Source organism: Gordonia insulae (genome assembly GCF_003855095.1).
Lineage (GTDB): Bacteria > Actinomycetota > Actinomycetes > Mycobacteriales > Mycobacteriaceae > Gordonia > Gordonia insulae.
On the sequence record NZ_CP033972.1, the window covers coordinates 516171 to 631513 of the forward strand.

Sequence of the window (115343 nt, forward strand, 5' to 3'; positions counted from 1 at the left end):
GCGCCGCGCGCAGGATCCGGGCGGTCTCGTCCGGATCGGGATCGCGCCGGACGACCAGGCCCTTGGCAAAGCTGAGCTTGTCGCCGTCGTGGCGCGGTACCACGTGCAGATGGGTGTGGAACACGGTCTGGAATGCCGCGCGACCGTCGTTGACCACGAGATTCACGCCATCCGCGGACAGCGCGCTGACCTTCATCGCGGCCGCCAGACGCTGTCCCGCGGCGAACAACCGGCCGCCGATCTCCGGTTGGAGGTCGGCGAGCCCGGAGGAGTGCCGGCGGGGCACCAGAAGGGTGTGGCCGCGGGTGACCGGCCGGATGTCGAGGAACCCGATCACGTCGTCGTCGCGATAGATCGTCCGGGACGTCGCCGTCCCCTCGACGATGTCGCAGAACACGCATGAAGCCATGACGCCACAGCCTACTTTTCGGTTCGCGTGCGGCGTGATCGAGGGCTCGACGACCCCACCCCACCTGGAGTGGAACATGTCACATAACGATTGCATAACGGCCCGATCGGGGTCGCCGAGAGGCCGATCGAGCGCTCGGACACCGGCTGTCATCAGCAGGGATGGGCAGGGCTGCCACAACGCGTTAGGTGAACACCTGTGTTACCCGCGGGGTTACCCACGGGTATACCCGCAAGTCACAACAGAACATGAGGAAACCCTCATTTTCGTATGTCATCATTGGTGCACGTTCACGCCGACGGTTACTCATGGATGAGTGCCGGCAGCTGCGAGAAGTATTGCGCGGCAGGCGTGTTCCTCCAGTGCGCCAATGTTGCGCTGCGCTGGGGCAGTCCAGGCCACCGTACGACAAACGACGCGGGTGTTCGTGTGCCCGCGCTTTACGAAACGACGACCCGCCCCGAAACCCCGCGACACCGAGGCTCCCCCTCCGAGGTGTCGAGACAAGAGGAGAACCCGTGACCGTCGACCAATACCGTTCAGGAGAGCAGGGCGCGTCGCACGCGGACCGCCCGACCAGCACCTTGATCGACCGTCTCGCCGACGGCGAGCCGTACGCGATCAGTTTCGGCGGTCAGGGATCGCCGTGGCTGCCCACCCTGGCCGAGCTGGTCGTCGACGCGGACCTCGAGCATCGCATCGGCAAGATCGTCGCCGCCGCCGAACGCATCATCGATCCCGTCGCCCACCACCTCACGATCGCCGTGGTCGACGGGTTCCACCCGCTGACCTGGGTGCGCGCGCTCGACGCCGAGGAGTCGGTGCCCACCGACACCGAGCTCGCCGACTTCACCCTGTCCGGCCCGGGAGTCCTGCTCACCCAGCTCGCCGCCGTGGAGGCGCTCAAGAAGCAGGGTCTCGACACCGCTGTCATCGCACCGACCGCGGTCATCGGCCACTCCCAGGGCTCCATCGCCACGCACGCGATCGGCGCAGACGGACAGGCCGCGGAGTCGGGCCAGGGCCTGCTCCTCGCGATCGCTCACCTGATCGGCGCCGCCGGCACGCTCATCGCGCGTCGCCGCGGACTGGCCATCACCACCGACGGCACCCCCATGCTCGCCGTCAGCGGTGCCGTGCCCGCCCGCATCGAGGAGATCCTCGCCGAGTATCGCGCCGGCCTGAGTGAGGCCGAACTGGCCTCCGCGCCGGTCGTCGCGATCCGCAACGGCCGTCGCGCGGTCGCGCTGTCCGGCGCGCCGCGCCACCTCGCGGCCTTCGCCGCGCTGTGCGAGCGCATCGCCGACGCCGAGGCCGACGAGCGCAAGCGCAAGGTCGCCGGGGGAGCGCCCTTCGCACCCAAGTTCGATCACCTGAACGTGAGCGTCGCGTTCCATCACCCGACGATGGCCGAGGCCGTCGACCTCGTCGCGGAATGGGCCGACCAGTGCGGCATCGACCGCGACGCCGCGATCCGCCACGCCAATTCGATCCTGGTCGACCCGGTCGACTGGGTCGAGACGGTCGACGAGGTCGTCGGCGCCGGCGCCAAGTGGATTCTCGACTTCGGACCCGGCGATCTGGCCACCCGACTCACCTCCTCGCTGGTCCGCGGGCAGGGCGTCGGCCTGGTGTCGCCCGCCCTGCGCGTGGGACAGCGGAACCTGTTCAGCCCGGGCGGAATCCCCGAGGTCGCCCGTCCGTGGACGCAGTTCGCCCCGCAGCTCGTCGAGCTGCCCGACGGTCGCAAGGTCGTCGACACCTCCTTCACCCGTCTGACCGGTCGCTCGCCGATGCTGCTGGCCGGCATGACCCCGACGACGGTGGATCCCGCCATCGTCGCGGCCGCCGCGAACGCCGGGCACTGGGCCGAGCTCGCCGGTGGTGGGCAGGTCACCGAACAGATCTTCGCCGACAACGTCGCGAAGATGACCGGTCTCCTCGAGGAAGGTCGACAGGCACAGTTCAACGCACTGTTCCTCGATCCGTATCTGTGGAAGCTGCAGCTCGGTGGCAAGCGCATCGTGCAGAAGGCCCGCGCCCAGGGCGCGCCGATCGACGGTGTCGTGGTCTCCGCCGGCATCCCTGAACTCGAGGACGCGGTCGCACTCGTCGACGAGTTCGTCGAGGCCGGACTCCGGTACGTCGCGTTCAAGCCCGGCACCGTGGAGCAGATCCGCGCGGTGGTCCGCATCGCGGCCGAGGTGCCCCACCATCCGGTCATCGTGCAGATCGAGGGCGGTCGCGCGGGTGGTCACCACTCGTGGGAGGACCTCGACGATCTGCTGCTCGTCACCTACAGCGAACTCCGTGCGCGCAACAACGTGGTGATCTGTGTCGGTGGCGGCATCGGCACCCCGGAGCGCGCCAGCGAATACCTCACCGGCGCATGGTCGGCGGCCTACGGATACCCCTCGATGCCGCTCGACGGCATCCTGGTCGGCACCGCTGCGATGGCCACCAAGGAGGCCACCACCGCGCCCGAGGTCAAGCAGATGCTGGTGGACACCGTCGGCTGCGACGAGTGGATCGGTGCGGGACACGCGACCGCCGGTATGGCGTCGGGCCGCAGCCAGCTCGGTGCCGACATCCACGAGATCGACAACACCGCATCACGTTGCGGTCGCCTCCTGGACGAGGTCGCCGGTGACGCGGACGCGGTCGCGGACCGTCGGGACGAGATCATCGCCGCGATGGCCGACACGGCCAAGCCGTACTTCGGTGACGTCGCCGCCATGACCTACCGCGCATGGCTCGATCGCTACGCCACCCTCGCCGTCGGCGACGGTCGTTCCGATCAGCTCGCGTGGGCCGACATCACCTGGCAACAGCGCTTCACCGACATGCTGCAGCGCACCGAGGCGCGGATGAACCCGGTCGACTCCGGTGAGATCCCCACGATGTTCGCCGACGCCGGCAGCACCGACGACCCGCATGCCGCGATCGACGCGCTCGGCAGTGTGTACCCCGAGATCGAGACCGACGTCCTGCATCCCGCCGACGTCGCGTTCTTCCTCGAGCTCTGCCGTACCCCCGGCAAGCCGGTCAACTTCGTGCCCGTGATCGACAAGGACGTGCGCCGCTGGTGGCGGAGTGACTCCCTCTGGCAGGCCCACGATGCGCGCTACCCGGCCGACGCCGTCTGCATCATCCCCGGCCCGGTGGCCGTCTCCGGTATCACGCGCGTCGACGAGCCTGTCGGCGAATTGCTCGATCGCTTCGAGGCGCAGGTCGTCGCCGACCTGCGGGACGCGGGCACCGAATCGGTTGCCGTCCAGACACGTAAGCGCGCCGGTCTGGTCGACGGCGAGGGCACGATCGTGTCCGTGCTGGAGGCCGACGACGTGGAGTGGGTCGGCCGGATGGTTCCCAACCCCATCGCACTGCTCGGCGATCGTGGCCGCTGGACGCTGGTGGACCCGGATCGCGCCGAGCACGAGCCGACCGGTTCGGTTCTCGAACACGTGACCGAGGACCGCTACGACCTGGTGACTCCGATCTCCGGCTCGTCCGTGCGGATTCCGCTGCACGTCGACGCCACCCTGCTCGACGGGGGCAACCCGCGCGTCGGGATCGACGAGGCGTCGCAGGCGATGCGCGAGATCCTGACCGTCGCCGCCGGTGGTGAACTCGCCGCCGTCGAGGACGGCGTGTCCGTCACCACCGTGTCCTGGAACCCGGACAGTGTGGCCGATCACGCCGCGGTGACCGGCTACACCATGCCGGCAAACCTGCGCCCGACCACCCCGACCGAGCCCTTCGGCTTCGCGGTGCCCGACACCCTGGTCGGCGCGAGCTGGCCGAGCGTCTTCAGCGTCATCGGAGCCGCCCGTACCGAATCCGGCGCGCCGGTCGTCGAGGGCCTGCTCGATCTGGTCCACCTCGACCACGCCGTCGAACTGGTCGGTGAGATCCCCGCCACCGCAAGCGAATTGACCGTCACCGCGCGCTTCGGCGCCGTGTACGACACCGAGGTCGGACGGGTCGTGGAGGTCAACGTGGAGGTCGCCGGCGAGGCCGGTCCGATCGCCACGATGGCCGAGCGTTTCGCGATCCGCGGCCGCCTCGGTTCGGCCGAGCTCGCCGATCCGGCGCGCGCCGGTGGCGCGGCCGGCGACGAGCAGTCCGCCACCCGCAAGCTGCTGCGGACGGCCACCATCACCGCACCGAGCCGGATGACCGGCTTCGCCGCGGTCTCCGGCGACCGCAACCCGATCCACACCGATGCCTCGGCCGCGAAACTGGCCGGACTCGGTGATCCGATCGTGCACGGCATGTGGCTGTCCGCGGCCGCTCAGCAGGTCGTCACCGCCACCGACAGCAAGAACCCGATCCCCTCGGCCCGGCCGCTGCTCGGCTGGACCGCCCGCTACCTCGGCATGGTGCGGACGGGCGACAGCGTCACGGTCCGGGTCGACCGGGTCGGTCTCGACGCCGGCCGTGAGGTCGTCGAGGTCACCGCCAAGGTCGGCGACGACCTCGTGATGGCCGCGACCGGTCTGCTGGCCGCACCTCGCACCGTGTACGCCTTCCCCGGCCAGGGCATCCAGAGCAAGGGGATGGGACTCGACGCGCGATCGCGCTCGAAGGCCGCCCGCGAGATCTGGGACCGCGCCGACAAGCACACCCGTGAGGCCCTCGGCTTCTCGATCCTGGCGGTCGTGCGGGACAACCCGACGACACTGGTCGCCAACGGCACCACCTACAACCACCCCGACGGCGTGCTCTACCTGACGCAGTTCACCCAGGTCGCGATGGCGACCCTCGGTGTCGCGCAGATCGCGGAGCTCAAGGAGTCGGGTGGGTTCGTCGAGGGCGCCATCACCTGCGGTCACTCGGTCGGCGAGTACAACGCCCTCGCCGCGTGCGCCGGGGTGCTCCCGCTCGAGGCCGTCCTCGAGGTCGTGTTCCAGCGTGGCGAGGCCATGCATCATCTGGTCCCGCGAGATGAGTTGGGCCGCAGCGACTACCGGATGGCGGCGATCCGCCCGAGCCAGTTCGGACTGGCCGACGCCGACGTGCCCGGCTTCGTGGCCGAGGTCGGTCAGTCGGTCGGTGAGTTCCTGGAGGTCGTCAACCTCAACCTGCTGGGCTCGCAGTACGCGATCGCCGGCACTGTTCGTGGGCTCGAACACCTCGAGGACGAGATCGAGCGTCGCCGTACCGAGTTCGGTGGCAAACGCTCGTTCATCCTGGTCCCGGGTATCGACGTGCCGTTCCACTCGACGGTGCTGCGTGAGGGGGTGCCCGAGTTCCGTTCGAAGCTGGAAGGTTTGCTGCCCGAGCACATCGATCCGGCGATCCTGGTCGGGCATTACATCCCGAACCTCGTGCCGCGGCTGTTCACGCTGGACCGCTCGTTCATCGAGGAGATCGCCGCACTGGTGCCCTCCGATCCGCTGGACGCCGTTCTCGCGGACTGGGATTCGTGGGCGGCCAAGCCGGGCCAACTGGTCCGTGTCGTCCTGATCGAGCTGTTGGCCTGGCAGTTCGCCAGCCCGGTCCGCTGGATCGAGACCCAGGAACTGCTCTTCGCCGGACCCTCGCGCGACGGACTCGGCGTGCAGCGCTTCGTCGAGATCGGACTGAAGGGTGCGCCGACGCTCGCCGGCCTGGCCACCAACACCCTCAAGCTGGATGACTACGCATCGGCGACCACCGAGGTGGTCAACGTCGAGCGCGATTCCGACGTGATCCTGGCCAAGGACTCCGGTCCGGAGCCCGAGGACGAGATCGACGAGAGCGCGGCGGCCCCGGCCGCCGACGCACCGGCAGAGGCTGCGACTCCCGCGGCGGCTCCGGCCGCCGCACCGGCACCGGCAGCGGCATCGGGCCCGCGGCCCGACGACATCGCGTTCGGGCCGTCCGACGCGGTGAAGTCCGTGATCGCGCTGTGGACCAAGATGCGGACCGATCAGATCGGTTCCGCCGACACCATCGAGGCGCTGTGCGACGGTGTCTCGTCGCGCCGCAACCAGTTGCTGCTCGACATCGGCGGCGAGCTCGGTCTCGGCGCCATCGACGGTGCCGCCGAAGCCGACATGAACGCGCTCTCCTCGACCGTGCAGACGCTGGCCCGCGGCTACCGGCCGCTGGGACCGGTGCTCACCGACGCCGTCGGCGATCAGGTGCGCAAGGTGCTCGGCCCGGTGGGCAAGCGTCAGTCCTACATCACCGATCGCGTCACCAATGTGTGGCAGCTCGGCCCGGGCTGGGGACTGCACACCACGGTGGCGCTGGCCCTCGGCACCCGCGACGGTGCCAGTGTCCGCGGCGAGGATCTCGGCAACCTGCTCGACGGTGCGCTGGCGAATGCCGACGCTCTCGACGCGCTGATCGATCGCGCCGTCGGCGCGGTGGGTGCCGAACGCGGTGTCGCGGTGGCCAAGCCGGCCGCCGAGGGCGGTGGCGGCGCCACCGTCGACGCCGCGGCGCTGGGTGAGTTCACCGAACAGATCACCGGTCGCAACGGTGCGCTGGCCTCTGCCGCGTACACGGTGCTCGCCAAGCTCGGCCTGGCCGAGATCGACGAGGCCGGCGAGATCGTCGAGGACCCGAATGCGGCCATCGCCGAGAGGGTCAGCGCCGAACTCGGTTCGGACTGGGCACGCACCGTCGCACCGGCGTTCGACACCGCCAAGGTGGTACTGGTGGACGACCGCTGGGCCACCAGCCGTGAGGACCTCGTCCGCATCTGGCTGACCGACGAGCACGAGCTCGACGGTGACTTCGAGCACGTGGTCGGTCGCTTCGAGGGAGCCGGACACACCGTCGCAACCCACGCGACGTGGTGGCAGGGCAAGTCGTTGACGTCCGGAAATGCCGTGCACGCACGCACTTTCGCCGCGATCGCGGAGGCCGCCGAGGCGCCGGGTGTGGGGCAGTGGTCGAACGAGATCGCTGTCGTCACCGGTGCGGGCAAGGGTTCGATCGCCTCGGGCGTGATCGCCGGACTCCTGGCCGGCGGTGCGACCGTGATCGCCACGACGTCGCGTCTGGACTCGGGCAAACTCGCGTTCTACAAGAAGCTCTACCGCGAGAGCGCGCGGTTCGATGCGGCACTGTGGGTGGCCCCGGCCAACATGGCGTCCTACACCGACGTCGACGATCTGGTCGAGTGGATCGGTGCCGAGCAGACCGAGAACCTCGGTGGCACTACGTCGGTGATCAAGCCGGCGATGAAGCCGACCCTGCTCTTCCCGTTCGCCGCCCCGCGTGTCGCCGGTGACCTCACCGACGCCGGTGGTCGCGCCGAGCTGGAGATGAAGGTGCTGCTCTGGTCGGTCGAGCGGATGATCGCCGGCCTCGGTGAACTGCACGCCGATCACGACATCGCCGCCCGCGTCCACGTGGTGCTGCCCGGTTCGCCGAACCGCGGCATGTTCGGCGGTGACGGTGCCTACGGCGAGAGCAAGGCGTCGCTGGATGCGCTCGTCACCCGCTGGGCCGCGGAGGACTCCTGGAACCAGAGGACCACCATCGCCCATGCGCTCATCGGCTGGGTGCGCGGCACCGGGCTGATGGGTCACAACGACGGCATGGTCGACGCCGTCGAGGCCGCGGGGGTCCGTACCTGGAGCACCGACGAGATGGCCGCGAACCTGCTCGGCCTGTGCTCGCCGGAGAATCGGGAACACGCCCGGACCGAGGCGATCGTCGCCGACTTCACCGGCGGTCTCGATCCGTCGATCGATCTCAAGGCGCTCGCCGGAGCGGCCGCGGACGCGGCGACCGACGAGGATGCGGAGACCGAGGATGCGGTGACCACCGTGGCGGCGCTGCCCGCCCCGGCGCGCGCGCCGAAGGGAATGGCCCCGCAGTGGCCGTCCATCGACGCCCGTCCCGAGGATCTCGTCGTCATCGTCGGTGCCGGTGAGCTCGGGCCGTACGGCTCCTCGCGTACCCGCCTGGAGATGGAGGTCCACGAGAAGCTCTCGGCCGCAGGCGTTGTCGAACTCGCCTGGAACACCGGGCTGATCCACTGGGATACCGCGCCCAAGCCGGGCTGGTACGACACCGAGTCGGGCGATCCGGTGCCGGAGAGCGAGATCGCCGAGCGCTACCACGACGAGGTGGTGTCGCGCTGCGGCATCCGCCGCTACGCCGACGAGGGTGCGATGGTCGACAACACGTCGCCGTTGCTCACCTCGGTGTTCCTCGACGACGACCTCACCTTCACGGTGAGCTCCGAGGCCGAGGCCCGTGCGTTCGCGTCCGCCGCACCGGAGAAGACCCGGATCGTGGAGAACGCGGAGACCGGCGACTGGCAGGTCACCCGCCTGTCGGGTACCGAGATCCGGGTGCCCCGGCAGTTCTCGCTGTCGCGCACCGTCGGTGGTCAGATCCCGACCGGCTTCGACCCCACCCGCTGGGGCGTGACGCCGGACATGGCCGAGTCCATCGACCGGGTGGCGCTGTGGAACCTGGTGGCGACCGTCGATGCGTTCCTGTCGTCAGGCTTCACCCCGTCGGAACTGATGCGCTGGGTGCACCCCGGCCTGGTGGCCAACACCCAGGGCACCGGCATGGGTGGCATGACCTCGATGCGTGAGCTGTACATCAACACGCTGCTCGGCGAGTCCAAGGCGAACGACATCTTGCAGGAAGCACTGCCGAACATCGTTGCGGCCCATGTCGTCCAGTCCTACGTCGGTAGCTACGGCGCGATGATCCACCCGGTGGCCGCGTGTGCCACGGCGGCTGTCTCCGTCGAGGAGGGTGTGGACAAGATCCGCCTGGGCAAGGCGCTGTTCGCGGTGGCCGGCGGTTTCGACGATCTCGGTATCGAGGGCATCGTCGGATTCGGTGACATGTCCGCGACCGCGGAGTCGGCCAAGATGTCGGCCCGCGGGATCGAGGAACGGCGCTTCTCCCGGGCCAACGATCGCCGGCGCGGTGGGTTCGTCGAATCCGCCGGTGGCGGAACGATTCTGCTGGCCCGCGGTGACGTGGCCGCGCAGATGGGTCTGCCGGTGCTGGGTGTTGTCGCCTGGGCGCAGAGCTTCGGTGACGGTGTGCACACCTCGATCCCGGCCCCGGGTCTCGGAGCGCTGGGTGCCGCACGCGGAAACGACGCCTCGCCGCTGGCCTGCGCACTCAGCGCGCTGGGTGTGAGCGCCGACGACGTCGCGGTGGTCTCGAAGCACGACACCTCGACGCGGGCCAACGATCCCAACGAGTCCGAGCTGCACGAGCGGTTGGCGTCGGCGATCGGTCGCGGGGACGGTGCACCGCTGTTCGTGGTCTCGCAGAAGTCGCTCACCGGCCATGCCAAGGGTGGCGCCGCGGCCTTCCAGCTGATCGGCCTGTGCCAGTTGCTGCGCGACGGGGTGATCCCGCCGAACCGCAGCCTGGACTGTGTCGACGAGCAGATGCGGGAGTACCCGCACCTGGTGTGGCCGCGCGAGACACTGGACCTGGGCGAGCGATTCCCGCTCAAGGCGGGTCTGCTGACCAGCCTCGGCTTCGGTCACGTCTCCGGACTGATCGCCGTGGTCCATCCGGAAGCCTTTGTGGCGACCCTGGATTCGGAGCAGGCGGAGGTCTACCGCCAGCAGTCCGCGGAGCGTGCCCGCAAGGGCAACCACCGCCTGCTGGAGGCGATGTGCGGGGTCGAGCCGGCCTACCAGCGTCCGCCGAACCGTCGGTTCGACAGCGTGGCCGACGAGCACGACGCCGAGGCCGAGCTGCTGCTCGACCCGTCGGTGCGGCTCGCCGCCGGTGGCAACTACGGTCGCGTCGGCGGAGCGGAGTGAAGCCCGAGACGGATGCGGCGATGAGCGTCCTCGGAGTGGGTATCGACATCGTGTCGATCCCGGAGTTCGGTGATCAACTGAAGCAGCCGGGAACGACGTTCGCGGACCGGTTCACGGTCCGCGAACGTCGGGACGCGGCTGCGGGCACCGGCGACGAGGCACGACATCTGGCCGCACGATGGGCCGCCAAGGAGGCGGTGGTGAAAGCGTGGTCGGTGAGCCGGTTCTCGCGTTCGCCGCTGCTGCCGCTCATCCGCCACAGCGACATCGAGGTGGTGACCGACAACTGGGGTCGTCCGGCGATCCGCCTCGGCGGTGAGATCGGGGAGCTCCTCAAGGACACCCGGCTGCACATCTCGCTGACCCACGACGGCGACACCGCCGCCGCGGTCGCGATCCTCGAGGGGGTCTGAGCGACGCGCATGCTCGACGAGAATCCGCGCACGCACGACGGTGGACGCCCGTCGGGCGTGCGCGGAACTCGTCGGGGCACGGTCAGCCCTCCGCGGTCGTCTCCTCGAGGAGGAGATAGCCGGCGAGCATCCGTTTGAGTTCCGCGACGGTCTCGTCGTGATCGTGACCGTCCTGCACGGAGAAACTGAGCACCGAGTACACGGTGTGCACGAGCACCTGCGACATCATCTCGCGGCGGGTGCGTTGGGTGGCCGTGAGTGGCGCCAGGATGCGGGCGACCTGCTCGGCGAGCACCTTCTCGTTCTGCGAGGCGGTCGCGCGGGTGGCGGGGGTCGACTGCACGGCCAGCCACACGGCACGGCGGGACGGATCGTCGCGCCATAGTGCCGCGAGGTGATCGAGGAACTTCTCGAGCAGATGCGGCCACTCCAGCGACGGGATCTCGGACGAGAACGCGGCCAGTTCCTCACGGACATCCACGGTGTCCTGGCGGTCGAGTTCACAGACGATCACGTACTTGTTGGCGAAGTACTGATAGAGCGTGCCGATCGGCACCTCGGCGCGCGACGCGATCTCCTCACATGTCAGTGACTCGAACCCGACGTCGATGAGCAGATTGCGGGCCGCGGTCAACATCGCGGAGAACTTCTTCTTGCTGCGCTCCTGCGTGGGCCGCTTACGCGGGACCAGCGGTTCGGCGAGTGGTGTGGACATGTGTGGTCATCCCTGCGGGAGGGGTCACACCGAGAGGTCGCGCCGGAGCTTGGCGACGTGGCCGGTGGCTCGCACGTTGTACTGCGCCACCTCGATCGTCCCGTCCTCGCCGACGAGGAAAGTGGACCGGATCACTCCGGTCACGGTCTTGCCGTACATCTTTTTCTCGCCGAACGCACCCCACTCGGTCAGGACCTTCTTGTCCGGGTCGGACAGCAGCGGGAAGGTGAGGCCCTCGTTCTCGACGAACTTCGCCAGCTTGGCCGGCTTGTCGGGCGAGATACCGACGACCTCGATGCCCGCCGATTCGAGTTCGGCGAGATTGTCGCGGAAATCACATGCCTGCTTCGTGCATCCCGGCGTCGAGGCGGCGGGATAGAAGTAGACGATGACCTTGCGGCCCGCGTAATCGGACAGGGAAACGGGCTTGTCCTGCGAGTCGGGGAGCGTGAATGCGGGCGCTCGGTCTCCGACGGACAGCCTCGTGGTCGCTGGCATACCGTCACGCTAGTCGATCGGTCGGTGGACCGGCCTCGGCAGGCGTGCACCGAATGTCGGGATCGCGGGATTCGGATGGGGGACCGCTGCGACAGAACTGCCTGCACACGCCGGGGTTCACGCCGAGATGCCGTAGTCTCGAAAAGTCGAATGGACGACGGGCGTGGTGTCGGGCTTGCCGGTTGTCCGGCCGACCCGATGTCGCCGTCAACACTTTGGGAGGAATCACGTGGCCGGGGATACCGAACGTATCGAGCAGGACATCGCGCAGGCGCGTGAAGACCTGGCCAAGACCCTTGATGCGCTGGCCGATCGCGCCAACCCGCAGCGCCTGGCCCAGGATGCCAAGGGCAAGGCGATCGCTGCGCTGAACCAGCCGGCAGTGAAGTACACCCTCGCGGGCGTGGGGGTGTTGGCGGTGGTCCTGGTGGTCCGAAAGATCGTGCGGTGAGCGCGGTTCGCGACACGCACTCACCTCGAAGTCGACGCCGCGGAACCACGATCGGATCCGCCCTGATGGTCGGTCTCGCGGTCACGGCGCTCGCCGGCTGCTCCACGTCGCCGAGCTACCCGGACTCCGTCACCGAGGCCCAGAGCCTGGATTCGATGGCGCAGCCGACCATCTCGGTGACCGGCTGGCGCGACCAGCCGATGAACGACAAGGCCGTCGGTGTCATGCCGGGCGCGCCGATCGTCGTGACCGCGCACGACGGCAGTCTCTCGTCGGTCGAGGTCTCCGGACCCGACGGCACCGTGTCCGGCAAGACGTCGCCGGATGGTGCCACGTGGCAGTCGACCGGGCCGCTCGACTTCGGAGCCGACTACACCTTGACCGCTGCGGCGCGCGGAATCGACGGCGCCGGCGCACGCAAGATCGGCTTCACCACCGCGTCGGCCGACTCGCTCGCCGATGCGTCCACGGTGACCTCCGACGGCGAGACCGTCGGCGTCGGCCAGCCGGTCGCGATCAACTTCGACACGCCGGTCGCGGACAAACGCAACGCGCAGAACGCGATCAAGGTCACCACCGACCCGCCCGTCGAGGGCGCCTTCTACTGGCTCAACGACAGCATGGTGCGGTGGCGGCCCCAACATTTCTGGAAACCCGGCACCAAGGTGCATGTGGCGGTGAAGACCAAGGGCATCGACCTCGGTGACGGTGTGTTCGGCGACAACAACCTGGACTCCGACTTCACGGTCGGTCGCAGCTTCGTCGCGGTCGCCGACGACAAGACCAAGCAGATCACCATCTCCGTCAACGGCAAGGTCGTGAAGACGATGCCCACGTCGATGGGCAAGGACTCCACGCCCACGAACAACGGGACCTACATCGTGGCCGAACGCGAGCCCAGCGTGATCATGGACTCGTCGACCTACGGCGTGCCGGTGAATTCGTCGGAGGGTTACCGGGAGACGGTCTATGACGCGACCCGAATCTCGTTCAGCGGCATCTATGTCCACTCCGCCCCGTGGTCGCTCGGGGATCAGGGGGTCGACGACGTGAGCAACGGCTGTCTGAACGTGAGCCCGGAGAACGCGCAGTGGTTCCTCGACCATGCGTTGCGCGGCGACATCGTGATCGCGAAAAACACTGTCGGTCCGCCGCTTCCGGGTGACGACGGTCTCGGCGACTGGAACGTCCCGTGGGCGGTCTGGAAGAAGGGAAACTCCTGATCGAGCCGTCGCACAGGGCCTTTGCGCAGGCGATTTCACTTCTGTCGCCGTGACATGTAAGGTTCCTTTTCGCACCGGCAAGCGCCATTAGCTCAATTGGCAGAGCAGCTGACTCTTAATCAGCGGGTTCGGGGTTCGAGTCCCTGATGGCGCACCACCACAAAAGACGCCCCGCAACGATGCGGGGCGTCTTTTGTGTCGAGTTGAACGCACTCATGGTCGGCGTGGTCATCCGGCGGATCGACTCGGACAAACCGGTCGCGAGTTGTCTCGTACACTTGTGTTCGGATCGCGGGTCAGGGGGCGCGTCGGCGCAGACGCCGCGCGGTGTGGTCGTCGTGGTGGTTACTAGGTTGGAGGATCATGGGGATCAGTCGTACCCGCACGGGTCGTCGTTCGCCGCTCGCACTCATCGGTATGGCCGTCGCGCTCGTCGCGGTGGTCTCGTCCTGCTCGCAGGAGCCGACCTACTCGTCCGATGTGGGCAGCTCGAACCTCATCGACGACATGCTGAAGCCGGGCGTCGAGGTCTCCGAGTGGGGGGATCGTCCGCTGGCCGATCAGGCCGTCGGAATCCAGCCGGGAGCGCCCATCCGCGTCGCGGCCCGGGAAGGGTCCATCACCGACGTCCGGATCGCCAAGGCCGACGGCTCGCCGGTCAAGGGTGAGCTGTCCGAGGACGGCACCACCTGGATCAGCGCGGAGCCGCTGGGCTACAACCGCACGTACACCCTGCAGGCCGATGCGGTGGGCATCGGTGGCAAGAGCACCAAACGTGTCTCGTTCACCACGCGCGCACCGAACAACCTGACGCAGGCCTACCTCACGCCGTCGCCGAACGAGACCGTCGGTGTCGGTCAGCCGGTGGCGGTGAAGTTCGACGAGCCGATCACGGACAAGAAGGCCGCCCAGCAGGCCATCAAGATCACCACCGATCCGCCGACCGCCGGCGCCTTCTACTGGATCAGCGAGTCCGAGGTGCGCTGGCGCCCGCAGCACTGGTGGAAGCCGGGGACCAAGGTCAATGTCGCGGTCAACACCTACGGCATCGACCTGGGCGACGGCACCTTCGGTCAGGAGAACGTGCGGACCAACTTCCGGGTCGGTCGTTCGATGATCATCACCGCGGACGACAACACCAAGCAGGTGACGTTCAGTCGCGACGGCAAGGTCATCCGCACCATGCCGACGTCGATGGGCAAGCCCGGGGACGAGACCGACAACGGCATCTACCTCGTCTCCGACAAGCACGACCACATCATCATGGACTCGTCGACCTATGGCGTGCCGAGCAATTCGGCCAACGGGTATCGCACCCCGGTCGACTACGCGACCCGGATGTCCTACAGCGGGATCTTCTTCCATTCCGCGCCGTGGTCGGTCTGGGCCCAGGGCAACACCAACACCAGTCACGGCTGCCTGAACCTCAGCCCTGACAACGCCCTCTGGGTCATGCAGAACACCCTGCGCGGCGATCCGGTGGTCGTGAAGAACACCACCGGCGGCACCCTGTCCGGTACCGACGGACTCGGTGACTGGAACGTGCCGTGGGCCGAGTGGTCCAAGGGCAACGCCTGACAATCACCCCGGACCGTCGTCAGGATGCGGCCGAATCGATAGTGCCACTGGACACTGTTACGATCGTCGCTGACAGTAATGCCGACGACAAGGGTGCACCGACATGGCCGAACGTTCCTCCTGGGAAAACGATGATCTGACTGCTCTGCGCGATCTCGCCCGCAGCTTCTGCGAGAAGGAGATCAAGCCGAACATCGAGAAGTTCATCGACCAGCATCACGTGGACCGCGACCTGTGGAACAAGGCGGGCGACCTGGGGCTGCTCTGCATGTCGATCCCGGAGGAGTACGGCGGCGGCGGTGGGAGTTTTGCCCACGAGGCCGTGCTGATCGAGGAACAGGCGCGCATCGCCGACTCGTCCTGGGGTGCCAGCCTGCACAACGGGATCGTCGCGCACTACCTCCTCGCGTACGGCTCGGAGGAACAGAAGAAGAGCTGGCTGCCGAAGATGGCCAGCGGAGAAGCGGTGGGCGCCATCGCGATGACCGAACCCGGGACGGGCTCGGACCTGCAGAACGTCAAGACCAAGGCCATCCAGCAGGGCGACGAGTACGTGATCGACGGGTCGAAGACCTTCATCACCAACGGCAGCCAGGCCGACCTGATCATCGTGGTCGCCAAGACCGACGTGAGTGAGGGTGCCAAGGGGATCTCCCTGATCCTGGTCGAGGCCGATCGGGAGGGCTTCCGCCGCGGACGCGTGCTCGACAAGGTCGGCCAGCGCGGCCAGGACACCTCCGAGCTCTTCTTCGACGGCGTGCGGGTGCCGACCTCGAATCTGCTGGGGGCGCAGGAGGGGCAGGGATTCGTCCAGTTGATGCAGCAACTCCCGCAGGAGCGGCTCATCATCGCCGTGGCGTCGGTCGCGGGCATGGAGTCCGCGGTCGCGCAGACCATCGAATACACCAAGGACCGCACCGCATTCGGCCGACCTATCTTCGGATTCCAGAACACCAAGTTCAAACTCGCCGAGGCGGCCACCGAGACCCGGATCGCACGAGTCTTCGTGGACGACTGCATCACCAAGCACCTCGACGGCAAGCTCGACATCCCGACCGTGGCGATGGCCAAGTGGTGGACCAGTGATCGGGCGATGGTGGTGGCCGACGAATGCCTGCAGCTGTTCGGCGGCTACGGATACATGAACGAGTACCCGATCGCGCGCATGTGGGCGGACAACCGGGTGCAGAAGATCTACGCCGGCACCAACGAGATCATGAAGGAGATCATCGCGCGCTCGCTCTGACGCTCGTCCCGGAACGGTGACCGCGCTCGTCGCGCGGATCGGCCGGATGGGCGCCGCCGACCGCACCGCGTTGCCGGCCGTCGAGGTGACGCGGTGCTCGGCGAGGCGGGCGTCGGGTTATCGTTTCGCGATCACGTCGTGTACCTCCGCACAGTGACGTCGGTGATAGATTCCTCCTGATCACGACCGAGGGGACCACGACGATGACCGCACGCTCCGCGGGCCTGCTGGCGGTGTGCGCCGCGCTCGTCGCCGGTCTTCTCTCCGTCGCGGGTCCTGCGGACGCCGCGCCGTCCTGGCTACCGAGTTCCGGGTGCGAGGCAGACCTGCCGCCCAAGCCCCGCCCGAAACCGTTCGACCCGCGTGACCTGATCCCGAAGGTGCCCGACCGGATCGGTATCCCGCTGCCGTACCCGCGGATTCGCCCAGTCCCCGAACCGGAGTCGGCCGAGAAGCCGCCGGTGCGGATCCCGTCACAACAACCGCCGAAGAATCCGTGCACGGACCCGTGCCCCGACATCACCGACCCACCGAAGCCGAAGCGTTCCACCGGACCCGCACTGAGCATCGAGTTCCCGAAGATCACCCTGGATCCGGCGCCCAAGGACATCCCGGTACCGGTGCCCAACCCGAACCCGGCGCCGCGCCCGCCGCGTCCGCCGGTGATCCATCCCGGCTTCGCGTCGGCGCCGGTGACCATGAAACCGGCGCCGCCGCGCATCCGCGGGGTCGACCTCGTCTCGACCCTGACGGGGAAGGGGTCGACGAGTCGTACCGACAAGAGGTGGCAGATCCACGGCACCGACCTGGGCATCATGTGGGAAGCGGCGCCGGGCAAGATCGCCGTCGCCTTCGGCGACACCTTCGGCAAGGGATTCAAGCCCCCGGGCGCCAACGGACGGGACTGGCGCAGCAACGTGCTCGGCTTCAGCTCGGATCGGAAACTGTCCGACGGCATGTCGATCGACACCATGGTGCAGGACAGCCGGTGTCACGCCGCTCAGATACTCAGTGCGCGTCACATCGACCGCTACGAGATGACCACCATCCCGACGTCGGGTTTCGCGATCGGTGACCGGCAGTTCATGAGCTATATGTCGGTGCGGACCTGGGGTCCGATCCCGGGCGTCTGGCTGACCAACTACGGCGGGTTGGCCTACTCCGACGACGGCGGTTCGACCTGGACCAAGGACCCGTATGCCCGCTGGGACAACATCTTCGGGACGAGCCAGTTCCAGGTCTCGTCGATGGTGCCCGAGGGCGACCACGTCTACATGTTCGGTACGCCCAACTCGCGCATCGGATCCGTGGGTGTGGCGCGGGTGCGTACCGAGGATGTGTTGAACAAGACCGCATACCAGTACTGGCGGGACGGGCGTTGGGTCCCGGCTCGGGACGGCAACGTCGCCTCCCCGATCTTCTTCGGCCCGGCGGGAGAGTTGTCCGCACGATACGACGACGCGTCTCAGCGGTGGCAACTGAGTTACCTCGACGCGGTGCGGGGTTCGATCGTGCTGCGGACCGCGCGCTCACCGCAGGGCGTGTGGTCGGAGCCGTCGGAGCTGGTGCACTCCAACCGATATGCCCAGTTGTACGGCGGATTCCTGCATCCGTGGTCCAGCGGTCGCGACCTGTACTTCACCATGTCGACCTGGACCCAGTACAACGTGTCGCTGATGCGCGCGGATATCGGCTGACGGGCGTCGGCGAGACCACGTCAGCCGAGCCGCCAGCACGCATGTCGCGTGTGCCGGCGTTCAGTCGACGCCGAAGGTGTTCGACGTCCCGGTGAACGACCGCACGGTCCCGGCGCCGTCGCGGTGGTCACCGTGATACCGGATCCGGAATCGGCCGGACGTGCCGTCGGGGATGGACCACTCGATCCGGATGACCGACGCCGCGGTGTCGCCCGCGGGCCGCCGCCAGCGCAGCGTGGTCTCCCAGTCATTGTCGGTCGCCACGGTCGTCCAGCCGATCCCGACCCGGCGTTGGACCTCGAGATAGGTCCCACCGGTGCGGAAGTCGTTGTTCGGGTGCGCGCCGACGAACTCGGCGACGGCGACCTGCCCGGGACGGTACCCGGCCGCCGGTGCCATCAGGACGTCACCATAGGACCGTCCCGGCACGGGGCGGTCCGGCGGGGGCGTCGGGAGCAGGTCCGGCTGGAAACCCGACTTGTCGAGCGGGGCGGGCCCGCGGCCGGGGTCGGTGCCCGACGCCATCGCGGCGGCGAGCGCATGGAACTCCTGCATGTAGGCGGACAGCGTCCAGCGGCCGTACTGCGTCTCCCCACCCTCGTACTGCTGGGTGTCGTATTCCTCAGGGGTCGTCACGTACTGCGTGTAGGCATTCGAATACCCCTGCACCAGAACGTTGTCCATGCTCACCTTCAGTCCGTCGGCGACCACCTGACGCAGCCTGAGACCGGCGACGATCGTGGCCTCCGCGGGGACCGCGACGAGGACGAGGTCGCCGATACGCAGGATCTGCAGCGGGACCACATGCGGTATCCACGGTGCCGGCGGGAGCAGGCCCAGCGGGAAGACGATGAGTTTCGGTGCCTGCATATCCCGGATCCAGGGCGACACCGGCGGACGCTTGTCCCCGCCGAATGCGGTGACCACCGGGTTGGTCATGCCCTCCTTCAAGAACGGGAGTTGCGACTTCCAGTTGTCCTCGGTGCTGGTCGCGGCGGCGGCCGCACCCATCATCGCCGGCGTCGTCGAGGCCGGCCTGCCCTCGGGCGTGTAGGTGCCGTCGATCCGCACCGACGACATGTCGACGTAGTGGACGATGGAATCCACCCCGCCGCGAGTCATCGGGCGCGCGTTGTCGAAGGCGGAACGACCGGCCAGATACTGGCGCTCACCGACGAGTTCACAGTTTCGTTTGTTGTCCCGGGTCGGGCCGCCCGGATGCATCTTCACCAGGTCGAGGTTGGGGGTCATGTCGCCGGAGTTGGTCTGTGGGAACGCCGCGACGAAGCCGGGTTGAGTGCTTTCCCAGCGGTAACTCGCGTAGCCCTTGTTGTCGCCGGCGATCAGCCGGTTGCGATCGGTCAGCGAGGTGCCGTGCGTGGGAAACCACGTGATGGCACCGATGTCCTTGTCTCCCTGTCGGAACCGCAGCACGGTAACCTCCGGGTCGATCGCCCCGGGGAAGTGTCTGCGGTCCGAGGCCGGGTTGCGGTCGAAGGCCACCTTCGAGCGGTTGCGGCTCGCGTCGTGGAGCTCCCCGCGACCGACGGCTATGGTCCCGGGCGCGAGGCTCGCGTGGGCGCGCACGATCGCGGTGTAGATGCCTTCCAGTTCGGCGTCGTAGGAGTTCTTCTTGAAGCCGTAGGCGGCGAGCGAGTAGGCGAAATCCCAGGCGGTGCCGCCGCACGATGCGTGCGTGTGCGTGGCGTTGAGATTGACATTGCGCTCGGTGTAGAGCGAGCCGAACCTCTTGCGCAGCCGCGGCATCAGGCCCATGTGGTGGGATTGGAACAGACACGCGATGTCGCTGGTCACGAAGACGACGCGTTCGCCCGTCGTCTTGTCGACCACGATGTAGGCGCGGGCCCAACATCGTTGGAGCAGGCCTGCGGCGACTTGGTCGGCGTCGGAGTACCCCATCATGCCCTGGCCGGCGATCGCGCCGGTCATGTCGGCGATGCCGCACCCGACGAGGTAGTCGGCGCTCCCCGCCGGAGCCGCGCCCGCCCCGTTCGGCGTCGCACTCGCGGCCGGTTGCCCGGCGACGAGTGCGACGCCGCCCCCGACGGCGGTTGCGGCGGCTCCGGCGAGAAGCTGTCTGCGTGTCACGTCCACGATCGGTTCCCCCTGTCGATCCGCGACGCTCACCGCGCGGAAAGTGTTGTCGGTCAGTGTGTTCGCGTCACGTGTGTGAGCATCAAGGTGACCGTGGCCTCGGCGATCCGGATGCAGACGCCGCGGTCGCGGGTGTTCAGATAAGCCAGCGTGATGCCGTCGGTCGCGGCGACCACGAGTGGCGCCAACTCGTGGGTCGGTCGGTCCCAGTCGACATCCGCCTGACGTGCGGCCAGGGCGAGACCGTCGGCGATCGCCTCGTAGTAGCGGCGGTACATGTCCGCGCCGAGCGTCGCGAGGCCCCGAGTCTGCCGCGCGTACTGGTTCAACGAGATCATCGCCTGCTCGCGATCCGGGTCCGCCACCACCCCGTCGATGTAGCCGGACAGACTCTCGCGCAGCATGATGCGGATGCCGTCGATGCCGGTGGTGGTGCCCGATGCCGTGATCGTGAGGGCCTCGGCGATCACCGAGAGTTCCGTGTCGGTCCCGCGTTGGACCAAGGCTGCGAGCAGGTCGTCGCGGGACGCGAAGACGTAGTGGAACGTCGACAGGGTGACACCGGCCTCGGCACTGATCGCCCGGGTGGTGGCGCCGTCCACCCCGTTGCGGGCGATCACACGGAAAGCGGCGTCGAGCAACAACTCTCGTCGCTTCTCGACGGGCATGCGGGCCATCTGTGTGTCCTCGGCTCGGTGGGTTGGGGAGCGCGGCTCAGCGGAGCGTCGCGAGTACCTCGCGCGCTGCTCGTTGACCCGAGCGGACGGCGCCGTCCATGTAACCGGTCCAGTAGTCGGCGGTCTCGGTGCCCGCCCAGTGGATCGGACCGACCGGATCGCGGAGCGCCGGACCATATCTGGTGAGCGTTCCCGGGCGGCTGACGGCCACCGGGCCACCCCGCGACCACTCCTCGAGATCCCACTTGAAGATCCCGTGGTCGACGAAGTCGCGCGCTTCCGGCCCGAAGTAGTCGACGAAGTTGGCGATGCATTCGCGCACGATCTGACTCTCGGGCGCACGGTCGAGGCGACGCATGGCGTCGGCCGAGATGAAGCCCATCAGGATGTGGCGATCCTCGGCGTAACTCTCGAAGGTCACGTCGATCGGACGGCCGTTCCCGATGACCTGCCCGGAGAATCCCTTGTCCCGCCAGAACGGTCGGCGGTAGATGGCGGCGAACTTGCTGACCGCACCCATGTGGTACCCCCGCGTCAGCGCGACGCGCGCCGCAGGCAGCCCCGGCCGGTAGCTGATCTGGCCGGCGATCGCGGGCGACATCGCGACGATGACCTTGCGGGCGCGAAAAGTCCCGGCGTCGCTGGTGACCGCGGCGGTCCCGCCCGTGTGGTCGATGGCCCGGACCGGCGCGCCGTACACCACCCGCGGCCCGAGCGCCGCCGCCATGCGCAGGGGGATGAGCGCGGCACCGCCCTCGAACAAGCTCTCCTGCGCTCCGCCGTCGGTGCTGAGGAGCCTGATGAGGGTGCCGGGGTTGCTCTCGTCACCCGATGCGGCGATGTAGTTGATGAAGTAGAGCGCGGACACCTCGTCCGGGCGCACCGACAGCGGCGCCGACATCGCGATACTCGTCAACATCCGTGCGGTCGGGTCCGAGGTCACCGCGTCGGTGTACTGCTTCCAGGTGACGGAGTCGAGATACCGAGCGTTCGGATGCTTCCACGCCTCGCCGACCGGGAAGGGGAGCAGCGCCTCGGCCTGAGCGCGAGCGAGCGCGGGGAGGGCCTGCAACGTCGAGAGCTCCGCGGGCAGTGGCAGCGCGGCCGGCATCCGGGTCGCCCGGTCGGTGTTCCAGAAGACACTGTCGCCCTGGTTGTAGGTCCGGATCGTGCGCACGTCGTACTCACGCGCGAGTGCCGCGATGTGGTTCTGTGTCGGTCCGATGAACTCGGCGCCCGCGTCGAGTGTGGCGCCGACTCTCGGTGAGGTGATGTTGTGCACGCGCCCCCCGGCGCGGTGACGTGCTTCGAGGACCACGACGGAGGCGCCGGCCGCAGCCAACTGTTTGGCCGCGGCGAGACCGGACAGTCCGCCTCCGACCACCACGGCGTCGACGATCTCCGACGGTGCAGCGCCCGCGCGGCCGGGGCCGCCGAGTGCGGCGGCGCCGACCGCCAGGCCCGCGACCCCCAGCGACCCGCCGAGGAAGCTACGGCGTGAAACCCCTTGACCCATGGACGCATCCGTTCTCTGACGGCTGCCGTTCCCCCGAAGTGACATGAGAGGAAAGGTAGCTCCGACATGTTTAGGTCATTTGACCTGAAGTAACGGCAGAGTAACAGGTCGTGTGGCGTGTGTCTCCATCCGTGCGGTTGTGGTGGTGAATCACCGAGGGCGTCGACAAAGATCAACCCCTGATCGGGCCACGTGTTCGACGAGACATCGAACGCGCGGCCGAGCAGGGGTGGGTCACCAACGGATCGGGGGTGCGGTCAGCGCACAAGCCCCAGACGGTTCACTTGTACTTCTTGATGATCTTCGCGGCTTCGTCGGCGTCGACGTTCTTGGCGATGAGCTTGGCGTTCTTCGCCTTTCGGATGGAGTACTTGCCATCCTTCTTGGCGGCGGCGACGTGCAGGCCGACCTTCTTGGCCGCCTTGTTCAGATCCTCGAGCATGCGCGGGATGGTACGGGATGGAGATGAACAACAGGCGTCGCGATGCTCCCGGGGCTCACCCGTCGGCGTCGGTGCTGTGCCTGCGGATCGCCTCCACCAGGTCGTCGACCGCGGCGGGTGTGGTCGCGAACGATGTGACGAGGCGTGCGACCCCGGGTATCGGATGGCCATGGTGGAACACGAATCCGTCGTCGCGCACGCCCTCGACGACCCGGTCGGGCAGTGCGCAGAACACCATGTTCGCGCCCCCGCCGCCGTGGACCCGGACGTTCGGCGTCGCCCGCAGGCCCGCATCGAGCCGGGCGGCCATGGCGTTCGCGTGCCGTGCGTTGCGCAACCACAGTCCATCTGTCAGGTAGGCATCGAGCTGAGCCGACTGAAACCGCATCTTCGAGGTGAGCTGGCCCGCGCGCTTGACCCGGAAGGACAACTCGGTGTGCAGGTCGGGGTCGAAGGAGATGACCGCATCGGTGGTCAGGCCGCCGTTCTTCGTCACGCCGAACGAGAGGATGTCGATCCCTGCGCGCCAGGTCATCTCGGCAGGCGTCAGATCAAGGGAGGCAAGAGCATTGGCGAAACGCGCACCGTCCATGTGCACGCGCAGACCGGCGTCGTGCGCGATCGAGGTGAGCGCGCTCAATTCGTCGAGTGTGTAGACCGAACCCGTCTCGGTCGCCTGCGTGATGCTCAGCACCTGAGGTTGGGTGCTGTGGACGTTCCCGACACCGACGCGAGCGGCGCGAATCAGTTCGTCGGCGTCGATCTTCCCGTCCGGGCCGTCCAGCGGTATCAGTTTGCCGCCGGCGGTGAAGAACTCCGGTGCACCGCACTCATCGGTGAAGACATGACTCTCGCGATGGCAGAGGACCGAGCCCCACGGGCGCACCAGCGCGGCCAGTGCCAGTCCGTTGGCCGCCGATCCCGTCGACACGCAGTGGACATCCACGTCATGCTCGAAGACGTCGGCGACGCGCGTCCGCGCAGCCGCACTGAACCCGTCGTCGCCGTAGGCCAGGTGCCCGCCGCGGGCTGCCCGGCCCACCGCGTCGATGATCTCGTCCGATGCGCCGACTCCGTTGTCGCTGGCAAACATTCGATCGACCGCGTCGCCGATCGACATGGCATCCGATTCAGGCATGCCGCCCAGTGTAGGCGCGGATCACGCCGTGAGGTCGCCGTCGATGTAGCGCTGCGGATTCGGGGCGATGGCGTCGACCGCCCGCTGCGCAGCAGTTGGTCCTCGTCGTGGTGCCGAGCCGGGAGACGCCCATCAGGCTGCGCTCGACGATGAGCCCGGAGCTTCTCCCGCGTCGCCTCCTGGTGGGCGACCTTCGCGAACCCGCAGCCGCGAGTGGTGGCGAGATCGTGCCCGTCGACATCCCGCTGGTTCCGCGGGGACGCTGCACGGTCCATTGGGGTGCCGGGCGGGACTCCCGGTTGTCGGTGCACGTCGTCGAACGCTGACGAGAGGTCGGGATCGGGCGAGAAAGCGAGAAGGTCGGAGGCTGGTGCCTCCGACCTTCTCGTCGTCGGGGTGGATGACGGGACTCGAACCCGCGACAGCCAGGATCACAACCTGGTGCTCTACCAACTGAACTACATCCACCATCGGCGTCCGTCACCCAGGCGTGTGCACCGGGTCCCAGAGCCAGGGTCATACTCTAGCCGGTCGGGTGGCCCGAACTCCAATCGGTTCGGGTTTCGCGTGTTCACGCAGGTCCGAGGTCCTTGACGATGGTCGCGAGGTCGTCGACGTCCGGGCCGGGCAGGGGTACGAACGCCGCCGCGCGGTAGTACTTCAGCTCGCGGATGGACTCACGGATGTCGGCCAGCGCGCGGTGGGCGAGGCCTTTCTCGGGCTGTCCGAAGTAGATCTTGGGATACCAGCGTCGGCACAGTTCCTTGATGGAGCTCACGTCGACCATCCGATAGTGCAGGTACGCGTCGAGTTCTGGCATGTCGCGCGCGAGGAAGCCCCGGTCGGTGGCGATCGAGTTGCCGGCGAGCGGCACCGCTCCTGCGGTGGTGACCTGCGTACGGATGTAGTCGAGTACCTGCTTCTCCGCCTCGGCGATGGTCACCGTGGATGCGCGGACTTCGTCGGTGAGACCCGATGCCGCGTGCATCTTGGTGACCACGTCGGGCATCGCCGCGAGGTCGTCGTCGGACGCGTGGATGACGATGTCCACACCGTCACCGAGGACATTGAGCTCGCTGTCGGTGACGAGCGCGGCGATCTCGATCAATTTGTCCGATTCGAGACGGAGGCCGGTCATCTCGCAATCGATCCACACAAGTTTGTCCTGCACCCGGTCAACCTTAGGGCATGTCCACGACATCCCACCGGCACATCCCTGGGTCGGCAGCGCCTCCCGACGTGCGGCGACGGCTATTGTTTGCGGTGGTACACGAGCCCGACACGACCGTGGACGAGAGGACAGCTCCTGTGACCGATCCCGCCGCCGCCGCGACCACCATCGCCGCCGGATACGACTTCGACACGACATCGCTCGAACTGGGGGCGGTGTCGGTCGACGGACAGGTCGATCCCGCCGCGAGAGTCCGGATCCCGTTGTCGATGATGAACCGGCACGGCCTCGTCGCCGGCGCGACGGGCACAGGTAAGACGAAGTCGTTGCAGCTCATCGCCGAACAGCTCTCGGCCAACGGCGTCCCGGTGATCATGGCCGACATCAAGGGCGATCTCTCCGGTCTGAGTCGGTCGGGCACGGCCAACGACAAGATCACCGACCGTGCGGCCCAGACCGGTGACGACTGGCAGCCGGCGTCCTATCCGGTCGAGTTCGTCTCTCTGGGCGCCGAGGGTATCGGTGTCCCGATCCGCGCGACGATCACCTCGTTCGGCCCGATTCTGTTGAGCAAGGTGTTGGGGCTCAACGCGACCCAGGAGTCGACGCTGGGTCTGATCTTCCATTGGGCCGACCAGCGGGGTCTGCCGTTGCTGGATCTCAAGGATCTGCGGTCGGTGATCGCGTACCTGACCAGTGATGAGGGCAAGCCCGAGTTGAAGGGGATCGGCGGTGTCTCCACGCAGACCGCCGGCGTCATCCTGCGCGCGCTGACCAATCTCGAGGCCGACGGTGGCGACACGTTCTTCGGCGAGCCCGAGGTGGAGCCCGCCGACCTGCTGCGCCTCGCGTCGGATGGACGCGGGATCATCACCCTGTTCGAACTCGGCGCACAGTCGACGCGGCCGGCCTTGTTCTCCACGTTCCTGATGTGGATACTGGCCGATCTCTTCGAGTTCCTGCCCGAGGTCGGCGACCTCGACAAGCCGAAGCTGGTCTTCATCTTCGACGAGGCGCACCTGCTGTTCGACGACGCGTCGAAGGCATTCAAAGAGCAGGTCGAACAGACCGTGAAGCTCATCCGGTCCAAGGGGGTCGGTGTCTTCTTCTGTTCGCAGCTGCCCACCGACATCCCGAACGAGGTGCTCTCGCAACTGGGGGCACGTATCCAACATGCATTGCGTGCGTTCACCCCCGACGACCAGAAGGCGTTGTCGAAGACCGTCAAGACCTACCCGGTCTCCGACGTCTACAAGCTCGACCAGGTGCTCACGTCGCTGGGCACCGGCGAGGCCGTCGTCACCGTGCTGTCCGAGCGGGGCGCCCCGACGCCGGTGGCCTGGACGGTGGTCCGCGCTCCGAGGTCGTCGATGGAAGCTGTTGGCGCGGAGGGGATCACCGCTGCCGCGAAGACCAGTCCGCTGTTCGCGAAGTACGGTCAGACGATCGACCGTGAATCGGCGTACGAGAAGCTCGCGGCGAACACCCTCGCCCCGGACGAGCCCGCGGACGCGCCCGCGCCGCCGCCACCCGTGCCCGCTCCGGCTCCGACCCCGACCCCGGCGCCTGCGCCGGAGCAGCCGGGAATGCTCACCGAGGTGCTGACCAGCAAGCCGATGCAGAGCTTCCTGCGGTCCGCTGCATCGGCCGCCGGACGCGAGTTCAGCCGGGCGATCTTCGGGACCGGGCGCCGTCGGCGCCGCTGACGGGTCCGCCCCGGCGGTTCGGACGACTCAGTCGCCGCCGAGCTTGCGGTAGAAGGTACCGACTATCGGTGCGACGACGGCTCGCGGACTGTACCCACCGGCCACCGACATCGCCTTCGACAGGGTGCCGGGAACAACCCGCATCTTGTTGTGCTCCAACGCATCCACGCTCATCTCGGCGACCTTGGCGCTGGAGTGCCAGAGGAAGTCGGGAACCATGCGGTCGACGATCGACGCGTCCTCGGGTGCCGGGGTGGTGGTACGAACCGGGCCCGGTGCCAGCAAGGTCACGTGTACACCCTGCGCCCCGACCTCACCGCGCAGGGATTCGCTGAAGGTGTTCACGAAGGCCTTGGTGGCCGCGTAGGTGGCGTTGTGCGGAATCGGCATGTTGCCGGCCGCGGATCCCACCATCAGGATGCCGCCCGAACCGCGGTGCACCATCTCGGGTAGCACCGCGAGTGTGAGGTCATGGACGGCGTTCACGTTCAGTCGGACCTGCGCACGTTCGTACTCCGGGTCGAGCTCGCTGACCGGTCCGAATGTCGCGATCCCGGCGTTGTTGCACAGGACCGAGATCTCGCGATCGGCGAGCTCGGCGCACAGCACCTCGACGGCGGCGGGTTCCGACAGGTCCACCGCCCGCACCTCGGCGTGGACGCCGTGGCGATCCCGGATGCGGGCGGCGAGATCCTCGAGGATGTCTCCGCGGCGCGCCACCAGGATCAGCGAATGCCCGCGGGCGGCGAGCTCCCAGGCCAGTGCCATACCGATCCCCGATGATGCACCGGTGACGACGGCGCGGGCCGACTCGGTCGGCGATGGAATACCCATGCCGGCAATCCTAGTCGGCCCGCCTCGGCGTCAGAGGATGCCCGCGGCCACCTCGGTGCCCTGTCGGATCGCGCGCTTGGCGTCGAGCTCGGCGGCGAGGTCGGCACCACCGATGACGTGGGTGGTGACGCCGGCGACGGTCAACGGATCGACGAGTTCGCGCACCGATTCCTGGCCCGCGCACACCACGACGTTGTCGACCTCGAGCAACCGGGTCTCGGTGACCGCGCCGGTCTCGTCATGGAAGCTCAGATGCAGTCCCCGGTCGTCGATCTTGTCGTAGGTGGCGCCGGAGATCTGTTCGACGCCCTTCATCTTGACTGTCGCGCGGTGCACCCAGCCGGTGGTCTTTCCGAGCGTCTTGCCCTGCCGGCCTGCCTTGCGCTGAACCAGGAAGACCTCGCGGATTGCCGGCAGGGGACGGGGTTTGGTGACGAAGCCGGGCTTGGACAGGTCTTCGCTGACACCCCATTCCTGCTCCCACTCCTTGAGGTTCAGCGTGGGCGATTCGTCGACGGTGAGGAACTCCGTGACGTCGAATCCGATGCCGCCCGCGCCGATCACGGCGACACGCTTGCCGATCTCACGGTGGCCGAGCACGGCGTCGGCGTAGGACATGACCATCGGATGGTCGATCCCGGGGATCGTGGGCATGCGCGGGGTGACGCCGGTCGCGACGATCACCTCGTCGAACTTCGCGTCGACGATGTCCTCGGCGGTGATCCGGGTGTTCAGGTGCACCGTGACACCGGTGACCTCGAGCTGGCGGGTGAAGTACCGAATGGTCTCGTTGAACTCCTCCTTGCCGGGAATCCTTGCGGCGATGGAGAACTGGCCGCCGATGTGTTCGCCCGCCTCGTAGAGGTGGACGCGGTGCCCGCGCTGCGCGGCCGACACCGCGGCCGAGAGACCGGCCGGTCCCGCACCCACCACGGCGACCCGCTTGGCGCGTCGGGTGGCGCCGAGTGTCAGCGTGGTCTCGCGGCCGGCGCGCGGGTTGAGCAGGCAGGAGACCTTCTTGCCGACGAATGCGTGGTCGAGGCAGGCCTGGTTGCAGCCGATGCAGGTGTTGATCTCGTCCGAGCGGCCGGAGGCGGCCTTGTCGGCGAAATCGGGGTCGGAGAGCAGCGGACGGGCCATCGAGATGGCATCGACCTTGCCGCGCTCCAGGATCTCCTCGGCGATCTCCGGAGTGTTGATGCGATTGCTGGCGATCAGCGGGATCGACACCTCGTCGCGCAGTCGTTCGGTGAACTTGACGAAGGCGGCGCGCGGCACCGACGTCACGATGGTCGGCACTCCGGCCTCGTGCCAGCCGATGTCGGTGTTGATCGCATCCACGCCGTATTCCTCGGCCTTGCGCGCCATCAGGGCGATCTCGTCCCAGGTCTGGCCCTTGCGGACGAAGTCGGCGATCGACTGACGCAGGATCACCGGGAAGTCGCGCGGCACCTGGCGGCGGATCTCCTTGATGATCTCGACCAGGAAGCGCTGCCGGTTCTCGGTGGACCCACCCCACTTGTCGGTGCGGTCGTTGGTGTGCGGGCAGAGGAACTGATTGATCAGATAGCCCTCGCCGCCCATGATCTCGATGGCGTCGTAGCCGGCCTTGCGGGCGAGTTTGGCGGAGCGGCCGAACGAGCGGATGACATGACGGATGATCTGCTCGGTCATCTTGAGGTGTTTGAACGGATGGATCGGTGACGGTTCGGAGCCCGCGGCGACCTTCAGGGGCGTGTAGCCGTAGCGGCCGGCATGGATGAGCTGCATCGCGATCTTGCCGTCCTCGCGGTGCACAGCACGTGTGATCCGTTGGTGGCGTTTGACATCGGCGAGATTGGTCATCTTGCCGGCGAAGGGGAGCAGCAGTCCGGACCGTGAGGTCCCGAATCCGCCGGTGATGATGAGACCGACGCCGCCGCGCGCCCGCTCGGCGTAGTAGGCGGCGAGCTTGTCGGTGTCCCAGAGGCGATCTTCGAGGCCGGTGTGCATCGACCCCATGATCAGCCGGTTCTTCAGGGTGGTGCCGCCGAGCTGCATCGGCTCGAAGAGTAGCGGGTAGTGAGGATTCGGTGCGGCCGTGTGGGCTGACATGGCGGACCTTTCGGATCGTGGTGGGTGGACCGGGAATGCGTCAGGTGGACTGGGGCGAGCGAGACGACGGGGTGTCCGACAGCTCTCGTTCGAGTGCGACGATGACCTCGTCGCACCATTCGATGAAGCCTGCTTCTTGGCGGATTCCGCCTCGGAGCACCAGATACTGGTGCAGCCTGCGGCCGGTCAACGTCTCCGGCTCCGGATAGCTCTCCTGAAAGCGCGTGAACAGGGTGAGTTGCGCGAGGTGTTCGTCGCGATGGGCCTTGAGTTCGCCGATGATCGCGGCCAGGTCCCCGAACTCGGCGGCTCGTAGCTTGACGCCGAGGTCGCTGCGCAGAGGCTGCATGGGCGTCGGGCTGATGGCCCACTCCGACAGGACCTTTCGCCCTTCGGTGGAGATCGTGTAGACCTTCTTGTCCGGCCGGCCGTCCTGACTCACCGATTCGAAACTGACGAGACCGTCGGTGTGCAACTTCTTCAGGGTGCGGTAGATCTGCTGATGCGTCGCAGACCAGAAATAGCCGATGGACCGATCGAACTGCCGACCGATCTCGTACCCCGTTCCCGGACGTTCGGCCAGCGACACGAGAATCGCATGCTCGAGTGCCATGTGGCGAAAATACCATTGCACTGACGCACTATGCAACTGAGTTCATATGCACCTGTGTGCGTATCAGCGAGTCGGGCCGCGGTGGTCACACCAGTGCGTCGTCTCGGCTGTGCAGTCGACCGTCGCGGAGTTCCAGTACGGTGTCGGCGACCTGCATGACTCGTGGGTCGTGGGTGATCAGCAGAGTGGAACGGCCACGGGCGAGCCGCCGGAGTGGTGCGAGGATCCGTTGCGCGGTCGCGTCGTCGAGCCCGGACGTGGGTTCGTCGAGGACCAGGACGGGGGTGTCGCGCAGGATGGCGCGGGCCATCGCGATGCGCTGACGTTGTCCGCCGGACAGGGTGAGGCCGTCCTCGCCGAGGATGCTGTCGTAACGGTCGGGTAGATCGTCGATGAATGCGTCGGCGTCGGCGGCGATCGCCGCGTTGATGATCTCCGCGCGCGTCGCGTTCGGGCACCCGTAGGCGATGTTGTCCGCGACGGAGGCCGCCTTGATCACCGGGTGCTGCGGCAACAAGGTCAGGTGGTCGCGGATCGATCGACCCGTGAGGGCGGTGAAGTCGTTGTCCCCGAAGGTGATCTGTCCGGAGTCGGGTCGGTCGAACCGGCACAGTAATGCGGCCAGGGTGGACTTGCCGGCGCCGCTCGCACCGACGAGCGCGGTGATCTCACCGGGGTGCAGATCGAGCGAGACGTCGTCGAGAACGGTGAGATCGCCCCGCCGCAGCGAGACGCCGCGCACCGACAGCGTGTGGTCGGGTCCGTCGTGGTCGATGGCGTCGTCGCGGTCGGCGTCGGTGGGTGCGATGTCGAGGAGTTCGACGATGCGTTCGGCACTGACCCCCGCCGAAGCGAGGGACAGGCGCACCTCGGCGAGTTCCTGCATCTTGGGATACAGCATGCCGAGGTATCCGGTGAGTGCGAGCAGCTCGCCGACGCTGAGCGCGCCGTGTCGCACCTGCCAGACCCCGGCGACCGCGATGGCCAAGGTGACCACGACCTGGCCGAAGCCCATGACGGCACCGAACCCCGCCTCGATCCTGGTCTGCGACATGCGTGCACCGAGCCAGGTCACTCCGTGTCGGTGCAGGCGCGCGTGTTCCCGATCCTGCTGGTTGTAGGCGACCGCCGTCTCGTGGCCGCTGAGTGCGGTCTGGACGGCGATCGCGATGTCGGCGTTGGCGATCCGCTCGTCACGGGTGACCAGTGTCTGTCGACGGCCGTAGTACGCGGAGATCGCCCACAGCAGTGGGACTGCGGCGATCGCGACGAGGGCGACCTGCCAACTCATGATGAAGGCGGCGACGACGAGTCCGATGGTGTTGGCCACGGCGACCACGAACTGCATGACGCCGGAGCCGACCAGGTACTCGACGGCCTCGAGGTCGCTGGAGTGCCGGGTGACGAGATCGCCCAAACCGAACCGGCGGTGGATCACCGGGTTCAGGCGTTGGACATGGGCGAACAGCGAGTCCCTGAGCCGGAGCACGACACGTTCGGAGATGGCGATCGAGGTCACCTGGCCGTAGTAGTCGGCCGCGGTCGAGATGGCGGTGATGAGCAGCCACAGCACGGCCAGCCTGGCGAACTGCAGGGTGCTGTCGGCCGTCAGGGCGCCGTCGATCACGTCGGAGAGCACGAAGATCGCCACGATCTCGCAGCCGGTGGCGACGAGCAGCAGTGTTGCGGCCATGGCGAATCGAGCGCCCTCACCCCGGAGGGCGGGGACGAAGCGGCGGAAGGCGTCGCGTGCGGTCATCGTGCAATCCGATCGATCACGTGCATCGTTCCGGGCCCGCACGGGTGTGCGTGCGGCCCCGGAACGTCACGGGTGGTGGTCAGGGACGGGCTGTGCTCAGAACCAGGCCCAATCCCACCGGTGCAGACGCCGGTTCCAGATACGGCGGCGACGACGCTGCCGCGGCGGCGCGGGGTGCTGCTGCTCGCGACGGGGGCCGTTGTTACCGGGCTGAGGTCCTGGCTGTCCTGGCATGGATGTTCTCCCTTGTGTTCGGGTCGGCGGCGATGCCGACCTGACGAAAGCTATTGCCGCTTCCTTCAGGTGGGCTGCCGCGCGGCTGGGAGAACGCTGTCAGCGGCCGCATCGGTGGTGCCACGACTCGGCGGCGCCACCTCGCGGAAACGCGAAAAGCGGCGCGCGATGCATCAGACTGACACCCATGGCGACACCGGAAACGCGATCGGGTGGATTCTTGTCCTGGCGGAAGGTCGACGGGGCCAAGGTCGACGGGGGAGGGGTCATCGCGCCGGACGAACGACTGAGCTGGCCGCGGACCGTCGGGATCGGACTGCAGCATGTGGTGGCGATGTTCGGCGCGACCTTTCTGGTCCCCGTCCTCACCGGCTTCCCGCCGGCGACCACGTTGCTGTTCTCCGGGATCGGCACACTGCTCTTCCTGCTGATCACGCGGAATCGGTTGCCCAGCTACCTGGGTTCGAGCTTCGCGATCATCGCACCGGTGCTGGCGGCCACGGCCTCCGACGGGCAGTCGGCGGCGCTGGGCGGCATCGTCGTGGTGGGCGCGCTGCTCATCGTGATCGGGGCCATCGCGCATTTCGCCGGGATCGGCTGGATCGAGGTCCTCATGCCGCCGGTGGTGACCGGAACCATCGTCGCGCTCATCGGGTTGAACCTCGCGCCGACCGCGAAGACGAACTTCGAGAAGGACCCCGTCATCGCGACCATCGTGCTGGTGCTGCTCGTGGCATCGGTGGTGGCATTCCGTGGCCTCCTGGGCCGTCTCGCGATCTTCCTCAGCGTGATCGCGGGGTACGTGATCTCACTGATCTTCGACAAGGTCGACACGAGCGGGATCGGTGACGCCGCATGGGTCGGTTTCCCCGAATTCCACACGCCGACATTCCATCTGTCGGTGATCCCGATGTTCCTCCCGGTCGTCCTGGTGTTGCTGGTGGAGAACATCGGCCACGTGAAATCGGTCGCGACCATGACCGGGAAGAACTACGACCGGCGGATCGGGCGGGCGTTGGCGGCCGACGGTCTGGCGACCGTGTTGGCCGGCAGCGGCGGCGGCTCGGCGACGACGACCTATGCGGAGAACATCGGCGTCATGGCCGCGACGAAGGTGTACTCGACTGCGGCGTACTGGATCGCGGGTGTGGTGGCGGTCCTGCTCGGGCTGTCACCGAAGGTCGGTGCGGTGATCGCCGCGGTTCCGCCCGGCGTGCTCGGCGGGGTCACCACCGCCCTCTACGGCTTGGTCGGCATCCTGGGTGTGCACATCTGGGTGACCAATCGGGTGGACTTCGGCAAGCCGGTCAACCAGTTCACCGCGGCGATCCCACTGGTGATCGGCATCGCCGACTTCACCTGGGTCATCGGCGATCTGAACTTCGGTGGGATAGCCCTCGGTGCGTTCGCCGCCCTGGCGATCTATCACGCCATGACCACGATCGGCCGCTGGCGGGGGACGGTGCAGCCCGAATCCCGCCCGGGACACGACGACACGCGGAACGTCCCGTGAGCTGACGGGGGCGTCCCGCGCGAGGTCGAACGTCAGTCGTCGTTGCCGGGCAGGCCGTAGATGAAACCGAACCCGATGATCACGCACGACACCAAGGCCACTGCCGGCATCACCCACATGAAGTCATCCATGCGCGGAATGCTACGAGGGTGCGGCCGCGAATATCGGGTTTCGGCAACGGCGCCCGACCTTCGGCGACACGGGTTCGACAGCGGTAGCGTCGCGGGGCATGAGCGACGACGAGGTCGAGGTCAGTGCCCTGGCGATCAACGTCACCATCCCGGAACATCTCCGCTGGACCGATCAGCGCCGTGACGTCGAGTTCCGGCTCACCACCCTGAACGTCCGCATGCTGCCCGACGGGCGGCTCGCGGCGAAGGCCTATGGCCGTCCCACGGGCGGTGGACGGGGTGCGTACACGTCGTTCCGGGTGCCCGACGAACCCGAGATCATCGAGCTGATCGAGCGGGCGGCCGGCCGGGCCGGGACACTGTGGTCGGGTCATCGAGGGCTCGGGTGACACGGCGTCGTTCACTCCGGCCGGAGGACGGCACGGGTCTCACGGTGCCCCCGGCAGGACTCGAACCTGCGACCTAGAGATTAGAAGGCTCTTGCTCTATCCACCTGAGCTACGGAGGCGTGCACCGCTCGGGGCGGCAGCGTGGGCGAGTATATCCCGTCCTACAGTGGTTCCATGACCAGCGCTTCGCCGACCGCCCCGGCCGAGCCCGGGCGGGACATCATGCGCGAGCAGCGCGGTGCCGTGGCGGGCCTGTCGTGGGCTCTCGGCTGGGTCGGTGCGATCGTCGCGATCGTGGTGACCGCGCTCTCCGCGGCGTCGGCGGTCACCCTGGCCGGCGTCCCCGACCCCGGGTGGATCACCACCTACGGACTCCCAACGGTCACCGCCGTCGGTGAGGTCAGCGCCGCGATCGCGCTGGGCTCCGCCGTCTTCGCGGCCTTCTTCGTCCCCCCGCAGAAAGACGGCGTCCTCGACGTCGGCGGATACCGGGCGATCCGGATCGCTGCGACCGCGTCGCTGACCTGGTGCATCTGCGCGATCCTGCTGATCCCGTTGTCGGTGTCCAACGTCAGCGGGCAGCCGCTGTCCGCGTCGCTGAAACCGTCGAACCTCGTGAACGCCTACTCCCAGGTCGCCGATGCGCGAACGTGGCTCTGGACGGCGATCTTCGCGATCGCCGCCGCGGCGGCCGCGCGGGTGATCATGCGCTGGGGCTGGACGATCGGCGTGGTGGGCCTGCTGGTCCTGAGTCTCATGCCGATGGCGCTCGCCGGACATTCGTCGACCGGCGGCAATCACGACGTGGCCACAAACAGCCTGATCCTGCACATCGTCGGGGCGACGCTCTGGATGGGTGGACTGTTCGCCGTCGTCACCTACGCGCTGGCCGACGGCCGGTGGCGCACGCTCGCCGTACGTCGGTTCTCCCGGATCGCGTTCTGGTGCATCATCGTCGTCGGCATCAGCGGCGTCATCAATGCGCTGGTGCGGGTCCCGATCGGGGACCTCTTCACCGAGACCTACGGGCGGTTGGTGGTCGCCAAGGTCGTCGCGTTGGTGATTCTCGGGTCGCTGGGCGCCTGGCACCGGCGGGTCACCATCGCCCGCCTCGACGGCGATTCCGCGGAACGGTCGACGTTCGTCCGGTTCGGCATCATCGAGTCCCTGGTGTTCGCGGCGACCTTCGGGCTCGCCGTCGGTCTGTCGCGAACGCCGCCCCCCGCCGGGGAGAGCGCGGACATCTCGGCAGTCGAGTCGCAGATCGGCTATCGCCTCGATGCGCCGCCGACATTCGGACGGATCCTCGCCGACTGGCGGTTCGACCTCATCTTCGGCACTCTCGCGATCGTCCTGGCTGTCGTCTACCTGCGCGGAGTCGTGCGGTTGCGGCGCCGTGGCGACGACTGGCCGGTCGGTCGCACCGTGGCCTGGATCCTGGGCTGCGTCCTGCTGTTGTTCGCGACGTCGTCGGGATTGGGTCGCTACTCGCCGGCGATGTTCAGCATCCACATGATCTCCCACATGCTGATGTCGATGATGATCCCCGTGCTGCTCGTGCTCGGCGGACCCGTCACGCTCGCCCTCCGCGCCCTGCCACCGGCCGGTCGGGACAATCCACCGGGCCCCCGGGAGTGGATCCAGACGGCGATCCACAGTGCGCCGTCGAGGTTCCTGACCCATCCGGCGATCGCGGCGGTGCTGTTCGTGGGGAGCTTCTACCTGCTCTACCTCGGTGGCCTGTTCGAGACGGTGGTGCCGTACCACGCGGCGCATCTGCTGATGAACATCCACTTCCTGCTCAGCGGCTACCTGTTCTACTGGCTGGTGATCGGCATCGACCCCGCGCCACGACAGGTCTCACCGGTGGCCAAACTCGGCATCGTGTGGGGTTCGCTGCCGTTCCATGCCTTCTTCGGCGTGGCGCTGATGATGACGAGTGCCGTCATCGCCGAGGGCTACTACCGGAGCCTGAATCTGCCCTGGAATCTCGATCTGTTCGCCGACCAGCGAGTGGGCGGCGGGATCGCGTGGGCGGCCGGCGAGGTCCCGCTGGTGGTGATCATGCTGGCCCTGTTGGTGCAGTGGCGGCGCCAGGACGAGAAGCAGGCGCGACGTTACGACCGGCGTGCGGTCCGCGACCACGACGCGGACCTCGAGAACTACAACGACATGCTCAAGGAACTCAACAGGCACAGGTGATCGTGTGCGGATCGCCGGAGTTGTCCACAGATCCGTCGCCGCACCGTTCGTACCGCCGATCCTCCCCGATGCTGACAGCAGCCACGACAATCCGTGGCCAGGGAGCACCGAGGAGCTGAGCATGTACGAGACCTACACCACAGTGATCGGCACAGTCGTGTCCGAACCGCGCCGCCGAGAGACCGCAGCGGGGGAGGAGGTGATCTCGTTCCGCGTGGCCTGCAACTCGCGGCGTATCGACAAGCGCAGTCAGGAATGGATCGACGGTCCGACCCTGTATCTCACCGTGAGCTGCTGGCGGCGCCTGCTCACCGGCGTCGGACTCGCGATCGCCAAGGGGCGCCCGGTCATCGCGCACGGGCAGATCAAGACGAACGAGTACGTCAGCGGGGACGGGGAGCGGCGCGCGGATCTCGAGATGACCGCGACCGCCGTCGGCCTGGACCTGAGCCGTTGCGTGGTCAGCTATCAGGGGACCGCGGGCCCGGCGGCCCGGGCGCATGTGGCCGTCGTCGAGGGGTCGGCGGCACTCGAGGAATCCGCGGCCTGACCGGTCGAGGCGACAGATGACGGCAAACGTCACGATCTCCGATACGTTCGCCGTCATCTGCGCGCGGCCCCGGTCGACGTTCCACCCGTCGGCCGGTCGACGGGCGTCCCGACTACAGTGGATTCCGAAGAATCGGGTCGACCGGTGAACGACGGGTCCCGGTAATCAGAACGCCAAACGCAGTTGAGTAGGGGTACAAGTGGCTGAGTTCATCTACACGATGAAGAAGGTGCGGAAGGCACACGGCGACAAGGTCATCCTCGATGACGTCACCATGTCGTTCTATCCCGGCGCCAAGATCGGTGTCGTGGGGCCCAACGGCGCGGGCAAGTCGTCGATCCTGAAGATCATGGCCGGTATCGATCAGCCGTCCAACGGCGATGCCTTCCTCGATCCCGACGCGACGGTCGGCATCCTCCTGCAGGAGCCGCCGCTCAACGAGGAGAAGACGGTCAAGGAGAACGTCGAGGAGGGGATGGGCGAGATCAAGGTCAAGCTCGACCGCTTCAACGAGATCGCCGAGCTGCTCGCCACCGACTACTCCGACGAACTCATGGAGGAGATGGGCAAGCTCCAGGAGGACCTCGACAACAACGATGCCTGGGACCTCGACTCCCAGCTCGAACAGGCGATGGATGCCCTGCGCTGCCCGCCGGGCGACTCGCCGGTCACCCACCTCTCCGGTGGTGAGCGTCGACGTGTCGCTCTGTGCAAGCTGCTGCTGCAGAAGCCCGACCTGCTGCTGCTCGACGAGCCGACCAACCACCTCGACGCCGAGAGCGTCCTCTGGCTCGAGCAGTTCCTCGCGAGCTACCCGGGTGCCGTGCTCGCCGTGACCCACGACCGATACTTCCTCGATCATGTCGCCGGCTGGATCTGCGAGGTCGACCGCGGCAAGTTGATCCCCTACGAGGGCAACTACTCGACCTACCTGGAGAAGAAGGCCGAACGCCTCGAGGTCCAGGGCAAGAAGGATCAGAAGCTGCAGCGCCGGCTCAAGGAAGAGCTGGCCTGGGTCCGTTCGGGAGCCAAGGCGCGCCAGACCAAGAACAAGGCCCGACTCGCCCGCTACGAGGAGATGGCCACCGAGGCCGAGAAGACCCGCAAGCTCGACTTCGAGGAGATCCAGATCCCGACCCCGCCGCGACTGGGCGACATCGTGGTCGAGGTGAACAACCTGGACAAGGGCTTCGACGGCCGTGTGCTGATCAAGGATCTGTCCTTCACGCTCCCGCGCAACGGCATCGTCGGCGTGATCGGCCCCAACGGCGTCGGCAAGACGACGCTGTTCAAGACGATCGTCGGGCTCGAGGAGCCGGACTCCGGCACGGTCAAGGTCGGCGACACCGTCAAGCTGAGCTATGTCGATCAGAACCGCTCGAACATCGACCCCAAGAAGAACGTCTGGGAGGTCGTGTCCGACGGTCTGGACTTCATCGAGGTCGGCCAGAACGAGATGCCGTCACGCGCATACGTCAGCGCGTTCGGCTTCAAGGGGCCAGACCAGCAGAAGCGCGCCGAGGTGCTGTCCGGTGGTGAGCGCAACCGCCTGAACCTGGCGCTGACCCTCAAAGAGGGTGGCAACCTGATCCTGCTGGACGAGCCGACCAACGATCTCGACGTCGAGACCCTCGGTTCGCTGGAGAACGCACTGGAGACGTTCCCCGGGTGTGCGGTGGTCATCTCGCACGACCGGTGGTTCCTCGACCGCACCTGTACCCACATCCTGGCGTGGGAGGGCAACGTCGCCGAAGGGCAGTGGTTCTGGTTCGAGGGCAACTTCGAGGCCTACGAGGCCAACAAGGTCGAGCGTCTCGGCGCCGACGCCGCCCGCCCGCACCGGGTGACGCACCGCAAGCTCACCCGCGACTGACGCGGGTCGGACACGCGGGGCGAACCCCGACCACGCGCGCCTGCCGATCACTACCATCGCAGGGGAGGGGCACACTCAGGAGACTCCGGGTCCCTGTCCCTCCCGCGATGGGGTGAATACGGTTGTCGGACATGACATCGCTTCTGCCACAAGCGATTGCGCGATACTTCAGCTCGTCGTCGGCGGCTGTGCCCGACGTCGAGGAGCTACCTGATCCGGCGGAGATCGATGCCGACGACGTGGCACATGTGCGGCGCCACCTGGAGGTCGCCCACCGGCGGGACCCGGGCCGGCGGATCGTCGAGGTCGTGGCCACCGATTCGGGTGGGATCGAGGTCGTCGCGGTCAACGACGACATGCCCCTGCTCGTCGAGGCCGTCTTGGCAACCGTGGAGGCCCACGACCTGACGGTGAGCCGGATCGACCATCCGGTGGTGCCGGTCATCCGCTCCGGCGACGGCACCCTGGTGGACTTCGGTGACGACGCGGAGTCGACCGCCGTCGAATCGTGGATCTTCGTCGTGGCACTGTCCAGCCAACCCGACTTCGACGTCGAAGCGCTGCGCGCGGGTCTTGCCGAGGTCGTCGCCCGGGTCGCCGACGTCGACCGTGACGTCGCGGCGATGCGCAGCAGGCTGACCGATCTCGCGGCCGAGTGCGCCGCTCCGCTCACCACCGCGGCCGGACTGCTCGCCGGCGACCGCCAGGAGTACGGCCGCCTGCTCGACTGGTTCGCGGGCAACCACTTCCTGCCGCTCGGCTACACCCACGTCTCCGTCGACGGCTCCGTCACGGACGAGCGGCTGGGTGTGTGGCGGACGGAGACCGTGTCGTCGGCGTTCCCGGTCGTCGCCGAATCACCCCTGCTCCCACTCGTCTCGCGGGTCTACCTCGAGACCGGAATCCAACGATCCGATTTCCCCACCCTCCTGCAGATCCCGGCCTTCGACGCCGACGGTGGACACATCGGCGAGCATCGTTTCCTCGGTGCGTTCACCTCGTCGGGTCTGCATCAGACCGTGCTCGAGGTCCCCGTGCTGCGCGCCAAGGTGCAGGGCGTCCTCAGCCGGGCCAACGTCGACGCGGACTCCTTCGCCGGGCAGTCCATGCTCGAACTCCTGCAGAACTACCCGCTGGTGGAGATGTTCGCCGCGAGTGACGCCGAGCTGGGTCGGCGGGTCGCGCAGATGCTCGATGCGGTCGCCACCCGCTCTCTGCGGCTGTTCGTCCGCGCGAATCCCGACGGTCAGATGGCCGCCGCTCTGGTCTATCTGCCCCGCGACCGCTACAACACACAATCGCGACTGACGCTGCAGGCCGAACTCCTCGAGCAGCTGGGTGGCACGGCCATCGAGTACACCGCGCGGGTCAGCGAGATGCCGCTGGCCCTGCTGCAGGTGCTGGTGCGGGTGGACTCCGAGGCCGCTCGCTCGCTGGGATCGCTGGACACCGGCAGTGACCGGCACGAGGCAATGCAGGCACTGCTGGCCGACTCCATCCGCAGTTGGGACGAGCGGGTGCGCGAGCTCGGTCACGCGATGGCGGCCGACGGGCCGGCGACCCGGCCCGCAGGCGGTGTGGACGCCCTCCTGCGCATGCTGCCGTCGCTTCCCGAGGACTACAAGGAACAGCGCACACCGCGCGCGGCACTCGCCGACCTCGTCCATGTGACCCAGCTGGAATCCGGTGGGGTCACGGTGACACTGAGCAGGTTCGTCGACGATCCGGCCGAGGCGGACCGCCCCACCGTCGGCGGGATCGCCGATGACGTCGCGAACCGCGAACTCGCCGGCGAGCGATGGAATTTCACCCTCTATCTGTGCGGCGCCGCGGCGACGCTCACCGATGTGCTGCCGGTCTTGCACAGCCTGGGCCTCGACGTCCTGGACGAGCACCCGTATCACCTTGTCCGCGCCGACGGGATATCTTGCTGGGCTTACGAATTCGGAGTCACTCTGACCGAGGGGATGTCGGTCGATCATGAGCGGATCGGTGATCTCGAGAGCCGCTTCACCGATGCGTTCCGGCAGATCTGGCGGCGTAACGCCGAGGTGGACGCCTTCAACGAACTCGTCATCCGCTGTGGCCTCGACTGGCGATCGGCCGCGATGTTACGGGCCTACGGCAGGTACCTGCGCCAATGTGGATTCTCCTACACCACCAGCCATGTGGCGGCCGTCCTCGGGGAGTACCGGTCGGTGACCCAGGGTCTCGTCGACCTCTTCGCGGCGTCCTTCGACCCGGACCAGGCCGACGACGAGCAGCGCGAACGAGTCCTGACCCGACTGCGCCGCGAGGTCGGCAAGGTCATCAGCCTCGATGCCGATCGCATCCTGTCCGCGTTCGCCGCGGTGATCACGGCCACGTCGCGGACCAACTTCTATGTCACCGGCCACGACGGCGACCGTCGACCGGTGATCTCCGTCAAGCTCCGACCGCAGGAGATCCCGCAGGCGCCGCAACCCAGGCCGCTGCACGAGATCTTCGTCTACTCACCACGGATCGAGGGGGTGCACCTGCGTTTCGGCATGGTGGCGCGAGGCGGCCTGCGCTGGTCGGATCGGCGTGAGGACTTCCGCACCGAGATCCTCGGCCTGGTCAAGGCGCAGGCGGTCAAGAATGCGGTCATCGTGCCGGTCGGCGCGAAGGGCGGATTCATCGTCAAACGGCCACCGGCCGCGACCGGTGATCCCGCGGCCGACCGCGACGCGCAGCGTGCCGAGGGCGTCGAATGCTATCGCGCATTCATCGCCGGCCTGCTCGACGTCACCGACAACATCGACCGACAGAACGGCACGGTCATCCCGGCGCGATCGGTGGTGCGTCGTGACGGCGACGATCCGTATCTGGTCGTGGCCGCCGACAAGGGTACGGCGTCGTTCTCCGACATCGCCAACGACGTTGCCGCACAGTACGGATTCTGGCTCGGCGACGGATTCGCTTCCGGCGGATCGGCCGGCTACGACCACAAGTCGATGGGCATCACGGCCCGGGGGGCATGGGAGTCGGTGAAGCGCCACTTCCGGGAGATGGGTGTGGACACCCAATCGCAGGACTTCACCGTCGTCGGCGTCGGCGACATGAGCGGCGACGTCTTCGGCAACGGCATGCTGCTGTCCGAACACATCAGGCTGGTCGCTGCCTTCGACCATCGCCATGTCTTCGTCGACCCGACGCCCGATGCGGCCGAGTCGTATCGGGAGCGCGCCCGGTTGTTCGGCCTGCCCCGATCGTCGTGGGCGGACTACGACACGTCGCTGATCAGCCCGGGCGGCGGCGTGTGGGCCCGTGACCGGAAGTCGATCCCGATCAGCGATGAGATGCGTGGCGCGCTCGGGTTGCCCGATGACGTCACCGCGCTCTCGCCACCCGACCTCATCCGCGCGGTGCTGCTGGCACCGGTCGACCTCCTCTGGAACGGCGGCATCGGCACCTACGTCAAGGCGTCGACCGAGTCCGACGCCGAGGTCGGCGACAAGGCCAACGACGCGATCCGGGTGAACGGAAACGAGTTGCGGGCCAAGGTCATCGGTGAGGGCGGCAACCTGGGCGCGACCGAACGCGGTCGTATCGAGTTCGATTTGTCCGGTGGCCGGGTCAACACCGACGCGATGGACAACTCGGCCGGCGTCGACTGCTCCGACCACGAGGTCAACATCAAGATCCTGCTCGACGCCGCGGTGTCGTCAGGCGATGTGGCGGTACAGGACCGCAACCCACTGCTCGAGTCGATGACCGACGAGGTCGCCGATCTCGTTCTGGCCGACAATATCTCGCAGAACTCCGAGCTCGGATTCTGCCGCACCTACGCCCAGGACCGGGTCGACGTGCATGTCCGCCAACTGGCCGACCTCTCCCGATCGCACGGCGTGGACCTGCGACTCGAGGCGCTGCCCGCGCCGGCCGAACTCCGCAAGCGATTCCACGGCGAGCTGCACCGGGGTCTGACGTCGCCGGAACTCGCCACCTTGATGGCGCACGTGAAACTGGCGACCAAATCCGACCTCCTCTCGACCGATCTGCCTGACAACGAGGTCTTCGACGAGCGACTCGCCGGTTATTTCCCGGTCCCACTCCGCGCGCGGCTCGGCGCCGGTATCCGCGGGCACCGGCTGCGTCGGGAGATCGTCACCACCACACTGGTCAACGACGTGATCGACAAGGCCGGGACCACCCACCTCTTCCGTCTGGGCGAGGGGACCGGCGCGTCGACCGAGGAGGGAGTGCGCGCCTACGTGGTGGCCGGGGCGGTGTTCGGCATGGACGACCTGTTCGAGCGCGTCCTGCATGCGCCGGCGCCGGTCGCCGCGGTCGACGAGATGATGCTCTACGCTCGGCGACTGCTGTTCCGTGCGTCCCGATGGCTGCTCGCGTTCCGGCCGCAACCGCTGGCCATGGCTGCCGAGATCACCCGCTACGGCGAGCGGGTGGGGGAGCTGACGGCATTGCTGGACAGCTGGTTCGGCGCGAGTTCCGCGCGTGACGTCGACCAGCGGGTGCAGCACTATCAGGCGGCGGGGGTGCCGCAGGATCTCGCGCACGACGTCGCGGTGAGTCTGCACCGGTTCTGCCTGCTCGACATCATCGACGCGGCCGAGATCGCCGATCGTGATCCCGTCGAGGTCGGCGAACTCTACTTCGCGTTGATGGAGCACTTCGGCCTCGAAGATCTGCTGACCGCGGTCTCCGAGCTCGACTACGGCGACCGGTGGCATGCGCTGGCGCGCTTGGCACTCCGCGACGACATGCACGGTGCGCTGCGCGCGTTGACGCTCAAGATCCTGGAGATCGGCGAACCCGACGAGTCCGCGGCCGAGAAGATCGACGAGTGGGAGTTCTCCCATTCGTCGCGACTCTCCCGGGTGCGCACGATGCTCACCGACATCAACGAATCCGGGACTCTCGATCTGGCCACGCTGTCGGTGGCCGCCCGCCAGTTGCGCAGCGTGATCCGCTGACCGCCGACGTTCTCGAGGCCTGTTTCCGGAGCGCTCGGACGGTCTAGGGTGGGCTATGGCCCGGACCGCGTTGCGAATCTGCCCACTGTGCGAGGCGACCTGTGGACTGTCCCTCGGCGTCGACGACGAGAACGGCCGGGTCACCTCGGCCCGCGGCGACCGCGACGACGTGTTCAGCCACGGGTACATCTGCCCCAAGGGAGCGAGTCTGCCGGAGCTGGACAACGATCCGGACCGCCTCGATCGACCGCTCATCAGGCGGGACGGGGAGCTGGTCGAGGTCGAGTGGGATGTGGCGCTGGCGTTCGTCGCCGAGCGCCTCACCGACGTCACCACCCGGCACGGCGCCCCCGCCGTCGGTGTCTATCTCGGCAACCCGAACGCGCACACCGTCGCCGGGGCGCTCTACGCCCCGCTGCTGACGCGTGCGATCGGCACGCACAACGTGTTCAGTGCCAGCACGCTGGACCAGATGCCCAAACAGATCGCGCTGGGCTACCTCTTCGGCAACCCGTTCGCCTTCGCGGTGCCCGACCTGGACCGTACCGATCACCTGGTGATCATCGGTGCCAACCCGATCGTCTCCAACGGCAGCGTCACCACCGCGGCGGACTTCCCCGGCAAACTCACCGCGCTGCGCAAGCGCGGCGGGCGGCTCACGGTGATCGACCCCGCGCGGACCCGCACCGCCAAGGTCGCCGACACCCACCTGGCGCCACGACCGGGAACCGATGCGGCACTGCTGTTCGCGATCGTGCACACCCTGTTCGACGAAGATCTGGTCGCCGCTGACCTCGGGGGCATCGGCCGCCACGTCACCGGACTCGACACCCTTCGCGACGCGGCCGCGGGCTTCTCCCCGGAACGCGTCGCGTCGTACTGCGATGTGCCCGCCGGCGACATCCGCGATCTGGCACGGGCGATCGCGGGCTCGCCGTCGGCCGCCGTGTACGGCCGCATGGGCACCACCACAGTCGAATTCGGAACCGTCGGGAGCTGGCTCATCGACGCCATCAACGTCCTCACCGGAAACCTCGACAGGCCCGGCGGCGTGATGTTCCCGACTCCACCGACGGCGCCAGCGCCGCGCCCACCGCGTCCCGGGCGTGCCTTCCGGACCGGCCGATGGCGCAGCCGGGTGTCCGCCCACCCGGAGGTCGCGGGTGAGCTGCCGGCGGTGGCACTGGCCGAGGAACTCGACACGCCGGGCGAGGGCCGCCTGCGGGCCCTCGTCACGATCGGCGGCAACCCGGTCCTGTCCGCACCCAACGGCGAGCGTCTCGCCGCCGCCCTCGACGAGGTCGATTTCCTGCTCTGCATCGACCCCTATCTGAACGAGACGACCCGACATGCCGACGTCATCCTGCCGCCGCCACGGACGTCGCAGAGCCCGCACTTCGACTTCGTGCTCAACAATCTCGCGGTCCGCGCGACCGCCCGCTACTCACCTCCGGTGTTCCCGCTTCCCGACGATCGACCGGACGAGGCGGAGATCCTGTCGCGTCTCGTCCTGGGCCTCGGTGGATTCGGCACAGACGCCGATCCGTCTCTGGTGGACGACCAGGTGATCGCGGCGACGCTCGCCAAGGAGGTGTCCGATCCGCACTCACCGGTCGCCGGTCGCGTGGTCGACGACTTGGTCGCACAGCTCCCCGATGCCCCCGGCCACGAACGCAGACTGGACATGATGCTGCGGCTCGGCGCCTACGGCGATGCCTTCGGCGGACGTCCCGGCGGCCTCACCCTCGCGGACGTGCGGGCCGCGCCGCACGGGGTCGATCTCGGGCCGATGCAGCCGCGGCTGCCGGGCGTCCTGCGAACCGAATCCGGCAAGGTCGAACTCGCCGCAGACGATCTCATCGCCGACGTCGCGAGATTGCGGGCGGCGCTCGATCGCGCCGATGCCGGGCTCGTCCTGATCGGCCGACGCAACCTGCGATCGAACAACAGCTGGATGCACAACCTGCCGGCTCTGACCGGCGGGAGCAATCGGTGCACACTGCACGTGCACCCCGATGACGCGGCCCGCCTCGGTCTCGAGGACATCGCCATCATCCGGGGTGCCGGCGGAGAACTGAAGGTACCCGTGGAGATCACCGACGACATCCGGCCCGGAGTCGCGTCGCTGCCCCACGGGTGGGGCCACGACGTCACCGGCACGCGGCTCTCGGTCGCGGCCGTTGAGCCGGGCGTCAACGTCAATCAGCTCAACGACGGGACACTCATGGATCCACTCTCGGGGACTGTCGTGCTCAACGGGTTGCCCGTGGAGATCGCACCCGGCTGATCGGCCCCGGGCCGATCGGGACACCTGCGTAGGGTTGGAGCCGCGACGACGGGAACCGTCGGCCGGTGATGACGCCAAGGAGGGGGACGAGCGTGCTCTACGAGGACGAGGGAACGAAGACCGAGGCAGGCTATGTGGTCAAGGTGCCCGTCAGGTGGTCGGACATGGACGTCTTCGCCCACATCAACCACGCCCGTATGGTCACCCTCATCGAGGAGGCCCGGATCCCGTGGCTGTTCTACGACGACCGACCGACGGCATCGTTGCGCGAGGGATGTGTGGTCGCCGACCTCCATGTGAAGTACCGCGAGCAGGTGCGGCACGACCAGGGGCCGATCTCGGTGACCATGTACGTCGAGCAACTCCGGGCGGTCGACTTCACGGTCGGTTACGAGGTCCGGCCGTGCGACGGTGACCCGGCCGCCAGACCTGCGGTCACCGCGACCACCCAGTTGGTCGCCTTCGACGTCGAGAACCAGCGACTGCGTCGTCTCACCACGGAGGAGAAGGACTATCTCGCCTCGTTCCGCCGTTCCGGAACGGCCGACCGGTGACCGCACCCGAACGCCACATCACGCTGGCCGGCGCCGACGACCGTGCCGACACCGTCGCCTTCCTCGGCCGTGCGTTGCGGCTCGACGAGACCGCCGTCATCCGACTGTCCGCCCGTCCCGACGGTTTGATCGGACTGTGGGTCAACACCGGCTTCGAGGTGCTCGCCAGCAGGTCCGTGTTCGGATCGCTGCGACCCGACGACATCGTCTGTGATGCAACGGCATTGCGCAGCTCGCTGGCCGCCGCCGCGCCCGGCACGCCCATCGACCCGGGCTTCGGACTCGACAGCGCATGGCGGGGCGCGCTGCCCGCCACCCAGGGTTTCGTCCAACTCGACGACGTGCCCGCTCGCACCATCGTCGAGTTGTCGCGCGGCGGAGCGCATCTCGCTCGCACGGAGGGGAGTTCGCACGGCCCGGCCACCGGACTCCTCGATCAGGATGTCCTCGACGTGTCCGCATCCGACGGTGCGCAGCGCGCGGCGGTGTCGATGCGGTCGCTGTTCGCCCTGACCGCGATGGGGTTCGTCCGCGACGCGACCGGCCACGAGATCACCGAGACATCGTCGATCGATCTCGTCGCCGCAGACGAACCGGTGCGAATCCGCCTGTCCGGAGCATGGATTCGCATCGATGCCCGGTACGGCTCGGTGTTCCAACGCCGCGAACGCATCGCGATGATGACCGTCTAGCCGTGCGTTTCCGCGGGCTGACTCAGGCCAGCCAGGCCGCCGAGTTCGGTGCGAGCTGTCCGTCCATCAGGGGATAGCTCGTCAGCAGGATCTCGCCAGGAGGCAGCGGCACCGGCACGTCGCTGGTGTTGAGGGCGCAGATGAGGTGCCCCGCCGATCGGCGGAACGCCAGGCATCCCTCCGGCGCGCCGTACCATTCGACCGTGTCTCCGTCGAACTCCGGTCGGTCGTACCGCATCTCGATCGCCTGTCGGTAGAGCGACAGGGTCGAACCGACATCCTCGAGCTGGGCCTCGACGGTGAACCGCACCCAGGATTCGGGGATCGGCAGCCACGTGTCCGCGCTGGTGCTGAACCCGAAAGGAGGCTCGAATCCCTCCCAGGGCAACGGGACCCGGCAACCGTCGCGGCCCCGTTCGGTGTGGCCGGAGCGCTCCCACACCGGATCCTGCAGGACGTCGTCGGCCAGATCGGCGTTCGGCAGTCCGAGTTCGGCGCCGTTGTAGATGAAGATCGTGCCCGGCAACGCGAGTTCGACGAGCAGCATCGCCCGCGCCCGCAGGATGCCCAGGTCGACGTCGACATCCGGTGCGGCGGCGATGCGGCCGTAGCGGGTGACCTCCCGGTCGACGTCGTGGTTCGACAGCGTCCAGGTCGGTGTCCCTCCGACGGAGAGCACCGCATCGAGTGAGTTCTCGATCGCCGCCCGAATGGACTCAGGGTCGAACTCGGCCTTCGCGAGCCGGAAGTTGAACCCGAGGTGCAATTCGTCCGGGCGCAGGTACTCGGCGAATCGTTCGTTGTCCTCGACCCAGATCTCGCCGACGTTCGCGGCGCCGGGGTACTCGTCGAGCACCGTGCGGATCTTGCGGTGGATGTCGTGCACCGCATAGTTGTTGAACCGCGGATCGTCGTCGCGGTTCTCCAGCAGGCCGACCGACTCGAGGTCCATGTCGGGCAGGTCCTCGGGTTTCGCCATACCGTGTGCGACGTCGATGCGGAATCCGTCGACCCCGCGATCGAGCCAGAACCGCAGCGTGGTCGCCAGGTCGTCGAAGACCTCGGGGTTCTCCCAGTTCAGATCCGGCTGTTCGGCCGCGAAGATGTGGAGATACCACTGGCCGGGGGTGCCGTCGGGGTCGGGCACCCGGGTCCACGCCGGGCCGCCGAACACGCTGACCCAGTTGTTGGGAGGTTCGTCGCCGTCCTCGCCGCGACCGTCCCGGAAGATGTACCGGGCGCGCTCCGGACTTCCCGGCTCGGACGCGAGTGCCGCGACGAACCACGGATGCTGATCGCTGCTGTGGTTGGGCACCAGGTCCATGGTGACCCGGATGTCGCGGTCGTGGGCCTCGGTGACGAGTTCGTCGAACAGGGCCAGGTCGCCGAACAGAGGGTCGATGTCACGGGGGTCGGAGACGTCATAGCCGTGATCGGCCATGGGGGAGCGCATGATCGGGCTCAACCAGATGGCGTCCACGCCGAGTAGTTCGAGGTACCCGAGTTTGTCGATGACGCCCGCGAGATCCCCGACGCCGTCGCCGTTCAGGTCGGAGAACGACCGCGGATAGATCTGATAGAAGATCGCCGACTTCCACCACGAGTCGTCGTCCGGATCGAGTTGGGTGGCGGCGACCGCCGGGAGGGCGGAGGTGTCGTCGTACGCGCTGTCGTCGTACGCGCTGTCTACGGGCGCGCTGTCTTCGGACGCATTGTCTTCTGGCGCATTGTGGTCGGACGTATTGTCTTCGGGGGCATGGTCATCGGTGTCCGCGGGATCCTCGGCCGACACATCCCCGTGCTCGACATCCCCCTGCCCGACGTCCCCGGATTCGACGGTCCCGGATTCGACGGTCCCGGATTCGACATCGGCGGTCTCGGTATCCACGGTCTCCGGCGGATCATCGGTGGCGGAGGGGTCATCGGTGTCGGAGGGGTCATCGGCGGCGGGGTCGTCGACCGCGATGTCGGCGTTCACCCGGTCCGGCTCATCGGTGTCGTCGGCGTCGGGGTCATCGGCGTCTGTGTCGTCGGCGCCGGTGTTCGCGGGATCGGTGTTCTCGGGATCGGTATCTTCCGCATCGGCGACAACAGACTCGGTGCCGCCGGAGGTGTCCCCGTCGGCGGTGTCGGGGGTCTCCGAACCCGCCGGTGTCACCGCGTTCCCGTCCGCATCTGTGAGTGCTGCCTCGGGCGCACCATCCGGTTCCGGTTCGGCGGGGACAACATTCGATGTCTCATCGCTCACCGTCGTCATTGTGCCCTACCTGTGTTTTCGGTGAGAACTACAGGTAGGGGTCGGCGCGTCGCACCGCGCGTCGGTGTGTCAGATCGGCGAATTCACCATCGAGTTGGCCGCCATCTCCATGTAATCCACGAGTGCCCGCCGGTGCGCGTCGTCGAGGTTCTGTTCGTCGATCGACGCGATAGCGATGTGCATGCACCGCAACCAGGCATCCCGCTCGATGGGGCCGACGCGGAAGGGCTGATGCCGCATGCGCAGCCGCGGATGGCCGCGTTCGTCCGAATAGGTGCGCGGGCCACCCCAGTACTGCTCGAGGAACATCCGGAGGCGACGTTCGGCCGGGCCGAGGTCCTCCTCGGGGTAGAGCGGACGCAGGACCTCGTCCGCTGCGACCTCCTCGTAGAAGCGGGCGGTGAGCTTGTGAAACGTCTCGGCGCCCCCGACCTCGTCATAGAAGGTGCGTTGGGTGGGGGGATTGCTCGGTTGGATACCGCCGGGGACCTCAGTGCTCACGGACCCCATTGTCCTGAAGGTGGGCGCGGCGCTCAACATCGCAGGACGGCCGGCCGCGCGGTCACCGGTTGTTCACCGGGGCGACCAGCACTGACACGCAGAATTGCCGTGCAAACGATGGTGTTCCGTGTTCCACTTGACCACGTTGGACCTGAGGTGGGAGACGCGTATGACGGGTAGGAACGCAAAGGCGGCGTCGCTCGACGGTGCCCAGCAGCGCGTTCCCGCGCTTTTCACACTTCCCGGCGGCCGGGCGCAGGAGGCCCTGAGCGCCCCCGTGCCACGATCGGCCTCACTCTGGGGTCGTCGACGGGTCCTGCTGCTCAACGCCACCTATGAGCCACTGACCGCCATCTCGCTGCGCCGCGCGATCGTGCTGGTGCTGCGGGAGCGGGCCGACGTCGTCCACGCCGACGATGCCGGCCTCGCGGTCCATTCGGCCGACATCGCGGTGCCGGTTCCGTCGGTGATCCGCCTGCGCTCCTATGTGAAGGTGCCCTATCGTGCGGTCATCCCGATGACCCGCGCGGCTCTGATGCATCGGGACCGCTTCCGCTGCGGCTACTGCGCGGCCAAGGCGACGACCATCGACCACATCGTGCCGCGTAGCCGCGGCGGGGCCCACAGCTGGGAGAACTGTGTCGCCTGCTGCGCCAGCTGTAACCACCGCAAGGCCGATCACCTGCTCAGCGAGCTGGGATGGGCGCTGCGGGTCACGCCCGGCGCACCCAAGGGCCGGCATTGGCGACTTCTGGCGACCGTCAAGGAGATCGATCCGGCGTGGACGCAGTACATCGACGCGGGTGCCGCCTGAGGATTCCGGGGCGGCGGTCGGCCGATGTGACCGGTGATCCGGCCATCTACGACGCGCTGTAGGGGTCACTGCCCGCCGGCCGGGGTCGTGGGCTAAATTGATCACACGACCTGCAACGCAGTCTCTGCAGGCCCCGTGCAGCAACCACAGCAGCTACCCCGATCGAAAGGGTGCCATGGACAACCTGATCGTAGTCATCGGCGTGCCGGTCACGATCATCTGCGTTCTCTTCGTCATCGCATGTGTTGTGGCGATGGTGTTCTCGAACGGCGTGAAGTACCCGAAGGTGCCGAACTACACCCTCGATCAGCAGTGGGACCATGCGCCCCTGCTGTTCAGCGCCACCGAGATCGAACCGATGGCGCTGGCTCATCATGCGGAGGCAACAGACGTGGACGGAGGCTCGGCAAGTGGCAAGTGGTGAGGTAACCCAGGGACATCACGCCGAGGTCACCTCGGCTGCGGCGAGTGCGCTGCCGGTGGGCACGGTCATCACCAACAGCGGACGTGTGTCGGCGACCCGGTTCCCGGGTCAGGCCCCGACGACGCCACCGTTCAGCCGTGAAGAGCTGATCGGGTTGGACGACGCCCTCAAGTCCGCCAGCGAGAAGGCACTCGTGCGCTTCTCGGTGTTCATCGGTGAACTCGGTTCCGATGCGGTCGCCGACGCGCGTGCGGAACTGCTGCGTGCCCCCGAGCCGGCCAACGGAGCGCTGATCGCGGTCTCGCCGAACACCCGTGAGGTGGTCGTGGTCTCCGGTGTGAAGGTTGCCGACCGGGTCAACGATCGCGTCGCGCAGCTCGGTGTGACCGCTGCCGTGACCGGTTTCCGCCAGGGTGACCTGATCGACGGACTGATCGCCGCACTCCGGGTGATGTCGACGGCGGCTGCCGTCTCCTGATCGCCGACCGACGACGACAAACGCATCGGCCGCTCACCTTCGGGTGAGCGGCCGATGCGTTTGTGCAGTGGCGCCGGATCAGTGGGTGGCCAGCGCCCGGTCGTCGCGGGGCGAATCCTCGCCCGGCAGTCGGTCGGCCGGATCGTCGTCGACCATGTCCGACTCGTTGAACGGGGCACGTCCGCCGAGCACGTCGTCGACCCGCCCCTTGTCGACGGTGCTGGTCCACGAGCCCACCAGCAGCGTGGCCACCGCGTTGCCGGAGAAGTTGGTCACCGCACGCGCCTCCGACATGAACCGATCGATACCGACGATCAGACCCACGCCGTCGAGCAGCTCCGGCCGGTGCGCCTGCAGACCGCCCGCCAGCGTCGCCAGACCGGCGCCGCTCACGCCCGCCGCTCCCTTCGACGCGATGATCATGAATGCGAGCAGGCTCACCTGTTCGCCGATGGACAGCGGATCACCCATGGCGTCGGCGATGAAGATCGAGGCCATCGTCAGATAGATGGCGGTGCCGTCGAGGTTGAACGAGTAGCCGGTCGGGACCACCACACCGACGGTGGTCTTCTCCACGCCGAGGTGCTCCATCTTGGCGATGAGGCGCGGCAGCGCCGACTCGGACGACGACGTCGCGAAGATCAGCAGGTACTCGCGGGCGAGGTAACGCACCAGGCGGAAGATCGACACGCCGGCCACGGCGCGCAACATGACGCCGAGGACACCGAAGACGAAGACGACGCAGGTGATGTAGAACGCCAGCATCAGGATCAGGAGTTGCTGGACGGCCGCCCAGCCGGTCTGGCCAACGACGTTGGCGATGGCACCGAACGCGCCGATCGGCGCGACCCACAGGATCATCGACAGAACCTTGAAGACCAGCTTCTGGAAGTACGAGACCGCGGTCAGGATCGGCTCACCGGTGCGTCCCATCGCCTGGATCGCGAACCCGACCAGGAGCGCCACGAACAGGGCCTGCAGCACGTTGCCCTCGGTCAGCGCGGACAGCATCGACGTCGGGATGATTCCCTCGACGAACTCCAGCGTGCCGCCGGATTCGTGAGCCTTCTCCGCGAGTGCCGCGCCCTTGCCCGCGGCCGACTCGATGTTGAGTCCCTCACCGGGCTTGATCAGGTTGCCCACGACCAGGCCGATGCCCAGCGCGATCGTCGACATCACCAGGAAGTAGACGAACGCCAGCCCGCCGACCTTGCCGACGGTGGCTGCCTTCCGCACCGAGCCGATGCCGAGCACGATGGTGCAGAAGATGACCGGTGCGATCATCATCTTGATCAGGCTGACGAACATCGTGCCGAGCACGCCGAGGTCCTTGCCGACCTCGGGGGCGACGATGCCGACGATGACACCTGCCACCACCGCGATGATCACCGCGATGTAGAGCCAGTGGGTGCGGTCACGCTTCTTCGGGATCGCCGGCATGTCGGCCGTCGACCCCGGTGGCGTGGGCTCGTCGCCCGATCCCTCGCGGGCCGATCGTGGGCGCATGTTCATCGGACTTCCTCTCGTGTTCGTGGTCTCGTGTCGTGGTGGTGGTGACCCCGCGGATATGCGGGTCGGTGTATGGATTGTGGGGTGGATTCGTGACGCGGGTCACGATTGAGTTCGTTTCGTTCAGCGACCGTGGCAGGGCGATCCGTGGAGGAGGTGGCCGATGCGCCGGTTGGTCCCACGCACACTCGCAGGTCAGGCCGTCGCCTGGCTGCTCCTGCTGGTGGCGGTGATCATCGTCGCGGGCAGTGTTCTCGCGGCGATCGATGCCCGGGTGGACGGTGACCGTGCGGCCCGTGACGAGGTCACCGCCGTGGCGGTCAGCCTCGCTGACGCGCCGTCGACGGCGGATGCGCTGATGTCGACGACACCGGCGCTGACCCTGCAGCCGGTGACCGAACAGGTGCGCAAGGCCACCGACATCGCCTTCATCACGATCATGGGTCCCGACGGAACCCGCTACACCCACACCAATCCGGCGCTCATCGGACAGCAGTACCTCGGCTCGACCGCCGAGGCGCTGCGCGGTGAGGTGTTCACCGAGACCTACACCGGCACCCTGGGGCCGTCCATCCGGACCGTGGCGCCGGTGCGCGCGCCGGACGGACGGATCGTCGGGCTGGTGGCGGCGGGCATCACGCAGCAGTCGTTGACCGTGGGGTGGCGCGCGCAGTTGCCGCTGATCATCGCCATCGCATTCGCCGCCCTCGTGACGGCCGGTTTGGGACTGTGGTTGATCCGTCGGCGACTGCTCCGGCAGACGGGCGGTCTCGCCCCGGCCGAGCTACGCCTCATGTACGAACATCACGACGCGGTGCTGCACGCGGTCCGCGAAGGTCTGGTCGTCATGGAGAACGGCCAACCGGCGTTGGTCAACGACGAGGCGCGACGCCTCGTCGGGGCCGAGGCCGACGGCGTCGTGGCGCTGCCGCCGTTCCTCACCACCGGCGTCGATCCGCTCGTCGACATGCTCTATGCCGAAGGTGGCCGAACCCTGATGGTCAGCCGGTCGCCGGTGTCGGGCGAACGCACCTCGGCGGTGGTCACCATCCGCGATCACACCGAATTGTCCGAGGCGATGGGGGAATTGGACTCGATGACACGATTCGCCGAGGCGCTGCGATCGCAGGCACACGAGTCCGCGAACCGGCTGCACACCATCGTCGCGCTCATCGAGATGGGCCGCGGCGACGAGGCCGCGCTGATGGCCACCACGGAACTGCAACTGTCCCAGCGACTCATCGACCGCATGACCGACGACGTCGCCGAACCGGCGTTGGCGGCGTTGCTGCTCGGCAAGTCGGCGCAGGCCGCCGAGCGAGGGATCTCGTTGACGCTGACCGAGGAGTCGCAACTCGGCGACGACGCGACCCAGCTGCTGACGGCCGGTGAGATGATCACCGTCGTGGGCAATCTCATCGACAATGCGCTCGACGCGTGCGAGCAGGCGGACCCGTGGGTGGAGGTGACGGTGGTCGGGGACGCCCGGCGCCTCGAGGTGGTCGTGGCCGACAGCGGTCCGGGGATGGACCCGGCGGAGTTCGCGCGCGCGCAGACGCGCGGCTATTCGACGAAGGCGGGCGGCGATGCGGCCGGCCGCGGACTGGGTCTGGCGCTCGTGGCACAGGTCGTCGCACGGCACTCGGGGACGTTGCATGCCGAGAACACCTATGCGTCGGTGGTCCGGGTGGTGATGTCGGCCGACGACGGCGTCGACAGCGACGTGGCGGACGGCGGGGGAGGTGACGGCGGACGATGATCCGGGTACTGGTCGTCGAAGACGAGCCGCTCATCGCCGAGGCACATCGCGAATACCTCTCGCGCATCGCGGGATTCGAGGTCGTTGCGGCGGTGACGACGGCGCAGGAGGCGTTGCGTGTCGCGACCACCGCGTCCGGTGCCGACGAGCCGATCGACCTCGTCCTGCTCGACCTGGGTCTGCCCGACGCGCGCGGCGTCGACCTCGCATCGGCGTTGTCGGGCATCCGGCCGGGCCCCGACATCATCGCGATCACCGCCCAACGAGACCTGGCGACGGTGCGCTCGGCGATGTCGCACGGGGTTCTGCTGTACCTGTTGAAACCCTTCACCTACGCCGCGTTCGCCGAGAAGATCCGGCAATACCTCGGCTATCGCGACGCGCTGACGGCGGGCAGCGACGCGGTCAGCCAGCGCGACGTCGACCGCGCGCTCGCGGAACTACGGACCACCGATGCGCGCCGCACCGCGAAGAAGGGCGCCGCGCCCGAGACCGAGGACGCGGTGGGGCGTGCCGTGCGCGACAGTGCGACTGGGCTGACGGCATCCGAGGTCGCCGCCGTGCTCGGCAGCTCCCGGGTGACCGCGTGGCGCTACCTGGAGCGACTGGCCGACGATGGGACGGTCGAACGGATCACCGAGTACGGCAACACCGGCCGGCCCCAGGTCCGCTACCGCTGGCGCAGTCGCTGACCCGGGTCCGGCCGGTGTCGCCGAAGTAACCGGCGTCGACGGTCAGGACGCCGACGTCGCGTCGAACTCGCGTGCCCGCAGCGAGCGGGCGACGGTGTCACGGCCCTCGGAGATCAGGCGCTTGAGGGCGGGCGGATGATCTCCCGCCAGGAATTCGTCGGCGGCGGCCAGTCCTTCGGCGCTGATCGCCCAGTGCGGATACAGCCCGACCACCACGGTCTGGGCGACCTCGCTGGAACGTCGGGCCCATACGTCGGGTACCGCGGCGAAGTACCGGGCCACGTAGTCGGTCAGCAGATCCGACTGCCCCGGACGGGCGAAACCTTCGATCATGGTGCGGGTGTAGACATTCGAGAGCGTGTCGTCCTCGATGGCCTGCGCCCATGCGTCGGCCTTGGCCTCCGGCAGGGGTCGCGACGAACGCGCGGCCGCGGCCTGACGCTGCCCGGTGGCGGTGTTGTCGCGATCGGCCTCCGCGTCGATGACCGGTGAGGTCGTCGGGTCGGAGTCGATTGCACCCGCGGTGGCCAACGCCCGCACCAGCTTCCATCGCATGTCGGTGTCCACCACGAGACCGGACAGGCCGTGGTCGGCGGGGTCGTCGCCGTCGAAGAGCCCCTGGATGGTCGGGACCTGGTCGTCGTTGACCTTGCCGGCGAGCAAGGTGTTGATGAAGGCGAGCTGATGATCCGAGCCCGCTTCGGAGGACCGGGCGAGTTCCAGGAGCCGTGCGCTGAAACCCGGCCATCCGGTGGTGGATGCCCACTCCGGGTCGGCGTAGGCCTCGATCGCGCTGGTCGCCTGCATGAGAACCCGTTGCACCACCCCGATTTCGGTCTCGGTGGCAATGCCCTGCTGCACGAGTTCCACGAACTCACGGGCCGCCATCTCCGCCTGGCGGGTCATCTCCCAGGCGGCCGACCAGACGAGCGTGCGGGGCATGGAATCGGCGATGTCACCGATCCTGGTGGTGGCGGTGGCCAACGACTCCGGGTCCAGGCGCACGGATGCGTAGGTGAGGTCGTCGTCGTTGAGCAGGACGAGGGCGCCACGTCCGACACCGACGAGCTCGGCGACGTCGGTCCGCTCGCCCTCGACGTCGAGTTCGGCGCTGTGCACCCGCTCGAGAGTTCCGGAACCGTTGTCGTCGTAGACACCCACCCGCAGCCGATGCACGCGGGTCTCGCCGGCACCGGGCGCGGCGCCGTCCTGCACGATCGTGAAACGGGTGAACTTGCCGTCGGCGTCCACCTCGAAGTCGGGCCGCATCACGTTGATGCCGGTGGTCTTGAGCCACTGGGTGCCCCAGTCCGACAGGTCGCGGCCGGATGACTTCTCCAGCGCGGCAAGCAGATCGGAGAATCCGGCATTCGCGAACTTGTGCGCGGCGAAGTAGTCACGCAGGCCGGACAGGAAATCCTCGAGCCCGACGTAGGCGACCAACTGCTTGAGCACCGATGCGCCCTTGGCGTAGGTGATGCCGTCGAAGTTGACCTCGACCGCGGCGATGTCCGGGATGTCGGCGGCCACCGGGTGCGTGGACGGCAACTGGTCCTGCCGATACGCCCACGACTTCTCCACGTTGGCGAAGGTGGTCCAGGCGTTCTTGTACTCGGTGGCCTCGGACTGGCACAGCACCGAGGCGAAGGTGGCGAAGGACTCGTTGAGCCACAGATCGTCCCACCACTGCATGGTGACGAGGTCGCCGAACCACATGTGGGCCATCTCGTGCAGGACGGTCTCGGCCCGGCGTTCGTAGAGATACTTGGTGACGCGCGACCGGAAGACGTAGTCCTCCAGGAAGGTGACCGCGCCGGCGTTCTCCATCGCCCCGGCGTTGAACTCGGGCACGAAGAGCTGGTCGTACTTGCCGAACGCGTACGGGATACCGAAATTCTGGTGGTAGAAGCCGAAACCCTGCTTGGTCTCGGTGAACAGCCGCTCGGCATCCATGTGCTCGGCCAGTGACGCCCGGCAGTAGATGCCCAAGGGGATCGCACCGTGGTCGTCGGTGTAGGTGTCGGTCCACTCCGCGTACGGACCGGCGATGAGGGCGACGAGGTAGGTGCTCATCAGCGGCGTCTCGCGGAAACGGTGCACGGTGCCGCCGTTCGGTCCGGATTCCACCTTGAGCGTGTTCACGACGGCCGCGTTCGAGATCACCTTCCAGTCCTCGGGTGCGGTGACCGTGATGGTGTAGGTCGCCTTGAGGTCGGGCTGGTCGAAGCACGCGAACATGCGCTTGGCATCGGCGGTCTCGAATTGTGAATAGAGATAGACGGATTCGTCGGTCGGGTCGACGAACCGGTGCAGTCCCTCGCCGGTGTTGGAGTATGCACAGTCGGCGACGACGGTCAGGGTGTTCTGGGCGGCGAGTGACGCGAGCGGGATGCCGACCGATTCGTCGAAATCGGACACCTCGAGTTCGGTGCCGTTGAGTGTCGCCGAGATCAGCGTCGGCGCGACGAGATCGATGAATGTGTCCGCACCCTCGGTGGCGGTGAAGCTCACCGTCGTCACCGAACGAAACGTCTCGACGCGTCCCCCGTCGCCGGGCTCGCCCCTGCCCGGCGCTCCATTCCCGTCGGTGAGGTCGAGTTCGATCGCGTAATTGGTGACGTCGACGGTCGCGGCGCGTTCGCGTGCTTGGTCTCGGGTCAGGTTGGGAGCAGTCACAGTCGGGTCAGTCCGCCTCTCGAATCGTGGTCTGTGGCCAGCTTAACGGGAATGACGGTCGGGGAATCTGGTTGTAGTTTCCGAAGAGCTATACCCACGACACACGCGGAAGGTCAGGTCGATGGCGACAGACACGCAGGCAGCTCAGCAGAAGCAGGATCGGGTGGACTTCTGGTTCGATCCGTTGTGCCCGTGGTGCTGGATCACCTCACGGTGGATTCTCGAGGCGGAGCAGGTCCGTCCCATCGACGTGAATTTCCACGTGATGAGCCTCGCCGTGCTCAACGAGGGCAAGGACATCCCGGAGGAGTACCGAGAAGGCCTCAAGAAGGCGTGGCTGCCGGTCCGGGTGATCGCCGCGGCACACGCGCAGAAGGGCGACGAGATCCTTGCGCCGCTGTACACGGCGATGGGCACGCGCATCCACAACAAGGGCATCAAGGATTTCGACCAGGTGATCAGCGAATCACTCGCCGAACTGGATCTGGACGCATCGCTCGCCGACGCCGCCGGCTCGGAGGAGTTCGACGAGTGGATCCGGACCAGCCACCACGAGGGCATGGACAAGGTCGGCGATGACGTCGGCACCCCGACGATCCACGTCAACGGAGTGGCCTTCTTCGGACCGGTGCTGTCGCGGATCCCGCGTGGCGAGACCGCGGGGACAGTCTGGGACGGTGCTGTCGCGCTGTCCTCCTACCCGCACTTCTTCGAGCTCAAGCGCAGCCGCGACGAGGACCCGCAGTTCGACTGATCCGCGTCGGTCAGAGCCGGGGCGGCATCTCGAGACCGTTGGGCAGGACTCCCGGCGGCACCGCGGCGGGATGGGCGGGCGGCGGAATCGGTACGACGTTCCCGCTGCCGACGCCGCGCACGATCGTCTTCGGCCGGAACAACATCGCGCCTGCCCGGGTGCGGTCGCGGAGTGCGGCGGCGCGCCAGGTGAGCACCGGGTGGGAGGCGATGGCGTTGATCGCCCAGGCGAAGAAGCCGCGCTCGTGGGTGGCCCGGTCGGCGAACTGGTCGAAGTCGACCGCGGACAGCATGTACTTGCCGGCCGAGAGCACCCCGATCGCGCCGGGCGCGCCGGACGGTTGTGTGTAGTAGCCGTAGTTGTCCGCGCTGTACTCCTGGGCGCGCGACAACGCCGCCCCGACCACCGGGATGTTCATCCCCACGACGGTGGACAGCTGCCGCCAGTACGAGGTGTGACCGGCGGCGATGTGACCGACCTCGTGGCCGATGATGAACTCCAGCGCTTCGGGGTCGCGCGCACGACCGCCCACCTCGAAGAGGTCGGAGTACACGACGATGTAGCGCCGGAACCCGTGACCGGACGCGAACGCGTTGATCATGCCGTTGCCGAGTACCACGTAGGCGTCGGGCACGTACTCGAGTCCGTAGCGAGCGGCCGCATCGACCACCATCCGGTAGCCCTCGGGGAACTGGCCGGGAGTCATCTGGACGCCGTTGACCCGCGGGCGTGCGTACGTCAGACCTCGGGCGAACAGCAGCACCAGGGGAGCGGCGAGCAGCGCGAGGAAGTACTCGCTGAACTGCCCGGCCACCACCAGCCATACGATTGCGAGGTAGCCGACCAGCGTGATGGCGATGATCACCACGAGCATCGGGATCTCCCACGGATGCAGCCGGGGGCGCAGCGCGTACTGGGCCGGCGGCAGCCAGTAGGCGTCGGGACCGGGCGCGGGTGTCGTCGCTGGTCGATCGGCGTCGGTGCCGGGACGGGCGTCGGCGACGCCGGGAACATTGGGTATCGGCGATTGGGCGTCCACGTGACCAATCTATAGTGACGCCATGCGTGTCTACCTCGGTGCCGACCATGCCGGATTCGAATTGAAGAACACCATCGCCCAGCACCTGACGGCCGGAGGCCACGAGGTGATCGATTGCGGTGCGCACACCTACGACGCGCTGGACGACTATCCGGCGTTCTGTATCGCCGCCGCCGCCCGGACCGTCGCGGATCCGGGCAGCCTGGGGATCGTCCTGGGCGGCAGCGGAAACGGTGAGCAGATCGCGGCGAACAAGGTCCCCGGTGCACGGTGTGCGCTGGCCTGGAGCGTGGAGACCGCGCAACTCGCCCGTCAGCACAACAACGCCCAGCTGATCGGCATCGGCGGCCGTATGCACAGCGAGGAGGAAGCCCTCGCCATCGTCGACGCCTTCCTCTCGACCGCATGGTCGGAGGAGCCACGCCATCAGCGTCGGATCGACATCCTCGCGGAATACGAGGCCACCGGCGAGGCCCCGCCGGTACCCGACGCGAACTGATTCGGTCCCGGTCCGAAGCGCTTCTCGCTCGTGCCCGAAGGCCATACCCTCCACCGGTTGGCTCGTCGACAACAGCGTGTGTTCGGCGGGCAGCGGGTGCATGTCTCCAGTCCCCAGGGACGTTTCGCCGACGGTGCGGCCGTGGTGGACGGACTCGTCTTCGCGAAGGCGGAGGCCTGGGGCAAGCACCTCATCCAGCACTACCGGCCCCCGTCGACGACAGGTCGCGCGGGGCGGCGGATGATCCACGTCCACCTCGGGCTCTACGGTGGCTTCACCGAGGCCCCCGCACCGCTGTCGGCGCCGATCGGTCAGGTCCGCCTGCGGATCGAGGGTGACGAGTTCGGCGCCGACCTCCGTGGGCCGACGGCGTGTGAGCTCTTCACCCCGGCCGACCTCGACGACCTGATACACAGACTGGGCCCCGACCCGCTGCGCAAGGATGCCGACCCGGGACGCGCGGTGTCGGCGATCAGCCGGTCCCGACGACCGATCGGCGCACTGCTGATGGATCAGCGGGTCATCGCGGGCGTCGGGAACGTCTACCGGGCCGAGGTCTTGTTCCGGGCGGGGATCGATCCCTATCGCGATGCCCGGTCGATCGACGCCGAGACGTTCGACGCGATCTGGGCAGACCTGTGCGCGTTGATGCGGATCGGTGTGCGTCGCGGGCGCATCCATGTGATGCGGCCGGCCGATGACCACGGTGCCCCGTCGTACGCCGCGGACCGGCCGCGCACTTACGTCTACCGGCGTGCAGGAGAGCCGTGCCGGATCTGCGGGACCACGGTGAGGATCGCCGAACTCGACGGGCGGAACCTCTACTGGTGTCCCGTCTGCCAGACCTGACGGTGCGGCGTCGAAGGCCTACTGAAAGTGGTTCTGCGTCAGCGTGTTTCGGCGCGCTGCGCCATGACGAGCAGCTCGTCGCGCTGAGTGCGGCTGCCCACCTCGTAGATGCTGTCGTACAGCTTGCGCTGGGCGAACGGGTGGAAACGGGCACGCAGACGTGCGAACGACATGACGGGTACAACTCCTGAATAGATCACTGAGACAACTCCCATTGTCCGTGTTACATCCAGGTAAATCAATCTGACCTGGGGTGATGTGCCTTACGTCGAGCACCGCACTCACAGGGAACCCTCAGCGTCACCCACTGCGAATCACATGCGGCGAGCGCACCATGGTCATATGGGCGGGTATGTGGACGACAGATCGGGCGAGCCGGAGCAGGTCACGCTGCTCGCGGTGGGCGGGACGGGCGAGTCCTTCGTCGGTGACCGGCGGCGCGAGGTGAACGGTCTGCTGCGCGACGTCACGTCCGGCCTCGACGAGCGCTTCCGCTGTCGCTGGATCGGTTATCCGGCCAGCTACGGGCCCGCGCCCCAACTCGACGGGATGAGTTACCTGGAGAGTGTCGCGATCGGCGTCGACGCGCTGCGAGCCGCGCTCGCCGAGACCTCCGGCCCGGTTGCGCTGATCGGGTATTCCCAAGGCGCAGTGGTCATCCGGACGGCCGTGCACGACCTGTACGCGGCCGGCGACCCGTCGGTCGAACGGATTCTCGCGATGGGCTTCGTCGCGGATCCGCATCAGCCGCCGAGGGTCGTCGAGGGCTGCTCGGGCTGGGGGGTCGCGGGAGCGGGACCCGCCCTGCCGCCCGGGACTCCGGCGCATTGGGTCGGCGCACCCGACGACATGATCTGTAACGCGAGCGAGGATTCCTTCATCCGCGACATCGCGGACCTGACCGCGGGGCTTGCCTTCGGCAGGCTCAGGGACTGGTTGATGTTGGTGCGTAATCGGTTGCAGCGCAACGATCTTCAGAATGCACATCGGACGAGCCCAGGATTCTCGCAGATCCGTCGGGACATCACACGGCTGGCGTCGGCCGCGCGGGAGGTCGTCGGGTACCTACCCGATACGCTGGCGTTCCGCGGTCTCGTCGTGCGCAATCGGCGAGGTGGCCGACACACCTCCTACGCGCGTGAACCCTATCGCCGCGCGTCTGTCACCGACCCGGACACCACGGGTTGCCAGGACCTGGCCGCATGGCTGCAGGTCTGCGCCACGTTCTTGCCGGTCGTCTCGTACCCGGGGCCGGCGGACCGTTCACTCGCCGCCTGACCGGGTGTCACCTGCCCAGATGCTTCCACGGTGTTAAATCCCGTCGAACACTGTGCTTCTCGGGTCGTGGCGACGGGCCGCGGGGGAGAAACTGATCGATGGGTATCCGTGCCGGGCGCACTCGCGCGCTCGTGCGCCCATCGCATCGAGTGGAGACAGTCAGCGTGGATCATTACGACGTGGTCGTCATCGGGTCCGGCCCGGCAGGACAGAAGGCCGCGATCGCGGCCGCCAAACTGGGGAAGAAGGCGGCGATCGTCGAGCGCCGCGACATGGTCGGCGGGGTGTGCATCAACACCGGCACGATTCCGTCCAAGACGCTCCGGGAAGCGGTGCTCTATCTGTCGGGACTCAATCAGCGTGAACTCTACGGGCAATCGTATCGGCTGAAATCCGACATCACGGTCACCGATCTGGCCGCGCGGACGATGCACGTCGTCGGCAAGGAGATCGACGTCATCCAGAGTCAGCTGGCCCGGAACTCGGTGCGGATGCTCATCGGTAGTGCGCATTTCGTCGACTCCCACGAGATCGCCATCGAGGACGCCACCGGCGACCTGAAACGTGTCACCGCCGACCATGTCGTGATCGCGGTCGGCACCCGGCCCGCGCGGCCCACCAGCGTCGACTTCGATGGCATCACCGTCGTCGACTCCGACCAGATCCTCGACATGGACCGCGTGCCCGGGTCGATGGTCGTGGTCGGCGCGGGTGTCATCGGCATCGAGTACGCGTCGATGTTCGCCGCCCTCGGCACCAAGGTCACGGTGATCGAGCAGCGTCCCACCATGCTCGACTTCTGCGACCGCGAGATCGTCGAGGCGCTGCAGTACCAGCTGCGCGAACGCGGTGTCACGTTCCGGTTCGGCGAACATGTCAAGACCGTCGAGACGCATCCCTCGGGAACGCTGACCATCCTGGAGTCCGGGAAGAAGATCCCGGCCGACACCGTGCTGTACTCGGCCGGCCGGCAGGGCGTCTCCGACGAACTCCGGGTGGAGGCCGCCGGTTTGACCGCGGACGCGCGTGGGCGACTGAAGGTCGACGAACATTTCCGCACCGCGGTCGATCACATCTACGCCGTCGGCGACATCATCGGTTTCCCGGCGCTGGCGGCGACGTCGATGGAACAGGGGCGTCGCGCCGCGTATCACGCGTTCGACGAACCGGTGGGCGCGACCGACGAGGACCTGCAGCCGATCGGCATCTACGCGATCCCGGAGATCAGCTATGTCGGCAAGACCGAGGATCAACTGACCACGGCGAACATCCCGTTCGAGGTGGGTGTCGCGCGATATCGGGAACTCGCCCGCGGCGCGATCATGGGCGACTCGTACGGAATGCTCAAATTGCTGGTGCACGCGGAGGAGCGCACGCTGCTCGGCGTCCATGCCTTCGGCAGCAATGCGGCCGAGTTGGTGCACATCGGGCAGACGGTGATGGGTTTGTCGGGCACCGTCGACTACCTGGTGGACGCGGTGTTCAACTATCCGACCCTGGCCGAGGGCTACAAGGTGGCGGCGCTGGACGCGTCGAACAAGATGCGTGCGATCGCCAAGGTGCGGGCGGCCGGGCAGCGATTGGATCTCGAGGACGGCTCGGCGGCCGTCGGCTGAGCATCCGGTGGCCGAAGGGCCCGGATGACCAATAGACGTAGAAGTGCCCGGTCCGTGGGGACCGGGCACTTCTCGTTGTTCAGCGTCGGCGCTACGCGCTCAGTTGCCGGTGTACTTCGGTCCGATGGTGCCGCGGACCACGATCGGGGTGTCCCGCGGGATCGTGTTGAAGACCCACTTGCCGTTCTCGGTGCTGATGTTGATGCAGCCATGGCTGGCGTTGCTGCGACCCTGCTGGGCGACCGACCACGGCGCGGCGTGGATGAAGATGCCGTCCCAGGACATGCGGGTCGCGTACTCGACGTAGGTGCGGTAGCCCTCCGCGGAGTCGACCGGGACGCCGTACGTGGACGAGTCCATGTACATGTCGCGGTACTTCTCCTTGGTGTGGTAGACGCCGTTCGGTGTGGGGTGCGCGTTGGAGCCCATCGAGATCGGCATCTGCTTGACCTGGTTGCCGTTGTGCCACCAGGTGATCTGGTGTGTCGCATCGTCGGCCAGGGCGATCCAGCCCGTCGAGGTCTTCACGGTGGGGATCGCGGGGCCCTTGGGGGTCTCCGGCGTGGACGGTGTCGGCTCCGGCGTGGGAGTGGACTTCGGCGTCGACGGCGCGCCCGGAATCTGCGGCGCTCCCGGGATGTCCGGGATCGTCAGCGGCGGCAGTCCCGGAATGGGAGTGACGGTCGTGGGAGCCGCGCCGGCAGCGATCGGCAAGGCGAGCATCACGGCGAGCACACCGATCACGGCGGTGAGTGCACGTCGAGTCAGGCCGCGTCGAGCGCGGCGAGAAGGCTTCGTTGTCAACACGGAGAGACCTTTGCAGTTTGAGTTACTGAAGCGCATCCCCCGGAGCGCTCAACCATCGTTACACAAACGTTGTCATCGGGCCAAAGCCGGAACGTCGAACAGTGGACCAACTCCGGCCGACACGGGGACCAACGACTCGAACTGCGTGGTGATCGGGGCAAGCGACCCAGTCATGTGACAACCATCACAACCAATCGCGAAGCCCCGTGTCGGGCCGGTCACCGTTATCCGGCCGCGATCTACGGGCCGGATCGATGCGATCAGCAGTTGCTGGGCGCCGGCTTTCCGTCGAAGCGGTCGGTCAGATAACCGAACGCGGGCAGCATACCGATGACGGCCGCGGACAGATGATCCGGCGACGGCGTCAGGAGTCGCTGAACCCGTGCGCCGGCCCGGCAGTACCGATTGAGCGTGTAGTCGATGGACGACACGGGGATGAGGACGTCGGTCGGGCTGTGCCACTCGAAGATCGGGGTCCGCGGGATGCCGGGATAGAGCGACAGGCTGTTGGCCTCGACGACCTTGCGCGCGTCCTTGTTGTCGAAGATCGCGCGGCCGCCGATGGTGACCTGCTGGGCGTCGTGGCCCGCGCCCAGTCGAAGGATGTCGTTCGTGCACGCGTTGCGCATTCCGGCGTACATCTGCTTGCCGAGTGGCGACAGGTACTTCCGGATCGGGATCTGCTCCGGGTACTCGCGGGACACGCCGATGGCCGCGGCGAACGCGAGCCCGAAGGCCGGGTGCGGGTTGTTGTAACCGAGTCCCTCCGCCATCTTGATCAGGTTCATCGGTACGCCGCCATACGCGGCACCGACGATGTTCAGGTCCGGCGCGTACTTCGGTGCGAGCGCGGCGGCCCAGGCCGTCGCCATGCCGCCCCCGGAGTAGCCGGCGAGACCGACCCGGCTCTTGGCGACCCGTGCGGGCCCGAACCGTTGCACCGCACGGATCCCGTCCAGGGTGATCTGACCGCCGAGCTTGGCAGCTCCGTACGAACTGCGCGGTCCGAGATGATCCGGGATCGCCACGGTCCAGCCGCGCTGCAGTGCGACGTTGAGGCCGGGGGCCTCGCGGATCATCAGGTTCGGGTCCTGGGTCCACAACGCCTGCGACGGCGCACAGGCCAGGCCGGTGGCATTGATGATGTGCTGGAAGGAGAGCAGCGGGCCGTTCGCGCGATGGCGGTTGGGCACGAGCACCGTCGTCACCGCCGAGATGGGTTTGCCCAGGCTGTCAGAGGAACGGAACTTGATCTGGAATGTGTGGACGTCGAAGAAGGCCGGCGGATTCGGGCGGGCGCGCACGGCGATGACGTCGCCGGGCTCGAACCTGGCGATGTTGCCGGGGATCGAGTAGAAGCTGTCCGGTAGGGGCGACGGCATGGCGACATCATCGGCGGCGGCGGGGCCGGCACCGGCGACAACACCCCCGGCGACCATCGAGAGCGCGGCCGCGGTGGCGACGAATCCCCGGCGCAACGCCGACCTGTGTCGATTGGGTGGCGGTGTACGCCGGATGGTCGCGGTCATGATTCCCCCATGGACTTCGGTGTCGGGCTGACTTCGGGCGACGGCGTCCACCCCCACAGGTGTTGTAAATACCGTCGGTCCAATCATGCGGCACGAACCGAAAAAATCAACGGGTGGGCCCGATTTTGTTACCCGCAAGTAAGAACCGCGTGCGGCGATGAGGCACGCACGATGCGTGCGAGGTCAGGCGTGTTGCGGGTGCTCGGTCCGCAGATGGCGGGCCGGCTCGGAGCACGACTCGTCGCGGCACACGAGCATGACATCAACCCTGCCCGGGCCGGTTTCGGTCGAGGTGACGTCCTTGCGGACGTACAGATTCGCCCCACAGCTCGGGCACTTGCGCTGGCTCTTCGAATGGCTGGACGACATGACCCAAGACTACGCCCGATGTGGCGTGGATCACAGGAGGTGATGGCCCCTGTGGCGGTGGTCCCGGCGGCGTCGAGCCGGTCGATCGACGTTGTGGAGCGGGTGACGGGAATCGAACCCGCGTAGCTAGTTTGGAAGACTAGGGCTCTACCATTGAGCTACACCCGCGTGCCGCGTCACCCATGGGATCGCCACCGGCGTCGCGTGCGGACAAGACTGTACCCGGTGGGGTCGGCCAACCTGAAATCGGCCGATCGGACCGGCGATCGCGTGCGCCGAAGGTGCACCCGTTTGGGTGGGCGACGACCTGCCACGTACTATCTTCTGTTGGCCCTGCTCCACGTTTCCGCCGGTCTCCGGTGTGCGCTGCGACGGGGGTCGACCGGGATGTGGCGCAGCTTGGTAGCGCATCCGCTTTGGGAGCGGAGGGTCGCAGGTTCAAATCCTGTCATCCCGACTCGGGTGACGGTTCCATCGTCACCGGCACACGTGTCATCACCCGACGCAGAAATGCAGATGTAAGGAGCAGGCGTGAAGAGCACCGTCGAGCAGCTGAGCCCGACCCGAGTGAAGCTCAATGTCGAAGTCCCATTCGAGGAGCTGTCCGGAGAGTTCGACCGGGCCTACAAGTCGCTGGCCCAGCAGATCCGGATTCCGGGCTTCCGGCCGGGCAAGGCGCCCGCGAAGCTGATCGAGGCCCGCGTCGGCCGCGATTCGATCCTCGCGCAGGTGGTCAACGACGCGTTGCCGTCGAAGTACTCGCAGGCCGTTGACGAGACCGAGACCAAGGCCATCGGTCAGCCCGAGATCGATCTCGCCGAACTCGTCTACGGCGAGACCGTCACGTTCACCGCCGAGGTCGACGTCCGTCCGACCATCGAGCTGCCCGACTACTCGACCCTGGCGGTCGAGGTCGACGCCATCGAGGTCGACGATTCCGCGGTCGACGAGGAGATCGAGGGCCTGCGCGCCCGTTTCGGCACCCTGCAGGGCGTCGAGCGTGGCGCCGAGAACGGTGACTTCGTCTCGATCGATCTCGCCGCCACCGTCGACGGTGAGCCCGTCGACGAGGCCTCCACCGAGGGCCTGTCCCACGAGGTCGGCTCCGGTCAGCTGATCGACGGACTCGACGACGCGCTCGTCGGCCTGAAGGCCGGCGACACCAAGGTGTTCCCGACGAAGCTGGTCGCCGGCGACCACGTCGGTGAAGAGGCCCAGGTGACGGTGACCGTCAACTCCGTCAAGGAGCGCGAACTGCCCGAACTCGACGACGAGTTCGCCCAGATGGCCAGCGAGTTCGACACGGTCGCCGAGTTGCGCGAGAGCCTCGCCGACCAGGTCAAGCAGTCCAAGAAGGTCGAGCAGGCCAACGCCATCCGCGACAAGGTCCTCGAGAAGCTCCTGGAGACCGTCGAGATCCCGCTGCCGGAGAAGGTCGTCGACGACGAGATCGAGGGCCAGCAGCATCAGGTGATCCACGCCCTCGGACACGATGACGAGCAGCTCGCCAAGTTCCTCGAGGCGCAGGGCACCACTCGTGAGGAGTGGGACGCCGAGGCCCGCGAATCGGCCGAGAAGTCGGTCAAGACCCAACTGCTGCTCGATGCGATCGCCGATCAGCAGGAGACCGAGGTCGGACAGGACGAGCTGACCCAGCAGATCCTGTTCCAGGCCCAGCGGTACGGCATGCAGCCGCAGGAGTTCATCCAGCAACTGCAGAACGCCGGACAGGTCGGTGCGGTCTACGCCGACGTCCGCCGAGGCAAGGCGCTGGCCGGCATCGTGTCCGACGTCGCCGTCACCGACAGCAATGGCACCGCCGTCGAGACCGACGAGTTCTTCGGCAAGAACGATGCCGACGAGGACGCAACCGACGACGAGAACGCCGAGAGCTGAGCCTGCACACATCGTTGGTCGAACAGCCGGAGCCGGGTGCCACACCCGACGCCGGCTGTTCTGCTCTCAGCGAAGACCGGTGCCACGGGGACTGTCTGCCCCGCGGCATTGGTTAGTGTCGGTGAGGACCTCGAGACGATCCGGGCGACCGGCCCCGATCATCTCGAGACGAAACACCTGGACCCGGAAACCGGTTGACGCGGCAGCTGTCGCATGTCACCACGACACACAAAGGTAGGAACTGTGAGTGAGCCGACCATCTCCACACCAACGCTGAGTTCGGGAGCGTCCGGGCTGAACCTGACGGATTCCGTCTTCGAGCGACTGCTTCGGGAGCGCATCATCTTCCTCGGCACGCAGGTCGACGACGACATCGCGAACCGACTGTGCGCGCAGATCCTGCTGCTCGCCGCCGAGGATCCGACGCGCGACATCCACCTCTACATCAACTCGCCCGGTGGCTCGGTCACCGCTGGCATGGCCATCTTCGACACCATGCAGCTCGCCGAGTGCGACGTCGCCACCTACGCCATGGGCATGGCGGCGTCGATGGGCCAGTTCCTGCTCGCGGCGGGCACCCCCGGCAAGCGTCACGCGCTGCCGCACGCGCGCATCATGATGCACCAGCCGTCGGCGGGCATCGGCGGCACCGCGGCGGACATCGCCATCCAGGCCGAGCAGTTCGCGGCCACCAAGAAGGAGATGAACCGCCTCAACGCGGAGTTCAGTGGTCAGCCGCTGGAGAAGATCGAGGCCGACGCCGACCGCGACAAGTGGTTCACCGCGGATGAGGCCAAGGACTACGGACTGGTCGATCACGTGGTCACCCGCGCATCGGTGAGCCCGTCCTGATCCGTCCCGCCCATCCCGACCACCGAGGCCCCGGCCCGACAAGGCCATTGACCAAGCAACGGAGCACAAGATGACCAACTCCAGCTCGCTCGACTCCCAGTTCCTGGACTCGCTGCCGGCCGACGTCGCCGCCGGTATCCCGACGTCGGCGCTCGCCCTGCGGAGCATCGAGGCGCGCTACATCCTCCCGCAGTTCATCGAGCACACGCCGAACGGCCAGCGTCAGTACGACCCCTACGCGAAGCTGTTCGAAGAGCGCATCGTCTTCGTCGGCACGCCCATCGATCAGACGGTGGCCAACGACGTCATGGCGCAGCTGCTCGTGCTCGAGTCGCAGGACCCCGACCGCGACATCACGATGTACGTGAACTCGCCCGGTGGCAGCGTGCCGGACATGCTCGCGATCTACGACACGATGCAATACGTGCACTGCGACATCGTGACGGTCTGCCTCGGCGAGGCGGCATCTGCCGCGGCCATCCTGCTCGCCGGCGGCACCCCCGGTAAGCGCGCGGCGCTGCCGAACGCGACGATCCTCATCCATCAGCCGCGCACCGGTGGCGCCTACCAGGGCCAGGTCTCCGACCTCGAGATCCAGGCGGCCGAGATCGAGCGCATCCGCAACCGGCTCGACGAGATCCTGGCCGGACACACCGGCCAGGACCCGGCGAAGATCCGCAAGGACACCGACCGTGACAACATCCTGACCGCCGAGGCGGCCAAGGAGTACGGGATCATCGACGAGGTCTTCGAATATCGCAAGAAGTCGTTCCGCAAGACCTCGCACTGACGTGCAGGCACGCACATCGGTCCGACACGCCGGGTCGATGTGCGTGCCCAACGTCGCGGCGAGCGGTCATCCTTGACGTCTGCGCCGGAGTTCTCGCGGACGGCACGGTGACCATGACGGCGAGATGACAACCACAGAGACGTAAGACGACCGAAACTACGCGGACGACATTTGTCCTTATCGGTCGAAGTTCGGGCGGCACGCGGGTACCGTCGGGTTACTGGGCGAACCGAATGTCGAGCGGTGGCCCATGCCCGGGTGCTCACGGAGACTCCTCCGTCGATGACGACCGGAGCAACGAGGAAGGTACATACACGAGATGGCACGAATCGGAGACGGTGGCGATCTGCTCAAGTGCTCTTTCTGCGGAAAGAGTCAGAAGCAGGTCAAGAAGCTGATCGCCGGACCCGGCGTGTACATCTGCGATGAGTGCATCGACCTGTGCAACGAGATCATCGAGGAGGAACTCGCCGAGAACGGCGACGTGAAACTCGACGAGCTGCCCAAGCCGGTCGAGATCCGCGACTTCCTCGAGAACTACGTCATCGGCCAGGACACCGCCAAGCGGACCCTCGCCGTCGCGGTCTACAACCATTACAAGCGCATCCAGGCCGGGGAGAAGAAGGATTCGCGGACCGGCGAGACCGTCGAACTCGCGAAATCGAACATCCTCATGCTCGGCCCGACGGGCTGCGGCAAGACCTACCTGGCACAGACCCTCGCCAAGATGCTCAACGTGCCGTTCGCCATCGCCGACGCCACCGCGTTGACCGAGGCGGGCTATGTGGGCGAGGACGTCGAGAACATCCTGCTGAAGCTGATCCAGGCCGCCGACTACGACGTCAAGCGCGCCGAGACCGGCATCATCTACATCGACGAGGTCGACAAGATCGCCCGCAAGAGCGAGAATCCGTCGATCACGCGCGACGTCTCCGGCGAAGGTGTGCAGCAGGCACTGCTGAAAATCCTCGAGGGCACCCAGGCGTCGGTGCCGCCGCAGGGCGGGCGCAAGCACCCGCACCAGGAGTTCATCCAGATCGACACCACCAACGTGCTGTTCATCGTCGCGGGTGCGTTCGCCGGACTGGAGAAGATCGTGTCCGAGCGGATCGGCAAGCGCGGCATCGGTTTCGGCAACGAGGTCACGAGCAAGGACGAGGTCGACACCTCGGATCACTTCGCCGAGGTCATGCCGGAGGACCTGATCAAGTTCGGGTTGATCCCCGAGTTCATCGGTCGTCTGCCGGTCGTCGCATCGGTGACCAACCTGGACAAGGAATCGCTCGTGAGCATCCTGTCCGAGCCGAAGAACGCGCTGGTGAAGCAGTACACCAAGCTCTTCGAGATGGACAACGTCGAACTCGAGTTCTCCCACGACGCGCTCGAGGCGGTCGCCGACCAGGCGATCCACCGCGGGACCGGTGCGCGTGGTCTCCGCGCGATCATGGAGGAAGTCCTCCTGCCGGTGATGTACGACATTCCCAGCCGTGACGACGTCGAGAAGGTCGTCGTGACAGGGGAGACGGTGCGCGACAACGTGCTCCCGACGATCGTGCCACGCAAAGACAATCGCGACGAGCGGCGCGACAAGACCGCCTGACCGACACCGCCTGAACGGCACGACACGCAGAACTCCCAGAAGCCCCGCGCTTCTGGGAGTTTTTCGTGTGGGTCACGCCCGGACGGTCACCCCTCTATGGTGCTCGGTTCGAGCCGCACCACGACCGCCTTCGACACCGGGGTGTTGGAGCCCTTCGCGACCGAACCCAGGGGTACCAGCGGGTTGGTCTCGGGGTAGTAGGCGGCGGCGTTGCCGCGCGGCGTCGAGTACTCGACGATCTCGAACCCCTCGACCCGCCGTTCCTCGATGCCGCTCCCGGCGCCGGTGGCATTCGGCCCGCTCGCTTCGCTCCCGGCGCCGGTGACATTCGGCCCGCTCGCTTCGCTCCCGGCGCCGGTCCACTCCGACACGATGTCGACCCGCTGACCCGCCCGCAAACCGAACGCCTGGATGTCGGCGGCATTCAGCATGATCACCCGCCGGTTGCCCTTGATGCCGCGGTAGCGGTCGTCGTGGCCGTAGATCGTGGTGTTGTACTGATCGTGGCTGCGCAACGTCTGCAGGATCAGCCGTCCCTCCGGCACATCCACCCACTCGAGCGGATTGACCGCGAAGTTGGCCCGCTCGTTCGGGGTCGCGAACTCGCGGAGATCACGCGGCGGATGCGGCAACACGAATCCGTCGGACATGCGGACCCGGATGTTGAAATCCTCGAATCCGGGGATGACCCGCGAGATGCGGTCGCGGATCGCGTCGTTGTCGCCGCGCAGTTCCTGCCACGGCACCGCGTGGTCGGCTCCGAGAACAGCGGTGGCGAGGTCGCACACGATCGCGACCTCGCTGTGCAACTCCTTCGACGCCGGCGGCAGCGATCCTCGTGACAGATGGACCACCGACATCGAGTCCTCCACCGAGACCTGTTGCGCCACACCGCCGACGACGTCCTTGTCGGTGCGTCCGAGAGTCGGCAGGATGAGCGCGGCGCCGCCGGTCGCGAGATGTGATTCGTTCAGCTTGGTGCTGATCTGAACGGTCAGTGCGCAGCGCCTGAGCGCGGCGCGGGTGACGTCGGTGTCGGGGGCCGCGGCGACGAAGTTGCCGCCCATGGCCACGAACAGGCGGACGTCGCCGCGCGCCATGGCGCCGATCGCGGCGACGGTGTCATAGCCGTGCTCGCGGGGACTGACGATGCCGAACTCGGCGTCCTGCGCGGCGAGGAAGAACTCCGGCATCTTCTCGAAGATGCCCATCGTGCGGTCGCCCTGCACATTGGAGTGACCCCGCACCGGGCACAGGCCGGCACCGGGCTTGCCGATCATGCCGCGCAGCAGCAGGACATTGGTGCCCTCGCCGATGGTGGCCACGGCGTGATGATGCTGGGTCAGGCCCATCGCCCAGCACAGGACGATCCGTTCGGACGACGCGATCGCGTGGGCGAGGTCGGCGATCGCCTCGTGGGTCAGTCCGGTCGCCGCCACGATGTCGTCGAAGTCGACGTCCTCGAGCAGCCGCAGGTACTCATCGACGCCGGCGCAACTCCCGTCGAGGAACTCCTGGTCGAAGACGGTTCCCGGGGCTGCCCGCTCGGCGTCGAGCAACAGGCGGGCCACACCGCGGAACAGGGCCATGTCGCCGCCGAGTCGGATCTGCAGGAAATCGTCGGTCAGCTTCACGCCGTGCCCGACGACACCGCCCACCTTCTGCGGATCCTTGAACCGCATCAGGCCCGCCTCCGGCAGCGGGTTGATCGCGACGATGCGGGCGCCGTTGTGCTTGGCCTTCTCCAGCGTGGACAGCATCCGCGGATGGTTCGTGCCCGGGTTCTGGCCGGCGATGAGGATCAGGTCGGCCGACTCGAGGTCGGGGACGGTCACCGACCCCTTGCCGATGCCGATCGAGGCGCCGAGCGCCGCGCCCGATGACTCGTGGCACATGTTCGAGCAGTCCGGGAGGTTGTTGGTGCCGACACTGCGGGCGAACAGCTGGTAGACGAACGCGGCCTCGTTGCTGGTGCGTCCTGATGTGTAGAAGACCGCCTCGTCCGGCGACGACATCGCGGCGAACTCGTCGGCGATGACACGGTTGGCCTCGTCCCAGGTCACCGGGCGGTAGTGGGTGTCCCCGGGCGCGAGATACATCGGATGCGTGAGCCGGCCCTGCTGCGAGAGCCAGTACCCCGACTTCTCGCGCAGATCCGCGACGGAGTGCGTGGCGAAGAACTCGGGGGTGACTCGTCGCCGGGTGGCCTCCTCGGCGACGGCCTTCGCCCCGTTCTCACAGAACTCGGCATGCTTGCGGTGACCGGGAGTCTCCGGCCAGGCACAGCCGGGGCAGTCGAAACCGTCCCGCTGATTCAACTTGGTCAGGGTTCGCGCGGTGCGTAGGGCGCCCATCTGCTCGACGCCGCGCGCCAGGGCCACCGCCACCGCGGGAACACCCGCCGCATAGTGCTTCACGTGACCGATGTGGACGTCGTCGGGTTCCGTGATCGGGGTTTCGTCACGGGGCTGCGAGGGACTCATATCACCATCTTGCCCCCACACGCCGCGGGCTTCGCAGACACTGGTCGGTATGGCGCAACAGGATGCAGGACATGGGGTGGCGGGGATCGTCTTGGCAGGCGGACGGTCCCGGCGGATGGGCCGGGACAAGGCCGCACTGGACTGGGACGGCGAGCCGATGCTCGCGCGGGTGGTCCGGGTGGTCGGGGAGCGGTGCGGGCCGGTGTTCGTGGTCGCCACCGAGGAGTCGGCCGCCTATCGGTCGCTGTACGGCAGTGGTGGACCCGAGGCGCGCTGGGTCACCGGTGAGACACCCGGGACGGGTCCGCTCGGCGGGTTGGCGGTGGGCCTGTCGACGGCCGCGGAGGCGGGCGCGGAATGGGCCTTCGTCTGCGCGACCGACATGCCGCTGATCACCCCGGAACTGATCGACGAACTCCTGCGGGGGGTGACCCCGTCGACCCAGGCGGTGATCGCGACCGACGCGCAGCGGGACCACCCGATGGCCGGGGTGTACCGCACCGACGCCGCCGGCGTGATCGCCGATCTGACCGCCGGTGGTGAACGGCGCATGCTCGCCGCGCTCGACGCGTTGACCACCCACCGGGTGACCGTGAGCAACCCGGAGTGGCTCATCAACGTCAACGCGCCGGAGGACCTGCACCGTCTCCATGCGTGAAACGCGTAGGGCTCGCAGGCCAGGGCGGGCCGTTCCCTAAGATTGTGGGGTGACCACCACCGACCCCACCCGCGAATTGCCGAAGTCCTGGGACCCCGCCGAACACGAGGGCAGGCTCTACCAGGGCTGGGTGGATGCCGGCTACTTCACCGCCGACGCGGACAGTGACCGGCCCGCGTTCTCCATCGTCATCCCACCGCCGAACGTCAACGGCTCGTTGCACATGGGGCACGCCTACGAGCACGTCCTGATGGACGCGCTCGCCCGCCGCCGCCGCATGCAGGGCTACGAGGTGCTGTGGCTGCCGGGCATGGATCATGCCGCGATCGCGATGCAGACCATGGTGGAGCGCAAGCTGGCGGCCGAGGGTCTGACCCGTGATGATCTGGGGCGCGAGGCGTTCATCGAACGCGTCTGGGCCGAGAAGGCGGAGATCGGCGACAACATCGGCAACCAGATGCGCCGCCTCGGCGACGGTGTGGACTGGAGCCGCGAGCGGTTCACCATGGACGAGGGGCTGTCCCGCGCGGTGCAGACCGTGTTCAAGCAGATGTACGACGACGGACTCATCTACCGCGCGGAGCGACTCGTCAACTGGTCGCCGGTGCTCAAGACAGCGATCAGCGACATCGAGGTGAGCTACGCCGACGTCGAGGGCGAACTGGTGAGCTTCCGCTACGGCAGCCTCGACGACGCCGAACCGCACATCGTCGTCGCGACCACGCGCGTCGAGACGATGCTCGGCGACACCGCCATCGCGGTCCACCCCGAGGACGGGCGTTACGCCCACCTGATCGGCTCCGAACTCGACCATCCCTTCGTCGACCGGAAGATCCCGATCATCGCCGACGACTACGTCGACCCCGAGTTCGGCAGCGGCGCAGTCAAGATCACGCCCGCACACGACCCCAACGACTTCGCGATCGGGCAGCGCCACGACCTGCCGATGCCGACGATCATGGACGACGAGGCGCGGATCGCCGACACCGGCACGTCATTCGACGGCATGGACCGCTTCGAGGCGAGGGTCAAGGTGCGCGAGGCTCTCGCCGAGCAGGGCCGGATCGTCAAGGAGGTCCGCCCCTACCTGCACAGCGTCGGTCACTCCGAGCGGACGGGCGAACCGATCGAACCGCGACTCTCCATGCAGTGGTGGGTCAAGGTCGAGTCGTTGGCCAAGGCGGCGGGCGACGCGGTCCGCGGCGGAGACACCGTGATCCATCCCCAGTCGATGGAGCCGCGCTGGTTCGGCTGGGTCGACAACATGTATGACTGGTGCATCTCCCGTCAGCTGTGGTGGGGACATCGCATCCCGATCTGGTACGGACCGGACGGAGAGGTCGCCTGTGTCGGCCCCGACGACGAAGTGCCCGCGGGCTACGTCCAGGAGACCGACGTCCTGGACACCTGGTTCTCGTCCGGGCTCTGGCCATTCTCCACCCTCGGTTGGCCGGACAAGACGCCCGACCTCGAGAAGTTCTATCCCACTTCGGTTCTCGTGACCGGATACGACATCCTGTTCTTCTGGGTGGCCCGGATGATGATGTTCGGGACCTTCGTCGCCCCACAGCTGGGGGAGGGCGACACGATCCCGTTCCACAACCTGTTCCTGCACGGCCTCGTCCGGGACGAACACGGCCGCAAGATGTCGAAGTCGAAGGGCAACGGTATCGACCCGCTGGATTGGGTCGAGCGCTTCGGGGCCGACGCGTTGCGGTTCACGCTCGCGCGTGGGGCGAATCCGGGCAGCGACATCTCGGTCGGCGAGGATCACGCCCAGTCGTCGCGCAACTTCGCCACCAAACTGTTCAACGCGACCAAGTTCGCGCTGATGAATGGCGCGGTCGCGCCGGGAACGCAGCGAGCGGGCCAGGGGGACCCGGTGGGGGACCTGCCAGACCGCTCCGCGCTCACCGAGGCGGATCGCTGGATTCTGGATCGTCTCGCCACCGTGCGGGCCGAGGCCGACGCCGGTTTCGAGTCCTACGAGTTCTCCAAGGCATGCGAGTCGCTGTATCACTTCGCCTGGGACGAGGTGTGTGACTGGTATCTCGAGCTGGCCAAGGTGCAGTTCGCAGAGAACGACGAACAGCGTTCGCGGGCAACATCTCTGGTCCTGGGAACGGTGCTGGACCAACTGCTGCGCCTGCTGCATCCGGTGATGCCGTTCGTCACCGAGGTGCTGTGGACGGCGCTCACGAACGAGGAGTCGCTGGTCGTCGCCGCATGGCCGCAGCCCACGGACACCGGGACGGACACCCGTGCCGCCCAGCACATCGACGACCTGCAGCGGCTGATCACCGAGGTGCGGCGATTCCGTAGCGACCAGGGCCTCAAGCCGGGGCAGCGGGTCGCGGCCGAGGTCGAGGGCCTCGATGCGGCCGGTCTCACGGACTCCCGCCCGTACCTGGACTCGCTGGCCCGTCTGGAGGGGTCGGACGACACCTTCTCGGCGACCGCGACCATCGACGTCCGCCTGTCGGCGACAACGGTGACGGTGAAGATCGACACGTCCGGCACGGTCGACGTGGCGGCCGAACGCAAACGCCTCACCAAGGACCTCGCCGCCGCCGAGAAGGAGCTCGCCCAGACGACCGGCAAACTCGGCAACGACCAGTTCCTGTCGAAGGCGCCGGACCACGTCGTCGAGAAGATCCGCGAGCGGCAGAAGGTCGCCGCCGAAGAGGTCGAGAGGCTCGGCGCCACCCTGAGCGCATTGGGCGGCTCGTGAGCCGCGACGATCTGGGAATCGGTCCCGACAGCGACGACATCCCCGACGACCTGGACCGGGACCACCTCGGCCCCGATCCCCGGCGCCGGAACGAACTGGACGTCGATCCGCTCGGTGCCGCACCGCTGCCGACCGATCTGGGGTCGCTGCTCGCCGGTCGTGGTGGAGCTCCGGACGAGTTGTATGCCGACGACGTGGCGATGGACGACGAGGAGGACCGGCGCGCGGCGCCGGCCGATCCGGGCCCGCGCGACGACGCGGCCACCCTCGCCGAACTCGCCGACCTGGAGACCGAACTCGACACGCGGTGGCCCGAGACCCGGATCGAGCCGTCGCTGACCCGGATCTCCGCGCTGATGGATCTGCTCGGCTCGCCGCAGCACAGTTATCCCGCGATCCACATCGCCGGCACCAACGGGAAGACGTCGGTGGCGCGGATGATCGACGCGCTGCTGATCGCGATGCACCGGCGGACCGGCCGAATCACCAGTCCCCATCTGCAGCGGGTCACCGAGCGGATCTCGGTGGACGGCAAGCCGATCAGCGCCCGGACCTACATCGACACCTACCGTGACCTGGAGCCCTACATCACCATGGTCGACGACTCGTCGACCGCGGCGGGTGGGCCGCGGATGAGCAAGTTCGAGGTGCTCACCGCGATGTCCTACGCGGTGTTCGCCGAGGCGCCGGTCGATGTGGCGGTCGTCGAGACCGGGATGGGCGGGCGCTGGGATGCCACCAATGTCATCGACGCCACCGTAGCGGTGATCACCCCGATCGCGATGGATCATGCCGACTATCTCGGTGACACCCTCGCGGCGATCGCGTCGGAGAAGGCCGGGATCATCAAGAAGGCGGACCCCGACGATCTGGTCCCCACCGACCCGGTCACCATTCTCGCGGTGCAGGAACCGGAGGTCGCCGAAGTGTTGCTCCGGCAGGCCGTCGAGTCCGAAACCCTGGTGGCACGGGAGAACTCGGAGTTCGCGGTCCTCGAGTCGGCGACCGCTGTCGGTGGTCAGCTCCTGCGTCTGCAGGGCCTCGGGGGTGTCTACGACGAGATCTACCTGCCGTTGCACGGTGCGCACCAGGCATCCAACGCCGCGATCGCCCTCGCCGCCGTCGAGGCGTTCTTCGGTGCCGGTGCGGATCGGCAACTCGACGTCGAGGCGATACGTGCGGGCTTCGCCGCTGTCGAGAGCCCGGGCCGGCTGGAGCGGGTCCGGGGCGCGCCGACGGTCTTCGTCGATGCGGCGCACAACCCGCACGGGGCGGCCGCATTGGCCCAGGCGCTGGCCGAGGAGTTCGACTTCCGTCGGCTCGTCGGCGTGATCGGCATGCTGGGGGACAAGGACGCCGAGGGATTCCTGGAAGCCGTCGAGCCGGTGTTCGACACCATCGTGTTGACCAATAACGGATCTCCGCGCGCACTCGACACCGAAACTCTCGCCGAGATCGCCCGGCCGATTTACGGGGAGGACCGTGTGGTTGTCGAACCGTTCCTCCCGGATGCCGTGGAGGTGGCCATCGGGTTGGCCGAACAGTCCGACGGTGAGCCGGTTTCCGGTGCGGGCGTGGTGATCACCGGTTCCGTGGTCACCGCCGGTGCGGCCCGCACCCTGTTCGGCAAGGAGCCCTCATGAGTGAACCGGTCCGCTTCAGCCCGCCGACGACCGATCCGTGGAAAGGTCTGCGCGGCGTCATGGCCGGCACCCTGGTCCTGGAGGTCATCGTGCTCGGCCTAGCGTTCCCGATCGTGGCGAACATCGGCTCGGGGCTCACCTGGCTCTCCGGTGGCTATCTCGGGCTCGTGGTGCTGGCGCACATCGTCGCCGCCGGACTCCAGGGGCGCCCGTATGCGATGCGCCTCGACATCGGCTTGCAGATCCTGGTGATCATCGGCGGCATCTTCCATTGGTCGATTGCCGTCATCGGGGTGATCTTCCTGTGCGTCTGGATCTACATCGCCTACATCAAGCACGACGTCGAGGTCCGGATCGAGAAGGGCATGCTGCCCGGCCAGGAACCTCTGGGCGGTTGACCTCGTCCGTTCGGCAATCGCGACGCCGGGTTCGGCGCCTGCAACAGCCGTTGCCCGACTGTGACCTGTCACCCCTCGCTTTTGCCGCGCCGCGGCTGTGACAATGTCGCTGCCGGGGGCGAGCGCGTCGAGCGTCGTTCCCCGCATTCGGTGATCGAACCCCGTGACGTGAGGAACCGCTTGTCTGTCAACACCTGCCTTCGCCGACCCCTGGCCGCCGCCGTGATGGCGTTGTCCGTGATCGGATCGTCCTTCGCCGTCGGCGCCGCGCACGCCGCGCCGACGATCGATCCGGCGGACCTCCCGGTGGCCGATGTTCCGATGCCGGCGGGCGAGGGTGAGTACAGCTACATCGCCACGCACGAGGTGACCAAGCGTGCCGCGTCGATGAAGTTGGCCGATGGGATCGCATCGTTGCCGGTGCCTGCGCAGTACCGGCCGGCGAATCTCGCACTGGCGGCGCAGTTCGACATCGCGGTGCAGAGTGCGTTGCGTTCGCCCGGCGGCTGCGTGCAGGTCGTGGTCGATCCGCGCGCACGCTCGGGCAGTCTGTTCAATTACGGATTCTTTGCGGTCGCGGGTCAGTACTGCCCGTGAGGCCCGGCGCCGGGAACGGAGTGAGCGGGCCGGTGACACGCGGCGCCGGGAACGGAGTGAGCGGGCCGATGACACGCGGCGCCGGGAACGGAGTGAGCGGGCCGGTGACACGCGGCGCCGGGAACGGAGTGAGCGGGCCCGATCGCGCACCCCGCCCGTCACGTTAAGGTGTGCACGTGACTGAACGGACTCTCGTACTCATCAAGCCCGACGGCGTGGCCCGCGCGCTGGTCGGCGACATCATCAGCCGGATCGAGCGCAAGGGGCTGACCCTCGTTGCACTGGAGTTGAAGACTGCCGGTGACGAGGTCGCGCGCGGCCACTATGCCGAGCACGAGGGCAAGCCCTTTTATCCGTCGTTGCTGGAGTTCATCACGTCGGGGCCGTTGGTGGCCGCGGTCCTCGAGGGACCCCGCGCGGTTGCGGCGTTCCGGCAGATCGCGGGCGGTACCGACCCGGTGGAGAAGGCTGTTCCCGGAACCATCCGTGGTGACTTCGCGTTGAGCACGCAGACCAACCTGGTGCACGGTTCGGACTCGCCGGAGTCTGCCGAGCGTGAGATCGCCCTCTGGTTCCCTGACCTGGGCGTCTGAGTCCACTTCTCCCGACTTCCCCGCGGTGGCGGGCGGACCTCCGCCCGCCAAACACGCATAGTGTGCGGGGAACGACTCGTGGTGTGGGATACTTGCACAGTTGTCGGTGACACACTTTGCCGCCGACAACCGGATGACGCCTTCGGTATCGGTACCCCGATCACCCCGTCTTCCCCATCGTGGTTCGGTACGCCCTCGGCGGCCCGGGCAGCGGGCCCGGTGTCCGCGACGCGATGGTGTGGAAGACGTCGACCGGATGAGGTCATCGACAACGCAAGGCGCCGGCCCGCGACCAGCAATTCAACGGTTGTGGGGCAGGCGCGAAGACCACATAACACCGGTCCTATCGACCGGGACACAGAGTGAAGCCCTCGCGTGGCCGCGTCAGCCCGACGCGCCCGGGGGCTCGAGGAGAATTGAGTGACCGACAACGGGTCGCCGACTGACGCGAACGCAGCGTCGGAATCGGCGGAGGAATTCCCCAGCAGGCTTCGTGTGCATGCTCTGGCCAGGACATTGGGTCTGACCAGCCGGCAAGTACTCGCGCATCTGTCCGAATTGGGCGTGGAGACGCGAAGCCCGCAATCCAGCATCGACCGCGAGGTCGCGCAGGCTGTCGCGGATCGTGTCCGTGAACACGTGCCGGTCGACGAGGCCGCCGTCGAGGCGGTCGAGGACGCGGCGGACACCGCGGGGACCGACGAGTCGTCATCGACGGCAGCCGCCGAGCCGTCGGCGGACGCGGCCGACGAATCCCCGGCATCCGCACCGACGACTGCGGAGTCGCCCGACGAACTGGCGGCGCAGGCCACCGGCGACCAGCCGGCCGAAGAGCAGCCCGCCCAGCAGGCATCGACCCCGGAACCATCCGCACCGGAATCCGTCGGGGAGCGCGCCGCCGAGACCGAGGTGCCGACCCTGTTCTCGTCCGTGGAGGACGCGCGGCATCATCCGATCGTGCCGAGCGCCGAATCGGCGATCGACCAGCCGTTGTTCCTGTCCCCGCAGGCCGTGGAACCGGCCCCGCGTAAGTCGCGTCCGGCCCGAACCGAGACCGACGTCGAGGGCGGGTCCGACACCGAGGCCGGCGCAACCGACACCGACAGCTCCACCGACGACGATTCGTCCGGCGACGGGGATCGATCCTCCCGCCGTCGACGCCGAGGTCGCCGTGGGCGTGGGCGTGGCCGTGGTGACCAGGGCGAGGGCGGTGGCGAGGACGCGACCTCGACCTCCGACAACGACTCCACCGACGACGGTGACGACACCTCCGACGAGAGGTCGGGATCACGCCCGTCCGGCAAGAAGGGCAAGAAGTCCGGCGGCACCAAGGACAGCGGCACCAAGGACAGCGATACCAAGGACAGCGGCGGCAAGGACGGCGGCGGCAAGGACGGCGGTCCCAACGAGAAGGACGCCAAGCGGGGCGCCGACAAGAACCGGGACCAGTCGACAGACGCGGACTCCGAGGACGACTCGAGCGCCGAATCCGCCGACGACACCGACGACGAGTCGGGGTCCGACGACAACGACCAGGGCTCGTCGAAGCGCCGTCGTCGCCGTCGTCGTCGCAAGGGCGGAGCCGACGCCGAGGACGCATCGCCGGACGATCCGCCGAACACCGTCGTCCACGAGCGCGAGCCGCGCAGCAAGCGGGCCCGCGACGAGGTGCAGGGCATCTCGGGTTCCACGCGGCTAGAGGCCAAGCGGCAGCGCCGCCGGGACGGTCGCGATGCCGGCCGCCGTCGGCCCCCGATCCTGAGCGAGTCGGAGTTCCTCGCCCGTCGTGAGGCCGTCGACCGGGTGATGGTCGTCCGCGAGCGGAGCGCGAACAGTGCCATCGCCGGGGACGCGCCGTCGAACGGACATGACCACGCGGTGCCGGTGGAGGACTACACGCAGGTCGCGGTATTGGAAGACGGCGTGCTCGTGGAGCATTTCGTGACCACCGAGACATCGTCGTCGATGGTCGGCAACATCTACCTGGGGCGCGTGCAGAACGTGCTGCCCGGCATGGAGGCGGCGTTCGTCGACATCGGCCGCGGTCGCAACGGCGTGCTGTACGCCGGCGAGGTCAACTGGGACGCCGCAGGTCTCGACGGCGGGTCACGCAAGATCGAGCAGGCCCTCAAGCCCGGCGACAACGTGCTGGTCCAGGTCAGCAAGGACCCGGTCGGCCACAAGGGTGCGCGCCTCACCACCCAGATCTCGCTCGCCGGCCGCTATCTCGTCTACGTGCCCGGTGGTTCGTCCACCGGGATCAGCCGCAAGCTGCCCGACGTCGAACGCAAGCGACTCAAGAGCATCCTCGGCAAGCTCGTCCCCGACGATGCAGGTGTGATCATCCGCACCGCGTCCGAGGGGGTCAGTGCCGAGGAACTCGGTGCGGACATCGCCCGCCTCGAGGGACAGTGGAAAGAGATCGACGTCGCCGTCGGCAAGGCCAAGAAGGGCGGTTCCACTGCTCCGCAGGCGCTCTACGAGGAGCCCGATCTCCTGGTCCGGGTGGTGCGCGACCTGTTCAACGAGGACTTCAAGAAGCTCGTCGTCGAGGGTCAGAAGGCATGGGATCTCGTCGAGCGCTACATCGAGGCGGTCGCACCGGATCTGATGGATCGGGTGGAGCGGTTCGCCAAGGCCAACGCCGACGCGCCGGATTCCTTTGTGGTGCACCGGATCGACGAGCAGCTCGCGAAGGCGCTCGACCGCAAGGTCTGGCTGCCGTCGGGCGGCACGCTGATCATCGAACACACCGAGGCGATGACCGTCGTCGACGTCAACACCGGCAAGTTCACCGGGTCGGGTGGCAACCTCGAGGAGACGGTCACCCGCAACAACCTGGAGGCGGCCGAGGAGATCGTGCGGCAGATGCGCCTGCGCGACATCGGCGGCATGATCATCGTCGACTTCATCGACATGGTTCTCGAGTCCAACCGTGATCTGGTGCTCCGGCGGCTCACCGAGGCGCTGGCCCGTGACCGTACCCGTCACCAGGTATCCGAGGTCACCTCGCTCGGCCTGGTGCAGATGACCCGTAAGCGACTCGGAACCGGTCTGCTGGAGGCGTTCTCGACGTCCTGCACGCACTGCGGCGGTCGCGGGATCATCGTGCACGCCAACCCGGTGGAGGTCCGCCAGGACGATTCCGGTCCGTCCGACGGCGGTTCCAAGCGGTCGCGGCGCAATCGTCGCAAGGCCGAACCGGCGGCGGCGCCCGAGCCGCAGAAGCCCGCGCACAATCCGGCGGAGCACCCGATGTTCCGTGCGATGGCGGCGCACGCTCACGAGGACGACCACGAGCACGGTCACGAGCACCAGGACGGCCACGAGGACACGGCTGGGCACACCGCCGAGGATCGGTCGACCGACGGCGAACGTCCGGCTGCCGCAAAGACTCCCGCAGTCGCCGAGGCCGCGGATGTCGCGCCGTCCGAGCCCGCTGCGTCAACCGAGCCCGCTGCGTCAGCCGAACCGACCACGCCGACCGAGCCCGCGCAGGAGCGAACCGAACGCGAGTCCGCGCCGAGCGAACCCGCGGCCGCGTCGACCGAGCCCGCAGCCGAGCCGGCTCCGGCGCCGAAGCGTCGACGGCGTGTGGTCCGTCAGGCGGCGGCGCCGCCGAGCGTCTCCGAGCCGGTGGTGTTGACCGCCGATGGTGACAGTTCGTCGGCTGCGCAGCCGGTCACCACGTTCGGTCCGGTGTCCGGTGCGACGTCGCAGGAGGCCGCCGTCGCGGTCCGACGCCGACCTCGCCGTCGGACGGCCGGACGACCGGCGGGACCCCCGCCTGCCGAACAGTGACGGCGGCACGGGCCGGTGCAGGTCGGGCCGGGTCGAGGTGAGTTTGACCCGACCGGCGACGGTCCCGTAATCTTGATTGGTCGCCTTCCGCGGAGGGTTTGCGCTGTGCTCGGAATGCCCAGGGATCGTCCTGGCACCCCGATCAGCCACGCGAAACCCACCGGCAGGCCCTCTGGTGTGATCCGTAGTGACTCCCGGCGTAGATCGCGGGATGCCGTGCGGCCCGTACCAGGCACGCACCACCCACACACCCGGGTGCCGAATCGGCTCCGCGGGTCCGACAGACGAGTTAAAGAGGACAGCTTCGATGGCAACGTACGCGATCGTCAAGACCGGCGGTAAGCAGTACAAGGTCGCTGAGGGCGACATTGTGAAGGTCGAGAAGATCGACAGCGCGCCGGGTAGCAGCGTGAGCCTGCCCGTGGCCCTGGTCGTCGACGGTGCGACCCTCACCACCGATGCGGACAAGCTGGCGAAGATCTCGGTGACCGGCGAGGTCGTCGAGCACGTCAAGGGCCCGAAGATCCGCATCCACAAGTTCAAGAACAAGACCGGCTACCACAAGCGCCAGGGTCACCGTCAGAAGCTGACGGTCCTCAAGGTCACCGGTATCAAGTAACTCGATTCCCGCACGTACCTCAGGAGGACTGCAGAGATGGCACACAAGAAGGGCGCGTCCAGCTCGCGCAACGGTCGCGATTCCAACGCCCAGCGGCTCGGCGTCAAGCGTTTCGGTGGGCAGAAGGTGAGCGCGGGCGAGATTCTGGTCCGTCAGCGTGGCACCAAGTTCCACCCGGGCGTCAACGTCGGTCGCGGCGGCGACGACACCCTGTTCGCCCTGGAGACCGGCTCGGTCGAGTTCGGTACCAAGCGTGGCCGCAAGACGGTCAACATCGTCCCGGAGACCGCTGCGGTCTGACGGACGACGCGAGCGGAGTCCCAGGTCCATCGATCGGGGAGTTCGCTCAACCCACAGCTGTGAACAGGGCGGGCAGGGTCATGATGGACCCGGCCCGCCCTGTTTCTGTTCTCCCGTTGATTTCTGTTCCACCAGAGAGGATGTAGCCGATGTCTCGGTTCGTCGACCGCGTGACGATTCACGTCGCTGCGGGTAACGGCGGCCACGGGTGCTCGTCGGTACACCGTGAGAAGTTCAAGCCGCTCGGTGGCCCCGACGGCGGCAACGGCGGCAACGGCGGGTCGGTCCGGCTCGTCGTGGACCCGCAGGTGCACACCCTTCTCGACTTCCACTTCCGACCGCACGCCAAGGCGTCCAACGGCAAACCCGGCGCGGGCGACAACCGCGACGGCGCCACCGGCGACGACCTCGTCCTCCAGGTGCCCGACGGCACCGTCGTGCTGGACGGTGACGGCAAGATCCTCGCCGACCTGGTCGGCGACGGGACCACCTTCGAGGCAGCGCAGGGCGGGCGTGGGGGACTGGGCAATGCCTCGCTCGCGTCGAAGGCGCGCAAGGCGCCGGGATTCGCGCTGCTCGGCGAAGAGGGGCAGCATCGCGACCTCGTTCTGGAACTGAAGTCCGTCGCCGACGTCGGGCTGGTCGGCTTCCCGTCTGCCGGCAAGTCCTCGCTGGTGTCGGTGCTGTCCGCGGCCAAGCCGAAGATCGCCGACTACCCGTTCACCACGCTGGCACCCAACCTCGGCGTGGTGCAGACCGCCGGCGAGGTGTTCACCATCGCCGACGTCCCGGGCCTGATCCCTGGCGCGTCGACCGGCCGTGGGCTGGGCCTGGAGTTCCTGCGTCACCTCGAGCGCTGCGCGGTGCTCGCCCACGTCGTCGACTGCGCCACGCTGGAGCCCGGCCGTGATCCGATCTCCGACATCGATGCGCTCGAGGCGGAACTGGCGGCATACCAGCCCGCGCTCGACACCGACCACAGCCTCGGCGACCTCGCCGAGCGTCCCCGCGTGGTGATCCTCAACAAGGTCGACGTCCCCGACGCGGCCGACCTCGCCGATCTCGTCGAGCCCGAACTCGCGCAACGCGGATGGCCGGTGTTCCGGATCTCGGCGGTGACCCATCAGGGACTCAAGGAGCTCACCTTCGCGCTGGCCAAGATGGTCGTGGACTACCGGGAGAGTCACCCGAAGCCGCAACCGCGACGCCAGGTCATCAGGCCCAAGGCGGTCGACGAGGCGGGATTCTCCGTCACACCCGATCCCGCGGTCGAGGGTGGATTCATCGTCCGCGGCACCCGGCCCGAACGGTGGATCGCGCAGACGCAGTTCGACAACGACGAGGCTGTCGGCTATCTCGCGGACCGGCTCAACCGGCTCGGCGTCGAGGACGAACTCGTCCGGCTGGGTGCGGAGCCCGGTGCGCCGGTGACCATCGGCGACGTGTCGTTCGACTGGGAGCCGATGACCCCGATGGGCGATGACGTACCCGTCACCGGCCGCGGTACCGACATCCGACTCGACCGCAACGAGCGTATCGGCGCGGCGGAGCGCAAACAGGCCCGCCGGTTGCGCCGGGGTATGCCGGACTCCGACGAGGACGGCGAGCAGGGCGTCCGGTGAGCGACGTCCGGGAACGGATCGCGCGTGCGCGCAGCATCGTGGTCAAGATCGGGTCGTCGGCGCTCACGGATCTTCACGACGGTCTCGACCGTGGACGCCTCGATCGACTGGCGGACGCACTCGAGGCGCGTATGCGGGCCGGCTCCGACGTCATCGTGGTGTCCTCCGGCGCGATAGGTGCGGGCATCGCGCCCCTCGGATTGCGGAAGCGGCCCACCGATCTCGCCACGAAACAGGCGGCCGCCAGTGTCGGGCAACTCGCGCTGGCCCACGCCTGGGGCACCTCGTTCCATCGCTACCAGCGGACCGTCGGACAGGTGCTGCTCACCGCCGACGACATCTCCAACCGCGCGCACCACGCGAATGCCCAACGGACACTTGATCGTCTGCGCTCCTTGGGTGCGGTCGCAGTGGTGAACGAGAACGATACCGTGGCCACGACAGAGATCCGGTTCGGTGACAACGACCGGCTCGCTGCCCTCGTCGCACATCTCGCCGGTGCCGATGCACTGGTGCTGTTGTCCGACGTGGACGGCCTCTACGACGGCGATCCGCGCAAGGTGGGCGCCGACGGCCGGCGCGCGCGGCTGATCCCCGAGGTGCACGGGCCGGAGGATCTCGACGGCGTGATCGCCGGATCCGGCGGCGCGCTGGGCACCGGAGGCATGGCGTCCAAACTGGCGGCGGCCCGTCTGTCGGCGGATGCGGGCGTGCCGGTGTTGCTCGCGGCGGCCGAGCAGGCGGCGCAGGCTCTGGCCGATGCATCCGTCGGGACGGTGTTCGCCGCCCGCGACGAACGGCTGTCGGCCCGCCGGTTCTGGGTGCGGCATGCGGCCGACGCGCGCGGTCAACTCGTGCTCGACGATGGCGCCGTCACGGCGGTCGCGCACCGCCGCCGGTCGCTGCTCGCCGCGGGCATAGTCGGGGTCAACGGACGCTTCTACGACGGTGACGTGGTGGAACTCGTCGACTCGACGGGCCGACCGAGGGCGCGCGGGGTGGTGGCCTACGACTCCGACGACATCGCCATCATGGTCGGCCGGTCCACCACCGCGCTACCGCCGGAACTGCGTCGACCGGTGATCCACGCCGACGATCTCGTCGCGATCTGACCTCGCCGGACGACTTTGCCGATCGGACGGATGGCGGCGAACGCATCGGTTCACGACACGTTCGCCGTCATCTGTGCCGAGTTCGCCAGTGCGGGCAGCACGACCGATGCGAGGTGGTCGACCTTCAGGTCGGCGATGTCATCGGCACGGGTGGCGCCCCGGTTCACGATCACCAGCGCCTTGCCGGTGCGATGCGCGTGGCGCGCGAAGCGCAAGCCGCTCATCACCGTCAGCGACGACCCGACGACCAGCAGCGCGTCGGCCTCATCGACCATCGAGAATGCCTGTTGCACAGTTGTTTTGGGGACGCTCTCGCCGAAGTAGACGATATCGGGTTTGACGATGCCGCCGCATCCCGGGCAGTCGATCATGATGAAGTCGCCGGTGTCGTCGATGGTGGCGTCGGCGTCCGGCGCGACCTCGATGGCACCACGACCACGCACCCGTTCGGTGAACCCGGTGTTGAGGGCGTCGAGTTCGCGTGCGAGACGATGCCGGGAGATCTGCCAGTCGCAGACCAGGCACCGGACGCGTCCGTAGCACCCGTGCAGTTCCAGCACGCGCCGCGTGCCGGCCTTGGTGTGCAGCATGTCCACGTTCTGGGTGATCACGCCGACCAGCCGGCCCTGGTGCTGCATCGAGGTGAGCGCCTCGTGCGCGACGTTCGGCCGGGCGGCGTCCATGTGCTTCCAGCCGAGATGGTTGCGCGCCCAGTAGTGGCGGCGGAAGTCGGGTGACGACAGGAACATCTCCAGCGTCATGGGGGTGCGGACCGGCGCGCCCGGGCTGCGGTAATCCGGGATGCCGGATTCGGTCGAGATGCCGGCGCCGGTGAGCGCGACCACCCGCTTCCCGTCGAGGAGCTCACGTACCCGCTCGACCCGGCCGACCACGTCGTCGTCGAGCGGCGTCGGCTCGGCCGGGGTCCAGCCGATCTGCAGTCGCGTACGCACGCTGTCCAGGATAGCGGCGTCGCGGACATGGAACGGCCCGGCAGAACGCGGTGGTTCTGCCGGGCCGTATCCCATCCGACCTTTCGCAGGTCAGTCTGCGGTGACCGCCTCCGGCGTATGTCGCCCGGTCTGATCAGGCACGGTGACCAGCGGGTAGACGCCGTTCTCGTCGTGCACCTCGGTGCCGACGACGGGCGGGTTGAACACGCACAGCATCCGCATCTGGGTGTCCGCGGTCACTGTGTGGCGCTCGTGGCCGTTCAGCAGGTACATGGTGCCGGGGGCCAACGGGTAGGTCTCGCCGGTCTCCCGGTCGAGCAGCGTGCCCTCGCCCTCGACGAGCCAGACGGCCTCGACGTGATTGGCGTAGTGGAACTCGTTGACGGAACCGGCGTTGATGGTGGTCTCGTGGAACGAGAATCCGACCCGGTCGCCGCCGAGCACGATGCGCTTGGAGACCCAGTTGCCCTTCGGGTCGGCGACGTCGCGATCTGTTCCGGTGATCTCGGCTGTGGTGCGGACGATCATCCGATCACCTCCTTGACGGAATCGCTCAGGATCGCCAGACCGCGATCCAGATCTTCATGTGAAATGGTCAGCGGCGGAAGCAGTTTCACCACCTCGTCGGAGGGCCCCGACGTCTCGGCGAGAAGTCCGGCCTCGAAGGACTGCGCACAGACCTTGCCGGCGGCGGTGGACTCGTCGAACACCAGACCCTGGACCATGCCGCGACCACGGGTCGAGATGCCCTGGTAGGTCTCACAGAGTTCGCTGAACACCGTGTGGATGCGGTCGCCCTTGGCGTGCACGTCGCGGGTCAGCGCGTCATCGCTCCAGAAGTGATCGATGGTCGAGGTGCCCGTGACGAAGGCGGGGTTGTTGCCGCGGAACGTGCCGTTGTGCTCACCCGGGGTCCAGACGTCGAGCTCCGGCTTGAGCAGTGTCAAGGCCAGCGGCAGTCCGTAACCGCTGATCGACTTGGACAGCGTGACGATGTCCGGCTTGATACCGGCGTCCTCGAACGAGAAGAACTCGCCCGTGCGTCCGCAACCCATCTGCACATCGTCGACGATGAGCAGGATGTCGCGGCGCTCGCACAGATCGGACAGGGCGCGCAGCCACTCCGGGCGTGCGACGTTGACGCCGCCCTCACCCTGGACGGTCTCGACGATGACCGCGGCCGGACGGTTGAGCCCGCTGCCCGAGTCGTCGAGCACGCGCTCGAACCACGCGAAGTCCTCCACGACGCCACCGAAGTAGTTGTCGAACGGCATCGGGGTCGCGTGGACCAGCGGGATACCCGCACCGGCGCGCTTCATCGAGTTGCCGGTCACCGACAGCGAGCCCAGGGTCATGCCGTGGAATGCGTTGGTGAAGCTGATGATCGATGTGCGTCCGGTCACCTTGCGGGCCAGCTTCAGTGCCGCCTCGACGGCATTGGTGCCCGTGGGGCCGGGGAACTGGATCTTGTAGTCCAGGCCGCGCGGTTCGAGGATCTTCTGGGTGAAGGCCTCGATGAACTTGCCCTTGGCAACCGTGGCCATGTCCAGGCCATGGGTGATGCCGTCATCCGAGATGTAGTCCAGGAGAGCGGATTTCATCACCGGATTGTTGTGGCCGTAGTTCAGCGAACCGGCGCCGGCGAAGAAGTCGAGGTACTCGCGACCGGAGGTGTCGGTGAGCCACGAACCGCTGGCGCGGGTGAACACGGTGGGCCAGCTGCGGCAGTAGCTGCGGACCTCGGACTCGTGCTGGGTGAAGACGGAATCGTCGACTGACTGATCGAGAAGTTGCATCGTTACATCCCCCTTTTCTGTTGTGACGATCGAAGGATCGTTCCGACGACGGTGTTACTGTTCGGCCCACGATGACGTGGATGGCCTGGAAACGGATGGGAGTGCCGTCGGATGGTGAAAACTCTTGTGCGAACCAGGGTTCGACGAGCGAACTAGGGTTCGATGAGATCCGGCTCGAGGATGTAGAGATCCTCGGGCTCGTGAGAATCCGGGAATTGCCCCGCGCCGAACAGATCTCGGCGTTCGAAGCGCAGTCCTCGGCGCTGCGCGACGGATTCGAACAAACGCTGCGACGCAACGTTGTCAGGGCTGATGGTGGTGTGCATCGCGACCACACCGGATCGTTGGTTGCGGTCGAAGAGGCGGTGCAGCATCGTGCCGGCGATTCCGTGGCCGCGGACATCGTCGTCGACCGCGACCTGCCACACCATCAGCGTGGAGGGATCGGTCTGGCGACGGTAGCCGGTGACGAAACCGACCGGACGTCCGTCGACTTCGGCGACGATGGACGTGGTCGGGAAATCGTGACACCACAGGACATAGGAATAACTCGAGTTGACGTCGAGAACCTTTGAGTCCGAGGCGATTTCCCAGAGTCGCGCACCATCTTCGACGGTGGGCTGTCGATAGTCGACAGCGATTGCAGTGGTTGGGGCCGTTCTTGTTTGGGACGGGCTCATGACCATTCGAAGTTAACAATGCGTTTCTGTGATGTCATGCTCCCTCGGAAATCGGCCCCCCTGGGCACCGACTATCGCCTGCTCACGGGCGGTAAGTGATACGGGTCACATTGATGTCACCCAGGTCGGAATGGTAGCGGCGCGGCGGTGTTTGTCCGGCAGGTGCCGAGGGGCAGAATGGCCACCGATGACGAGGATAATCGCCGGGGAATTGCGTGGACGTCGATTACGGGTGCCGCCGGAAGGCACCCGCCCGACGTCGGACCGCGTTCGGGAGGCGATCTTCAACATGATCGAGGCGCGCGTGGACCTCGACGGTGCCCATGTACTCGACCTGTACGCGGGGTCGGGTGCCCTGGGCCTCGAGGCGCTGTCGCGGGGCGCGGCGACGGCCGTGTTCGTCGACTCCGGCCGCCGCGCGGTCTCGGTGATCACGGCCAATGTCCGGACATGTGGGGTGGCCGATCGCAGCTCGATCGTCGCGCGACCGGTCGCCACCCACCTGGCGTCGGCGCCCGGGCCGTTCGACCTCGCCTTCCTCGACCCGCCCTACGACATGGACAACTCGGCGATGACGGCCGATCTGTCCGCTCTCGGTGACGGTCGGCTGGCCGACGATGGACTCGTCGTCGTGGAGCGTGCCGTCCGGGCCCCGGAGACGGTGTGGCCGGACGACATGACCGTTCTGGTGCACAAGACCTACGGCGACACGAGAGTGGAGGTGGCGGCACGTGCGTGACGACCTCGGCGAACCGATGCGGATCGGCACCCTCGAGGTGGCGGCACCGATCGTGTGCGCTCCCATGGCCGGCGGCCCGACCACGCCGTCGCTCGTCGCGGCGGTCGGCGAGCACGGCGGCCTGGGCATGCTCGCGGCAGGCTATCTCGCTCCGGACGCGCTGGCGGACCTCGTGGCCGAGGTCGAGACACTCACCACCCGGCCCTACGGCGTGAACATCTTCCTCTCCGGTCAGGATGCGCTCGCGGACGGCGCCGACGCCGGGGCGCTCCGTGACGACGTCGACCGGTACCGCGCAGTCCTGGCCGTCGAGGCGCGACGTCTCGACGTGGAACTCGGTGCGCCGCGATACACCGATGAGCGGGTGGCCGAGAAGGTCGACGTCCTCGCCGCCCACCGGCCGGCGCTTGTCAGCTTCACGTTCGGCGACCCCGGTGCCGCACTCGTCGAGCGTGTCCACCGTGACGTCGGCGCGCCGGTCGCGGTCACCGTGACGTCGCTCCCCGAAGCGCGGGCCGCGGTGGCGTCCGGCGCGGACGCGCTCGTCGTCCAGGGCATCGAGGCCGGTGGACACCGCGGGATCTGGTTCGACGACCCGGGCGATGCCGCCGGCGGTCCGCGGGTGCCGACGGCCGAGCTGGTCCACTCCATCACCGGGGCCGTCGATGTCCCGGTGATCGCGGCCGGCGGGATCGGCGACGGTGCCGCGATCGCCGCGATGATGTCGCTCGGAGCGGTGGGCGCACAGCTCGGCACGGCCTTCCTGTGTTGCGACGAGGCGCGCACGTCCCAGCCGCATCGTCGAGCCCTGCTGGAGCGTTCGTTCCCGGACACGGTGATCACCCGGGCTTTCTCCGGGCGCCCGGCCCGCTCGCTTCGCAACGGGTTCGCGGTGCGGCACCGCGATGGCCCGGCGGCCTATCCGCAGGTGCATCACGTGACGAAGCCGCTGCGGGCGGCGGCCACCGCGGCCGGCGATGCCGACACGATCAACCTGTGGGCCGGAACCGGTTGGCGTTCGGTGACCACCGGCCCGGCGGCCGATCTGATGTCTCGCCTGACCGCGGAGTTGCTCGACCGACCCTGACCGGGCGTCGATGAGCTCGCGTAGATTTCGGCTATGACCTCAGCCGTCTTCCCCGGATCCTTCGACCCGTTCACCGTCGGTCACCGCTACATCGTGGAGCGCGCCGCCGCGCGCTTCGACTCGCTGGTCGTCACCGTGGTGGTCAACCCGAACAAGCACGGACTGTTCGCCGTCGACGAGCGCATCGCGCTCATCCGCGAGGAGTGTGCGGACCTGCCCAACGTCCGGGTCGACCGCTGGACCGGTCTGCTCGTCGACTATCTGCGCAACGAGAACATCGACACCATCGTCAAAGGTCTCCGGTCGGGGACCGACTTCGACTACGAGGTGCCGATGGCGCAGATGAACCGCGACCTCACCGACGTCGAGACCATGTTCCTGCTCACCGACCCGCGCTATGCCCACGTGTCGAGCTCGCTGGTCAAGGAGGTGGCGAAGCTCGGTGGTGACGTCGTGCCGTTCCTGTCGCCGCACATCCACGAGCGCCTGCAGGCGATTCTCGCCGGCGAACGACAGATCTGAGCTCATTCGTCACGACACACCCCTTCCGCCTCACTGATCACAGGCACACCATTCGGCACAATAGTCACAGATGTTTCAGTGGCAGACCGAAGGCAAGCGCCGGATTGGGGTAGCTGTGTACCGGGTTTTTGAAGCGCTCGACGAACTCGTCGCCATCGTCGAGGAAGCGCGAAGCGTCCCGATGACCGCGGGCTGCGTCGTTCCGCGCGGAGACGTCCTCGAACTCCTCGACGACATCAAGGATTCGATTCCGGGTGAACTCGATGATGCGCAGGACGTTCTCGACCAGCGCGATTCGCTCGTCGGCAACGCTCGCGACCATGCGGACAACGTCATCACGAAGGCCGATTCGGAGTCCGAGGCGGTCATCGCCCACGCCCGTGCGGAGGCGGACCGGATCCTCTCCGAGGCGAAGGCGCAGGCCGATCGCATGGTCGACGAGGCGAGTTCGCACGGTCGACAGCTCGTCGACGAGGCGACCGGTGAGGCACACCGCCTGTCGACAAGTGCGGCACGGGAGTTCGAGGCGGTGACCGGGCGCGCCCGCGCCGAGGCGCAGCGAACGATCGACTCCGCCAACAACACCTACGACAAGTCGGTCGCCGACGGTATCGCCGAGCAGCAGCGGCTGGTCTCGGAGGCCGAGGTGGTCGGTGCGGCGAAGTCGGAGGCCGAACGCATCATCGACGCGGCCCATGGCGAGGCCGACCGGCTGCGCGGCGATTGCGACGTCTACGTCGACGAGAAGCTGGCGCAGTTCGAGGAAATCCTCACCGGGACACTGCGTTCGGTGAATCGAGGACGCCACCAGCTGCGCACCGGGGCAGGCATGCACGACTATGTCGAGTACCCGCGCAGCGTCGACGAGCCGCCGGTTCCGCGCAGCGCGGCCAACGGGCGCGAACGGGCCGACGACCAGGGTTCGCCGCTCGCGGTGTGACCGAATCCGCCGACCGTCGGCGACCTCCGGATGGATGTCGTTCGAACAGTCCGCAGGTCGGGCGTATCGTGCAACTGTGGCTGATCATGCAACGAGTCGAGATGTGGCGACCAGCGAGTCCTCGGCAGCGCCCGACCATGACGGGGGTACCGCGCGCGTGACGCCGGATAAGGCGGGCGCCGTGCGCGATCCGTTCGTCCTCGACGTCCGGTCGCTGGGACGCCGCGCCGGCACGATGTCCGAGGTGCACCGCACGGTCGGCGCACCGGAGCGGATCGGTCTCGACATGCTCGCGATCCCACAGGAGTCCGAGGTCGACCTCGACCTGCGCCTGGAGTCGGTGACCGAGGGTGTGTTGGTGACCGGGACCGTGAGCGGCGAGACACAGGGTCAGTGTTCGCGCTGCCTCGAGCCGCTGGACGGGACCGTCACGGTGTTCCTCACCGAACTGTTCGCCTACCCGGACAGTGAGACCGAGCAGACGAGCGAGGCCGAGGACATCCACCGGTTGGTGGACGACCGCATCGATCTCGAGCAGTCGATCATCGACGCGGTTGCGCTCGAACTCCCGATGTCACCCCTGTGCGCGGACGACTGCCCGGGCCTCTGCCCGGAATGCGGTGTCCGGCTGGCCGTCGCCGAACCCGGACATGCGCACGACATCATCGATCCGAGGTGGGCGGCGCTGCGCGACAAGTTCGCCGCGCCCGAGGAAGCCGAACAGGGCGCGCCGCGGGACAAGGCCGGTGACTGAACCGACGTGGCAGAAGGACAAGGCGTGACCGACGGAGCCGTCCCGGATGCGGATGTGCCGACCAGTCCCGGGCAGGAGCGATTCGCGGACCTGCTCGCCGCGCTGCACGCGGAACTGTCGCCCGAACTGCTGACCCTTGCCCTGACGCATCGGTCCTACGCGTACGAGAACGGCAATCTGCCCACCAACGAACGCCTGGAGTTCCTGGGGGACTCGGTACTCGGCGTGATCATCACCGAACGGCTGTACCTGCGTTACCCCGACAAGTCCGAGGGGGAGCTCGCCAAGATCCGCGCGAGCGTCGTCAACATGCACGCGCTGGCCGAAGTCGCCCGCGAACTCGGCGACGGTGGGCTCGGGCGACACCTCTACCTCGGCCGCGGCGAGGAGCTGACCGGCGGCCGGGACAAGGACAGCATCCTTGCCGATGGTCTCGAATCGTTGTTCGGTGCGCTCTATCTGGAGCACGGGCTCGCCGAGTGCAAGACGATCATTCTCGGACTCTTCGACGAGATGATCGGGCGCGCAGGGCATCTCGGCGCAGGTCTCGACTGGAAGACATCCCTTCAGGAGCTGTCCGCGGAAGGCGGATACGGTCCGCCGCATTACCAGATCACCTCGACCGGCCCCGACCACAACAAGGAGTTCACCGCGGTGGCGGTCGTCGCCGGGGAGAGCCTCGGCGAGGGGAGTGGCCGGACCAAGAAAGAGGCCGAGCAGAAGGCGGCCGCGCTGGCGTGGCAGGCGCTGACCGACCGCGCGACGCCGACCGACCGGTAGCCCGACGTGCCGGAGTTGCCCGAGGTCGAGACCGTTCGGCGTGGTCTCGCCGACCATGTCGTCGGACGACGGATCGTCGCCGTCGAGGTCCTGCACCCCCGTGCGGTCCGACGTCACCTCGGTGGCGGTGTGGATCTCGCCGGACGGTTGGCCGGGAAAACGGTGCGCGGGGCGCATCGGCGTGGCAAGTACCTGTGGCTCGACCTCGCCGATGACGTCGAACCGCTCGACAGTCCCGATGCGTTCCCGGTGGTCGTCCACCTCGGGATGAGCGGACAGATGCTGATCACCGACGCCGGGGTGGCCGATCACATCCACCTGCGGGTCCGGGCGATGCTCGACGACGGCAGCGAACTGCGCTTCGTCGATCAGCGGACCTTCGGTGGGTGGCACGTCGACGAGTACGTCGAGCCGATCACCCGCGGCGCACCCCGGCTGCCGGAATCGATCGCGCACATCGCGCCGGATCCGTTCGATCCGGCTTTCGACGCGACCGCGGTGATCACGACCATCAGGTCCCGGCACACCGAGGTCAAACGCGCACTGCTCGACCAGACCGTCATCTCCGGTGTCGGCAACATCTACGCCGATGAAGCGCTGTGGCGCAGTCGGATTCACGGGGGCGGATCACCGATCGGCTCAGCCGGGCGAAGCTGGCCGAACTGATCGCCGCGGTCACCGAGGTGATGGGGGAGGCGCTGGTTGTCGGCGGGACGTCCTTCGACGCGTTGTACGTGAACGTGAACGGACAGTCGGGCTACTTCGAGCGGTCACTGAACGCCTACGGTCGCGAGGGCGAGCCGTGTCGGCGCTGCGGGGCGATCATGCGGCGCGAACAGTTCATGAATCGCAGCTCGTACTATTGCCCCCGTTGTCAACGTCGGGAGCCGGTGCGGAAGCAAACGGCACCCGTTCGCGTTGTCGAAACGGCACCCACCACCGGCGGCACCCGACGAGAAGGATCGAGACACCGACGATGACCATCGACCAGCAGACCGGCGAGACCCCCTCGAACGACACGGCCCGCCCGCACACCGACCTCTGGGTGGAACGCACCGGCACCCGCCGCTACACCGGCAAGAGTTCGCGGGGAGCAGAGGTGCTCGTCGGTTCCGAGGACGTCGACGGCGTGTTCACCCCCGGAGAGCTCCTCAAGATCGCACTGGCCGCCTGCACCGGCATGTCCTCGGATCGTCCGCTGTCGCGACGCCTCGGCGACGACTACGACGCGACCGTCCGCGTGAGCGGCGCGGCCGACCGGGAGAACGAGCGCTACCCGGTGCTCGAGGAGATCCTCGAGGTCGACCTCTCCGAGCTGGACCCGGCCGCCGCCGAGCGCCTGCTCGTGGTCGTCGAGCGGGCGATCGACGCGGTCTGCACCGTCGGGCGGACCATCAAGGCCGGTGCCACGGTGAACCTGGCGATCACGACCGACTGACCGCGATGGCCGACGCTGCGAACGTCCGTCTGACCGCGCACGTGCACGGTCACGTCCAGGGTGTCGGATTCCGATGGTGGACCCGATCGCGTGCCCTCGAACTCGGCCTGGTCGGGTACGCCGCCAATCTCGCCGACGGGCGGGTCCTGGTGGTCGCGGAGGGGACACGTGCGGCGGCCGAGGCGCTGCTGGCCGCGTTGCGCTCTGGCGACACCGCCGGTTCGGTCGACCTCGTCGTCGAGAAGTTCGACCCGGCGCGCGGAGATCTGCGGGGATTCGTCGAGAAATAGTCGCCGACCGAATGCCTCGGTCGGTGTGCTGTGCCGCGTGGGGACGCCGACGGCGCCGCGATGGTGAGTATTCTGTACCGTCGTGCACCTCAAGAGCCTCACCCTGAAGGGCTTCAAGTCGTTTGCGTCGTCCACGACGCTGCGCTTCGAGCCCGGCATCACCTGTGTGGTGGGGCCGAACGGGTCGGGCAAGTCGAACGTCGTCGACGCCCTGACCTGGGTCATGGGCGAGCAGGGCGCCAAGGCGCTGCGCGGCGGCAAGATGGAGGACGTCATCTTCGCCGGCACGTCCGGGCGGCCGCCGCTCGGTCGTGCCGAGGTGACCCTGACCATCGACAACGCCGACGGGGCGCTGCCCATCGAGTACTCCGAGGTCTCCATCACGCGGCGGATGTTCCGCGACGGCGCAGGCGAGTACGAGATCAACGGCAATTCGTGTCGGCTGATGGACGTCCAGGAACTGCTGAGCGACTCCGGCATCGGTCGTGAGATGCACGTCATCGTCGGGCAGGGCCGACTCGCCGCGATCCTCGAGTCGCGGCCCGAGGATCGTCGTTCGTTCATCGAGGAGGCCGCGGGCGTCCTCAAACACCGCAAACGCAAAGAGAAGGCGGTCCGCAAACTCGATGGGATGCAGGCCAATCTGGCCCGACTCACCGACCTGACCGGCGAGCTCCGACGTCAGCTCAAGCCGTTGGGACGGCAGGCCGAGGTGGCTCGCCGCGCGCAGACGGTGCAGGCCGATCTCCGCGATGCGCGACTGCGGCTGGCCGCCGATGATCTGGTGACCAGGCGCGCCGAGATGGCCGAGCACTCGGCCGTCGAGGACGAGGTCCGCTCCCAGCAGGATGAGGTGACCGCGGCTCTCGACACGGTGTCCGCGCAGCTCGCCGAGCACGAACAGCACCTCGCCGAGGTCGTGCCCGCGGCAACGGCCGCCGCACAGACCTGGTTTCGGCTGTCGGCCCTGTCCGAACGCATCGACGCGACCTGCCGCGTCGCGACCGAGCGTGGCCGATATCTGAACGAGCCGACGAGCAGGTCCAGCGGGCCCGATCCCGACGACCTCGAGCGGCAGGCCGAGGACGCCGCGTTGACCGAGGCCGAACTCGGCGGCGCGGTGACGGCGGCGTCGGAGTACCTCGACGCGGCGCAGGCCGAGTTGTCGCGCAATGAGCAGGTCGCGGCGGAGGCCGAGCGGGCACACCTGGCCGCCGTGCGGGCGATCGCCGATCGACGTGAAGGACTGGCCCGCTTGGAAGGGCAGGTCGACAACCTGCGCACCAAGTCGGAGTCGGTTGACGCCGAGACCGCCCGCCTCACCTCGGCCATCGCCGCGGCCAGCGAGCGGGCAGAGGCGGCGCAGACCCAGCAGGACGCCACGGCCGCGACACTCGGCGAGTTCGAGGCTGCCGAACAGGGACTCGACGAGCACCACGAGCGTTCGGTGAACGCCCTCAACCAGGCCAACGAGCGGGTCGCGTCACTCCAGACGGGCCAGCGCGAGGCCGAGCAGCGGATCGCATCGTTGACCGCCCGGATCGAGGCGCTAGCGGTCGGGCTGGAACGCAACGACGGCGGCGCGTGGCTCCTCGACAACGCGCCCGACGGACTGCTGGCGCCGATGTCGGAGATGCTCACCGTGGAGTCCGGCTTCGAGACGGCGATCGCCGGCGCTCTGGGACCCGCGGCGGATGCGATCGCCACGGTCGACGCCCTCGCGGCGGTCCGGGCGCTCGACGCCCTGAAATCGGGCGACGGTGGCCGCGCCGCGCTGATCCTCGGGGGGCTGCCCGACGCCGCGGTCCGCGACGACATCGTGTTGCCGGATGGTGCACGCTGGGCGGCATCGGTGGTGCAGTGCCCGGCGTCGGTGCGCGGCGCCGTCGACCTCGTGCTCGCCGACACCGTCCTGGTCGACACCCCGCGACAAGGACTCGACATCGCTCAGCGGCATCGGGTCCGGACGGTCACCCGCGAGGGCGACCGGATCGGTCCCGCATCGATCGAGGGCGGGTCGTCGCATCGCCCGTCGGCGCTCGAGGTGCAGTCCGCGATCGACTCGGCGACAAGCGAACTCGCCGCCGCTCGACGACGGGCGGAGGAGATCGAGGCCGCGCTCGACGGCGCACTCGCCGAACAGCGCGATCGCCGGGAATCCGCGGAGGAGGCGCTGGCCGCACTGCACGAGTCCGACGCCAACGTCGGCGGGACCTACGAGCAGATGGCGCGCCTCGGCCACGAGATCCGGGCCGCACGCGCCGAGGGCGAACGTCTCACCCGGCAGCGCGACCGGGCTGAGGAAGGTCGCGCCGACATGCTGGCGAAACTGCACGAACTCGAGGACCGTCTGCGCTACGCCAACGACGAGTCCGAGGTCCCGTCGGAACAGATCGGTGACGACGTCCCCCGGGAAGCGGCGGCCGAGGCGGTCGCCGCCGCGCGGGCCGCGGAGATGGAGGCGCGGCTGTCGCTGCGCACCGCGGAGGAACGTCTCGCGTCCGTCCGTGGACGCGCGGACTCGCTGCGCCGGGCCGCCCAGCGCGAGCGCGAAGCACGGGTCAGGGCCGAGCAGCAGGATCGGGCGCGACGTCGTGCGGCGGCTGTCGCGTCCGCCGTCGCCGACGCGGGAGCCGAGGTCTCCCGACGACTGTCGCTCGCCGTGCAGTCCGCCCAGGCGGGCCGTGACGAACTCGAACAGGTGCGTATCGAGCGCAGTGCGGCGCTCGATGAGCTGAAGAACCAATCAGCCGAACTGACCATCAGACTCAACTCACTGCGTGACACCGTTCACCGCGACGAGCTCGCGCGGACCCAGGCGGCGCTTCGCATCGAGCAACTCGAGGAACAGATCCTGGAGACCTTCGCGATCGCGCCGGACGACCTGGTCGCGGAGTACGGCCCGGACGTGCCGATGCCGCCGTCGGCACTCGAGATCCAGGAGTACGAGCAGGCCAAGGAACGCGGTGAGAACGTCGTCGCGCCGGCGGCGCTCCCGTACGACCGGGCGACGCAGGAGACCCGCGCGAAGAAGGCGCAGAAGGATCTCAACACCCTCGGCAAGGTCAACCCGCTCGCCCTCGAGGAGTTCGCCGCGCTCGAGGAGCGCTACAACTTCCTGTCAGCGCAACTCGAGGATGTCAAGGCTGCTCGCCGCGACCTGCTGTCCGTGGTGGACGAGGTGGATGCCCGCATCCTGCAGGTGTTCACCGAGGCCTACGCCGACGTCGAACGCGAGTTCGCGACCGTGTTCACGACGCTCTTCCCCGGCGGGGAGGGGCGTCTGGTGCTGACCGACCCCAGCGACATGCTCACCACGGGTATCGAGGTCGAGGCACGCCCACCGGGCAAGAAGGTCAAGCGCCTGTCGCTGCTGTCCGGCGGGGAGAAGTCCCTGACCGCGGTGGCCATGCTGGTCGCGATCTTCCGGGCGAGGCCGTCACCGTTCTACGTGATGGACGAGGTCGAGGCCGCCCTCGACGACACCAACCTGCGGCGACTCATCGCCCTGTTCGAGCAACTGAGGGAACGCTCGCAACTCATCGTGATCACACACCAGAAGCCGACCATGCAGGTCGCCGACGCCCTGTACGGCGTCAGCATGCGGGGCGACGGCATCACCACGGTGATCTCGCAGCGCTTGCGTGGTGTGGACATCCCGGTCACCGGGGACACCCGGGCGAGCGAGGCGACGGGACATGTGACCGCCGACCCGACCTGACCGACCATGCACTGAACAGGGTGCGACGAGCGATCGGACACGATCGGTCGCACCCGACAACCGATAGGGGTACTCGGAGTGAACACCGGACTCATCATCGGCATCGTCGTCGCCGTGATCGTGCTCATCGCACTGATCGTGCTCGGCGTGATGCTGTCCCGACGACGCCGGATCTCGTTGTCCGACGACTCGGGAGATCAGGGACCGATCGACGGGACGACCCGGCAGGTCGACAAATCGGGCGGTTACCGGGCGGGGTCGGGGTTCAGTTTCAGCCAGGGCGCGAGCGCCGGTGGCGTCGGGCTCGCGGAGCCGCCGGAACCGGTGGTGCGGCCGGGAGGCCCGGACCAGAAGGTCCCGGACACCGGGTTCGAGCGCACCGAGGTCGACGGCCAGCCGGGCGTCGGCGACGATGCGGCGGTACCGCGTGACTCGGCGCAGCGCGGTATCCGGAACGTCTCCTTGCCCGACGAGCCCGGCGGTGGCACCGGGACGCTGACCGACCCCGATGACGTCGTCGAGGCCCCGGCTCCCGATGACGTCGTCGAGGCGCCCGCGACGGAAACCGTCGTCGAGCCCGCGCCCCGACCGGAAACGGTCGCCGAACCCGAACCGGTCGTGGAACCCGAACCGGTCGTCGAACCCGAACCGGTCGTCGAGACCGAGCCGGTGGAGGTGGCCGCGCCCGCACGCGAGGAGATCGCGCCGACGGCGGGCCGGCTCGGACGGCTGCGCGGGCGACTGTCGCGCTCGCAGGGGGCCATCGGCAAGAGCATGCTCGGCCTGCTCGGCGCGGGCGACCTCGACGAGGAGAGCTGGGAGGAGATCGAGGACACGCTCTTGATGGCCGATCTGGGCACGGCGTCCACGATGGCCGTCGTCGAGCGACTGCGGAGTGAACTCGCGACCAGCAACGTGCGGACCGCGGACGATGCGCGCGCCCTGCTCCGTCGCGTGCTCGTCGCGCAACTGCGCCCCGATCTCGACCGGGCGGTGCACGCCCTACCGCATGCCGGCCGGCCCGCCGTGATCCTCGTCGTCGGCGTCAACGGGACCGGCAAGACCACGACGACCGGAAAGCTCGCGCGCGTACTGGTCGCCGACGGCCGCCGGGTTCTGCTCGGTGCCGCCGACACGTTCCGTGCCGCAGCCGCGGACCAGCTGCAGACCTGGGGTGAGCGGGTCGGTGCGGCTGTGGTGCGTGGCAAGGAACAGGCCGATCCCGCGTCGGTCGCGTTCGATGCGGTCGCCAAGGGCATCGACACGGGTGTCGATGTCGTGATGATCGACACCGCGGGCCGGCTGCACACCAAGACCGGTCTGATGGACGAGCTGGGCAAGGTCAAGCGTGTCGTGGAGAAGAAGGCGCCCGTGGACGAGGTCCTGTTGGTGCTCGACGCGACGGTCGGGCAGAACGGCCTCACCCAGGCGCGGGTGTTCGCCGAGGTCGTCGACATCACCGGTGTGGTGCTGACCAAACTCGACGGTACGGCCAAGGGCGGCATCGTCTTCCACGTCCAGGAGGAACTCGGCGTGCCGGTCAAACTGGTCGGACTCGGGGAGGGCGCGGACGACCTCGCCCCGTTCGAGCCGGAGGCCTTCGTCGACGCCCTGCTCTGACGTCCCGCTCTGACGTACGCGCCGCCGCGCGGAGACGAGCGGGACGGCGGTGTGAGCGACGCGCGTGGGCGGTCACTTCGCACTGCGCTGGGCGGAAACCTTGCCGCATCTCGTGGCCGCCATAACGTCGACGGTCATGAACATCCGGAAGTCGCCTGCCCCGTTCCACATCGGCGTGTCGATCTCCGACGGCGAGCTGGCTGCACTGTCGGGTCCGGAGATCGCCGGGCTCGCCCGGCGGCTCGACGGTGTCGTCGACTACTGGCTCATCGGTGCCGATCGGGGCGCACCTCACGCGGGGGAATCTCACGCGGGGGAATCTCACGCGGGGGAATCTCACGCAGGTGAATCCGGGCCGGCAACGGTCGACCCCACCGTCGTCGCCACGTTCGCGGCTCGACACACCACCGACCTCGGTTACGTGGTGGCGGCCGCGGCGCACCGCGATCACCCCTACAACCTGGCCCGACGGCTGCTCTCCCTCGATCACGCGACCGGTGGGCGCGCCGGGTGGTTCGCCGCCGACGCAGACACCGCCGTCGCCCTGGGGACCGACGCCGACGCCTGGACGTCGAGTCCGCTCGGTGCGGAGCACACGGCGGCCGCGATCGACGCGGTCCGCACCCTGTGGCGCGCATGGCCACTGGCCTCCGTCGTCGCGGATGTGAACACCGGTGTCTTCGTCGACACCGACCTCGTCCGGGCGGCCGACATCGCCGGACACTTCGCGATCGCGGGACCGCTGCCGCTGCCGGGCTCCATCCAGCACGACCTCCCGGTCTTCGGCCGCCGGCCCGGCGCCGGCGGCACCCGGCCCGACATTCTGGTGATCGATCAGCCGGGGTCGGTGGAGCGCGTCGAGACGGAACGGAGTCCGATCTCGCGGGTGGTGGAGCTGTCGGAGACGGCATTCCGCGCCGACCCGATCCCCGGCGGGTTCGACGGCGCGATCGTGACCACGTCGCTGTCGGACCTCGACGACCTGCTCCGGTCGATCCGCAGTCGACGGCCCGGACGTGACGCGTCTGCGGATGACCGGACCCTGCGTGCGCGGCTGGGGGTCGCAGCGGCCACACTCCCGGATCCGGGTCGCAACCGTCGCGTGTTCGCGTCCGTCCGCACCGCCGAGACCGTCTGAGGAGAGTCATGACCCGCCCCGACCGACGAGGTCTGATCATCAACGTGAACGTGCTCAACGTCGGCATCCACGCCGCGGCCTGGCAGCGCACGACCGAGTCGTCGACGGCATTCGTCGATCCGGACTACTACGTTCGTCAGGCGCAGATCGCCGAGCGCGGGACTCTCGATGCGGTGTTCCTCGCCGACGGCCCGGCGTTGCGGGAGAACCCGGCGATCAAACCCTCGCAGGCGCTGGACCCCGGCATCATCCTCGGATCCGTCGCGGCGGGTACCGAGCGCCTGGGCATCATCGGCACGTTCTCCACGACCTTCAACGAACCCGTGGAACTCGCGCATCGGCTCCTGAGTCTCGATCGGCTCTCCGGCGGGCGGTTCGCCTGGAACATCGTCACCACATACTCGGCATCGGCGGGAGCGAACTTCGGTCTCGCGGATCTGCCGGATCGCGAAACGCGGTATCGGCGGGCCGGCGAGTTCGTCGACCTCGTACGTGCGCTGTGGCGAAGCGCGTCGACAGCGGGAGTTCCCGGCCCTGCGGTGGCACACGAAGGTGAGTTCTTCTCCGCCCATGGGCGGCTCGGGCAGGAGCGCTCCGCCCAGGGTGAACCCCTGCTCGTGCAGGCGGGCGGCTCGCCGCAGGGCCGGGACCTGGCCGGTGCGGTCGCCGACGCGGTGTTCACGGCGGAGCTGGATCTCGGCGCCGCGATCGACCATCACCGGTACGTGTCCGGGGCCGCCGTCCGCAGCGGCCGTGCACCGGATGCCGTCAAGATCCTGCCCGGCCTGATCACGACCATCGGCAGCTCCCACGCCGAAGCGGAGCGCCGCGCCGCCGAGCAGGACGCCCTGCTGCCCGAGGGTTTTGCCGCACAACGCCTCTCGCAGGTCATCGGTGAGGACCTCGCGCGTTACGACCTGCACGAACCATTCCCGCGGCACCTGCTGGAGCCGGTCGCCGATCCGGCACGATTCGGCGCCTCGCTGGGCTTCCGTGAGTCCATCGTGCGGGTGATCCTTGCGCGCGACCTCACCGTGGGCGAGGCTGTCCGTGCGTTCAGCGGCTCCGGTCACCGCGTGGTCGTCGGTACCCCGGAGGACGTCGCCGACACGATCGAGCACTGGTATCTGGCGGGCGCCGCAGATGGTGTGAACCTGATGCCCGACGTCTTCCCGGACGGGCTGGAGATCTTTGTCGACGAAGTGGTGCCACTGCTGCGTGAGCGAGGGATCTTCCGGTACGACTACACCGAATCGACACTGCGCGAGAGATACACGCGTAACCCCTCGAACGCGCCGTCGGGGCGCAGGGGAGTCGCCTAGAGTACCCGGGAACGCGCAGGCGTTACATGGCGGAAATATAATCCGTCCACTGGTTCACATTCCCGAAACGTCAGAGCACCACAGATGAAACCGAGTGCCGACAGTCTCTTTGCAGGCGCCGAGCCGTCGGCGCACTCTAGGGAGGTTTCTACAGTGGTTTTGGCACTGCCAGACGATGCTTTCGCAGTACCAGATGCCGGCAACACAGCTTGGATGCTCGCCAGCGCGTCTATGGTCCTGCTGATGACGCCGGCACTCGCCTTCTTCTACGGGGGGTTGGCGCGGGGCAAATCGGTTCTGAACATGATGATGATGTCCTTCGGCTCGATCGCGACCGTCAGTGTCGTGTACGTGTTGTGGGGCTTCTCGATGGCCTTCGGGAACGGCATCACGGGTGACGACGACATCTGGGGCGTCTTCTCGAATCCGTTCGCGCTCTTCGGTTCCAATCAATTGATGGAGACCAAGGAGATCACCGAGAACGGCGAGGCGGTGGAGCAGGTCGTGACGGGTGGTCTCACCATCCCGTCCACGGTGTTCCTGGCCTTCCAGCTGACGTTCGCGGTCATCACCGTCGCGCTGATCTCGGGCGCGCTGGCCGAGCGCGTGAAGTTCTCGACCTGGTTGGTGTTCTCGGTCATCTGGGCCACCATCGTGTACTTCCCGCTCTCGCACATGGTCTGGGGCGGCGGCATCATGTCGGGCTCCGAGAACGGCTTCGCGGCTTGGATGTTCGGCACCACCGACGGAGCGGCCACTGTTCCTCCGATCGACTTCGCCGGCGGCACCGTGGTTCACATCAACGCAGGTATGGCTGCGCTGGTCCTCGCGCTCATCGTCGGCGCCCGTGCGGGCTTCGGCAAGACCGCGTACCGGCCGCACAACATCCCGTTCGTCATGCTCGGCGCCGCTCTGCTGTGGTTCGGCTGGTTCGGCTTCAACGCCGGTTCGGAACTCGCCGCCGACATGGTCGCCGGCAAGGTGTGGATCAACACGACGGCCGCCACCGCGGCAGCGATGATCGGCTGGCTCGCCGTGGAATGGGTGCGCGACAAGCACGCGACGAGCGTCGGTGCCGCATCGGGCATCGTGGCCGGCCTGGTCGCCATCACCCCGGCGTGTGGCGCGCTGACCCCGGTCGGTTCGTTGATCCTCGGCGTGATCGCGGGCATCCTGTCGGCCCTGGCCATCGGACTGAAGAACAAGTTCGGCTACGACGACTCGCTCGACGTCGTGGGTGTTCACCTGGTCTCGGGCCTCTGGGGCACCGTCGCGATCGGTCTGCTGGCCGAGGAGACCGGTCTGTTCTACGGCCACGACTACAAGCAGCTGGTGGTGCAGATCGTGATCGCCCTGTTCGCCCTGGTGTTCACCGGTGTACTCACCCTGGTCATCGCACTGATCCTCAAGCCGCTGGGCTGGAAGATCAGCCAGGAGGACGAGCACAACGGCATCGATGAGGCCGAACATGCAGAAACGGCCTACGAACTGGCATGAATCCCTACGCTTTCGCAACTACGCTGATTCCTGTGGAGAGGGATAACTGATGAAGCTGATCACCGCAATCGTGAAACCGTTCACGCTTGAGGACGTCAAGGCCGGACTGGAGCAGGCCGGAATCCTGGGCATGACCGTGAGCGAGGTCCAGGGTTACGGACGCCAGAAGGGTCACACCGAGGTCTATCGCGGCGCCGAGTACTCGGTGGACTTCGTACCGAAGGTCCGGGTCGAGGTCGTCGTCGATGATGCCGCCGTGGACAAGGTCGTCGACGTCATCGTCGAGGCCGCGCGCACCGGCAAGATCGGTGACGGAAAGGTGTGGGTGTCCCCGGTCGAATCGGTCGTGCGCGTCCGCACCGGTGAGCGCGGCGCCGACGCGCTGTAAACCGGGCCCGTGCCCTTTCTCAACCAATCACACGGCCCCGCGTCTGATGATTCAGGCGCGGGGCCGCGTCCTTCACGTCTGGACCCCGAAACGCCTGTGGCCGCAACCGATCTCGTCGCAACACGCCGACAGCTCCTGGAATCCGGGAAGAGTGGCAAGCTCGACGCCGCCGGACTCCGGCAGGTGCTCGTCGACCTCCACGAGTTCTGGCTGACCAGTAAGGGAGCCGAACTCGGCATCCGCCCGGACAGCGGGTTCGCGATCGTCGCGGTCGGCGGACTCGGCCGCGGCGAACTCCTGCCCTTCTCGGATCTCGATCTCATCCTGTTGCACGACGACATGCCGCCCGATCGGATCTCCGAGGTGGCCGACGGACTCTGGTACCCATTGTGGGACGCCAATATTCCGCTCGATCACAGTGTGCGGACCGTGCCGCAGGCCTTGCAGGTGGCCGGTGAGGACGTCAGTGCGGCACTGGGATTGCTCGAGGCGCGCCACATCGCCGGCGACGAGGACCTGTCCACGTTGCTGATCGGCGGTGTCCGCCAACAGTGGCGCACCGAGATCCGGGATCGGTTCCCGGAGGTGGTCGCCCATGCTCAGGACCGCTGGCGTCGCGCCGGGGACATCGCCCATCGCGCCGAGCCCGATCTGAAGAACGGTCGGGGCGGCCTGCGCGACGTGCAGCTGCTCGGGGCGTTGGCCATCGCCCAACTGACCGACGGCATGGCGAGTCTGCGGCCGGATTCCCCCGGGGCGGGGCCGCAGGTCGCCTATGGCCGGCTGCTCGACATCCGCACCGAACTGCACCGGATCGCCGGGCGGCCCCGCGAACAGGTCCGCGCGCAGGATGCCGATGAGATCGGCGCCGCACTGCGGATCGGTGACCGGTTCGACCTCGCGCGGGTGATCAGCGATTCGGCCCGTACGGTCAGCTATTCCATCGATGTGGGTCTGCGGACCGCGGGCAATGCCTTGCCGCGCCGTGGCCTGGCCAAGTTGCGCCGCTCGCCGATCCGCCGTCCCCTCGACGAGGGCGTCGTCGAGCACAACGGCGAGATCGTCCTGGCGCGCAACGCCATTCCGAGCAAGGACCCCGGCCTCATCCTGCGGGTCGCGTCCGCGTCGGCGCGCACCGGCCTGCCGATCAGTGCGTCCACGCTGAGCCGCCTCGCCGACTATGCACCCGAGCTGCGGGAGCCGTGGCCGGCCGAGGCGCTCAGCGACCTACTGGTGTTGCTCGGTTCCGGGCACCACATGGTCGATCCGATCGAGGCCCTCGATCGCACCGGCCTCTGGGGTCGGCTGCTGCCCGAGTGGGGAGCGGTCCGCGACCTCCCGCCGCGCGATGCGATCCACACGTGGACGGTGGATCGGCATCTGGTGGAGACCGCCGCCCACGCCGGATCGATGACCACACGGGTCTCGCGGCCCGACCTGCTGGTCCTCGGCGCCCTGATCCACGACCTGGGCAAGGGGCGCGGGGCCGACCACAGCATCGTCGGCGCCGAGCTGGCGATCCAGGTCGGCAACCGGTTCGGATTGTGGCCGCAGGACGTGTCGCTGCTGTCGGAGATGGTGCGACACCATCTGCTGCTGCCGACCGTCGCGACACGACGCGACCTCGACGACCCGGCGACGGCCGAACTCGTCGCGCAGACACTGGGCCACAACCGGGTGCTGCTCGAGCTGCTGGCCACCCTGGCCGAGGCGGATTCACTGGCCACCGGACCCGGAGTGTGGGGTGAGTGGAAGGCCTCGCTCATCAACGATCTGGTGCGCCGCGCCCTGCGGCTGATCGACGGTGGCGAACTCGCCCGGCCCGAACCGCTGTCGCCCGAGCAGATCGCGCTCGCGGAATCGGGTGCGTTCTCGGTCGCGATCACGCCCACCGACGGCCCGCACACCTTCCGGGTGACCATGGTCGCGCCGGACCGGCCGGGGCTGTTGTCGAAGATGGCCGGCGTCCTCGCTCTCAACGGGCTCAGGTCTCATTCGGCGACCGTGCAGTGCCACGCGGACAGCGCGGTGAACAGCTTCGTCGTCGTCCCGCTCTTCGGTAGCCCGCCGGAGGCCGGTCTGATGCGTCAGCAGCTCATGGCGGCGGTCGAGGGCAAGATCGACGTGCTGGCCCGGCTCGATGCTCGTGAGGCCGAATCGCCGATCCCGACCATCGGCTCCATCTCGACGGCGCCCGGCGCGGTGGCCGGGACCGGGGCGTCGGCGGGCAGTACCGACCCGGCCGTCGACGGTGCGGGCCATCCGAAGAACGCCGTACCGGCACTGTTCGCGGTCGCTCCGCCGCGGGTGATCTGGGTCGACCTGGAATCGCACGCCGCGGCCGACGATGCGGGCGAGGCCGGGGACGTCCTGATGGAATTGCGCACCGACGACCGGATCGGGCTGCTGAGCCGGGTCAGCGCGGTGATCGAACGTCATGGCGCGTTGGTCCGATGGGCCAAGGTCGCCACGCTGGGAGGCACTGTCGTGGACACCTTCTGCCTGCAGATGGCCGACGACACCCCGGCAGCACGCACCGCCCTCGCCGACGACGTCATCGCCGTCTGCCCGCCGCCGCAGCCACGGGCCGACCCCGACGGTGACGGTCCGCAGGCGTCGGGTGGGACGTCGCGCTCCGGGGTACCCATCAGCTGATCGAGGCCGGTCGACGGGCCGGGGGCCGGACTCCGGCCGCGAGCATGGAAGACTAGAGGAATGTTCGATTCGCTTTCCGATCGGTTGGCCGGTGCCCTCAAGGATCTGCGCGGCAAGGGCCGGTTGTCCGACGCCGACATCGACCGCACGTGTCGTGAGATCCGGCTCGCCCTCCTCGAGGCCGACGTCTCGCTCCCGGTGGTGCGCGGTTTCATCGCCAAGATCAAGGAGCGCGCCAAGGGAGCCGAGGTCTCCGGTGCGCTGAACCCCGCCCAACAGGTCGTCAAGATCGTCAACGACGAACTGGTCGGCATCCTGGGTGGCGAGACCCGACGCATCACCTACGCCAAGAACCCGCCGACGGTGATCATGCTGGCCGGCCTGCAGGGTGCCGGTAAGACGACGCTGGCCGGAAAGCTCGGCCACTGGCTGAAGAAGCAGGGGCACACCCCGCTGCTGGTCGCGTGTGACCTGCAGCGTCCGGGCGCCGTGTCCCAGCTGCAGATTGTCGGTGAGCGCGCCGAGGTGAAGGTCTTCGCACCGCATCCCGGCACCAGCATCGGTGGCGAGGGCGAACTCGGCGTCACCTCCGGAGACCCGGTCGCCGTCGCCCGCGCGGGTGTCGCCGAGGCCACCGCGCACCACCACGACGTCGTCGTCATCGACACCGCCGGTCGCCTGGGCATCGATCAGGAGCTGATGCGTCAGGCCTCCGACATCCGCGAGGCCACCGATCCGGACGAGGTCCTGTTCGTCGTCGACGCGATGATCGGCCAGGACGCGGTGTCCACCGCCGAGGCGTTCCAGGACGGAGTCGGATTCACCGGTGTCGTCCTCACCAAGCTCGACGGCGACGCCCGCGGCGGTGCCGCCCTGTCGGTCCGCGAGGTGACCGGACGTCCGATCATGTTCGCGTCGTCGGGGGAGAAGCTTGACGACTTCGACGTCTTCCACCCGGACCGCATGGCCAGCCGAATCCTCGGCATGGGCGACGTCCTCAGCCTCATCGAGCAGGCCGAGCAGCATTGGGACGCCGAGCAGGCCGAAGCGGCCGCCGCCAAGATCACCCAGGGCGAACTCACTCTCGAGGACTTTCTCGAGCAGATGCTGATGATCCGGAAGATGGGGCCGATCGGGAACATCCTCGGGATGCTGCCGGGCGCCGGCCAGATGAAGGACGCTCTGTCGCAGGTCGACGACAAGCAGCTCGATCGTGTGCAGGCCATCATCCGCGGCATGACGCCGGCCGAACGGGACAACCCCAAGATCATCAACGCGTCGCGTCGGCTGCGGATCGCCAACGGTTCCGGCGTGACGGTCAGCGAGGTCAACCAGCTCGTCGACCGCTTCTTCGACGCCCGCAAGATGATGTCGCAGATGTCGGGGCGGATGGGGATGGGCGGCGGACGCAAGTCCAACCGCAAGAAGGGCAAGGGGAAGAAGGGCAAGAACCGCGGGCCGACGCCACCCAAGGCAGCTCGCGCCGGACTTCCCGGCATGCCGGGGATGCCGGGCATGCCCGCGGGATTCCCGGACCTGTCGAACATGCCGGCCGGCCTGAACGAGATCCCCCCGGGCCTCGAGGGGATCGACGTCTCGCAGTTCCAGCCCAAGAAGAAGTGACCTCCGCGCGCCCGATGGACGACGACGTCCGGCACTACCGGGGACGCGACCCCTTCACCGACGACGCGCTCGAATTCTGGGTCGTCGGTGACACGATCACGCATGAGCCGGTGGCCTCGGCGCGGACGGTGGTCGACGGCGGCTGGATAATCCCCGGCCTCGTCGACGCGCACAACCACGTCGGGATCGCGCCCGGGCTCGGGGTGACCATCGACCGGGCGCGTGCGTATGCGCAGGCGGATGCGCGGGCCGGCACACTGCTGATCCGCGAGGTCGGCTCGCCGCTGGACACCCACCCGCTCGACGACGACCCCGCCTGCCCACGATTCATCCGGTCCGGTAAACACATCGCGCGCCCCAAGCGGTATCTGCGCGACTACGGGATCGATCTCGACGATCCGGATGAACTCTCCGCCGAGGTGACCCGCCAGGCGCGTGCCGGCGACGGCTGGGTGAAGATCGTCGGCGACTGGATCGACCGTGAGGTGGGCGACCTCGCGCCGTTGTGGACACGCGGTCAGCTCGACGCAGCGGTCGCTGCCGCCCACGCGGAGGGGGCCAGGATCACCGCGCACGTGTTCGGCGCGGATGCGCTGCCGGACCTGATCGCGGCAGGTGTCGACTGCATCGAGCACGGCACCGGCCTGACCACCGACCTCATGGACCGGATGGTCGAACGCTCGATTGCGTTGGTGCCCACGCTGATCCAGGTGGAGAACTTCCCGGGTATCGCGGACGGCGCCGACCGGTTCCCCGCGTACCAGGCCAACATGCGCAAACTGCACCAGAACGCCAACGCGGTGTTCGCGGCCGCGCGGGAGGCCGGGGTGCGAATCTTCGCGGGGACCGATGCCGGCGGTTTCGTCGAGCACGGGCGCATCGTCGACGAGATCGACGCCCTGGCCGCCGCGGGGTTCGGTGCGGCCGGCGCGCTGCACGCGGCCACCGTGGCACCGCGGGAGTGGCTCGGCGCCGACCTGCTCGGTGACGGCGACCGCGCGGACTTCATCGTGCTCGACGACGATCCGCGGGTGGATCTGACGACGCTGCGTCGACCGCGCGAGATCGTTTGCTCAGGGCTAACGATCGCCTGACCGGTACCCGGGCAAATGCCCAGGTCGCGGACCCTTGTGTGACCTATTCGTGTGACGTAATCCACGCGCCGACGACTGGTACCGCTAACTTACCGGCTGGTAATGTTTCACTCGCGTTGCAATGGGTTCGCGAACGTCGAGGCCTCGCCGCGCGTCCCGTCGGACAGGTCAGGGGAGGGCCGTCCCGGAGACGTGGTCGGCACATACAGGCGGCATCTCGACGGTCGAGTCACGCGACATGTGGTTACCTTCAGCGGGGTGGGTAACCACATGTCGAACCCGGTCCCGAACGTGATGTCCGCCCGCACACCGCAGCGTGCGGTATCGACGATTTCCGGTCCGGTGGCCTCGTCTGGCAGAATTGCATGCTGGTTCGTCGGATCCGGTCACGTACCGACCGACGGTCACACCGAAACAGATCGCAAAACCGGGTTCGTCACATCGGACGGGCCGCTGAATTGCGCAGTGACCACTGAGAGAAGAAGACATGGCTGTCAAGATCAAGCTCACGCGGCTCGGCAAGATCCGCAACCCGCAGTACCGCATCGTCGTCGCAGATTCTCGGACCCGCCGTGACGGCCGGGTGATCGAGACCATCGGCAAGTACCACCCAAAGGAAGAGCCGAGCCTGATCGAGGTCGACTCCGAGCGTGCGCAGTACTGGCTGGGTGTCGGCGCGCAGCCGACCGAGCCGGTCGCGGCCATCCTCAAGGTCACCGGTGACTGGCAGAAGTTCAAGGGCCTGCCGGGCGCCGAGGGTTCCCTGAAGCTCAAGGAGCCCAAGCCGTCCAAGCTGGACCTCTTCAACGCTGCGCTCGCCGCCGCCGACAGTGCGCCCGCCGCCGAGGCCACCACCCCGAAGAAGAAGGCTCCGAAGAAGGCCGACGCCGAGGCTCCGGCCGAAGCCACCGCCGACGAGGCCCCGGCCACCGAGGGTGACGCCAAGGCGGACGCGTGACCGCAGTCGTCGCCGACGCGGTCGAGCATCTCGTCCGCGGGATCGTGGCCAACCCGGACGACGTCCGGGTCGAGATGATCACCGGCCGACGCGGCCGACTGGTCGAGGTCCACGTCAATCCCGAGGATCTCGGCAAGGTGATCGGCCGCAACGGCCGCACCGCGACCGCCCTGCGCACCCTCGTCACCGGCATCGGTGGTCGCGGTATGCGCGTGGACATCGTCGACACCGACCGCTGAGCGGCACCGGCTCCGCGATGGATCTCGTGATAGGTCGTGTGGCCAAATCACACGGGGTCCGCGGCGAGGTCGTCGTCGACATCCGGACCGACGATCCGGACACCCGGTTCGCGCCGGGTACCGCACTGCGT

General features: G+C 67.8%; 91 protein-coding genes, 5 tRNA genes and 1 pseudogene (2 of these 97 cut by a window edge). 67 read left to right on the plus strand and 30 right to left on the minus strand.

What is annotated here, in order from left to right; translation table 11 throughout:
* Nucleotides 1-409, minus strand: the 5' portion of a protein-coding gene (locus D7316_RS02475; protein ID WP_124706891.1) for an HIT family protein. 20 nt of this gene lie to the left of the window's left edge; the window shows 409 of its 429 coding nt (coding positions 1-409); its start codon is at nt 407-409; its stop codon lies off the left edge, out of view.
* A 518-nt stretch (nt 410-927) separates the two neighbouring features.
* On the opposite strand from D7316_RS02475, the gene D7316_RS02480 reads away from it, so the two are divergent.
* Both D7316_RS02480 and acpS read left to right on the plus strand, forming a co-directional pair.
* The gene (locus D7316_RS02480) at nt 928-10164 is read left to right on the plus strand and encodes a type I polyketide synthase (RefSeq protein ID WP_124706892.1); all 9237 of its coding nucleotides are present in this window, start codon (nt 928-930) and stop codon (nt 10162-10164) included.
* A gap of 20 nt (nt 10165-10184) precedes the next feature.
* Complete coding sequence (acpS, locus tag D7316_RS02485) at nt 10185-10577, plus strand: holo-ACP synthase AcpS (RefSeq protein ID WP_124711056.1); 393 nt, start codon at nt 10185-10187, stop codon at nt 10575-10577.
* Nucleotides 10578-10659: 82 nt separating this feature from the next.
* On the opposite strand, the gene D7316_RS02490 is transcribed toward acpS, so the two are convergent.
* Together D7316_RS02490 and bcp are read right to left on the minus strand one after the other, a co-directional pair.
* On the minus strand, nt 10660-11292 hold the full coding sequence (locus tag D7316_RS02490; protein ID WP_124706893.1) for a TetR/AcrR family transcriptional regulator: 633 nt from the start codon (nt 11290-11292) through the stop codon (nt 10660-10662).
* A gap of 24 nt (nt 11293-11316) precedes the next feature.
* Entirely contained in the window at nt 11317-11790 is a 474-nt protein-coding gene (gene bcp / locus D7316_RS02495) for a thioredoxin-dependent thiol peroxidase (protein ID WP_124706894.1), read from the minus strand.
* A gap of 229 nt (nt 11791-12019) precedes the next feature.
* Between bcp and D7316_RS02500 the strand changes: the two genes are divergently transcribed.
* From D7316_RS02500 to D7316_RS02525, 7 genes are all read left to right on the plus strand, one after another.
* Nucleotides 12020-12241, plus strand: coding sequence for a DUF3618 domain-containing protein (locus D7316_RS02500; RefSeq protein ID WP_124706895.1), 222 nt, complete (start codon nt 12020-12022; stop codon nt 12239-12241).
* A gap of 65 nt (nt 12242-12306) precedes the next feature.
* On the plus strand, nt 12307-13464 hold the full coding sequence (locus tag D7316_RS02505) for a L,D-transpeptidase (RefSeq protein WP_124706896.1): 1158 nt from the start codon (nt 12307-12309) through the stop codon (nt 13462-13464).
* An 81-nt stretch (nt 13465-13545) separates the two neighbouring features.
* A tRNA-Lys gene (locus tag D7316_RS02510) sits at nt 13546-13621 on the plus strand.
* Nucleotides 13622-13827: 206 nt separating this feature from the next.
* Nucleotides 13828-15042, plus strand: coding sequence for a L,D-transpeptidase (locus tag D7316_RS02515; RefSeq protein ID WP_124706897.1), 1215 nt, complete (start codon nt 13828-13830; stop codon nt 15040-15042).
* 103 nt (nt 15043-15145) lie between these two features.
* The gene (locus tag D7316_RS02520; RefSeq protein ID WP_124706898.1) at nt 15146-16288 is read left to right on the plus strand and encodes an acyl-CoA dehydrogenase family protein; all 1143 of its coding nucleotides are present in this window, start codon (nt 15146-15148) and stop codon (nt 16286-16288) included.
* A gap of 16 nt (nt 16289-16304) precedes the next feature.
* Nucleotides 16305-16445: a hypothetical protein gene (locus D7316_RS27050; RefSeq protein ID WP_164473715.1), complete on the plus strand. Its 141-nt coding sequence runs from the start codon at nt 16305-16307 to the stop codon at nt 16443-16445.
* Between the two features lie 46 nt (nt 16446-16491).
* Nucleotides 16492-17985, plus strand: a complete 1494-nt coding sequence (locus D7316_RS02525; protein ID WP_124706899.1) for a DUF4185 domain-containing protein — start codon at nt 16492-16494, stop codon at nt 17983-17985.
* A gap of 60 nt (nt 17986-18045) precedes the next feature.
* Here the strand turns inward: D7316_RS02525 and D7316_RS02530 are convergent, their stop codons facing one another.
* The 5 genes from D7316_RS02530 to D7316_RS02545 form a co-directional block, all read right to left on the minus strand.
* Entirely contained in the window at nt 18046-20100 is a 2055-nt protein-coding gene (locus tag D7316_RS02530) for a neutral/alkaline ceramidase (protein WP_124706900.1), read from the minus strand.
* 53 nt (nt 20101-20153) lie between these two features.
* Nucleotides 20154-20768, minus strand: coding sequence for a TetR/AcrR family transcriptional regulator (locus D7316_RS02535; protein ID WP_164473860.1), 615 nt, complete (start codon nt 20766-20768; stop codon nt 20154-20156).
* A 46-nt stretch (nt 20769-20814) separates the two neighbouring features.
* Nucleotides 20815-22293, minus strand: a complete 1479-nt coding sequence (locus D7316_RS02540) for a flavin monoamine oxidase family protein (RefSeq protein ID WP_124706902.1) — start codon at nt 22291-22293, stop codon at nt 20815-20817.
* 280 nt (nt 22294-22573) lie between these two features.
* The gene (locus D7316_RS27055; protein ID WP_164473716.1) at nt 22574-22735 is read right to left on the minus strand and encodes a hypothetical protein; all 162 of its coding nucleotides are present in this window, start codon (nt 22733-22735) and stop codon (nt 22574-22576) included.
* A gap of 55 nt (nt 22736-22790) precedes the next feature.
* Complete coding sequence (locus D7316_RS02545; protein ID WP_232016731.1) at nt 22791-23873, minus strand: threonine aldolase family protein; 1083 nt, start codon at nt 23871-23873, stop codon at nt 22791-22793.
* A 149-nt stretch (nt 23874-24022) separates the two neighbouring features.
* On the opposite strand from D7316_RS02545, the gene D7316_RS27060 reads away from it, so the two are divergent.
* Nucleotides 24023-24199, plus strand: coding sequence for a hypothetical protein (locus D7316_RS27060; RefSeq protein ID WP_164473717.1), 177 nt, complete (start codon nt 24023-24025; stop codon nt 24197-24199).
* Nucleotides 24200-24268: 69 nt separating this feature from the next.
* Here the strand turns inward: D7316_RS27060 and D7316_RS02550 are convergent.
* Together D7316_RS02550 and orn are read right to left on the minus strand one after the other, a co-directional pair.
* Nucleotides 24269-24341: transfer RNA gene (locus D7316_RS02550), tRNA-His, on the minus strand.
* 103 nt (nt 24342-24444) lie between these two features.
* Nucleotides 24445-25044 (minus strand): oligoribonuclease, encoded by a 600-nt coding sequence (orn, locus tag D7316_RS02555; RefSeq protein ID WP_124706903.1) that lies wholly within the window; start codon nt 25042-25044, stop codon nt 24445-24447.
* 137 nt (nt 25045-25181) lie between these two features.
* Here orn and D7316_RS02560 point away from each other — a divergent pair, with 137 nt between their 5' ends.
* Nucleotides 25182-26750 carry a helicase HerA-like domain-containing protein gene (locus D7316_RS02560; RefSeq protein ID WP_124706904.1) on the plus strand — a complete coding sequence of 523 codons (1569 nt, stop codon included), beginning with the start codon at nt 25182-25184 and terminating at the stop codon, nt 26748-26750.
* 27 nt (nt 26751-26777) lie between these two features.
* Here D7316_RS02560 and cmrA read toward each other — a convergent pair whose 3' ends face one another.
* From cmrA to D7316_RS02580, 4 genes are all read right to left on the minus strand, one after another.
* A complete protein-coding gene (gene cmrA, locus D7316_RS02565; RefSeq protein WP_124706905.1) occupies nt 26778-27584 on the minus strand; it encodes a mycolate reductase in 807 nt (268 codons plus the stop codon).
* Between the two features lie 30 nt (nt 27585-27614).
* Nucleotides 27615-29678 (minus strand): NADPH-dependent 2,4-dienoyl-CoA reductase, encoded by a 2064-nt coding sequence (locus D7316_RS02570; protein WP_124706906.1) that lies wholly within the window; start codon nt 29676-29678, stop codon nt 27615-27617.
* Nucleotides 29679-29718: 40 nt separating this feature from the next.
* Complete coding sequence (locus D7316_RS02575; protein ID WP_124706907.1) at nt 29719-30291, minus strand: PadR family transcriptional regulator; 573 nt, start codon at nt 30289-30291, stop codon at nt 29719-29721.
* An 85-nt stretch (nt 30292-30376) separates the two neighbouring features.
* On the minus strand, nt 30377-32050 hold the full coding sequence (locus D7316_RS02580) for an ABC transporter ATP-binding protein (RefSeq protein WP_124706908.1): 1674 nt from the start codon (nt 32048-32050) through the stop codon (nt 30377-30379).
* Between the two features lie 421 nt (nt 32051-32471).
* Here D7316_RS02580 and D7316_RS02585 point away from each other — a divergent pair, with 421 nt between their 5' ends.
* Nucleotides 32472-33797 (plus strand): uracil-xanthine permease family protein, encoded by a 1326-nt coding sequence (locus D7316_RS02585; protein ID WP_124706909.1) that lies wholly within the window; start codon nt 32472-32474, stop codon nt 33795-33797.
* A gap of 229 nt (nt 33798-34026) precedes the next feature.
* Nucleotides 34027-34317, plus strand: coding sequence for a hypothetical protein (locus D7316_RS02590; RefSeq protein ID WP_124706910.1), 291 nt, complete (start codon nt 34027-34029; stop codon nt 34315-34317).
* Between the two features lie 45 nt (nt 34318-34362).
* On the opposite strand, the gene D7316_RS02595 is transcribed toward D7316_RS02590, so the two are convergent.
* Nucleotides 34363-34436: transfer RNA gene (locus D7316_RS02595), tRNA-Arg, on the minus strand.
* Between the two features lie 55 nt (nt 34437-34491).
* On the opposite strand from D7316_RS02595, the gene D7316_RS02600 reads away from it, so the two are divergent.
* The 7 genes from D7316_RS02600 to D7316_RS02630 all read left to right on the plus strand — a co-directional run bounded on the left by D7316_RS02600 (nt 34492) and on the right by D7316_RS02630 (nt 47433).
* A complete protein-coding gene (locus D7316_RS02600) occupies nt 34492-36519 on the plus strand; it encodes a cytochrome c oxidase assembly protein (RefSeq protein ID WP_124706911.1) in 2028 nt (675 codons plus the stop codon).
* Nucleotides 36520-36640: 121 nt separating this feature from the next.
* Entirely contained in the window at nt 36641-37069 is a 429-nt protein-coding gene (locus D7316_RS02605) for a single-stranded DNA-binding protein (RefSeq protein WP_124706912.1), read from the plus strand.
* Between the two features lie 199 nt (nt 37070-37268).
* Nucleotides 37269-38942 carry an energy-dependent translational throttle protein EttA gene (ettA, locus tag D7316_RS02610; RefSeq protein WP_124706913.1) on the plus strand — a complete coding sequence of 558 codons (1674 nt, stop codon included), beginning with the start codon at nt 37269-37271 and terminating at the stop codon, nt 38940-38942.
* A 131-nt stretch (nt 38943-39073) separates the two neighbouring features.
* A complete protein-coding gene (locus D7316_RS02615) occupies nt 39074-43900 on the plus strand; it encodes an NAD-glutamate dehydrogenase (protein ID WP_124706914.1) in 4827 nt (1608 codons plus the stop codon).
* Nucleotides 43901-43955: 55 nt separating this feature from the next.
* Nucleotides 43956-46187 (plus strand): molybdopterin-dependent oxidoreductase, encoded by a 2232-nt coding sequence (locus D7316_RS02620; RefSeq protein WP_124706915.1) that lies wholly within the window; start codon nt 43956-43958, stop codon nt 46185-46187.
* A gap of 92 nt (nt 46188-46279) precedes the next feature.
* Nucleotides 46280-46741 (plus strand): acyl-CoA thioesterase, encoded by a 462-nt coding sequence (locus D7316_RS02625; protein ID WP_124706916.1) that lies wholly within the window; start codon nt 46280-46282, stop codon nt 46739-46741.
* Nucleotides 46738-47433: a hypothetical protein gene (locus tag D7316_RS02630; protein WP_124706917.1), complete on the plus strand. Its 696-nt coding sequence runs from the start codon at nt 46738-46740 to the stop codon at nt 47431-47433. The genes D7316_RS02625 and D7316_RS02630 overlap by 4 nt, the downstream gene beginning before the upstream one ends.
* A gap of 22 nt (nt 47434-47455) precedes the next feature.
* On the opposite strand, the gene D7316_RS02635 is transcribed toward D7316_RS02630, so the two are convergent.
* A complete protein-coding gene (locus D7316_RS02635; protein ID WP_331852557.1) occupies nt 47456-49681 on the minus strand; it encodes a glycoside hydrolase family 13 protein in 2226 nt (741 codons plus the stop codon).
* A gap of 78 nt (nt 49682-49759) precedes the next feature.
* Nucleotides 49760-50200, minus strand: a complete 441-nt coding sequence (locus D7316_RS02640; RefSeq protein ID WP_124706918.1) for a globin — start codon at nt 50198-50200, stop codon at nt 49760-49762.
* A 160-nt stretch (nt 50201-50360) separates the two neighbouring features.
* Between D7316_RS02640 and D7316_RS02645 the strand changes: the two genes are divergently transcribed.
* The 3 genes from D7316_RS02645 to D7316_RS02655 all read left to right on the plus strand — a co-directional run bounded on the left by D7316_RS02645 (nt 50361) and on the right by D7316_RS02655 (nt 51907).
* Nucleotides 50361-51005 carry an HNH endonuclease gene (locus D7316_RS02645; RefSeq protein WP_232016733.1) on the plus strand — a complete coding sequence of 215 codons (645 nt, stop codon included), beginning with the start codon at nt 50361-50363 and terminating at the stop codon, nt 51003-51005.
* 175 nt (nt 51006-51180) lie between these two features.
* A complete protein-coding gene (ctaJ, locus tag D7316_RS02650) occupies nt 51181-51429 on the plus strand; it encodes an aa3-type cytochrome oxidase subunit CtaJ (RefSeq protein WP_124706919.1) in 249 nt (82 codons plus the stop codon).
* Complete coding sequence (locus D7316_RS02655; protein WP_232016734.1) at nt 51416-51907, plus strand: DUF5130 family protein; 492 nt, start codon at nt 51416-51418, stop codon at nt 51905-51907. Before ctaJ ends, D7316_RS02655 begins: the two co-directional genes overlap by 14 nt.
* 78 nt (nt 51908-51985) lie before the next feature.
* On the opposite strand, the gene D7316_RS02660 is transcribed toward D7316_RS02655, so the two are convergent.
* Complete coding sequence (locus D7316_RS02660; RefSeq protein ID WP_124706921.1) at nt 51986-53419, minus strand: cation:dicarboxylate symporter family transporter; 1434 nt, start codon at nt 53417-53419, stop codon at nt 51986-51988.
* A 160-nt stretch (nt 53420-53579) separates the two neighbouring features.
* On the opposite strand from D7316_RS02660, the gene D7316_RS02665 reads away from it, so the two are divergent.
* On the plus strand, nt 53580-55175 hold the full coding sequence (locus tag D7316_RS02665) for a sensor histidine kinase (RefSeq protein WP_124706922.1): 1596 nt from the start codon (nt 53580-53582) through the stop codon (nt 55173-55175).
* Nucleotides 55172-55867: a response regulator gene (locus D7316_RS02670; protein ID WP_124706923.1), complete on the plus strand. Its 696-nt coding sequence runs from the start codon at nt 55172-55174 to the stop codon at nt 55865-55867. The genes D7316_RS02665 and D7316_RS02670 overlap by 4 nt, the downstream gene beginning before the upstream one ends.
* A gap of 42 nt (nt 55868-55909) precedes the next feature.
* Here D7316_RS02670 and pepN read toward each other — a convergent pair whose 3' ends face one another.
* Nucleotides 55910-58543 carry an aminopeptidase N gene (gene pepN / locus D7316_RS02675; RefSeq protein ID WP_124706924.1) on the minus strand — a complete coding sequence of 878 codons (2634 nt, stop codon included), beginning with the start codon at nt 58541-58543 and terminating at the stop codon, nt 55910-55912.
* Nucleotides 58544-58664: 121 nt separating this feature from the next.
* On the opposite strand from pepN, the gene D7316_RS02680 reads away from it, so the two are divergent.
* On the plus strand, nt 58665-59297 hold the full coding sequence (locus D7316_RS02680; protein WP_124706925.1) for a mycothiol-dependent nitroreductase Rv2466c family protein: 633 nt from the start codon (nt 58665-58667) through the stop codon (nt 59295-59297).
* Nucleotides 59298-59307: 10 nt separating this feature from the next.
* On the opposite strand, the gene D7316_RS02685 is transcribed toward D7316_RS02680, so the two are convergent.
* A complete protein-coding gene (locus D7316_RS02685; protein ID WP_124706926.1) occupies nt 59308-60336 on the minus strand; it encodes a M48 family metallopeptidase in 1029 nt (342 codons plus the stop codon).
* 22 nt (nt 60337-60358) lie between these two features.
* Here D7316_RS02685 and D7316_RS02690 point away from each other — a divergent pair, with 22 nt between their 5' ends.
* Both D7316_RS02690 and D7316_RS02695 read left to right on the plus strand, forming a co-directional pair.
* Nucleotides 60359-60835, plus strand: a complete 477-nt coding sequence (locus tag D7316_RS02690) for a ribose-5-phosphate isomerase (protein WP_124706927.1) — start codon at nt 60359-60361, stop codon at nt 60833-60835.
* 30 nt (nt 60836-60865) lie between these two features.
* On the plus strand, nt 60866-61684 hold the full coding sequence (locus D7316_RS02695) for an Fpg/Nei family DNA glycosylase (protein WP_124706928.1): 819 nt from the start codon (nt 60866-60868) through the stop codon (nt 61682-61684).
* A gap of 38 nt (nt 61685-61722) precedes the next feature.
* Here the strand turns inward: D7316_RS02695 and D7316_RS27590 are convergent, their stop codons facing one another.
* Complete coding sequence (locus D7316_RS27590) at nt 61723-61857, minus strand: hypothetical protein (protein WP_269462482.1); 135 nt, start codon at nt 61855-61857, stop codon at nt 61723-61725.
* A 169-nt stretch (nt 61858-62026) separates the two neighbouring features.
* Between D7316_RS27590 and D7316_RS02700 the strand changes: the two genes are divergently transcribed.
* Nucleotides 62027-62962 (plus strand): PE-PPE domain-containing protein, encoded by a 936-nt coding sequence (locus D7316_RS02700; protein WP_124706929.1) that lies wholly within the window; start codon nt 62027-62029, stop codon nt 62960-62962.
* A 164-nt stretch (nt 62963-63126) separates the two neighbouring features.
* Nucleotides 63127-64578 (plus strand): Si-specific NAD(P)(+) transhydrogenase, encoded by a 1452-nt coding sequence (gene sthA, locus D7316_RS02705; RefSeq protein ID WP_124706930.1) that lies wholly within the window; start codon nt 63127-63129, stop codon nt 64576-64578.
* A gap of 99 nt (nt 64579-64677) precedes the next feature.
* Here sthA and D7316_RS02710 read toward each other — a convergent pair whose 3' ends face one another.
* From D7316_RS02710 to D7316_RS02725, 4 genes are all read right to left on the minus strand, one after another.
* Nucleotides 64678-65385, minus strand: a complete 708-nt coding sequence (locus D7316_RS02710; protein ID WP_124706931.1) for a L,D-transpeptidase — start codon at nt 65383-65385, stop codon at nt 64678-64680.
* A 260-nt stretch (nt 65386-65645) separates the two neighbouring features.
* The gene (locus tag D7316_RS02715; RefSeq protein ID WP_124706932.1) at nt 65646-66914 is read right to left on the minus strand and encodes a lipase family protein; all 1269 of its coding nucleotides are present in this window, start codon (nt 66912-66914) and stop codon (nt 65646-65648) included.
* A gap of 183 nt (nt 66915-67097) precedes the next feature.
* Complete coding sequence (locus D7316_RS02720; RefSeq protein ID WP_124706933.1) at nt 67098-67283, minus strand: hypothetical protein; 186 nt, start codon at nt 67281-67283, stop codon at nt 67098-67100.
* A 94-nt stretch (nt 67284-67377) separates the two neighbouring features.
* Nucleotides 67378-67451, minus strand: a tRNA-Gly gene (locus D7316_RS02725).
* Nucleotides 67452-67666: 215 nt separating this feature from the next.
* On the opposite strand from D7316_RS02725, the gene D7316_RS02730 reads away from it, so the two are divergent.
* The 5 genes from D7316_RS02730 to clpX all read left to right on the plus strand — a co-directional run bounded on the left by D7316_RS02730 (nt 67667) and on the right by clpX (nt 72421).
* Nucleotides 67667-67740 (plus strand) — tRNA-Pro (locus tag D7316_RS02730).
* 74 nt (nt 67741-67814) lie between these two features.
* A complete protein-coding gene (gene tig / locus D7316_RS02735) occupies nt 67815-69179 on the plus strand; it encodes a trigger factor (protein WP_124706934.1) in 1365 nt (454 codons plus the stop codon).
* Nucleotides 69180-69422: 243 nt separating this feature from the next.
* On the plus strand, nt 69423-70031 hold the full coding sequence (locus tag D7316_RS02740; protein WP_124706935.1) for an ATP-dependent Clp protease proteolytic subunit: 609 nt from the start codon (nt 69423-69425) through the stop codon (nt 70029-70031).
* A gap of 70 nt (nt 70032-70101) precedes the next feature.
* Nucleotides 70102-70821: an ATP-dependent Clp protease proteolytic subunit gene (locus tag D7316_RS02745; protein ID WP_124706936.1), complete on the plus strand. Its 720-nt coding sequence runs from the start codon at nt 70102-70104 to the stop codon at nt 70819-70821.
* A 319-nt stretch (nt 70822-71140) separates the two neighbouring features.
* Nucleotides 71141-72421, plus strand: a complete 1281-nt coding sequence (gene clpX, locus D7316_RS02750) for an ATP-dependent Clp protease ATP-binding subunit ClpX (RefSeq protein ID WP_124706937.1) — start codon at nt 71141-71143, stop codon at nt 72419-72421.
* Nucleotides 72422-72507: 86 nt separating this feature from the next.
* Here the strand turns inward: clpX and D7316_RS02755 are convergent, their stop codons facing one another.
* The gene (locus D7316_RS02755; protein WP_124706938.1) at nt 72508-74904 is read right to left on the minus strand and encodes an FdhF/YdeP family oxidoreductase; all 2397 of its coding nucleotides are present in this window, start codon (nt 74902-74904) and stop codon (nt 72508-72510) included.
* Nucleotides 74905-74953: 49 nt separating this feature from the next.
* On the opposite strand from D7316_RS02755, the gene mobA reads away from it, so the two are divergent.
* The 11 genes from mobA (at nt 74954) to proB (ending at nt 88978) form a co-directional block, all read left to right on the plus strand.
* Nucleotides 74954-75562, plus strand: a complete 609-nt coding sequence (gene mobA / locus D7316_RS02760; RefSeq protein ID WP_124706939.1) for a molybdenum cofactor guanylyltransferase — start codon at nt 74954-74956, stop codon at nt 75560-75562.
* 49 nt (nt 75563-75611) lie between these two features.
* Nucleotides 75612-78293, plus strand: a complete 2682-nt coding sequence (locus tag D7316_RS02765) for a valine--tRNA ligase (protein WP_124706940.1) — start codon at nt 75612-75614, stop codon at nt 78291-78293.
* Nucleotides 78294-78493: 200 nt separating this feature from the next.
* On the plus strand, nt 78494-79936 hold the full coding sequence (gene folC / locus D7316_RS02770; protein ID WP_124711060.1) for a bifunctional tetrahydrofolate synthase/dihydrofolate synthase: 1443 nt from the start codon (nt 78494-78496) through the stop codon (nt 79934-79936).
* The gene (locus tag D7316_RS02775) at nt 79933-80334 is read left to right on the plus strand and encodes a DUF4233 domain-containing protein (RefSeq protein ID WP_124706941.1); all 402 of its coding nucleotides are present in this window, start codon (nt 79933-79935) and stop codon (nt 80332-80334) included. Before folC ends, D7316_RS02775 begins: the two co-directional genes overlap by 4 nt.
* A 180-nt stretch (nt 80335-80514) precedes the next feature.
* Nucleotides 80515-80931 carry a hypothetical protein gene (locus D7316_RS02780; protein WP_124706942.1) on the plus strand — a complete coding sequence of 139 codons (417 nt, stop codon included), beginning with the start codon at nt 80515-80517 and terminating at the stop codon, nt 80929-80931.
* Between the two features lie 176 nt (nt 80932-81107).
* Nucleotides 81108-81524 (plus strand): nucleoside-diphosphate kinase, encoded by a 417-nt coding sequence (gene ndk / locus D7316_RS02785; protein ID WP_124706943.1) that lies wholly within the window; start codon nt 81108-81110, stop codon nt 81522-81524.
* A 420-nt stretch (nt 81525-81944) separates the two neighbouring features.
* On the plus strand, nt 81945-85325 hold the full coding sequence (locus D7316_RS02790) for a translation initiation factor IF-2 N-terminal domain-containing protein (RefSeq protein WP_124706944.1): 3381 nt from the start codon (nt 81945-81947) through the stop codon (nt 85323-85325).
* A 307-nt stretch (nt 85326-85632) separates the two neighbouring features.
* Nucleotides 85633-85944 carry a 50S ribosomal protein L21 gene (rplU, locus tag D7316_RS02795; RefSeq protein ID WP_124706945.1) on the plus strand — a complete coding sequence of 104 codons (312 nt, stop codon included), beginning with the start codon at nt 85633-85635 and terminating at the stop codon, nt 85942-85944.
* Between the two features lie 36 nt (nt 85945-85980).
* On the plus strand, nt 85981-86244 hold the full coding sequence (rpmA, locus tag D7316_RS02800; protein ID WP_124706946.1) for a 50S ribosomal protein L27: 264 nt from the start codon (nt 85981-85983) through the stop codon (nt 86242-86244).
* A gap of 149 nt (nt 86245-86393) precedes the next feature.
* Entirely contained in the window at nt 86394-87866 is a 1473-nt protein-coding gene (obgE, locus tag D7316_RS02805) for a GTPase ObgE (RefSeq protein ID WP_124706947.1), read from the plus strand.
* Nucleotides 87863-88978, plus strand: coding sequence for a glutamate 5-kinase (proB, locus tag D7316_RS02810; protein WP_124706948.1), 1116 nt, complete (start codon nt 87863-87865; stop codon nt 88976-88978). The genes obgE and proB overlap by 4 nt, the downstream gene beginning before the upstream one ends.
* 50 nt (nt 88979-89028) lie before the next feature.
* Here the strand turns inward: proB and D7316_RS02815 are convergent, their stop codons facing one another.
* The 4 genes from D7316_RS02815 to ectA form a co-directional block, all read right to left on the minus strand.
* A complete protein-coding gene (locus tag D7316_RS02815) occupies nt 89029-89931 on the minus strand; it encodes a Sir2 family NAD-dependent protein deacetylase (protein ID WP_197718170.1) in 903 nt (300 codons plus the stop codon).
* A gap of 90 nt (nt 89932-90021) precedes the next feature.
* The gene (locus D7316_RS02820; protein WP_124706950.1) at nt 90022-90459 is read right to left on the minus strand and encodes an ectoine synthase; all 438 of its coding nucleotides are present in this window, start codon (nt 90457-90459) and stop codon (nt 90022-90024) included.
* A complete protein-coding gene (gene ectB, locus D7316_RS02825; protein ID WP_124706951.1) occupies nt 90456-91727 on the minus strand; it encodes a diaminobutyrate--2-oxoglutarate transaminase in 1272 nt (423 codons plus the stop codon). The genes D7316_RS02820 and ectB overlap by 4 nt, the downstream gene beginning before the upstream one ends.
* A 152-nt stretch (nt 91728-91879) precedes the next feature.
* Nucleotides 91880-92407: a diaminobutyrate acetyltransferase gene (gene ectA / locus D7316_RS02830; protein ID WP_124706952.1), complete on the minus strand. Its 528-nt coding sequence runs from the start codon at nt 92405-92407 to the stop codon at nt 91880-91882.
* Nucleotides 92408-92594: 187 nt separating this feature from the next.
* Between ectA and rsmD the strand changes: the two genes are divergently transcribed.
* The 21 genes and pseudogenes from rsmD to rimM form a co-directional block, all read left to right on the plus strand.
* Nucleotides 92595-93146: a 16S rRNA (guanine(966)-N(2))-methyltransferase RsmD gene (gene rsmD, locus D7316_RS02835; RefSeq protein WP_124706953.1), complete on the plus strand. Its 552-nt coding sequence runs from the start codon at nt 92595-92597 to the stop codon at nt 93144-93146.
* Nucleotides 93139-94233, plus strand: a complete 1095-nt coding sequence (locus D7316_RS02840) for a nitronate monooxygenase (protein WP_232016735.1) — start codon at nt 93139-93141, stop codon at nt 94231-94233. The genes rsmD and D7316_RS02840 overlap by 8 nt, the downstream gene beginning before the upstream one ends.
* Before the next feature lie 33 nt (nt 94234-94266).
* Nucleotides 94267-94755 carry a pantetheine-phosphate adenylyltransferase gene (gene coaD, locus D7316_RS02845; RefSeq protein WP_124706954.1) on the plus strand — a complete coding sequence of 163 codons (489 nt, stop codon included), beginning with the start codon at nt 94267-94269 and terminating at the stop codon, nt 94753-94755.
* 115 nt (nt 94756-94870) lie between these two features.
* Nucleotides 94871-95695 (plus strand): DivIVA domain-containing protein, encoded by an 825-nt coding sequence (locus D7316_RS02850; protein ID WP_197718171.1) that lies wholly within the window; start codon nt 94871-94873, stop codon nt 95693-95695.
* Nucleotides 95696-95771: 76 nt separating this feature from the next.
* Nucleotides 95772-96449, plus strand: coding sequence for a YceD family protein (locus D7316_RS02855; RefSeq protein WP_124706956.1), 678 nt, complete (start codon nt 95772-95774; stop codon nt 96447-96449).
* Between the two features lie 54 nt (nt 96450-96503).
* Nucleotides 96504-97229, plus strand: a complete 726-nt coding sequence (gene rnc, locus D7316_RS02860) for a ribonuclease III (protein ID WP_124711062.1) — start codon at nt 96504-96506, stop codon at nt 97227-97229.
* A gap of 6 nt (nt 97230-97235) precedes the next feature.
* Nucleotides 97236-98209: pseudogene (gene mutM, locus D7316_RS02865) on the plus strand (bifunctional DNA-formamidopyrimidine glycosylase/DNA-(apurinic or apyrimidinic site) lyase).
* Nucleotides 98206-98667, plus strand: coding sequence for an OsmC family protein (locus tag D7316_RS02870; RefSeq protein ID WP_124706957.1), 462 nt, complete (start codon nt 98206-98208; stop codon nt 98665-98667). The pseudogene mutM and the gene D7316_RS02870 overlap by 4 nt, the downstream one beginning before the upstream one ends.
* 5 nt (nt 98668-98672) lie before the next feature.
* Complete coding sequence (locus D7316_RS02875) at nt 98673-98957, plus strand: acylphosphatase (RefSeq protein ID WP_124706958.1); 285 nt, start codon at nt 98673-98675, stop codon at nt 98955-98957.
* An 82-nt stretch (nt 98958-99039) separates the two neighbouring features.
* Nucleotides 99040-102678: a chromosome segregation protein SMC gene (smc, locus tag D7316_RS02880; RefSeq protein WP_124706959.1), complete on the plus strand. Its 3639-nt coding sequence runs from the start codon at nt 99040-99042 to the stop codon at nt 102676-102678.
* Between the two features lie 78 nt (nt 102679-102756).
* Entirely contained in the window at nt 102757-104298 is a 1542-nt protein-coding gene (gene ftsY / locus D7316_RS02885) for a signal recognition particle-docking protein FtsY (RefSeq protein WP_124706960.1), read from the plus strand.
* Between the two features lie 136 nt (nt 104299-104434).
* Nucleotides 104435-105436 carry an LLM class oxidoreductase gene (locus D7316_RS02890; protein ID WP_124706961.1) on the plus strand — a complete coding sequence of 334 codons (1002 nt, stop codon included), beginning with the start codon at nt 104435-104437 and terminating at the stop codon, nt 105434-105436.
* A gap of 8 nt (nt 105437-105444) precedes the next feature.
* Nucleotides 105445-106758, plus strand: coding sequence for an LLM class flavin-dependent oxidoreductase (locus tag D7316_RS02895; RefSeq protein ID WP_124706962.1), 1314 nt, complete (start codon nt 105445-105447; stop codon nt 106756-106758).
* Between the two features lie 153 nt (nt 106759-106911).
* Nucleotides 106912-108255, plus strand: coding sequence for an ammonium transporter (locus D7316_RS02900; protein ID WP_124706963.1), 1344 nt, complete (start codon nt 106912-106914; stop codon nt 108253-108255).
* A 49-nt stretch (nt 108256-108304) separates the two neighbouring features.
* Nucleotides 108305-108643, plus strand: a complete 339-nt coding sequence (locus D7316_RS02905) for a P-II family nitrogen regulator (RefSeq protein ID WP_005176661.1) — start codon at nt 108305-108307, stop codon at nt 108641-108643.
* Nucleotides 108644-108652: 9 nt separating this feature from the next.
* Complete coding sequence (locus tag D7316_RS02910) at nt 108653-111298, plus strand: [protein-PII] uridylyltransferase (RefSeq protein ID WP_124706964.1); 2646 nt, start codon at nt 108653-108655, stop codon at nt 111296-111298.
* A gap of 60 nt (nt 111299-111358) precedes the next feature.
* On the plus strand, nt 111359-112921 hold the full coding sequence (gene ffh, locus D7316_RS02915) for a signal recognition particle protein (RefSeq protein ID WP_124706965.1): 1563 nt from the start codon (nt 111359-111361) through the stop codon (nt 112919-112921).
* Nucleotides 112922-112935: 14 nt separating this feature from the next.
* The gene (locus D7316_RS02920; RefSeq protein ID WP_124711063.1) at nt 112936-114015 is read left to right on the plus strand and encodes an amidohydrolase family protein; all 1080 of its coding nucleotides are present in this window, start codon (nt 112936-112938) and stop codon (nt 114013-114015) included.
* Nucleotides 114016-114502: 487 nt separating this feature from the next.
* Nucleotides 114503-114973, plus strand: coding sequence for a 30S ribosomal protein S16 (rpsP, locus tag D7316_RS02925; protein ID WP_124706966.1), 471 nt, complete (start codon nt 114503-114505; stop codon nt 114971-114973).
* Complete coding sequence (locus D7316_RS02930; protein ID WP_124706967.1) at nt 114970-115212, plus strand: RNA-binding protein; 243 nt, start codon at nt 114970-114972, stop codon at nt 115210-115212. The genes rpsP and D7316_RS02930 overlap by 4 nt, the downstream gene beginning before the upstream one ends.
* 17 nt (nt 115213-115229) lie before the next feature.
* On the plus strand, nt 115230-115343 hold the start of the coding sequence (gene rimM, locus D7316_RS02935) for a ribosome maturation factor RimM (RefSeq protein ID WP_124706968.1). Its footprint extends 402 nt past the window's final position; only the first 114 of its 516 coding nucleotides appear in the window; the start codon lies at nt 115230-115232; its stop codon lies off the right edge, out of view.

Coding starts and splice junctions, on each gene's coding strand:
- acpS (WP_124711056.1), top strand. CDS start 10,185: ATGAGCGTCCTCGGAGTGGGTATCGACATCGTGTCGATCCCGGAGTTC.
- D7316_RS02490 (WP_124706893.1), bottom strand. CDS start 11,292: ATGTCCACACCACTCGCCGAACCGCTGGTCCCGCGTAAGCGGCCCACG.
- bcp (WP_124706894.1), bottom strand. CDS start 11,790: ATGCCAGCGACCACGAGGCTGTCCGTCGGAGACCGAGCGCCCGCATTC.
- D7316_RS02505 (WP_124706896.1), top strand. CDS start 12,307: ATGGTCGGTCTCGCGGTCACGGCGCTCGCCGGCTGCTCCACGTCGCCG.
- D7316_RS02515 (WP_124706897.1), top strand. CDS start 13,828: ATGGGGATCAGTCGTACCCGCACGGGTCGTCGTTCGCCGCTCGCACTC.
- D7316_RS02520 (WP_124706898.1), top strand. CDS start 15,146: ATGGCCGAACGTTCCTCCTGGGAAAACGATGATCTGACTGCTCTGCGC.
- D7316_RS02525 (WP_124706899.1), top strand. CDS start 16,492: ATGACCGCACGCTCCGCGGGCCTGCTGGCGGTGTGCGCCGCGCTCGTC.
- D7316_RS02535 (WP_164473860.1), bottom strand. CDS start 20,768: ATGCCCGTCGAGAAGCGACGAGAGTTGTTGCTCGACGCCGCTTTCCGT.
- D7316_RS02540 (WP_124706902.1), bottom strand. CDS start 22,293: ATGGGTCAAGGGGTTTCACGCCGTAGCTTCCTCGGCGGGTCGCTGGGG.
- D7316_RS27055 (WP_164473716.1), bottom strand. CDS start 22,735: ATGCTCGAGGATCTGAACAAGGCGGCCAAGAAGGTCGGCCTGCACGTC.
- D7316_RS02545 (WP_232016731.1), bottom strand. CDS start 23,873: ATGCCTGAATCGGATGCCATGTCGATCGGCGACGCGGTCGATCGAATG.
- D7316_RS27060 (WP_164473717.1), top strand. CDS start 24,023: ATGAGCCCGGAGCTTCTCCCGCGTCGCCTCCTGGTGGGCGACCTTCGC.
- cmrA (WP_124706905.1), bottom strand. CDS start 27,584: ATGGGTATTCCATCGCCGACCGAGTCGGCCCGCGCCGTCGTCACCGGT.
- D7316_RS02570 (WP_124706906.1), bottom strand. CDS start 29,678: ATGTCAGCCCACACGGCCGCACCGAATCCTCACTACCCGCTACTCTTC.
- D7316_RS02575 (WP_124706907.1), bottom strand. CDS start 30,291: ATGGCACTCGAGCATGCGATTCTCGTGTCGCTGGCCGAACGTCCGGGA.
- D7316_RS02580 (WP_124706908.1), bottom strand. CDS start 32,050: ATGACCGCACGCGACGCCTTCCGCCGCTTCGTCCCCGCCCTCCGGGGT.
- D7316_RS02585 (WP_124706909.1), top strand. CDS start 32,472: ATGGCGACACCGGAAACGCGATCGGGTGGATTCTTGTCCTGGCGGAAG.
- D7316_RS02590 (WP_124706910.1), top strand. CDS start 34,027: ATGAGCGACGACGAGGTCGAGGTCAGTGCCCTGGCGATCAACGTCACC.
- D7316_RS02600 (WP_124706911.1), top strand. CDS start 34,492: ATGACCAGCGCTTCGCCGACCGCCCCGGCCGAGCCCGGGCGGGACATC.
- D7316_RS02605 (WP_124706912.1), top strand. CDS start 36,641: ATGTACGAGACCTACACCACAGTGATCGGCACAGTCGTGTCCGAACCG.
- D7316_RS02615 (WP_124706914.1), top strand. CDS start 39,074: ATGACATCGCTTCTGCCACAAGCGATTGCGCGATACTTCAGCTCGTCG.
- D7316_RS02620 (WP_124706915.1), top strand. CDS start 43,956: ATGGCCCGGACCGCGTTGCGAATCTGCCCACTGTGCGAGGCGACCTGT.
- D7316_RS02640 (WP_124706918.1), bottom strand. CDS start 50,200: ATGGGGTCCGTGAGCACTGAGGTCCCCGGCGGTATCCAACCGAGCAAT.
- D7316_RS02645 (WP_232016733.1), top strand. CDS start 50,361: ATGACGGGTAGGAACGCAAAGGCGGCGTCGCTCGACGGTGCCCAGCAG.
- ctaJ (WP_124706919.1), top strand. CDS start 51,181: ATGGACAACCTGATCGTAGTCATCGGCGTGCCGGTCACGATCATCTGC.
- D7316_RS02660 (WP_124706921.1), bottom strand. CDS start 53,419: ATGAACATGCGCCCACGATCGGCCCGCGAGGGATCGGGCGACGAGCCC.
- D7316_RS02665 (WP_124706922.1), top strand. CDS start 53,580: ATGCGCCGGTTGGTCCCACGCACACTCGCAGGTCAGGCCGTCGCCTGG.
- D7316_RS02670 (WP_124706923.1), top strand. CDS start 55,172: ATGATCCGGGTACTGGTCGTCGAAGACGAGCCGCTCATCGCCGAGGCA.
- D7316_RS02680 (WP_124706925.1), top strand. CDS start 58,665: ATGGCGACAGACACGCAGGCAGCTCAGCAGAAGCAGGATCGGGTGGAC.
- D7316_RS02690 (WP_124706927.1), top strand. CDS start 60,359: ATGCGTGTCTACCTCGGTGCCGACCATGCCGGATTCGAATTGAAGAAC.
- D7316_RS27590 (WP_269462482.1), bottom strand. CDS start 61,857: ATGTCGTTCGCACGTCTGCGTGCCCGTTTCCACCCGTTCGCCCAGCGC.
- D7316_RS02700 (WP_124706929.1), top strand. CDS start 62,027: ATGGGCGGGTATGTGGACGACAGATCGGGCGAGCCGGAGCAGGTCACG.
- D7316_RS02715 (WP_124706932.1), bottom strand. CDS start 66,914: ATGACCGCGACCATCCGGCGTACACCGCCACCCAATCGACACAGGTCG.
- D7316_RS02720 (WP_124706933.1), bottom strand. CDS start 67,283: ATGTCGTCCAGCCATTCGAAGAGCCAGCGCAAGTGCCCGAGCTGTGGG.
- D7316_RS02745 (WP_124706936.1), top strand. CDS start 70,102: ATGACCAACTCCAGCTCGCTCGACTCCCAGTTCCTGGACTCGCTGCCG.
- clpX (WP_124706937.1), top strand. CDS start 71,141: ATGGCACGAATCGGAGACGGTGGCGATCTGCTCAAGTGCTCTTTCTGC.
- D7316_RS02755 (WP_124706938.1), bottom strand. CDS start 74,904: ATGAGTCCCTCGCAGCCCCGTGACGAAACCCCGATCACGGAACCCGAC.
- mobA (WP_124706939.1), top strand. CDS start 74,954: ATGGCGCAACAGGATGCAGGACATGGGGTGGCGGGGATCGTCTTGGCA.
- folC (WP_124711060.1), top strand. CDS start 78,494: ATGGACGACGAGGAGGACCGGCGCGCGGCGCCGGCCGATCCGGGCCCG.
- D7316_RS02775 (WP_124706941.1), top strand. CDS start 79,933: ATGAGTGAACCGGTCCGCTTCAGCCCGCCGACGACCGATCCGTGGAAA.
- rplU (WP_124706945.1), top strand. CDS start 85,633: ATGGCAACGTACGCGATCGTCAAGACCGGCGGTAAGCAGTACAAGGTC.
- rpmA (WP_124706946.1), top strand. CDS start 85,981: ATGGCACACAAGAAGGGCGCGTCCAGCTCGCGCAACGGTCGCGATTCC.
- obgE (WP_124706947.1), top strand. CDS start 86,394: ATGTCTCGGTTCGTCGACCGCGTGACGATTCACGTCGCTGCGGGTAAC.
- D7316_RS02820 (WP_124706950.1), bottom strand. CDS start 90,459: ATGATCGTCCGCACCACAGCCGAGATCACCGGAACAGATCGCGACGTC.
- ectB (WP_124706951.1), bottom strand. CDS start 91,727: ATGCAACTTCTCGATCAGTCAGTCGACGATTCCGTCTTCACCCAGCAC.
- ectA (WP_124706952.1), bottom strand. CDS start 92,407: ATGAGCCCGTCCCAAACAAGAACGGCCCCAACCACTGCAATCGCTGTC.
- rsmD (WP_124706953.1), top strand. CDS start 92,595: ATGACGAGGATAATCGCCGGGGAATTGCGTGGACGTCGATTACGGGTG.
- coaD (WP_124706954.1), top strand. CDS start 94,267: ATGACCTCAGCCGTCTTCCCCGGATCCTTCGACCCGTTCACCGTCGGT.
- D7316_RS02870 (WP_124706957.1), top strand. CDS start 98,206: ATGACCATCGACCAGCAGACCGGCGAGACCCCCTCGAACGACACGGCC.
- D7316_RS02875 (WP_124706958.1), top strand. CDS start 98,673: ATGGCCGACGCTGCGAACGTCCGTCTGACCGCGCACGTGCACGGTCAC.
- D7316_RS02890 (WP_124706961.1), top strand. CDS start 104,435: ATGAACATCCGGAAGTCGCCTGCCCCGTTCCACATCGGCGTGTCGATC.
- D7316_RS02895 (WP_124706962.1), top strand. CDS start 105,445: ATGACCCGCCCCGACCGACGAGGTCTGATCATCAACGTGAACGTGCTC.
- D7316_RS02905 (WP_005176661.1), top strand. CDS start 108,305: ATGAAGCTGATCACCGCAATCGTGAAACCGTTCACGCTTGAGGACGTC.
- ffh (WP_124706965.1), top strand. CDS start 111,359: ATGTTCGATTCGCTTTCCGATCGGTTGGCCGGTGCCCTCAAGGATCTG.
- D7316_RS02920 (WP_124711063.1), top strand. CDS start 112,936: ATGGACGACGACGTCCGGCACTACCGGGGACGCGACCCCTTCACCGAC.
- rpsP (WP_124706966.1), top strand. CDS start 114,503: ATGGCTGTCAAGATCAAGCTCACGCGGCTCGGCAAGATCCGCAACCCG.